This window comes from Geodermatophilus sp. SYSU D01180, assembly GCF_054050415.1.
This window is the reverse complement of record NZ_JBJGZH010000003.1, coordinates 111,152-225,466: the sequence shown is the minus strand read 5'-3', so window position 1 is coordinate 225,466 and position 114,315 is coordinate 111,152. Positions and strand designations below refer to the sequence as shown.

Below are 114,315 nucleotides of genomic sequence, written 5' to 3'. Positions count from 1 at the left end.
ACGCGGGTGCGCGTCCGGGCCCGGCGGGGTCAGACGTTGACGCCGAAGTCCTGGGCGATGCCGCGCAGGCCGGAGGCGTAGCCCTGGCCGACGGCACGGAACTTCCAGTCGGGGCCGTTGCGGTAGAGCTCGCCGAACACCATGGCGGTCTCGACCGAGGCGTCCTCGGTGAGGTCGTAGCGGGCGATCTCCTGGCCGTTGGCCTGGTTGACGATGCGGATGAACGCGTTGCGCACTGCGCCGAAGTTCTGCTTCCGGTTGTCGGCGTCGTAGATCGACACCGGGAAGACGATCTTGTCGCAGGTCGGCGGCACGCCCGCCAGGTTGACCTGGATGACCTCGTCGTCGCCCTCGCCCTGGCCGGTGAGGTTGTCACCGACGTGCACGACGGAGCCGTCGGGGCTGCGCAGGTTGTTGAAGAAGATGAAGCCCGAGTCGTCGGGGGTGACCTTGCCGTTGGCGTCGAGCATGATCGCCGACGCGTCGAGGTCGAAGTCGCCCCCGGAGAACGTGTTGACGTCCCAGCCGAGGCCGACGTTCACCGCGGTCAGGCCCGGCGCCTCCTTGGTCAGCGAGACGTTCCCGCCCTTGGAGAGGCTGACACCCATCAGTTGGACTCCCATGTCACCGTCGGGGAGCGCAGCGGCGGTCGCCGCTGCACCGGACACCGGATGGACCGGCGCCGCCGGGGGACGCGGGCGGAGTGCCCGGCGCCTTCCCCGGCACCGCTGCGCGGGGTGCCGGTCGGGCACCCAGCGGAGCGGACGTGTCCTGGATCGTGCCGCACGATCACCGGGAGCAACAGGCACACCGGCGTCGTCGGCCTGCCGTCCTCCCGGTGGTCACCCGCGCGTCACCCGGGGCGGCCGTCGGTGCGCCGCGCCGGCGCCGCGGCGGGGCGCTCCCCCGTCTCGTGCTGCACCGTCGGCACGCCGGTCTCCCCCGCGACCGCCGCGGCCCCCCGCCCGGGCTCGGCGTGCGGCACGGCCTCGCGGGCGTCGCGGCGGCTGCGGGCCAGGCTCGCGACCGTGGTGACCAGCAGGGTGACGACGATGACCGACAGCGACAGCCAGGTCGGGATCTCCGGGATGGCCGTGACGTGCTCGCCGCCGTTGATGAACGGCAGCTCGTTCTCGTGCAGCGCGTGGATCAGCAGCTTGACGCCGATGAAGCCGAGGATGACCGCGAGGCCGTAGTGCAGGTAGACCAGCCGGTCGAGCAGGCCGTCGATGAGGAAGAACAGCTGCCGCAGGCCCAGCAGCGAGAAGGCGTTGGCGGTGAAGACGAGGAAGGTCTCCTCGGTCAGCCCGAAGATCGCCGGGATCGAGTCGACGGCGAAGAGGATGTCGGCGCTGCCGATGGCGACCAGGGCGATGGCCAGCGGGGTGATGTAGCGCTTGCCGTCCAGCCGCGTGGTCATCCGGTCGCCGTGGTAGTCCGACGTCGTGGGGATGACCCGGCGGACCAGCCGCAGGAAGCCGTTCTCCTTGAACTCCTCGTCCTCGTCCCCGCCGGCCCGCGCCTGGGCGATCGCGGTGTAGATGAGGAACGCGCCGAACAGGTAGAAGACCCAGCTGAAGTTCTCGATCGCCGCGGCGCCGAGGAAGATGAAGATCGTCCGCAGGACCAGGGCGAACGCGATGCCGAACAGCAGCACCTTCTGCTGCAGCTCCCGGGGCACCGCGAAGCTGGCCATGATCAGGACGAAGACGAAGAGGTTGTCGACCGACAGGCTCTTCTCGGTGATGTAGCCGGCGAAGTACTCCCCGCCGTACGTCCCGCCGGCGAAGACCCACACGCCGATGCCGAACAGCACCGCGATCGCGACGTACACCGCCGACCAGGTCGCCGCCTCCTTCAACGACGGGGCGTGCGGCGTCCGCACGTGGCCGACGAAGTCGAAGACGATCATGGCCACGATGGCGGCGATCGTGATCGCCCAGACGAAGAAGGGGACGTCCAACGCAGGTACCTCCGGTCCACTGGCAGCAGTCAGCACCGGAGGTCTCTCCCACCGGCCCCGACGGCGGCCGGCCGGTGACGCCGGGGTACGCGTACCCGTGCTGACGACGTCACCGCGGGCGGGATACTCCCCTCCACGGCTCCGCGGGCACGGCGCAGCGCACCCGGCGGAGTCACAGGGCACAACGGACGAGGGGCGCCCGGGGTTCCCGGGCGCCCCTCTCCTCCGCGGACGGGGGTCAGCTCACCCCTGCGGCGCGGCCAGGTAGGCGGCGCGGGCGGCGGCCAGCAGCCCCGCCCGCTCGGACGCGTCGAGGTACCCGTCGCGGACCTGGGCGTCCACCGCGGCGGCGTACTGCGCCAGGTAGCCGTCGACCGAGCCGTACCGCTGCGCCAGCTCGGCCGCGGTGTACGGCTGCCAGCCGCCCCAGTTGCCGCACACGTCGGTGATCGACGTCGTCCCGACCGGGGCCAGCGCGACCGGGACCGGCCGGCCCAGCGGCACGACGGCGTCGGGGAAGCGCACCCCGCCGACCGGCTGGGCATTCCCCGGGTCGGTGCGCGGGACCTGCAGCTCGACGCCGGGCAGGTCGTTGAAGGACTGCCGGTCCCCGGCCGGCGCCGGCTGCAGCGCGAAGACCGCCGACGGCGGCAGCAGCCGCCGGTCGCCCTGGCCCGGGTGCCGCACGACCGCGGTCACGTCGGCGAGCAGCGTGCGCAGGTGCGGGTTGTAGGAGATCGGGTTCCGCGGGACCGGCGTGCCGCCGTTGCAGCGCAGCTGGCCGAAGACGACGGCGTCGGGGTAGGCGGCGACGCCGGCGTGCGGGGCGGGCCAGTCGTAGCGGACGACGTCGCGCGGGCGGTCGGCGGTCGCGGTGACGCTCGCGCGGAGCCGGTGGTAGTCGGTGTAGGCGGCGACGTCGACGAACAGCGGGTCGCTCTTCGGCCGGGTGAGCATCTGGCCGTAGGTGAGCGGGACGCCGTCCTCCAGCACGTAGGGCCGCTGCGCGGCGTCGCCGGCGAGCTGGTTGACGGCCAGCCAGTTGCCGGCGCCGGAGACGGCGACCGCGGCGTCGTACACCCCGCGGCCGGTGCGGTCGTCGGCGTTGAAGCCCTCGGCGACGAAGGTGTCGACGAACCACGCGCTCTGGCTGATGCCGGCGAGCACCGAGGCGCGGTAGACCGGCAGGGCGGTCCCCGTCGGGCGCGGCGCGGTGCCCTCGAGCAGCCGGCCGAGGTCGCGCACGATCACCTCGCCGACGCCCTGGGCGGCCGCGGGCACGCCGGGCGAGATGCCGGTCTCCCACTGCACCCGCGCGTAGGACAGGTCCTGGCCGGCCAGCCAGCCGTTGCCCAGGCCGTCGGGGTAGACCGAGCCGACCGGGCTGGCGTCCCCGGCCAACGGGAAGCCCAGCGCGGACAGCAGCACGGCGGGCCGGCCGCGGTTCTCCGCCTCGACCAGGACGACGTCGCTGCCGCGCGGGTCGGCGGGGGCGATCAGCTCGAACTCGCTGGTCCAGGGCACCAGGCCGCGGGCGTCCCGCGGCAGCCCGGCCAGCCCGGCGACCTGCTCCCGCGGGTCGACGACGCCGGAGACGGTGCCGGTGGTGCGGGTCCACGCCTCCCCGCCGACGCTGATCGGGGTGCTCGTGGTGTCGACGGCGGTGATCGCCGACGCCAGCGGCGCGGGGCGCCAGCCGCCGGGCGCGGCCGTCGCCGGGGCGGCCGCGCCCACGGACAGGGCCGCGAGCGCGGCGGCGGCGAGCCCGCGCCGCAGGGCACGGCGCGGGGAACGGGAGACGGTCACGCGGAGGACTCCTTCGTCCGGGACGGGGGCGGTCCCGAACGTAACGTTCCTGCGACGTGTGTCACACGCGGGGTCGAGGCCCCCGGCCCCTGGCAGGGGCCCGCCGCGAGCCTGCGAGCGGGTGGGGGGCCTGGGGGTCCTTCGTCAGGCGTGGGCGGCGTCGAACTGGCGCAGCTCCTTCTTCAGCTCGGCGAGCTCGTCGCGCAGCCGGGCGGCCACCTCGAACTGCAGCTCCCGGGCGGCGGCCAGCATCTGCTCGTTCATCTGCGTGATGAGGTCGGCCAGCTCCGCGCGCGGCAGGCCCTGGACGTCGATCGCGCCGGCCTTGGACCGGCCCTTCGACGACAGCCCCGGCACCGGCGCCTTCCCCCGCGACTGCTGCCGGCCCGACCCGCCGATCAGCTCGGTGGCGGCCTCGGCGTCCTCGGACTCGCGGTAGATGCCGTCGAGGATGTCGACGATCTTCTTGCGCAGCGGCTGCGGGTCGATGCCGTTGGCGGTGTTGTAGGCGATCTGCTTCTCGCGGCGCCGGTTGGTCTCGTCGATCGCCTGCGCCATCGACGGGGTGACCTTGTCGGCGTACATGTGCACCTCGCCGGACACGTTGCGCGCCGCGCGGCCGATGGTCTGGATCAGCGAGGTGGTCGACCGGAGGAAGCCCTCCTTGTCGGCGTCGAGGATCGCCACCAGCGACACCTCGGGCAGGTCCAGGCCCTCCCGCAGCAGGTTGATCCCGACCAGCACGTCGTACTCGCCCTGCCGCAGCTCGCGCAGCAGCTCCACCCGGCGCAGGGTGTCGACCTCCGAGTGCAGGTAGCGGACCTTGATGCCGAGCTCGAGCAGGTAGTCGGTGAGGTCCTCGGCCATCTTCTTGGTCAGCGTGGTGACCAGGACGCGCTCGTCCTTCTCGGTGCGCTCGCGGATCTCGCCCACCAGGTCGTCGATCTGGCCCTTGGTCGGCTTGACCACGACCTCCGGGTCGACCAGGCCGGTGGGGCGGATGACCTGCTCGACGAACTCGCCGCCGGTGCGGCCGAGCTCGTAGGGGCCCGGGGTGGCCGACAGGTAGACCGCCTGGCCGATCCGGTCGGTGAACTCCTCCCACTTCAGCGGGCGGTTGTCCATCGCCGAGGGCAGCCGGAAGCCGTGCTCGACCAGCGTGCGCTTGCGGCTCATGTCGCCCTCGTACATGCCGCCGATCTGCGGCACGGTCACGTGCGACTCGTCGATGACCAGCAGGAAGTCGTCGGGGAAGTAGTCGATGAGACAGGCGCCCGCGCTGCCCGGCGCCCGCCCGTCGATGTGCCGGCTGTAGTTCTCGATGCCGGAGCAGAAGCCGACCTGGCGGATCATCTCGATGTCGTAGGTGGTGCGCATGCGCAGCCGCTGCGCCTCCAGCAGCTTGCCCTGCTTCTCCAGCTCGGCCAGCCGCTCCTCGAGCTCGGCCTCGATGGTGCGGATCGCCCGCTCCATCCGCTCCGGGCCGGCGACGTAGTGGCTGGCCGGGAAGACGAACAGCTCCTGGACCTCGCGCACCACCTCGCCGGTGAGCGGGTGCAGGTAGTACAGCCGCTCCACCTCGTCGCCGAACATCTCGATCCGGACGGCGAGCTCCTCGTACACCGGGAAGACCTCGATCGTGTCGCCGCGCACGCGGAAGGTGCCGCGGGTGAACGCGAGGTCGTTGCGGGTGTACTGCTCGGTGACCAGGGTCCGCAGCAGGTCGTCGCGGTCGCGCTCCTCCCCCACCGAGATCTTGAGCGCCCGGTCGACGTACTCCTGCGGCGTGCCCAGGCCGTAGATGCAGGAGACGGTGGAGACCACGACGACGTCCCGCCGGGTGAGCAGGCTGTTGGTGGCCGAGTGCCGCAGCCGCTCGACCTCCTCGTTGACCGAGGAGTCCTTCTCGATGTAGGTGTCGGTCTGCGGGACGTACGCCTCGGGCTGGTAGTAGTCGTAGTACGACACGAAGTACTCGACGGCGTTGTCCGGCAGCAGCTCGCGGAACTCGTTGGCCAGCTGCGCGGCCAGCGTCTTGTTCGGCGCCATCACCAGGGTGGGCCGCTGGACCTGCTCGATCAGCCACGCCGTGGTGGCCGACTTCCCGGTGCCGGTGGCGCCGAGGAGCACGGTGTCCGTCTCGCCGGAGTCCACCCGCTCCGCGAGGGCCTTGATCGCCGCCGGCTGGTCGCCCGAGGGCTGGAACTCGCTGACGACGCGGAAACGCCCCTGGGTGGGCCGGATGTCGGAGGTCGCGCGCACGGGGACGACGGTACGACCGCCCGGTGACAGGACGCCGCGAGTGACGGGTGGTGATCACGGGACCGACGGGGCGTGTCGCTTGCGGACGCGTCGCCCTCGTGCTCGTGCTCGGCCCCGGGACCCGCTAGCGTGCCCTCCTGCAGGCGCGGTGCCGCGCCGGGGACCAGTGCCACCCGGGATGCCCGGACGAGGTCGGACCCCGGCGCCCCGCGCCTCGGTACCTGGTGTGCCCGGCCCCGCGCCGGCGTGCACCGGACCCGCACACGACGCCCTCCCGGCCCCGGCCGCGGAGGGCGTCGTCGTCTCCGGGCCTCCCGGGCGACCGGCCGTGATGTCCGCCGCGTCAGGTGTGGACCCGCCCGGATGGGGCAAGGGGACCAGCGGGCACCGAGTGCCCCGACCCCCCTCCGACGGCCGCGGCGGGGGGCCACCGCGCCCTGGACCACCCGTGGGCGCCCGCGCAGGAGGAAAGACTCGATGACCCAGGTGTGGCCTGGAACCGCCTACCCGCTGGGTGCCACGTACGACGGCACCGGGACCAACTTCGCCCTGTTCAGCGAGGTCGCCGAGAAGGTCGAGCTGTGCCTGTTCGACGAGCAGGGCAACGAGGAGCGGATCCGGCTCCCGGAGATGGACGGCTACGTCTGGCACGCGTTCCTGCCCGGCATCCAGCCCGGGCAGCGCTACGGCTACCGCGTGCACGGCCCGTACGACCCGGAGAACGGGCAGCGCTGCAACCCCAACAAGCTGCTGCTCGACCCCTACGCCAAGGCGATCGACGGCGCCATCGACTGGGACGAGGCCTGCTTCGGCTACCGGTTCGGCAGCGGCGAGCGCAACGACGACGACTCGGCGCCGCACATGCCGAAGTCCGTCGTCATCAACCCCTACTTCGACTGGGGCGTGGACCGCCCGCCGCGGACCCCCTACAACAAGACGGTCATCTACGAGGCCCACGTCAAGGGCCTGACCATGACCCACCCGCGGATCCCCGAGGAGCTGCGCGGCACCTACGCCGGCATCGCGCACCCGGCGGTCGTCGAGCACCTGCAGTCCCTCGGCGTCACCGCGATCGAGCTCATGCCGGTGCACCAGTTCGTGCAGGACGACACGCTGCTGCAGAAGGGCCTGCGCAACTACTGGGGCTACAACACGATCGGCTTCTTCGCCCCGCACAACGAGTACGCCCAGGCCACCGACGGCCAGCAGGTGCAGGAGTTCAAGGGCATGGTCCGGACCCTGCACGAGGCGGGCATCGAGGTGATCCTCGACGTCGTCTACAACCACACGGCCGAGGGCAACCACAACGGCCCGACCCTGTCGTTCAAGGGCATCGACAACCGGGCCTACTACCGGCTGGTCGAGGGCGACGAGCAGTACTACATGGACACCACGGGCACCGGGAACTCGCTCAACGTCCGGCACCCGCAGTCGCTGCAGCTGATCATGGACTCGCTGCGCTACTGGGTCACCGAGATGCACGTCGACGGGTTCCGTTTCGACCTCGCCTCCACGCTGGCCCGCCAGTTCCACGAGGTGGACCGGCTGTCGGCGTTCTTCGACCTGGTGCACCAGGACCCGGTCGTCAGCCAGGTCAAGCTCATCGCCGAGCCCTGGGACGTCGGCGACGGCGGCTACCAGGTGGGCAACTTCCCGGCGCTGTGGACCGAGTGGAACGGCAAGTACCGCGACACCGTCCGCGACTTCTGGCGCGGCGAGGACGCCACCATCGGCGAGTTCGCCAGCCGCATCTCCGGCTCGGCCGACCTCTACAAGCACTCCGGGCGCCGGCCGGTGGCGAGCATCAACTTCGTCACCGCGCACGACGGGTTCACCCTCAACGACCTCGTCTCCTACAACGACAAGCACAACGAGGCCAACGGCGAGGACAACAACGACGGCGAGAGCCACAACCGCAGCTGGAACTGCGGCGTCGAGGGCGAGACCGACGACGCCGAGGTGCTCGAGCTGCGCGCCCGGCAGCGGCGCAACTTCCTGGTGTCGCTGATGCTCAGCCAGGGCGTGCCGATGCTGCTGCACGGCGACGAGCTCGGCCGCACGCAGCGGGGCAACAACAACGGCTACTGCCAGGACTCCGAGCTGACCTGGATCGACTGGGAGTCGGTCGACGAGGGGCTGCTGGAGTTCACCAAGCTGGTCACCCGGCTGCGCACCGAGCACCCGACGTTCCGCCGCCGCCGGTTCTTCCACGGCCGGCCGGTGCGCCGGGAGGAGGGCGACCCGGTGCAGGACGTCGCCTGGTTCACCCCGTCCGGCGAGCTGATGAGCGACGAGGACTGGGACGCCGGCTTCGCCAAGTCGCTGGCCATGTACCTCAACGGCCACGGCATCCGGGAGACCGACGAGCGCGGCGAGGACGTCGTCGACGACTGCTTCTACCTGGCGTTCAACGCCCACCACGAGCCGATCGACTTCACCGTGCCGCCGTCGGAGTACGCCGAGGGCTGGACGGTCGTCGTCGACACCGCCGAGATGGGCGAGGTGGAGCCGGTGCAGGTCAAGGCGGGCGACGTCCTCCGCGTCGAGGCCCGCGCCACCGTCGTGCTGCAGGCCGCCCCGTGAGCGAGGAGCTCGACCGCCGCCGGGGCGTCCCGACGGCGACCTACCGGCTGCAGGTGACCGCCGGGTTCACCCTCGACGACGCCGCCGCCGTGGCCGGCTACCTCGCCGACCTCGGTGTCACGCACGCCTACTCCTCCCCCCTGCTGCGCTCGGCCGCCGGCAGCACGCACGGCTACGACACCGTCGACCACGCGCACGTCGACGAGCCGCGGGGCGGGCAGGAGGGCTTCGACCGGTTCGTCGCCGCGCTGCACGAGCACGGGCTGGGCCTGGTGCTCGACCTGGTGCCCAACCACATGGGCGTGGCCGACCCGGCCGAGGCGCCGTGGTGGTGGGACGTGCTGCAGCACGGCCGCGACAGCGCGCACGCGTCCGCGTTCGACGTCGACTGGGACTTCGGCAACGGCCGGATCCGCATCCCGGTGCTGGGCTCGGCCGACGACGTGGAGAAGCTGGAGGTCGTCCCCACCCCCGACGGCACGGCCGAGCTGCGGTACTACGACAACCGCTTCCCGATCGCCCCCGGCACCGGCGAGGGCACCCCGCAGGAGGTGCACGACCGGCAGCACTACGAGCTGGTCGACTGGCGGCGCGCGGACGCCGACCTCAACTACCGGCGGTTCTTCGCCATCAACACCCTCGCCGGGCTGAGGGTGGAGGACCCGGAGGTCTTCCGCGCCACCCACGAGCTGGTGCTGCGGCTGGTCGAGCAGGGCGCCGTCGACGGGCTGCGGATCGACCACCCCGACGGCCTGGCCGACCCCAAGGGCTACCTGGACCGGCTGGCCGAGGCGTCGGGCGGCCGGTGGACGGTGGTCGAGAAGATCCTCGAGCCCGGCGAGGACCTGCCGGAGAGCTGGCGGGCGGCCGGCACCACCGGCTACGACGCGCTGGCCGAGGTCGACGACGTCCTGGTCGACCCGGCCGGCGAGGCGGCGCTGACCGCGCTGGACACCGAGCTGTCCGGCCGGGCGGTCGACTACGGGCAGCTGGTGCACGACTGCAAGCGCGAGGTCACCGACGGGATCCTCGGCTCCGAGGTCGCCCGGCTGGTGCGGGTGATCGGCGAGCTGCCGGGCGTCGACGTCGAGACGGAGGAGGAGGCGCTGGCCGAGCTGCTGGCCAGCTTCTCGGTCTACCGCACCTACCTGCCCGACGGCCGCGAGCACCTCGACGCCGCCGTGGGCGACGTCCGCGACCGCCGTCCCGACCTGGTCGCCGCGGTGGACGCGCTGCACCCGGTGCTGGCGCAGGCCGGCACCGAGGCGGCCACCCGGTTCGAGCAGACCAGCGGCCCGGTGATGGCCAAGGGCGTCGAGGACAGCGCGTACTACCGGTGGGCCCGGTTCGTGGTGCTCAACGAGGTGGGCGGCGACCCGGCGCGCTTCGGCAGCACCCCGGGGGAGTTCCACGAGGCGCAGGCGCGGCGGCTGGAGCGCAAGCCCGAGTCGATGACGACGCTGACCACGCACGACACCAAGCGCAGCGAGGACACCCGGGCCCGCCTGGCCGTCCTCGCCGAGGTGCCGACCGAGTGGGCGGACCTGGTCCGCGGCTGGCTGTCCCGCCACCCGCTGCCCGACCGGCCGCTGGCGCACCTGGTGTGGCAGAACCTGGTCGGCGCCTGGCCGCTGTCCCGCGAGCGGGCGCACGCCTACGCCGAGAAGGCCGCCCGCGAGGCCGGGCAGTCGACGACGTGGACCGACGTCGACGAGGCGTTCGAGGCGCAGCTGCACGCGATGGTCGACGCCGCCTTCGACGACGAGGCCACGAACCGCGAGGTCGAGGCGTTCGTCGCGCGGATCACCCCGGCCGGCCGGTCCAACGGGCTGGCGCAGAAACTGCTGCAGCTGACGATGCCCGGCGTCCCGGACGTCTACCAGGGCACCGAGCTGTGGGACCACTCCCTGGTCGACCCCGACAACCGCCGCCCGGTCGACTACGACGAGCGGCGCGCGCTGCTGGCCCGGCTCGACGGCGGGGAGGTGCCCGACGTCGACGAGACCGGCGCGGCCAAGCTGCTCGTCGTCTCGCGGGCGCTGCGGCTGCGGCGGGACGACCCCGGGCTGTTCACCGGCTACACCCCGGTGGCGGCCACCGGGTCCGCCGCGCAGCACGTCGTCGCCTTCGACCGTGGGTCCGGAGAGCGGGACGGCGCGGTGACGGTGGCGACACGGCTGCCGGTCGCGCTGGCCACCACCGGCTGGGGCGACACCGCGCTGGCGCTCCCGACCGGCGGGTGGCGCGACGTGCTCACCGGCACGCGGGTCGTCTCCCACGCCGGCGGCGCGCCCGTGGGGGAACTGCTCGCCCGGCTGCCGGTGGCCCTGCTCGTCCGGGAGTGAGACGGAGGTCACGGCGGCGCCGGCCGGCGCCGCCGTGACCTGCGACTCCCCCCGGCCGCCGGGCGCGGGCCGCCGCGGGGACGCCGGGCGACACGCCGTGACGGGTGGGGCGGGTGTGCCGTCTCGTGATGCGGCCGTTACCTTTGCCCCGCACGCGGGTCCATGACAGCCGCGTGCCGGAGCCGGTCCGCCGAACCCCGTCCGCCGGGCTCCGTTCCTCCTGCACAGCCAGGACGGGGGTGGGGGACCCACTTCGGCGCCTGCACCGCGGTCACGGGGGGACCGGACGCAGCGCCTCGGGGTGAAGCCGCACGTCGTGCGGCCGGGGCACCGATCGCTCCGAACCCGACAGCTCACCTCGCAGGCGGCGGATCGGAGATCCCCCATGCGCACGTCCACGTCCCTGCTCCGCCGTGCCCTCGTGACGACCGGCGTGGCCGCGGCCGCGATCGGCGTCGCCGCCGGCCCGGCCTCGGCCGCCGCCCCCAACGACTGGGACGCCGTCGCCCAGTGCGAGTCCAGCGGCAACTGGAGCATCAACACCGGCAACGGCTACTACGGCGGCCTGCAGTTCAGCCAGTCCACCTGGGCGGCCTTCGGCGGCACCGAGTACGCCGCGCGCGCCGACCTGGCCACCAAGGCGCAGCAGATCGCCGTCGCCGAGCGCACGCTCGACGTCCAGGGCCCGGGTGCCTGGCCCACCTGCGGCAAGGGCCTGAACCCGGACGCCCCGGAGGCCGGCTCGCCGGCCGCCGAGCCCGCCGCCGCTCCCGCCGCGGCCGAGCCCGCCCCGGCCGCCCGGGCCGGGGAGTCCGCCGCCGGGGCCTCCGGCGGCTCGTACACCGTCCGGTCCGGCGACACGCTGGGCAAGATCGCCCGAGCCCAGGGCGTCGAGGGCGGCTGGAAGGCCCTCTGGTCGGCCAACAGCGGCACGGTCAGCAACCCGGACGAGATCTACGTCGGGCAGCTGCTGCAGCTGCCGTGACCCGGGGCGGCGGCCGGGGGACCCGCTCCCCCGGCCGCCGCTCGCGGTTGACCCGGCCCGCAGCGGGCAAGAGGGACCGGTCAGCCGCACTACCGCTGGGAGGCCCCCGCATGTCCGCACCCGTCGAGTTCGCCGTCTGGGCGCCCGTGCCCGAGCGCGTGCGCCTGCAGGTCGACGGCACGGTGCACGACATGCGCCGCGACGACGCCGGCTGGTGGCGGGCCGAGGCCGAGGCCGGCCCGGAGTCCGACTACGGCTACCTGCTCGGCGACGACGACACCCCCCGCCCCGACCCGCGCTCGCGCCGGCAGCCCGACGGCGTGCACGGGCTGTCCCGCCGGTTCGACCCGTCGGCCTACACGTGGGGCGACACCGCCTGGACCGGGCGCCCGCTGGCCGGCGGCGTCGTCTACGAGCTGCACGTCGGCACGTTCACGCCCGAGGGCACCCTCGACTCGGCCATCGACCGGCTCGGGCACCTCGCCGACCTCGGCGTCGACTTCGTCGAGCTGCTGCCGGTCAACGGCTTCGACGGCACGCACAACTGGGGCTACGACGGCGTGCTCTGGTACACGGTGCAGGAGAGCTACGGCGGCCCCGCGGCCTACCAGCGGTTCGTCGACGCCTGCCACCAGCGCGGGATCGGCGTCATCCAGGACGTCGTCTACAACCACCTCGGCCCGTCGGGCAACTACCTGCCGCTGTTCATGCCGGTCTTCTCGGAGGGCGGCGCGAACACCTGGGGCGAGTCGGTCAACCTGTCCGGGCCGGACTCCGACGAGGTCCGCCGCTACGTCCTGGACAACGCCCTGATGTGGCTGCGCGACATGCACGTCGACGGGCTGCGGCTCGACGCCGTCCACGCCCTGGTCGACGAGCGCGCCACCCACGTGCTCGAGGAGATGGCGCAGGAGGTCGACCGGCTCTCGGTCGCCGTCGGCCGGCCGCTCACGCTGATCGCCGAGAGCGACCTCAACGACCCCCGGATGGTCACCCCGCGGGTGGCCGGCGGCACCGGCATCCACGCGCAGTGGAGCGACGACTTCCACCACGCGCTGCACGCGACGCTCACCGGCGAGGGCCAGGGCTACTACGGCGACTTCGCCGAGGCCGGTCTCGCCGGGCTGGCCAAGACCCTCACCGGCGCCTTCTTCCACGACGGCACGTGGTCGAGTTTCCGCCGCCGCTCGCACGGCCGGCCGGTGGACACCGCGCGGCTGCCGGGGTGGAAGTTCCTCGGCTACCTGCAGGACCACGACCAGGTCGGCAACCGCGCCATCGGGGACCGCGTCTCGGCGACGCTGTCCCCCGGCCTGCTCGCCGTCGGCGCGACCCTGGTGCTCACCAGCCCCTTCACCCCGATGCTGTTCATGGGCGAGGAGTGGGGCGCCGCTACGCCGTGGCAGTTCTTCACCAGCCACACCGACCCGGACATCGGCCGGGCGACGGCCGAGGGCCGCAAGAACGAGTTCGCCGAGCACGGCTGGGACGCCGACGAGGTGCCCGACCCGCAGGACCCCGAGACCTTCCGCCGCTCGAAGCTGGACTGGTCCGAGCCCGGCCGGGAGCCGCACGCGCGGCTGCTGGAGGTGCACCGGACGCTGCTGGCGCTGCGCCGGCAGCACCCGGACCTGGTCGACCCGGACCTGTCGGCGGTCGAGGTCGGCTGGGACGACGACGACCGCGTGCTCGTGGTGCACCGCGGCACGCTGCGGGTGGTGGCCAACCTGTCCGGGCAGCCGCAGCAGGTGGAGCTGGACCGCCCGGCCACCGGGGTGCTGTTCGCGACCGCCGACGAGCCGTCCCTGGACGGCGCGGCGGTGACCGTCCCGGCCGAGAGCGCGGCCGTCGTCACCACCTGATGCGCCGGCTGCTCCCCTCCCCCGACGGGGCGGACCTGACCGACGACGACCTGGCTGGGGCCTACACGCTGCCGCCCGGGCGCTCGTTCCGCGTGGACTTCGTCGCCTCGCTCGACGGCGCGGTCACCGTGGACGGCGTCAGCGCGGGCCTCGGCTCGCCCGGCGACCGCCGGGTGTTCTCGACGCTGCGCGCGCTGGCCGACGTCGTCCTGGTCGGGCACGGGACGGCGGCCGGCGAGGGCTACGGCCCGGTCACGGCGGGCTCCCCGGTCGGGCGGCGGCGCGCTGCGCTCGGCCGGGCGCCGGAGCTGCCGGTCGCGGTGGTCTCCCGCCGCGCCTCGCTCGCGCCCGGGGGCCGGCTGGCGCGGCCGCCCACGCTACTGGTGACGTGCGCCGCGTCGGACCCTGCTCGCCGGGCCGCGCTGGCCGACGCCGGGGTGGACGTGCTGGTGTGCGGGGACGCCGACGTGGACCTGCCGCTCGCCCTGGACCGGCTCGCCGACCGCGGGTTCGAGCAGGCGCTGTGCGAGGGTGGGCCGGCGCTGCTGTCGGCAGCGCTGGACGCCGGCGTCGTCGACGAGCTGGACCTCACCGTCTCCCCCGCGCTGGTCGGCGGGCAGGCGCGGCTGCTGGACCGGGCGCTGCGCGACGTCGTCCGCCCGCGGCTGGTGCAGGTGCTCGAGGAGGACGGCGTCCTGTTCACCCGCTACGCGGTGGACTGAGTCCCGCCACGCCACCCGTCCGGTCGACGGTGGCCTGCCGGGGCGGGGGTCCACTGGTTGACTGACCTGCATGGACCTGCCCGTGCTGCCGCCGGTCAAGCCGATGCTGGCCAAGGCAACGACGAAGCTGCCCACCGGGGACGGGCTGTTCTACGAGCCCAAGTGGGACGGCTTCCGCTGCATCGTCTTCCGCGACGGCGACGAGGTGGAGCTCGGCAGCCGCAACGAGCGTCCGCTGACGCGCTACTTCCCCGAGGTCGTGGCCGCGGTCAAGGAGGCCCTGCCCGAGCGCTGCGTCGTCGACGGCGAGATCGTCGTGCCGCAGGGCGACCGGCTGCACTTCGAGTCGCTGCTCCAGCGCATCCACCCCGCCAAGTCGCGGGTCGACCTGCTGGCCGAGCAGACGCCGGCGCACTTCGTAGCCTTCGACCTGCTGGCCCTCGGGGACGAGTCGCTGATGGAGACGCCGTTCGCGCAGCGCCGGCAGCGGCTGCGCGAGGTGCTGGACCGCCGGCACGAGCGGGTGCACGTCACCGCGGTCACCCGCGACGCGGCGATCGCGCAGCGCTGGTTCGACGAGTTCGAGGGCGCGGGCCTCGACGGCGTCGTCGCCAAGGACGCCGAGCTGCCCTACGGCCCCGACCAGCGGTTGATGACCAAGGTCAAGCACGTGCGCACCGCCGACTGCGTGGTGGCCGGGTTCCGCTGGCACAAGAGCGGGCCGGTCGTGGGCTCGCTGCTGCTCGGCCTCTACGACGACGGCGGCCTGCAGCACGTCGGCGTCGCGGCGTCGTTCCCCATGGCGCGGCGGGCCGAGCTGGTCGAGGAGCTGGCGCCCTACCGGGCCCAGGCGCTCGACGGGCACCCGTGGCAGGACTGGGCGAACGCCGAGGTGCAGGAGAACGGCGAGCACCGGATGCCCGGCGCGCAGAGCCGGTGGAACGCGAAGAAGGACCTGTCCTGGGTGCCGCTGCGCCCGGAGCTCGTCGTCGAGATCAGGTACGACCAGCTGGAGGGGCGGCGGCTGCGGCACACCGGGCAGTTCCTCCGCTGGCGGCCCGACCGCGAGCCGCGCAGCTGCACCTACGACCAGCTCGAGGTCCCGGTCCGCTACGACCTGGCCGAGGTGCTCAACGGGTGACCGGCACCTGCGGAGTGGCCGGCGCGGCGCGCCTCCTACCGTCGTGAGCATGCGTCTGCGCCGCGGCCTGCTCGCCGCCTCGACAGGGCTGCTCCTGGCGGTCACCGGCTGTAGCTCCTTCTCGGACTCGGGCTCGGACTCGGCGGACTCCTCGGCGGCCGCCTCGTCGACGCCGACCGAGCCGGAGGCCGCGCCGATCACCTGGACCGACTGCGACGCGGAGATCACCGAGCTCGTGGCCGGCACGCCCGGCAGCGAGCGCGACCTCGCCTTCGAGTGCGGCCGCACCGAGGTGCCCATCGACCACGACGACCCCGGGAGCGCGACGCTGCCGCTGTTCCTCGTCCGCGCGACGCTGGCCGGGCAGACCGACCGGATCGGCTCGCTGCTGGTGAACCCGGGCGGTCCCGGCAGCTCGGGCGCCGACGCCGCGCTGAGCCTGGCACTGTCGCTGCCCGAGGACGTGCTGCGCCGCTTCGACCTGGTCGGCTTCGACCCGCGCGGCGTCGGCCTGTCCACGCCGGTCGAGTGCGTCCCCACCGAGCTCAAGGACCGCATCGTCGCCGCCGAGCCGCGGCCGACCACCCAGCAGCAGGTGGACGAGGTCCTCGCGCTCACCGACGAGGCCGCCGACGCCTGCGCCGAGGAGTACGGCGACGCGCTCGGCACCTTCAACACCGTCGCCACCGCGCGCGACATGGACCTGCTGCGCGAGTCGCTGGGCGACGAGCAGCTGACCTACCTCGGCTACTCCTACGGCACCACGCTCGGCTCCACCTACGCCGAGCTGTTCCCGGAGAACGTGCGCGCGATGGTGCTCGACGCCGCGGTCGACCCCGACGCCGACCCGCAGGCCGACGCGGAGGCGCACGCCGCGGGGCTGGAGGCCGGGTTCGACGCGTTCGCCGCCAACTGCGTGGGCCTGGTGTCCGGGTGCCCGATCGGGGGCGACCCCCGGACGTTCGTGCAGGACCTGCTGACCGCGGCGGCCACGACGCCCATCCCGAGCAGCCGGCCCGGGGAGACCCGCACCGCGACTCCGGGCGTCGTCCTCACCGCCGTCACCGCGGCCCTCTACGACACCGGGTCGTGGCCGCAGCTCTCGCAGGCGCTGGCCGCCGCGCGCAACGGCGACGCGGCGGGCCTCTTCTCGATCACCGACTCCTCCGCCGGCCGGCTCCAGGACGGCACGTACACCAACCGGCTCGACGCCGACTTCGCGATCAGCTGCGCCGACACCCCCGAGGACGAGACGTTCTCCGAGGAGGAGGTGCTGCAACTGGCTCAGGAGTGGTCGCAGCGGTACCCGCTGTTCGGCGCCAAGGCCGCCTCCGGCCTCTACACCTGCGGCGTGTGGGACGCCGCGCGCACGCCGCTGCCCGAGCGGGACGCCGAGGGCAGCGCGCCGATCCTCGTCGTCGGCACCTCCGGGGACCCGGTGACGCCACTGCCCGGCGCCGAGGACATGGCCGAGGACCTCACCGCCGGCACGCTGCTGGTCTGGCAGGGCCAGGAGCACACCGCCTACCCGAAGACCGACTGCGTCACCGCGGCGGTCAACGCCTACCTGATCGACCTCACGGCGCCCCAGGACGGGCTGACGTGCCCGGCCTGAGCCGCCCCGGACCGGGGAGCTGAGCAGATGGCGAGCAGCAAGGACGCGGTCACGCTGACCGTCGACGGGCACGAGGTGCGGGTCTCCAACCCGGAGAAGCCGTACTTCGCCGAGCGCGGCATCCGGAAGATCGACGTCGTCGAGTACTTCGTCAGCGTCGGCGAGGGCATCCTGTTCGCCCTGCGGGACCGGCCGACGACCCTGGAACGCTGGCCCGGCGGCGTGTTCGAGGGCGCCCGGCTGTCGACCCGGATGGACAACACCGGCGACGCCTTCTACCAGAAGCGGGTGCCCAAGAACGCGCCCGACTGGGTGCCGACGGCGCACATCACCTTCCCCAGCGGGCGGGCCGCCGACGAGATCGCGCCGGACTCGGTCGCCGTCGTCGCGTGGTGCGCCAACCTCGGCACGCTCACCTTCCACCCGTGGCCGGTGGACCGGACCGACGTCGAGTCGCCCAACCAGATCCGCATCGACCTGGACCCGCAGCCGGGCACCGACTTCGCCGACGCCGTGTGGGTGGCGCCGCACGTGCGGGAGCTGCTGCACGAGCTGGGCATGGAGGGCTGGCCGAAGACCTCCGGCGGCCGCGGGGTGCACGTGTACGTGCCGATCCAGCCGCGCTGGACGTTCACCGACGTGCGCCGCGCGGTGATCGCGTTCGGCCGTGAGCTGGAGCGCCGGCTGCCCGACCGCGTGACGATGTCGTGGTGGAAGGAGGAGCGCGGCGAGAAGATCTTCATCGACTACAACCAGATGGCCCGGGACCGCACGATCGCGAGCGCCTACTCCATCCGGCCCAAGCCGCACGCGCCGGTGAGCGCCCCGCTGGACTGGGACGAGCTGCCCGACGTCTCGCCGTTCGACTTCACCGTGCTGACCATGCCGGAGCGCTTCCGGGCGGTCGGTGACAAGCACGCCGGGCTGGCCGGGCACGCCTACTCCATCGAGCCGCTGCTCGAGCTCGCCGAGCGACAGGCGGCCGACCAGGGGCTGGGCGACCTGCCCTACCCGCCTGACTACCCGAAGATGCCGGGCGAGCCGATGCGGGTCCAGCCCAGCCGCGCCAGGCGGCCTACCAGCGAGAACGCGTCATCGTGAGACCGACGAGGACCTAGCACAGCGCTCACTCCACGGACAACCCGCGTCCTGCGGAGGATCCGGCGTACTTCTCCGGCGACCCTCCCGGGCGCCCGTGGCCGTTGTCGGAGCACCATGGCCCATCGAGCTCAGCGGCTGGAGCGTCCGCTGCTCCTTCCGCTGGCTGACCGTCCTGCCGGCGCAGGATTCGGCAGTGTGCGCCACCTGTCAGGACGCCTTGGTCGCCCACCGTGCGATGGCGTCGTCGCCGAGTGCGCCATCGGCGACCAGGGCCCGGAACCCACGGGTGACCACCGCCCCGGCGGGCAGCACGAGCGGCTCGCGCGCGGCCATCTGCCAGCCGATGCCGGGGTACTCCCGCACCCGGACGAACCACGGGTCCGCCCGGGTCGCCGGATCGGCGCCCACCAGCACGAGCGTGAACCCGGCGACCGGGTCGCTCCACGCCAGCCAGGCGCCCACCGAGCCGTGCACGGCCTCCTCCCCCTCGGCGGATTCCGTGCGCACGACCGGCTCGCCGGCCGGCGGCAGGCGCCAGAACAGTCCGCCGTACCCGGCTCCCGCACGGCCGTTGGTCGCCGGGCTGCCGAGTGCGACCGGCCGGCCGCACTCGTTGGTCAGCGTCGTCGAGAGCGAGAGCTCCCACCCGTGCTCGGCCGGCCGCGCCTCCAGCCGGCGCTGCTCGGCGAGCACCGCCTCCCCGCCCGCGACGAGCCAGCGCAGCCGCTCCTCGATCCGGCCGGGGTGGAGCGCGGCGAACCCGGCGTGCTCGATCCGGCCGTGGTCCTCCCGCCAGGTGTAACCGCGGTCGCGCAGGTACGTCGGCCCGCCCCACAGGTTCGAGCCGTCGACGTCCGGCACGGCGACGGACACCCCGAGGTGCCAGCGGTGGTCGGCGGGCTGTGCGTCGGTGACCGGCCGGCCGCCGAGGGTCCGGACCGGGTGCAGGTACGGCCGGGGAACGAGGACCGGGTCCAGCGCGCTCCCGTCCACGTACTCCGCGACGCAGCGGCCGCCGACGCTCAGGCTGGCGAGCACTCCCTCAGCTCCGGACGGTCGCGACCGCCCGTGTCCAGGGCAGGTCGAGCTCGGACAGCAGCGCCAGCTCGTCGGCGGAGCGCACCACCGCGGCCGCGCTCCCGGGGACCACGTGCCGGGGGGACGCACCCGTCGCGTCCACCCGGCTGTGGCCGGGCGGGATCTCGACCGGGTCCGGCGCGAGCCGCACCGCCTCGACCACCTGCATGAACGCGCGGGTGCTCGTCAGCGGCACGACCAGCGGGACGACGGGATCGAGCACATGCGCGGCGAGGTTCTCCAGCAGGTCCGTGGCCCCGTACTCGCGGACCTCGGTCCGGCCGCCGCGCTCCAGGCGCACCCGCCCGAACCGGTAGTGCAGCACGATGCGGCCACGGGTGCCGTGCACGACGACGTACGGCTCCACCTCCTCGTCGGCTGCCAGGGTGACGGCCACGGTGACGGTGGTCCCGCGGACGGTGATCAACCGCAGCGACGACGTGTCGTCAGCCTCGATCGGGTTCGCCCGGAGCAGCTCCGCCTGCACGTCCACCACCCCCTGCTCCCCCGCGGCGCCGTCCAGGGCGAGAGCCGTGGCGGTGGCGTGGGCGAACGGGTTGGTCAGCGCACCGTCGACGACGGGGACGCCGTCGAGGCTGCGGCGTCCCGCCCACGGCGCACGGGCGTAGTAGGACGCGTCGCGCTGCCACGCGCCGGCGGCGCCCATACCCAGCACCTCGCCGATCGCGCCGTCGGCCACCAGGGCCCGGACGGCCGGCAGCGCGTGCGAGCCCAGGCTCTGGAACCCGACCTGACAGGCGCGCCCGGTGTCGCCGATGACGCCGAGGAGGTGCTCGAACCCGGCGAGCGTGGGTGTTGGCGGCTTCTCGAGCAGGACGTGGGACCCGGCGGTCGCCGCGGCGATCGTCAGGTCGGAGTGGGTGTGAATAGGGGTGCTGACGATCGTGACCTGCGGCCGGACGGCGTCGAGCAGCTCGTCCAGCCGCGCCGACACCCGGACGTCGCCGGCGAGGGCGCGCTGCTGCGGGGTGAGCGGCCGCGGGTCGCAGATCCCGGCCAGCCGGACCGGGACGTCGGCCCGGACGAGCCGGTCGACGTTCCGGAGGTGCCACTCGCCGTGCCCGTGCACGCCGACCAGCACGACGGGGACCGGACCGGACGTGACCATGCTGGCGTCCTCCCTGGGCGGCCTGCTCTGCGCGTGCGCCGACCGTAGCGTGACGGGGCCCACTTTGGAAACCGCTTGCCGACGTCCTCACCGACCACCGGATGGCGTGGGTCTCCATGCCCAGCGGCGCGTGGGCGAGGTGCGCATGGGCGGCGTGCCGCCACTGTGACGCGGACGACAATCGGCTATTGACAGGTGGGTCACACCGTGCTGCTCTGGTAAGCGCTTACCGAGTGGCAGCGCCTCGGCGAGCAGTACGCACCGTCGATCGTCACCGAGGACTCGCAGGAGGCGTCATGCAGGAGGATGTGCGCGGGGCCCGGCCTCCGGGCCAGGGAGCGGAAGCCCGCGCGATGTCGAGGAAGGCCGCGGTGAGCGGCTGGATCGGCAGCACGCTCGAGTACTACGACTTCGTCATCTACGCCCAGGCCTCGGCGCTGGTCTTCCCCGCCGTGTTCTTCCCGTCCGAGGACCCGACGGTGGCGCTCATCGCCTCGCTGGCCACCTATGCCGTGGGCTACGTCGCCCGGCCGCTGGGCGCCTTCGTCCTCGGGAACTGGGGCGACCGGCACGGCCGCAAGAACGTCCTCGTCCTCGCCATGATGCTGATGGGCGTGTCCACGCTGGCCGTCGGCCTCCTGCCGACCTACGGCCAGATCGGCGTCCTCGCGCCTGCGCTGCTGGTGCTGCTGCGGCTGGTCCAGGGTTTCGCCGTGGCCGGGGAGCTCGGCGGCGCGAGCGCGATGATCGTCGAGCACGCCCCCGCCGACCGTCGCGGCTTCTACGCGAGCTTCAGCCTGCAGGGCACGCAGGCCGGCGCCATCCTCGCCGCCGCGAGCTTCATCCCCCTGTCCGCGTTCCTGTCGGAGTCGGCCTTCCAGACCTGGGGCTGGCGCATTCCGTTCCTGCTCAGCTTCTTCGTCATCGTGGCCGGCTACCTCATCCGGCGCCGGGTCGCGGAGACGCCTGCCTTCCTGGAGGAGGCCGCGAAGAACGAGGTGCCCAAGGCCCCGGTGCTGCAGGTGGTCCGCCAGAGCGGCGGCACGATCGTCCGCTGCGTGCTCATGGCCCTGGCCAACGTCGTCGGGACCACCGCCGTCGTCTTCGGCGCGGCCTACGCCACCCAGCCGGCGTACGGCATCGGGATGAGCCCGGCGACGTACCTGTGGCTGCCGCTCGCGGCCAACGTCGTCGCCGTGGCGCTGATCCCCTTCTTCGGGAAGCTGTCCGACCGGATCGGCCGCCGCCCGCTGATGATCGCCGGCCCGCTCGGCGCCGGCGCGCTGTCCTTCGGCTACCTGTACGCCGTCAGCCAGAGCAACGTCGTGCTGACGATCGTGCTGGCCATCCTGATGTTCGGCGTGCTCTACCAGGTGTGGAACGCCACCTTCGCCAGCTACTTCCAGGAGCTGTTCCCCACCCGGCACCGGGTCACCGGCTTCGCGGTCTCGCAGAACGTCGGCCTGCTGCTCGTGGCCCTCCTGCCGTCGCTGTTCACGCTGGTCGCGCCGCCCGGGACGAACGTGCCGCTGGTCATCGGCGGGGCGACCCTCCTGCTGTGCATCGTCTCGGCCGTCGCCGCCTGGACCACGCCGGAGACCTCCCGCCTGGACCTGCGCGACCTCGAGCAGCCCGAGCGGAGCCGGATCGAGCCACAGGAGCTCGACCGCGTGCGGGCCGGCGCGGCCTGACCCCGACGTCCGACCCCGATCCGCGGCTGCCCGTCCCCACCGGGGGCGGGCAGCCGCGCTGTCCCCCAGGAGGCGCGCGTGCGCATCGTGATCGCTCCCGACAAGTTCCGCGGCACGGCCACCGCCGTCGAGGCGGCCGAGGCGCTGGCCGCGGGCGTGGCGGAGGCCGGGCACCGGGCCGTCGTCGTCCCGCTCGCGGACGGTGGCGAGGGCGTCCTGGAGGCCCTGGGCGGCGCCACGCGCACGAGCACGGTCACCGGACCGCTCGGCACCCCGGTAGAGGCGGCGTGGCGCCTGGACGGCGGAGACGCGGTGGTGGAGACCGCGCGCGCCTCCGGGCTGCTCCTGGCGGGTGGCCGGGAGGGCAACGACCCCTGGGCCGCCACCAGCCGCGGCACCGGTGAGCTGGTCGCCGAGGCGGTGCGCGCCGGGGCGCGGCGGGTCGTCGTCGGCGTGGGCGGATCGGCCTGCACCGACGGCGGGCTCGGCGCCGTGGAGGCACTCCAGGGGCTGGCGCCGCTGGACGGCAGCCGCGGCTGGACCGTGCAGGTCGCCTGTGACGTCGCGACGACGTTCCTCGACGCTCCGCGGCTGTTCGGCCCGCAGAAGGGCGCGACACCGGAGCTGGTGCGGCGGCTGACCGGCCGGCTGCGCGTCCTCGCGCAGGAGTACCGGCACCGGTACGGGGTCGACGTGTCGGGCCTCCCGGGCTCCGGTGCCGCGGGCGGCCTCGCGGGCGGACTGGCGGCCCTGGGCGCGCCCCTGGTCCCCGGGTTCGACGTGGTCGGCGACGCGGTCGGGCTCCGCGCCTCCGTGGCGGCGGCCGACCTGGTCGTCACCGGCGAGGGGATGCTCGACGAGCAGTCCTTCGAGGGGAAGGTCGTCGGCGGCGTCGCCGCGCTGGCGCGGGAGGCGGGCGTCCCCTGGGCGGCCGTGGTGGGCCGGGCGCTCGTCGCGCCGCCCGGCGGCCGGGTGATCGACCTCGTCGCCACCTTCGGGGAGGACCGGGCCATGGGCGAGACGCTGTCCTGCCTGCGCACCGCGGCCCGCGACCGCCTGGCCCTCCGGGCGGACGCGCTCGTCCCGGAGCGCCCCTAGCCCGACCGCGCCGGGCCGGTGCTGGCCCGGAGGATCAGCTCGGCGCCCACGTGCACGCGGCGGGCGGTGTCCCCGGGACCGGTCAGCACCAGCTCCATGGCCCGGACGCCCATCTGCTCCAGCGGCAGCCGCACGGTGGTCAGGGCCGGTTGCAGGTCCGCGGCCAGCCACAGGTCGTCGAACCCCACCACCGACACGTCCTGGGGGACGCGCCGGCCGAGATCGTTCTGCAGGGCGCTGAGCGCACCCACCGCCATCAGGTCGTTCAAGGCGAAGACGGCGGTCAGGTGCGGGTTCTGCTCGAACAGGGCGAGCGCGGCCGAGTGCCCGCCGCCGCGGGAGAAGTCACCTTCGGCGAGCGCGACCGCGCCCCGGTCGCGCCCGAGGCCGGCCCACGCGTCGAGGAAGCCGGTGAGCCGGTCGGAGACGGTCCGGAGGTCTGCCGGTCCGGTGAGCACGCCGACGTCCCGGTGCCCGAGGTCGTGCAGCAGCCGCGCGACCTGCGCCGCACCGCGGCTGTTGGCCGGCAGCACGGTGTCGAAGGGCAGACCGCGCTCGCTCACCAGCGCGACGCGCCCGCCGCCCTCGCGGAACTCCTCGAGCGCCCGCTCCAGCTCCGACCCGCCGTCGAGACGGCCGCTGCCGGCCAGCAGGACGGCGCGCACCCGCTGGGCCTGGAACCGCTGGACGTACTCGACCTCGCGCCCGGGGTCGCGGAAGGTGCTCGCCAGCATGGTGAGCAGCCCGTGCTCGGTGGCGACGCGCATCGCGCCCGCCGCGATCGAGGCGAAGTAGGGGTCGTCCACCTCGTGCACCACGAGGCCGACGACGTTGGTGCGGGCGCGCGCCAGCGCCTGGGCGGGGCCGTTGGAGACGTAGCGCAGCTCGGCGGCGGCCTGCCCGACGCGGGCGGCCAGTTCCGGGTTCACCACCCGGTCGCTCCCGTTGAGGACGCGGGAAGCGGTTGCCAGGGACACGCCGGCGCGCTCGGCGACGTCCCGCAGGGTCACCGCGCCCGGGGCCCGGCGGGCGCGGGGGTCGGCCGGAGGCTGCACGAGCGGAGCCTATCCGCCCACACGGACCCGCTACGTCCCCCGGACTGAGGGAACGGAACGCGCGGTAGCGACGCCAAGGGGTTGCCCGCGTCACACCCCGCACCTACGCTCTTGGTAAGCGCTTTCCAACCGCGAGGAGACGGCGATGGGTACTCCCCCGCTCGGCATCATCATGAACGGCGTCACGGGGCGCATGGGCTACCGGCAGCACCTGCTCCGGTCGATCCTGGCGATCCGTGACCAGGGCGGCGTCCTGCTGTCCACCGGCGAGCGGGTGCAGGTCGAGCCGCTGCTCGTGGGCCGGCGAGCCGCCGCGCTCCAGGAGCTGGCCGAGCGGCACGGCATCGCGGACTGGACCACCGACCTCGACGCCGCGCTGGCCGACGACCGGTGGCGGGTCTACGCCGACTTCCAGATCACCTCTGCCCGGGTCGCGGCCATCAAGCGCGCCATCGCCGCCGGCAAGGACGTCTACACCGAGAAGCCCACCGCCGAGACCCACCGCGACGCGCTGGAGCTGGCCGAGCTGGCCGCGGCGGCCGGGGTCAAGAACGGCGTCGTCCACGACAAGCTCTTCCTCCCCGGGCTGCTCAAGCTCAAGCGGCTGATCGACTCCGGGTTCTTCGGGCAGGTCCTGTCCGTGCGCGGCGAGTTCGGTTACTGGGTGTTCGAGGGCGGCTGGCAGGAGGCGCAGCGGCCGAGCTGGAACTACCGGGCCGAGGACGGCGGCGGCATCGTCGTCGACATGTTCCCGCACTGGAACTACGTGTTGGAGGACTTGTTCGGCCGCGTGGAGTCGGTCTACGCGAAGGCGGTCACGCACATCACCAGCCGGGTCGACGAGCGCGGCGAGCCCTACGCGGCCACCGCCGACGACGCCGCGTACGGGGTCTTCGAGCTCGAGGGCGGCGTGGTCGCGCAGATCAACTCCAGCTGGGCAGTGCGGGTCGACCGCGACGAGCTGGTCGAGTTCCAGGTCGACGGGACGCACGGCAGCGCGGTCGCCGGCCTGTTCGGCTGCCGCATCCAGCCGCGCAACGCCACGCCGCGGCCGGTGTGGAACCCCGACGTCCCCGACGGCCGGGACTACCGGGCCGGCTGGCTGGAGGTGCCCGACAACGACCCGGTCGAGAACGGCTTCAAGATGCAGTGGGAGCAGTTCGTCCGGCACGTGGTGGAGGACGGGCCGCACCCCTACGACTTCGCCTCCGGGGCCCGCGGGGTGCGGCTGGCCGAGGCGGGGCTGGAGAGCTCCGCGACTGGCCGCCGCGTGGCGATCGAGACGGGGGTGCCGGCCCGATGAGCACCGCCGTCCTGCTCGGCGCCGACGGGCGCACCCGGCTGCTGCCGCTCGGGGAACCGGCCGCGGTGCGCCGCCCGTCCGGTCCCCTGCGGTCGCGGACCGCCTATGCCGCGGCGCACGTCGTCCCGCGGGTCCCCGGGGAGAACGTGCCCGGCGCGCCGGCCGACGTCGACTGGGATGCCACCCTTGCCTTCCGCCACCACCTGTGGTCCTGGGGCCTCGGCGTCGCCGACGCCATGGACACCGCGCAGCGCAACATGGGCCTGGACCCCGCCGCCACGCGCGAGCTCGTCCGGCGCAGTGCGGCCGAGGCGCGGTCGGTGGGCGGCGCGCTGGTGGTCGGTGTCAACACCGACCACCTCGCCGACGAGGTCGTCCCGCTGTCCCGGGTGGTCGACGCCTACGTCGAGCAGCTGCACAACGCCGAGGACGCCGGCGCAGGGGTCGTGCTCATGGCCAGCCGCCACCTCGCCCGGGCGGCCGAGGGCCCAGCCGACTACGAGCGGGTCTACTCCGAGGTGATCGCCCGGGCCGGCCGCCCGGTGCTGCTGCACTGGCTCGGCGAGGCCTTCGATCCGCAGCTGCGCGGCTACTTCGGCTCCACCGAGACGGGCGCGGCCGCCGACGTCGTGGTGCGAGTCGTCGAGCGGGACGCCGACCGCGTCCGCGGGATCAAGATGAGCCTGCTCGACGCCGGTGCCGAGGTCGCGCTCCGGCGCCGGCTGCCGGCGGGGGTGGAGATGTACACCGGCGACGACTTCCACTACGTCGACCTGATCGCCGGCGACGGCGAGCGCTCCTCGCACGCCCTGCTCGGCGCGTTCGCGGCGATCGGCCCGGTAGCGGCGTCGGCGATCGCGGCCCTCGACGAGGGCGACCCCGCCGGCTACCGGCGACTGCTGGAGCCCACCGAGGCGCTGTCGCGGCAGGTGTTCGCGGCCCCGACGGCGTACTACAAGACCGGCATCGCGTTCCTGTCCTGGCTCAACGGCCACCAGCCGGCCTTCAGCATGGTCGGCGGACTGCACAGCGCGCGCAGCCTGCCGCACCTGTCGGAGGTGGTGCGGCTCGCCGACGCGGCCGGCGCCCTGGAGGACCCGGACCTCGCGTCCCGCCGGTGGAACGGCCTGCTGGCGGTGTCCGGCGTCGAGGTCCCGACCCTGGAGGCCGTGGCGTGAGCGCGCACCCGCGGCTGTCCCTGAACCAGGCGACGGTCAAGTACGCGCCGCTCGTCGACGCCCTCGCCGTCACCCGGGACGCCGGGATCGGCGCGATCGGGCTCTGGCGTGAGCCGGTCGCCGAGGTGGGCCTGGAGAAGGCGTGCGCGCTGGTCACCGAGTCGGGGCTGCGGGTCTCGACGCTGTGCCGCGGCGGGTTCTTCACCCAGGCCCCCGGTGCCGACCGTGCAGCGGCCCTCGACGAGAACCGCCGGGCGATCGAGGAGACGGCCGCGCTGGCCGCGGCCGGCGCGCCGGGCTCGGCGCCGGTGCTGGTCCTCGTTCCCGGCGGTCTTCCCGACGGCGACCGGGACCTGCCCGGCGCTCGGGAGCGGGCCCGCGACGCGATCGGCGAGCTCGTCGACGACGCCCGGGCGGCCGGGGTGGTGCTGGCGGTCGAGCCGATGCACCCGGTGTTCGCCGCCGACCGGGGGGTCGTCTCCACCCTCGGCCAGGCCCTCGACGTCGCCGAGCAGTTCCCGGCCGAGGCCGTCGGCGTCGTCGTCGACACCTACCACGTGTGGTGGGACCCGGACCTGCCCGCGCAGGTCGCCCGGGCCGGCCACGGCGGCCGGATCGCGAGCTACCAGGTCGCCGACTGGGTCACCCCGCTCGGGCCCGACGTGCTGCTCTCCCGCGGCCTGCCCGGGGACGGGCACGTCGACCTGCCGACCGTCAGCGCCCTGGTGGAGGAGGCCGGCTACCGGGGGGACGTCGAGGTCGAGGTGTTCGACCGGACCCTGTGGGAGACCGACCCGCTCGACGTGGCGGTCCGGACGGCCGCCGCCTTCGCCGCCGCGGCGGGTGTCCGGACCTGAGCCGATCGGACGAAGCGGCCCACTCGGCGTCCCGGCAGTCGTGGTGACGGGTTGACGGAGACTGCCGCAGACATCGATGGCATGGCGAGGAAGGACGGAGCCGACCAGCGCGCGCCGTCGAGAGCGCGAGCGTCAACGCCGCGACTGCGATGGGAAGGCGAGCTCGAGGGGTGGACGAACGCGTGACTGGTCGTCCGCGAGTCGCCTCCACCACCTGTGGTGAGCACCCGAGGCGGCGCGGCTACCGAGCACTCGTCGTCCTCGGGATGCTCAGCCCTCAGCGCCGCTCATGGTCTCCAGTCGTCCTGCAGTGGCGATGTCACCGGCAGGAACAGGGCGCGGAGGCCAACTGCAGGAGGACAGGAGCGCCGGGATCCCCTCGCGTCAGCCGGATGCGGACAGGACCCGCCTCGCCGCAGGAGAACTGGAGATGCGCCCGCTTCGAGCGCCATTTCGACCCCGACGGCGGGCTGTCACCGAAGAGCGGGCACGGTGAGCGGGTCATGTCCGCAAGGCCTACTTCGCCCGCCTCGCACTCCGTTCGGCGCAGGCACGACGGAAGGCGTCGGACGGCACATCCGAGGTGGGACGATCGAGCCGGCCGCACGAGGACCAGCCCGGTAGACGGACCCGCCCTCATCACTCCTCCCCCGCGGTGGCCGACGGCGGCCAGCTGAGGCGCTGGTCGACAGTCGGCGCCACTACCGTGACGGGTGCTTGCGGTGGCGCGGACGGTGGTATCACTGCGCGATCTCGGGCGCGAGATCTCGCCTGATGACCCACCCACTCTTGCTCACGAGCGACCTGGGCTTTTGCCGCTCTGAACAGCGCTTTCGGGTTTCGCTCCCCGAAGATGCCGGGAGAGCCGATGCGGGTTCAGCCCAGCCGCGCCAGGCGGCCTGCCAGTGCAAACGAGTGATCCGGGGCTCGACGCAAAGCGAAGCGCAGCGCTCACTCGACAGGCAACCCCCGTCCTCCGGTGCTGCTCGCGTACTCCCCCGTCGCTCCGTCGCACACCTCTCCCTCCGGAGGTCGCCATGGATGTCAGAGACCGTCTGCTCCGGTCCGCGATCGCGGCTGCCGCGGCTGTCGCGGCCGGCCTGCTGACCCGGTCGATGGTGAAGGCCGTCAGCGCTCCCGAGGACGGGACCATCGGCTCCCCTCCTCGCGAGTGATCCTGACCGAACGACCGGCATGGTCCGCGTGTCAGAGGGCACGACCTCACGGTGGAGGACGACTGGAGAAGCCTGCTGGCGGGCCTACCGCTCGAGCAGCGCCTGAAGGCGCTCGCCGTGTACGAACTGGCAAGAGATCGAGCGATGGGCCAGCCACCCGAGACGGCGGCAGCGACCCTGCGCGCCGCAGCTACCGCCGAGGGACTCGATGCCGGTCACGACTGGATCCCGGCGGCCGCGGCCCGCATCAGCGCTGACACGGGCCCGTGACCACGCACGGCCGGCTGACCGCCACCCGGCGGCGCGGTGGGGAGGGAGGGATCAGGCAGCCTTCCGACTGCTCTTGGCGAGCACCTTGTCGGCCTTGTCCAGCTTGACCAGGCGGCGCTTCTTGACCGTGTAGCCCGGCGGGAGCGTCCCCTCGGCGAGGGCGCGGAGGGGACACCGCTTGCAGCGCGGCCTGTCCTGGCAACACTTCTTCTTGGGCATGCCCGCCGACTTGGCCACCGGGTGAGGCTAGCCTTCCCTTTGCGGGTGATCCACGGGCACCGGAGGGTCACCGGTTAACGTCCGGTGACCGCCACCGCACACGTCCGGGAGTCCCGATGGCCGCCCCCGCCTTCGTCGAGCTGCTGAACACGCAGATCGGCAACGAGTTCGCCGCGCACCAGCAGTACGTCTCCTGCGCGGTGTACTTCGACCAGCTGACCATGCCCCGGACGGCGCAGCTCTTCTTCGACCAGGCGCTCGAGGAGCGGCAGCACGCCATGATGATGGTCCGCTACCTGCTCGACTCCGACGCGCCGGTGCGCATCCCCGCCGTCGCGGCCCCGGTCAACGAGTTCCCCGACGTCGTCGCGCCGGTCGCCCTGGCGCTGGAGCAGGAGAAGCGGGTCACCGAGCAGATCGGCGCGCTGATCGGGATCGCGCGGCGGGAGAACGACTTCGCCTCCGACCAGTTCATGCAGTGGTTCATCAAGGAGCAGATCGAGGAGGTCAGCAAGATGAGCGACCTGCTCACGATCGTGAAACGCTCCACCCACGACCTGGAGACCATCGAGGACTACGTGCTCCGGGAAGTCACGACCGAGGCGGCCGACCCCACCGCACCACCGGTGGCAGGGGCCTGAGCCGAGGACATCCCGCTGACCGACCGGTTGGCCCCGGTACGCATCCTCGTCGCACTCGTGCCGGCGTTCGTCCTCGTGCAGACGTCCTCGTCGTACGAGGACACCACGACGCCGCCGACGACGAGGCCGGCGCCGTGGCGACGGAAGCCGTAGGGGCGGCGCTCCTCCGCGTCGCCGACCGGTCCCGACCTCGGCGGCCTGCTGAGCTGCCATGCCCGCGCCGTCGCACGGCCGGGGTGGGCTTCGCTCGAGGCGACTCGCCACACGTCGTCGATCTCCAGTGACGCCGATGCGCGGGTCGCGGTCGCGCAGCAGGCCGGCATCAGCGAGACCCTGGTGGCCCAGGTCGTAGCCGCCGAGCGCGGCCGCGTCACAGCGCGGTCGGACCGTCTCGCCGAGGCCGCGCCATCGGTGCCGGCCATCGCGACGGCGCTCCTGATTTGCTGCGTCGCCATCCCCGTCGTGTCCACGGCCGCGCTCGCCGGCCGCGACATCCGCCCGAGCCTGCGGTGGACTCTTCTCGGCGTCCCCGCGCTCATCTCCACGGCGTCGCTGTTCGTGATCCTCGACCTCGACGGACCCTTGGCGGCACGGCCAGGATCGACCCGCCGGCCATGCGCGCCGTAGAGGAGCAGATCGGCACCTCGCCCTTCGGCGCCTACCCTCCGTGTGACCTGTCAGGTGCCCGCCGTTGGGTGGACTGGGGCGCGTCTCGGCTGCCGGATGGCGGCCTCAACCGATCCCGGCCACGACGCAGAACGCGTCGCCCTCCGTCGGCGGTGACCCTTTACGGCACTTCGCCTCGCCCACGAGGGCGCGTGAAGCCACACCGCATCCCCTGGCGACCCCGGCCGCGCTCCTTGACCAGAGCTGGCCAGCTGACCACAATTGAGGTCATGACGACGCAGTCGCTGGCGACGGTCAAGGCGCACTTCAGCCAGGTGATCGACGAGGTTGCCGGCACGCACGAGCGCGTCACGGTCACCCGGAACGGCAGCCCGGTCGCGGTCATCCTCGCCGTCGAGGACTACGAGTCGCTGATGGAGACGCTGGAGGTCCTCTCCGATCCCCGAGCACGCTCGGAGATCAGGCAGGCCGAGGAGGCGATGGCCGCCGGAGAGGTCTACGGCGAGGCCGAGGTGCGGGCCGCACTCGCGGCCCGCCGGCGGTGAGCGGCCCTCGTCGCCACACCGTCGTCCTCTCGGCGGCGGCCAAGCGGGCCATCGAGCGCGACCTCCCCGAGCGGATGGCTGTCGCGGTCGTCGACTTCCTCTACGGGCCGCTGGCTGCGGACCCGTACCGCGTCGGGAAGCCGCTGCGGTTCGATCTCGAGGGCTACTGGTCCGCGCGACGGGGCCAGTACCGCGTCGTCTACTCGATCCACGAGGACGAGGTCCTGGTCAGGGTCGTACGCATCTCGCACCGCGCCGACGTCTACGGCTGACCGATACTCCGTGCCGGTCCGGACGCGACAATTCGCCCGGTAACCCACCCATTGACGCTCGACGCCGACCTGCGGTGTTGCCGGTCTGAACAGCGCTTTCGGGTTTCGCTCCCCGAAGATGCCGGGCGAGCCGACGCGGGTGCAGCCGTCGCGGGCACGGAAGCCGGCCGACGAGAACGCCCGATCCCGGCACGACCGAGGCCTGGAGAGGCTGCCGCGCCCGATGACCTCCGCCGATGGCGATCCGCCTCGACGCGGCCAGTGCGGTGCCCGTGGCCGAAGCGGCGGGCTCGGGCGCATCGGCCCCCGGTGTCCACGGATGTCGAGGCCCAGGAACGCCGCGCGCCACGAGCCATGCGGGCTGCTCCAGGACACAACGGAGATCAGTCCCGCGCGGCGATGGACGCAAGCAGCCAGTGCTCCCCCACTGACCACCCCAGCAGGCGCCGCCCTGCTCCTCCGTCGGCGACGCCGGCAGCGTGGAAGCGACCGCCGGCGACCACGTGCGCCAGTCCGTCGACGACCGGCCGCAACTCCACGGCGGTACCCGTCGACGTGGCCTCGAGGAGGCGCCGCACCGTGACCCGTCGGAACTCGTCATCGCAGAAGCTGAGCAGGTAGATCGCCTGTCGCCAGGCGTAGGAGATGCGCCTGATCGCTGCCGAGGCGGCGTGCTGCCGGCCAGGCAGGTGAGCATGGGTGTGGAACACCCACGTCAGCACCCGCTCGGCCAGCTCCGGCGCTCGCTCCCGAAGGACCGTCTGCAGGTCGAGCCCGACGGTCAGTACGGCCAGGTTGTGGGTGGTGAGGATCTGACTCTGCTCGAGTACGGCGCCATTCGCAGCGACGCTCCAGGAGCGCCCGTCCCGGCCCGCCTCGGCCGCTCGGGTGCTGCACAGCACGGTGAAGTCGACCGCCTCCCTGCTCCACCGCCTCTGCACGTGCGTCCAGCCGTTCGACCCGGATCCGGAGGCCCAGAACTCCGGGCCAGGGAGGTCGTAGTAGCGGGCGTACAGCGAGTCCTGCAGGCACTCGCTGGCCACCTGCGCAGCGGTCCGCCACTTCGTCGTGAAGGTACCCGTGAAGATGTCCGCAGCCACCTCTTCGACCAGGTCCAGCCGCACGTCCCCCGCGGTGGCGAGGGCGCCGAACTCACGTACCAGCGGATTGGGGAGGATCCGCTCCGGGAAGGCGTCGAGAGCCAGCAGGACCGCTCGTTGCAACGCCTGTCGGGCCACGTGGGCTGAGCGACCTCGAGCGCGGAAGCCGGAGAGGCTCGTGACCCACGGCAGTTCCTCGAACCGCACCTGGTGCTCGAGGCCGAGCAGCAGCAGGCTGCGCCGACACCGGAACGCCGCGTACGTGCGGGCGTACAGGCCCGCGATCACCGCGTCGTCGATGCTCGCCGACACGTACTGCGCTGTCACCTGCGGCAGCACCCGGGCGAGGACCTCGCCCGAACTGATCACGCCCCGGTCGATCAACTCCTCCACGGGTGCCTCGAGAGCACGGCTCACCGCCCGGACCACGGGCGCGGGCACCGCCACGCCGTTCCCGATCGCGGGCGCCTCCTCTCCCGTGGTGTCCCCGACGACCGTGTCGAGGGCCGGGAGGCCACCGTCCGCGGGAAAGCGGTCGAGCCGGCCGGCGACGACGTGCGCCAACACAGCATGCGTCGGCCGGCCGGCGGCCTCAGCCTGCGCGGTGCGCACCGCGGCCCTGGTCTCACTGCCGGGAGTGCCGTGCCGCGTGATGGTGTTGGCCAGCGCTCGCCGTACCCAGCCCACGTCACGGCCGGACAGGCCGGCGCCGTCGTCCCCGGCGATCTCCAGCGCACGGCGGAGCCGGGTGAAGTTGCTCCTGGGGTGCTGGTGCCGGGTCGACGCGGTCGCCTGCTCCACCAGGGCCTCGTAGCGGGTGAGCCACTCGGCGCGCCTCGCAGCCCAGACGTCCGGGAAGCGGCGGGCGGGCCAGCCGCCCTCGATCTCGACGACGCCGCCGCGGCTGACCAGGTGTGGTAGTCGCCCGTCGACGGTGTCCGCCCACAGCGCGACGAGGTCGTCGTAGAGCGGGTGCCACGATGCGAGCGCCTCCCGCATGGCGACGACCTGCGGAGGGGCGTGACCGCACGAAGGGTCGCAGCGACCCTGCCGACAGGCTCCAGGTGGACCGCGGTCCCGGTCGGCACCGGCCGACCGGTCAGTTGTGGGGTGAACCGCAGCCGGTGCAGAAACGGGCGGAGAGCTGCGAGCAGGTCGAGCGCTGCTCCACCATGACCACGGTCGACCAGGAGGGCCACGACGGCCAGCGCCGCGTGCTCGGGCAGATCGATGCGGTAGTGCTCGCTCGTCAGCGCCGCCAACAGCTCGGCCTGCCCGGCGTCGCTGAGGTACCAGAGATTGAGCCGCTCACGGGCTGTCGATCCGGGTCCAGGAGGCAGCTGAGCGAGCCGGGCGCGCTCGTCGTCGTCCAGTGGCTGCTCCGCCGGGTACCGGCCGGTCGTGAAACCGCCGGTGACCACCTCGAGGGTCACCCAGGCCGGGGTCTCCGTCACCGGCGTACGTGAGCCGATGCTCAGCTCACCGCTCGCGATGCCACCGAGCACCGCCTGCCAGCGGTCGACCTTCGCCGCGGCGCGCGACCGCGTGGCCTCGTCCCCGGACGTGGCGGCGGTGTACAGCGCGTCCCACAACCGCCCCACGGCGTAGTGCGACGAGGTCTCGGCCTCGGGCTCCTCGTGCATGGGTACCTCGACCTCCCGGACCGGACCTGGGAGCGAGGACCGGACTCGCGCCCTCCCGCTCGAGCGGCGGGTGGTCCACCACCGGTCTGCTCCAGGACGGGCAGCGGACATGGAGGCAGGACTCGAACCTGCGCCCTCCCGGTCCGAAGCCGGGTGATCTACCGCTGATCTACTCCATGCAGTGCGACGCGCACGGTAGGGCCTCCGACCGTCTGCGTCGAGCGGGTCCCGTCCGATGACCTCGGATCCACGGTCGCGGTCGGGAGTCGAGGGGATCGGTCCGTTGCGAGAACGGAGAGGACGTCACCCTCGCGTCAGTGTGATGTCCCAGGCCGCTCGAGTGGGAGCGCACTGGAGTGCACCCGTTGTCGTCTCCGTGTAGCCGCCCACGAGGCGGCCGTCCTCGACGGTGACGGTCAGCAACCACGAAGCCAGGACGAGGGAGCCGTCGCACGTCGGCGAGACCTCCGTCGGCACCGGTCCGCGGGCGCTGTAGCCGCCCGCCGAGGGGCTCAGGACCGAGGACATGTAGCCCTCCAGCGGGACCACGAAGCACGGCCCGGACGAGCCACACGTGATCTCCAAGCGGAACGGCAGACCGGGAGGACAGTCGTTGCTGAACCCCTCACAAGCGGTGAGCGTGCCCTCGCCCACCCACTGACCGATGATCTCCTCGGTCGGCGGTGCCTCCGCAGGAGGCGGGGCGGGGCTCGTGGGAGGCGGAGGCGGCGGAGTCGTGAGCGGCGGACTCGCCGTCGGGCCGGTCGACGGGGCCGGAGACGGAGGGTCCGTGTCCGTGGACCCGGAAGCGCTCTCACCCGCCGCAGGTGTGGCGCTCCCCCGGACGAGCTCCCCCTCCGAGGGACCCACGAGGACGTAGAGCACGAGCGCGATCACGACGAGCGCCGCGACGACCAACGGGAGGCCCACCGTGACCCAGCGCTTCGCCTGGCCGGTCGGGGGGGCCGGGGGTGGGGGTGACTGGCGCGTCGGCACGGGCCGCTCGTCAGGACCGGCGGGATCGGCCATCCGTCACCCCTCCTCACCGCGCGCACTCGGCAGGAAGCGCCCGCGCGCGTGTTCGCGCGTTCCAATCCACGACTGCCACGGACGAACCGTCGTGTGCGGAGGTGGGACGGTATCTGCACGACCCACGGGCGGACAGTCCCAGCGGTGCAGGACGATCGGCCGGACCCATGGCCCCGAGCGGGGACTCCACCCGCACGGGCCGCTGGTGACGTCTCCGGACGGGCGACCGGACGCCGGTGTCCGCACCGGTCGCGTCACCGCCGGCACCGGGATCACTCCCTCCGTGCACGTCGGTCGCCTCCCCGTGTCCGTGCAGGGACAGCAGGCACCACCGTCTGCTGCACGACACCTCGTGGGCCGGCCACTGGCCGGGCCCGCAGGTCGCGCTCCCGGTCAGGGGCGGCGGACCTGCGGGCCCGGAGCGGTCAGTAGCCGTCGACGAAGCCGTCGACCCACGGGTCGGGAGTGAAGTCCCCCGGCTCGTAGAACGTCGGCTGTCCCAGGTAGGGGTCGTAGACCACCGAGGTCCCCGCCGGGGCCAGCCCCGCCCAGTTGGCCGCGGCCGCGTCGAGGTGCCCCAGCCCGGTGGCGACGGACACCCCGTCCACCGGGACCACCGCGCCGGCGTCGGCCGGGCCGCACTCCAGGTCCGCCAGGATGTCGTAGCCCAGGGGCCCGGCCAGCACGTCCACCGCCTCCGGGGTGGTCGGGTCCGGCAGCGCGCTGTTGGTCCAGGGCGAGCCGATCGTCATCGAACCGTCGGGATTGATCACCAGGTTGCCGTAGTCACTCATGCCCACTCAGATCCCCGGCCCGCACCCGATGTTCCCGGCCACCCGGACCCGGCCCCACCCGCAGCACCGACGACCGCCGCACCGGCGCTGCAGTGCTCGACCCCGCGCCTGGACCGCGTGGGCCCCTCCGCTCGGACCGGGTGCCATCACGCAGCAGCGTCATGCGGCCACTCCTCCACGCGGAGCCCCTCGGCCGGCAGGCGGCGCTCGGTGGATCGGTACGGACGAGCGAGTGGTCGTCACGCAGGGACCAGGCTGGTCAGGTCCCTGCCCGGAGCCGGGGTCCACCGGTCTTCCGGCGCACCACCGACCTCTCCGCGATCGAGCCGTGGCCCGGCAGCGTGCTCATGCGGTGGGCCTGCCGCGGCCGCCCGGTCACAGGACGTCGTCAGATCCCCCGTCGTCCACGGCAGCAGCAGTGCCGGTGTCGATGGCATCGGTGTCGTACCAGTCGTCCGCCGGCCACTCCCCGGTGGTGGACTCGGCCGACGGGACGCCAGGCACGTCGTCCCCCACGGGGGACGCGGGCGCATCGGGCTCCGGGTCTCCCTCAGCGGTGCCGGCCGGCCCGCCCGGACCCGTCAGCAGGTCGTCGACGTCGTCCCTCCCCCCGTCCTCGTCGACGGTGGAGGTGAGAGCCGCGAGCCAGGTGTCCTCCGACAGCGGTGGCGGGGCCTCGAACACCGAGCGGTCGGCGCCCGTGGCCTCCTCCGGCGCGTCGGCGGAGAAGCCCTCCATCACCAGGAACCCCTCCTGGTCGAACTCGATGTGCATGTCGGTCGTCCCTTCTCACCGTCCTCGCACGCGGTCTACGCTGCCGCCACGATCCGGGCACCGGGGAGCGGCATGGACACACGCGCCGACGAGGAGTCCTCGCTGGCCAGCTCCGCAGCCGCCGGAGACGCCGAGGCCTTCGCCGCTCTCATCCAACCGCACCGTGAACGGGTGTGGGCCGTCTGCTACCGCATCACCGGGCAGCGGCAGGATGCCGAGGACGCGCTCCAGGACGCGCTGACCGCCGCCTGGCGCAACCTCGCCAAGTTCCGCGGTGAGGCACAGTTCGGCACGTGGCTCCACCGCATAGCGGCCAACGCGGCGCTGAGGGTGGTACAGCGGCGGCGGGAGGAACCGGTCGCGGAGGTCGGGGACTGGGCAGGTCGAGAGACGCCCTTCTCCACGACGCTCGCGGAGCGGGACGCGCTCCAGCAGGTCCTGGACCTGCTGCCGCCCGACTTCCGGACGGCTCTCGTCCTCCGCGAGTACGCGGACATGACCTACGCGGAGATCGCCGCCTACCAGGGCGTCGGCGTGCAGACGGTGAAGAGCAGACTCAACCGCGCCAGGAACGCCGTGCACGCTCTCCTCCTCGAGTACGGCTACCAGCCGTAGCTCCCGCGTCCGACTCTCCTGGTTCAGATCACCGGGAAGCCGAGGATGTTCCCGACGTCGCGGTACTGACCCCTGCGGGTCCGGGCGACGCCGGTCGGCCGGGCCGTGGTGCATCGGGACCCCGTTCGAGCAGCGGTGGGACCCCGAGACCACCGGACGAGCCACCCCGGGGCGCCGGGAACATCCGGGGGCTGTCCCCTGATCCAAGGGGACGTGAGCGAGTCGGACCTCCACGACGGGACGGCCCGGGGACCTCCGAGTGGTCGGCTCGGCGACGACGGCCCGGGACGGACACCCAGCGGCGTCGACCAGGACGCCGGCTGCTGTGGGCCGCGAGCCCGGCGCCTTCATGCCGTGGTCGCCCGTCCCGTGACTGCACGACGAGGGCGGCGTCTCCCGGTGACCAGCCGACCAGCCAACGACACAGGGGGCGCACCGCCCGCTGTTCCTCTCGCGGGACATGTCCCAATGGTTTGGGAGGGTGCCTGTAAAGCACCTGCCACCGGCCGACTGGGTTCGATTCCCAGGTCCCGCACCTCGACCTCGTCCGCGGGGTCGGTCCCCACCGGCATCCCGACCCCGCACAGGGACGGAACGAGCCGCGCTGAGGCTCCTGACGGGGACTCGTCAGGCCGCCGGGGGACCGACACGACCTGCCCCCGACTCCCCCGGATCCGCGCGGACCCCTCGAACGGGCACTCCGGGCATCGACGTGCCGCCCCTAGGTGCAGGTCGCTCCCCGGCCGGCGGGAGTGAGCGAACCGCCCGGGGACGCTCCCGCCCTTCCTCGGTCGTCGCGCCGGGACCCCGACGCCTGACGTGGCGTCGTCCACCAGGGGCACCCGCCGAGGTCGCCTCCGGAGGCTCCACGAACCCCGCCCGGTGCGGTGGAGCGGTCTCCCGGGGACCGGGGTCCCCTCCTGGACGTCGAGGACGCCTGACCCGGTCCACGGTCGATGAGGTGTGACACCCGAGGCCCGCAGGTCGCGTTCCCGGTCAGGGGCGGCGGACCTGCGGGCCCGGAGCGGTCAGTAGCCGTCGACGAAGCCGTCGACCCACGGGTCGGGAGTGAAGTCCCCCGGCTCGTAGAACGTCGGCTGTCCCAGGTAGGGGTCGTAGACCACCGAGGTCCCCGCCGGGGCCAGCCCCGCCCAGTTGGCCGCGGCCGCGTCGAGGTGCCCCAGCCCGGTGGCGACGGACACCCCGTCCACCGGGACCACCGCGCCGGCGTCGGCCGGGCCGCACTCCAGGTCCGCCAGGATGTCGTAGCCCAGGGGCCCGGCCAGCACGTCCACCGCCTCCGGGGTGGTCGGGTCCGGCAGCGCGCTGTTGGTCCAGGGCGAGCCGATCGTCATCGAACCGTCGGGATTGATCACCAGGTTGCCGTAGTCACTCATGCCCACTCAGATCCCCGGCCCGCACCCGATGTTCCCGGCCACCCGGACCCGGCCCCACCCGCAGCACCGACGACCGCCGCACCGGCGCTGCAGGTCAGTCGCAGAGGATCGGGGACTGGAGGAAAGCGGCGTTGAGGTCCCCGACGGACCGGTCCGACGTCCAGACGACGAAGAGGTCGAACAACTCCAGCCCTGGGTCGACGAAGGTGAAGAGCTCGAAGGGCGCCCCGTCCGCCAAGGTCCACTCGGTGAACTGGCCTTCCGTCGAACCGCCGGTGCAGAACCACGTGTCGGTGAACTGGCCGGACCCCGGAGTGATGAAGGACTGGAGGTCGTCGGCCACCTGCTGTGCGCTCGTGAACCGGTCGACGAACGCGACGATGCCGTTGTCGAACGTGCAGCGAACGCGTTCGACGGCCGCGTTCGATCCGTCGGGTGCTTCGAACGCGCATCGGTGCGGGGCAACGGGGTCCTGCAGGCCGGCCTCCGGCGTCACCGGGAACAGCAGGGGGAACGCCGAGGCGAAGGTCTGCATGGTGCCCCAGGGGGCCACGTCCACGGCCACGTCCGTGGACGACCGGCCCCCGCCGTCGTCGTCCACGGCGGTCACGGTGTACGAGGGCCTGCCGACCTCCGACTGCTCGTCGGTGTAGGTGGTGCCGGTGACGTTGTCGGCGATCGAGGAACCACCCCGGCTGATCTCGTAGTGCTCGGCACCGGCCACCGGCGCCCAGGTCAGGGTGACCGTCAGGCCGTCCGCGGTCGGGGGGTCCACGGCCGGGGACGGGAGCACCGCTCGTACCGACTCGGTGGCGGAGACCTCCGACCGCTCCCCCGAGTCCTCCACGGTGCGGACGGAGTAGTCGTACTCGGTACCGCCCTCCACCTCCGTGTCGACGTACTCGGTCTGGGTCGTCTCGGCCAGCAGTTCGTCATCGCGGAGCACCTGGTAGCCAGCAGCGTCGGTGACCGCGTCCCAGCGCACGGTGATCCTCTCCTCCTCCGCGGCCACCTGGAGACCCCCCGGAGGGACCGGGCCTCGGTCGACGAGCAGGAGCACGGCGACCACGCCACCGGCGACGAGCAGCACCGCGCCGATCACGCCGGCGAGCAGCAGGCCCCGACGCCTGCGGGGCGGGACCGGGCGCTGCGTGGACCGACCCGGTCCCGGCGGTGGTGGGAGAGGCGCCCCCAGGGCCGCGGCCACGGTGACCACGGCCCACTCGGCGTCGGGTCTGGCGAGGCCACGCCGGCCTGCCAGCTCAGCGGTCATGCGCTCCATCTCGACACCCAGCCGGTCAGGGGGCGTGTCGAGGATGCGGCGGGCGATGCCGTCCTCGAGTGCAGCGCTGAGGAAGGCGGTCTGCTCGGACGAGTCCGGTGCGGCGTCGTGGAGGACTGCCCGGACCCGGCGGGGGTCGTCCAGGAAGGACGGTCCGCACCGCTGCACCCACTCGCTCAGGACGTCGCGTACATCAGTGGGTGTCGCCATCGAAGACCCCCGTGGGTGGGACGAGTCCGTCACAAGGTAGGGGTCGACCTGTGGAACGACAATGCCCTGAGCTGCGGTGACCCGTCGTCGCCCGGTCCTCGGCCGTCGGGCCGGGGCGGGTCAGCAGAGGGCGCCCGTGACGACGACCAGTTTGGGATCCGAGCCGGTGAGGGGCTCGACGCCGAGCGCGTCCCACAGCCGGCGGTGCACCAGGGGGATCCGCGAGGAACCCCCGGTCATGTAGACGGCCTGCAACTGGTCGGGCCGTCGTCCGGACTCCCGGATGGTGGCCACCATCACGTCGACGGTCCGGTCGACGAGCGGCGCGATCAGGCGTTCCAGGTCCTCCACGGTGAGGGTGACCGTCTCCTCGACCCCCGGCACGAACACCGTCCAGGACGGGTGCGTGGACAGGGCCTCCTTGGCCGCCCGGACCTCCCGCTGCAGTTCGCGCCGGCGGCGGCGCCACACCATGTCCGGTGGATCCGATAGCGCTGCCCACGCCGCCGGGTCACGACCGGCGACGACACCACCGACGTGCCCGAGCAGCAGGCGGTCGAAGTCCACACCGCCGAGCGGGTCGATGCCGGCGGGTGGGCCGGCGACGGCCCACCCGGTCTCGGTGCGCTCCACGACGGCAGCGTCGAACGTCCCGCCTCCCAGGTCGTAGACCGCGGCCACCGATCCCCGGGTGACGTCGTCGTCGGTGGTGTAGGCCGCCGCGGCCGCCACCGGTTCGGGGACGAGCGTGACGTCCCCGAGCCCGGCCCGGGCGGCGGCTCGGCGCAGGACCGCCAACCGTGGTCGGCGCCAGTCCGCGGGATGGGTCAGCAGGACCTCCCGGCCCTTCCCCTGCTGGCGGTCCAGCTCCGCGGCGGCGTGCCTCAGGACGGCGGCGACGAGGTCGACCACGGCTGTCTCCTCGCCGCCCAGGACGACGGTGTCATACCCCATGAGCCGCTTGGGCGTGGCTTCGAACGCCTGCGGGTACAGGGCCGCCTGCGCCTCGGCGAGTGATCCGACGAGCAACGACCCGTCGGTCAGGCGCAGCACCCCGGACGGGGACCTCGTCAGGCCGCTGTCGAAGGCGATCGTGTGCACCCTCCCCTCGCCGTCCCGCACGGCCGCCGAGGTGTAGGTGGTCCCGAAGTCGATCGCCGCCGACCGTCCCGACCGGGGCGGCCCCGAAGCCGTCCTCGCCGCCTCCTGCTGCGGTAGGGCGGTCACCCCCGCCGTCGCGGCGTCCAGCGCCATGCTGCAGACCCCGCGCAGGACCCCGGGCAACTGCTCGGGTCGCGGGACGGAGACGGGCGGGGCGGCCGAGGACCCGACGAACCGCCGGAGGACGTCCAGATCGGCGTCCGGACCGAGACCGACGGCGAAGCGCTGCGCCTGCACGCCCCGCGGAGTGTCCGCGAGCGCGCGGATCCCCTCGTCGACGTCGTCGGTCGGCTCGCCGTCGGAGACGAGGACGAGCACCGGGGGCGGTGCTCCCGGCTCCGCGGGCGACGCTCTCAACACCGCCGCCACCTCCCGGAGTGCGGCACCCAGGTCGGTGTAGCCGCCGGCCTCCTGCAGCTCCGGCCACACCAGGTGCTCGACCGGGACAGGGTCACGGACGTGCCAGCGACTGCCCGACGAGAACAGCAGCGCACGCACGAACAGGCGGATGCGACGGTCCCTGGCGACGACCCTGCTGTGCCGGAGGGCGTCACGGATGGCACGGTCGACCGCGCCCAGTCTCCCGTCCACCCGCATGGAACCCGAGCAGTCGACCAGCCAGACGAGGTCCAGGGGTGTGATCTCGGAGCCCGGGTCCGAACGTTCGTCCATCCGCACCTCACCGTCCGTCGGACACGGCGCGCGAGCCTAGCTCCCGTGCCACCGGGTCACCGGCCCCGCGAGCGCGCCTTCGCGCCGGCCACGGCCGCCTCCTGTGGGCCGCGACGCCCGGCGGCGGCCGTGGACCCCGGCTCCGGGTGGCCATGTACGCGACCACCGCCTCTCGGGTGCTCCTGGCACCCAGCGCGTTCCGCGCCGACGCGAGCCGCCGGTGAGCCGTCCGCACGGAGAGGAACGACCGCGCGGCCGCCTCGGGGACGGACGCTCCGCGGGCCAGCTCGTCGAGAACGGCTGTTTCCTCAGCGGTCAGCGGCCGGAGGGTCGCCCCTCCGGCCGGGGCCTCACACGTCCCCACCGGCCCCAGCCGTACCAGCTCGCCGATCAATCCCTCGGCGACGACCGGGTCCTCGACGTCGACCACGACGACCAGCCCGACGCCTCGTGCAGCGAGCTCGACGACGTCCGGGACGGTGGCCTCGTCGACGGTCACCCTCACCACGAGGGCCCGGCCGCCGAGGTCCCAGGGCTCACGGGGGACGTCCTCCCGACCGGTCAGCGTCCATCCGGCGGCACGCAGGGCCGTGGCGGCGGCGTCAGCCGTGGACTCGTCGGGGGCGACCAGCAGCGGGGACGGCCCGTCCGGTACGTCCGTCCTCACGGGAGCTCTCCGGTGACGAGGAGCACGGCGGCCTCGGTGCGGTTACGACCGCCCAGCTTGGCCACTGCTGACCGGACGTGGGTCTCCACGGTCCCGGTGGAGATCTGCAGGCGCCGGGCGATCGCCGCCGTGGTCCTGCCCTCGGCGACCAGCGACATGACCTCCACCTCCCGCTCGGTGAGCTTGGCCGTGACCGCCCGACGGCGCGCGGCCGCCGCCGCACCGGCGTCACCTGCGGCATCGGCAGCGTCGGCCGCCGCGTGCCAGAGTCGACGCCGCCGCTCACCTCGCGCGAGCTCGGCGGCGCGCGCCAGCAGCCGGGCCCGCCCCGCGGGGGCCTGCCCGGGAGCAGCCCGGACGGCGGCCTCGACCGCCCCCTCGGTGTCGCCGGATGCCGCGAGGTGACGCACCCGGTCCCAAGGATCCGGACTGGTGCCGGCGAGGTGACGGTGGAGGCGGGACAGCGCCTCGGGGGAGGCCAGGGTGGCGGCGACGGCGTGGGTGGCGGCCGAGGGGAAGGCCAACAGCGGATCGTCCCCGGGCCGTTCCTCCACCGCCAGGCCGTGCTCGACCAGCTCCGGGGCACCGGAACCGAGGCGGCGCGCTCGGGTGGGACGACCCGCGAGCCCGAGGGCGACCAGTGCCGTCCGACCTGCGACGGTCAGGTCACGAGCGCGGACGGCGAGGGCCCGCCGCGCCGAGGCGCTGTCCCCGGTGACCATCGCCAGTGCTGCTCCCGGGTTGCCGTGAGCAGCGGTCACCACGCGCGCCACCTCGGCGGTGGGGGCGAACGGGTCCACCCGGCGGACCAGGGCCGCCACGTCCTCGTCGGAGAGCGGACCGAGCCGGACCACGGCTCGTGCCGCCGACCGGGCGACCCCGACCAGGTCCGTACCGTCACCCCGGGGCGCCTCACCGTCCGGTCCGTGGTCGGTCACGCAGAGCAGGGCACGGATGGACGTCGCGGCGGCCACGGCGACCCGCACGGAGTGCGCGTCGGCCCAGTGGACGTCGTCCAGGAAGAGGATGCCGTCCCGGACGAGCGCGACGGTGAGCGTGACCGCGTCCTCGGGCTCCGGAGGGAGGGGGACCCGGATCGCGCGAGCGAGAGCGATCCCGGGGCGGGCCGCCAGGGAGGGAAGCCCCCCGCCCATCCGCACGTCCCGTCCGGTCCTCCGGGCGGCTGCCACTGCCACGGTGGTCTTGCCGACCCCCGTCGGGCCGGTGACCAGCTGCAGCCCCGGGTCGCCGAGCGCTTCCCCGAGCGCCGTGACGACCTCGGACCGTCCGATGGCCTGTGGCGACGAGTGCAGCAGGTCCACGGACTCGTCCAGCCGTTCCGGTCTACGCGCCGCGGAGGACCCGGTGGAGCGTCCTCTGGCGGCGGCCGGCCGTCGTGCCGGACCGCCCGGCGCGCCCCTCGGTGGCGTCGGGCACGTCGGTCACCGCGGGCGGGGCGCCCCCCGTGTCCAGCGACGTCTCGACCCGGTGGACGCTCAGCGAACGGCGCACGGTGGGATCACTCATCGGGTCTCCCGTCAGGGACCAGCAGGGAGGGGAACGCTAGGCCCCGGAAGCGCCGAGTGGGTCCCGTTCCGTGCCGGCGCTCAGGTCCCGAGCTGCTCGAGCAGGCGGAGGAGTATGCGGGCGGCCTGTTGGTCCAGGGCGTCGGAGCCGCGTTCGGCGACGACCCGGAGCATCTCCACGGCGTCGCCGGCCGCCGCTGCCGGGCCGAGGGCCGCCCGGTCCCACAGCAGCCGGGCCGCCTGGTCGACGTCGGCGTACCCGAGGACGTCGTCATCAGCGACGACCGGGTCCTGCTCGTCCGGGAGGACCGACGGGTCGACCCAGTCCACGGCGAACCACTGCTCCAGGTCGTCGTCCACCTCCCCGTTCCCGTTCTCCGCGGGTCCCGCGTCGTCCGGCTCGCGCGGACCGACCTCCGGACCCTCGACGTCGTCGGCCCCGGCGGGGTGACCGTGCTCGGCGGGGGCCGGCCCGAGGTCCGGTCCCTCCTCGGGCCCCAGCTCCGGGTACGACGCCGCGGCGGCCCCGGGGACGAGCTCCTGCGGGGGATCGCCGGAGGTGTCCTCGGGTGCGGGCAGGTCGGGGGACACGTTCACCCCCCAGGCTTCGTCCGCCACCCGGGCTCGACGGCGAGCGGGGTGGCCAACAGGCCGTCGACCCGCTCGACGGCCTTCGCGAGGGCCCGACGCTGGCCGTCGAGGGCCTGCCTCCGGGTGGCCGACTCGGCCGCGGACCGCTGCCGGGCAGCCTTGGACGCGTCGAGGAACTCCTGAGCCTCGCTCCTGGCCTGCTGGAGCGCGGTCCGGAACGCCTCGGCGAGGTGGAATCGGGCCTGGATGCTGTTCCGCTCGACCTCTGACCGGATGGCGACCTCGGCCTGGGTGATCCACGTGAGCACCGCCGAGCGGACGTCGGCCTGTCTGCCGCTGTCCCGGTTGACGAACGACCGGAGGGCGATCCCGGCGATGCCTCCGACGGCTCCCAGGGCCCAGCCGATCGGTCCCAGGCTGAGGCCGGTCACCCACCCGAGGGCGGAGCCGGCGCCCGTGGCCAGCCCAGTGCCCATGAGCCAGCCGAAGTACAGGTCGAGCACGTCCTTGATCCCGTGGGACCGGTCCGGTGGCAGGGACTTGGGAGGAGGCAGCAAGAGGGGCGCGCCTGGGCCGTCGAGCGCCGTCACGACCGACTCCGGCGCGGAGAGTTCCTCGAACAGGTGGTCCGCGATGACCCGGAACCGGCGGCAGGTGGACTCGAGGGCTTCACGGGCGACGACGTCCAGGTCCTGCTGCAGCTGGTCGCAGAGCTGGGCGAAGGTGGCGTCGTCCGGAGCCCTCCGCAGCGTCCGCAACCGCTCGGTCCACCGGTCGCGCTCCTCGTCCACCCGAGTGGCCAGCTGGCGGCTGAGGTCGATGCGCAGCTCGGCGAGCTCCCGTTCGAGACGCGGCGCCCACGTGCGCTGCTCGTCGTCGAGCTCGACCAGTCGGCGCTGGTACTCGGCCACGGCTTCCTCCAGAGCGGGGTCGGCCTGCAGCTGCGCCAGGCGCAGCACGAGCTCACGGTCGGCCCGCTCCGCGATCGACCGAGCGGCGCGGAGCGCGTTGGCCGCGGCGAGTGCCTCGGTGGCCGGCGCCAGCTCGGTGCGCAGCACGCCGAGGAGCTCGCCGACGCCGGACTCCTCCCAGTCCTCGAGCGCATCCGTCACGCCCTGGTCGTCCATCGCACCGGCCACCTCGGTCGGGTGTGCGCCGAGATCGTCGAGAGCGCGGGCGGCGAGCAGCGAGTCCACCGGGACCCAGCGCGCGGAGGTGAACCGTGGTGCGACGGCCGCCAGGTTCGCCCTGTTCTCGGCCAGGACCTCGGACCAGCCGGGTCGAGGACCGATCTTGGTCAGGGCGAAGACGACGGTCTCCACGTGTGCTGCGGCCTGGCGGAGGAAGTCCAGTTCCACCCGGGAGAGGGGAGCGAACGCGTCGGTGACGAACAGCAGGGCCGACGCCCGCCCGGCCGCCTCGAGGGCCGCCGTCGCGTGCGTGGCGGCGAGCCCACCGGCACCCGGGGTGTCGACCAGGACGAGGTCGTCGAGCCAGGGCGCCTCCACCACCACCTCCGCGTAGCGGACCGGAGCCGCTGCGTCGGGTGTCACCCACGCTCCGAGATCGGCCACGTCCACCTGGACCGGCGGCGCGCCGTCGGCGAGGTGCAGGGTCGCCCCGGGACGCTCGCCGGCCTGGAACACCAGGTAGGTCGCGGTCGTGACGGTGACGTCGGTCGGTGAGGTCCCCGGCCGGCCGACGAGTGCGTTCACCAGGGACGACTTCCCCTGCTTGACCTCCCCGACGACCACGACGACCGCTCGCTCCACGGCGCGCGCGGCCGCCTCGGCCTCGTCGACGGCCCGGGACAGCCGTTCGTCCACGGCCGCGACCGCGGCCCGCACGGTCCCGATCGCCCGGGTGAAGGCCAGCCGTGCCGACGCGACGGCCGGGTCGCTCATCGCTGCTCCTCCCACACCACCACCGCTGCTCGCCGGTGGAGCACCTCGTCCTGCCGGAGGCCGACCCGCTCGACCACGGCGATGGTGCCCGGGGCGGTACCGGTGACCGCCGCCTCGGTGCTCACGGCGGTGTGCACCGAGGGGTCGAACGGATCTCCGGGCGCCGGGGCGATCACCTCGAAGCCCGCGCTGCGGATGCCGTCGTCCAGCCGCGCGCGCAGTGCCGGGTTCTCCAGCAGGTCGCGGACCTCGAGCACCCTCTCGACGAGGCCGTCGGGGTGCCGCGGGGCCGACCCGGGGCGGGGCGCCGCAGACGGGACGGATCCGCACGCAGGGGCGTCGGCCGGTTCCTCGGACGCCCGGGCGAGCGGACCGCGGACGGTCGCAGCGAGGAGCGCGCCGCCGACGGCTGCGGCCAGCACGGACGCCCCTCGGGCGACGAGGTCCGCAGCATCCAGGTCGCGCGCGGACCACACCGTGACGGTGAGTGCGCCGGTCACGAGGGCGGTGCCGAGGACGGCCGCGACGAGCAGCACACGGAGCCGCGGCCGCAGGCTGCCGGGGGCCTTCACGGGGGGTGCGCTGGTCATCGAGCGCTCCCATCCGTCCTCCGGAGGTGGATGCTCCGGGCCGCGACCCGGGCCACGTGGGCGTCGGCGGGCGCCGCGTCGAAGGCGAAGCGGGCGAAGCGCTCACCGAGCGCGCGCAGGTCCGGCCGTGTCTCGCCGTCCCGGCCGGGGCCGACGTCCACCAGTCGGCGGAAGGCGACGTCGAGATCAGCCGGCAGCCACGCCCGGCCGGCGGCCAGTTCACCGAGCGCGTGCAACTCGTCGATCGCGTGCATCGCCGGGTGGAGACGGAGCAGCTCGACGTGGTCACCCAACCAGCCCCGCGCGGAGTCGCTGAGCGACCTGTCGTACGCGAGCCTGTGGAGCTGTTGGAGACCGGACGCCGCCTTGAGCACGTCCGCACGGGACGCGAACACGCTCTCCACCACGGACCGCACCTCGCGGATCCGGGAACGACCGGCCAGGACGGTGGTCAGCGCGGCGGCGCTCCGTGCCCCGTCGCGAACGGCGGCGACAGCGCTGTCGATCCCGTACAGGGACAGTCGTGCGAGCAGGGACGCCCGCACCGCCCCGGCCACGGGGGCCTCGCGACTCACGAAGGCGTCCGCCGTCCGCAGCAGGCGGCGCAGGCTCCGGTCGTCGAGGCCGGCCAGCTGGGCCAGGGCATCGGCATCGGTCTCGGTGAAGGCCCCGGCGGCCACGGTCTCGGCGAGCAGGCCGCTGACCGGCACCACGTCGGCCACGTCATGGGCGAGACGGCTCCTGAAGTCGGCGGCCAGCCGCTCGGCGGCCGGCCACGGGTCCTCGCCTGGACCGGTCAGCAGATCGGCCTTGGTGAGGACACCCAGGGTGTTCACGGGAGAGTGGGAGTCGACAGCCGCCGAGACCCTCCGGAAGGACCCGATGGCGTCCCGCTCGTCCGCCCGTAGCGAGGCGGCCAACACGAACAGGACGGCGTCCGCCCGGCCGGTGGCGGCCGTGGACCGCGCGTCCACGAGGGCCGCCTGCGCGTCGGCCGGTCCGGCTCCCAGCACGGCCCCCGCCCGGGCGCTGTTGGTACCGGTGGCAGAGGCCAGACCGGGGGTGTCGATGAGCGTCAGCCGCTCGAGCGCGGCGACCGGGAGCCGCACCACGAGTCGGTCCACCTCGCCGCTCGGCACCCCCAGGTCCTCCGGGAGTCGCCCGTCCGGGGAGAGCCGGACGGTGCGTGAACCGCCGTCACGGAGGACCACGTCCACCTTCTCGGCCTGCCCGTGGCGGTACCAGGTGACCACCTTCGTGCACTCGGTCTCCCGGGTCGGGGCGATCCGCCTCCCCAGGAGCGCGTTGACCAGGGTCGACTTCCCCGAGCTGACCCGTCCCGCGACGGCCAGACGGAGCGGCTCGCGCATGGTCCGGCCGATCCGCGCGGCACGGTCGGTGAGTGCGGGGTCGCCGACCTGGGCGGCCCGGTCGCACAGGTCGGCGACCCTGGGGGACAGCGCCTCCCTGGTCATCGTGGGATCCGGTCGGGGACGATCCGGGCGCCGGGAGCGGCCTCCCCCGATGGGCCACCCCAGCCGACGCCGTCGTGGACCCGGCCGACGAGGCTGGCGGGCACGTCCCGGCCCTACGGGCTGACCAGGTCCGCGATGCGGGCGACGAAGGTGAACGGGAGCAGCACCAGCCCCGTGGCGTCCTCCGGCAGGAGCGGACGCGGCGGCTGGGCGGGCGGCTCGCCGGGCTCGACGGCCGCGGCGCCCAGGGGCGTCTCCTCCCCCATGAACGGAGGGTCCCTGTCGGGCAGCAGGCCGTCCAGGTCGACGGTGACGGCGGCCTGGTCCTCGGTGAAGTCGGTGACGATCATGTCGTTTCCGGAGTCCGCCCATGCGTCCTCGAACTGGGCGAGCGGCAGGACCGCGCCCTGCCCGTCGGGGGCACCGGGGTCGTTGAGGTAGACCAGTCCGTTGGTCAGGTCGATGCCGGTCACCACCACGGCGTGGTTGTCGTCGACGCCCTGGTCAGTGGTGTCGTCGTCGACGCTGCTCCAGATCTCGTGGGCGTCCAGCCCCACCATGACCGCCCGGCCCGCGTCCAGGGCCTCGACGAGGTGCCCGGTGTCCCCGAACGACGCACTCACGTCGAGCCCGAAGGACTCGCAGAGCCGCATCATGTCGGCCGTGTCCATCCCGGACCAGTCGTCGGCCGAGTCGATCCCGGGCTCGCCGTCCATGGCCGGGTCGTACTCGATCAGGCCGAGCTGGAGGGCCCGGTCGAGGACCACGTCGTTGGTCACCATGGGACTGTCCAGCACGTCCGCGATCACCATGGCGACCGCCGTCGGGGCACAGGTCCCCTGGCCGTCCCCCTGGTACAGCCAGAACTCGGCGTCCTCGGCAGGATCACCTGCGACGACGGCGGTCGGGTCGACGATGACGGTGGCGGGGTCGATGAACCCGAGGTCCGCACCGTCGACGTCCGCGAACCCGGGCGGCACCGTTCCCGTGTCCAGCTCCGTGTCCGGCACGGGGGCGTCGGCCGGCTCGGTCACCCTGTCGAGGCCGGCACCCAGACCGTCACCGGCCTCGACGACGTCGCTCCCCGGGGACAGGTCGACGGGATCGGCGGGCAGCACACCGCTGTCGTCCGGAGCAGGTGCCTCGACGGGCTCCAGGCCCAGGGGGTCGTGGATGCTCATGGGGACCGTCCCCTTCCCTCGTCGGTGGCCTCCCTCACGGAGGTCCGCGCACCGCAAGGGTGGGCTCGCGACGCCCTCGCGCCATCCCCGAACCGTGCCATCGACGGGGCACGGCCCGATGCACGGAGGCGGGGCCGGAGCAGGGTGGCGGCCACGCGCCCGGGCCCGCAGTCCCCCAACGGCCCATCGAGTCGTGCTCGAGCGCCACCTGCGGACCAGCCGCTCCGGACAGCGCTCCCGAGTTCCGCTTCCCCGAGATGCCAGGCAAGCCGATGCGCGTGCAGCCGTCCCGGGCCCGGAAGCCGGCCGGCGAGAACGCCTGATCCCGCGAGCCCTCCTGCGGCCGGCTCAGCGGAAGACGACCGTGCTGTTGCCGTTGAGCAGCACCCGGCGCTCGCTGTGCCAGCGCACCGCCCGGGACAGCGCCAGGGCCTCGGCGTCCTGACCGACCGTGGCGAGGGCGCGCGGGTCGAAGGTGTGGTCGATGCGGATGACCTCCTGCTCGATGATCGGCCCCTCGTCCAGGTCGGGCGTGACGTAGTGGGCCGTCGCGCCGACGAGCTTCACGCCGCGGTCGAAGGCCTGGTGGTAGGGCTTGGCGCCCTTGAAGCCCGGCAGGAACGAGTGGTGGATGTTGATCATCCGGCCGTGCAGGGCGGCGCACGTCTCGTCGGAGAGCACCTGCATGTACCGGGCGAGCACGACCAGGTCGGCCCGGTGCTCGTCGACCAGCTCGAGCAGCCGCGCCTCGGCCTCGCGCCTGGTCGCCGGCGTCACCGGCACGTGGGAGAACGGCAGTCCCGCCGCCTCGGCCATCGGGCGCAGGTCCTCGTGGTTGGAGACCACGGCGACCAGGTCGGCGCCGAGGCTGCCGGCCCGCCACCGGAAGACCAGGTCGTTGAGGCAGTGGCCGAGCCGGGACACCATGACGAGCACGCGCTGCGGCTTGCCCCCGGTGACCTGGTAGGTCATGCCGAACTCGTCGGCCACCGCGCGGAACCCCTCCGACAGGCGGTCGGCGTCGGTGTCCTGCGCGCAGACGAACGCCGTCCGCAGGAACAGCTGGCCGCGGACCGCGTCGTCGAACTGCTGGTGCTCGACGATGTCGCAGCCGTGCCGGAACAGGAACGAGCTGACCGCGTGCACGATGCCCGGGCGCTCCTGGCAGCTGAGCGTGAGGGTGAACGGGTGGGACACGGGTGCCTCCTCAGCACTCCACGAGGTTGAGGGCCAGCCCGCCGCGGGCGGTCTCCTTGTACTCGTCCTTCATGTCGGCGCCGGTCTGACGCATCGTCCTGATGGCCGTGTCGAGCGGGACGTGGTGCCGGCCGTCGCCGCGCACGGCCATGCGGGCCGCGGTGACGGCCTTGACCGAGCCGACGGCGTTGCGCTCGATGCACGGGATCTGCACCAGCCCGCCGACGGGGTCGCAGGTGAGGCCGAGGTTGTGCTCGATGCCGATCTCGGCGGCGTTCTCCACCTGCTCCGGCGTCCCGCCGAGGACCTCGGCCAGGCCGGCGGCGGCCATGGAACAGGCCGAGCCGACCTCGCCCTGGCAGCCCACCTCCGCACCGGAGATCGACGCGTTCTCCTTGAACAGCAGCCCGATCGCCGCGGCGGTGAGCAGGAACCGCACCACCCCGTCCTCGGAGCAGGAGGCGACGAAGTCGCGGTAGTAGTGCAGGACGGCCGGGACGATGCCGGCGGCGCCGTTGGTCGGCGCGGTGACCACCCGCCCGCCGGCCGCGTTCTCCTCGTTGACCGCCAGGGCGTAGAGGGTGACCCACTCCATCGCGCGCAGCGGGTCGGTCTCGTCCGCGGACGCCTCCAGCTGGGCGCGCAGCGCGGCGGCGCGCCGGCGGACCCCCAGCCCCCCGGGCAGGACGCCGGTGGTCCGGGTGCCGCGCTCGACGCACTCCTGCATCACCGCCCAGACGTGCAGCAGCCCGGCGCGGACCTCCGCCTCGCCGCGCCACGAGAGCTCGTTGGCCAGCATCACGTCGCTGATCCGCAGCCCCGTCTCCCGGGTGCGGGCCAGCAGCTCCTCGCCGGTCCGGAAGGGGTACCGCACCGGCGTGCCGTCCTCGACGGCCACCGCGGCGCCGGCCTCGTCCCCGTCGAGGACGAACCCGCCGCCGACCGAGTAGTACTCGCGCCGGCTGACCTCCCCGCCGGCCGCGTCCAGCGCCCGGAAGCGCATGCCGTTGCTGTGGAACCCCAGCCGCTCCCGCCGGTGCAGCACGACGTCGTCGTCCACGGAGAACGCGATGGGCTGCTCGCCGGCCAGCCGCAGTTCCCCCTCCCGCCGGATGGTCTCGACCCGCGGCTCGACCGCGACCGGGTCGACCAGGTCGGGTCGCTCGCCCTCCAGGCCGAGGACGACGGCCTTCACGCTGCCGTGGCCGTGCCCGGTGGCGCCGAGCGAGCCGAACAGCTCGCACCGGACGCCGGCCACCTCCCCGAGCAGCCCGTCCCCGGCCAGGCGCGCGGCGAAGGTGCGGGCGGCCCGCATGGGACCGACGGTGTGCGAGCTGGACGGCCCGATGCCCACCCTGAAGAGGTCGAAGGCGCTGATGGTCATGCCGGCCTCCCGCTCCCCCGCCGCGATGGGACCCTGCGGCGCCAGGTACACCGTTGGTATATCAGTAGTAGTCTGACGGTATGTCGATCCCTCTCACGAGGCAAGACCCGATGGCCGTCCGGCTCTACGATCTGCGTGTGACCGCCGCACCGCTGGAGTCGGACCCGTCGGCCGCCACCTCCCTGGCGGACAGGGCCTACGTGGCGATCCGGGACCGGCTGATCATGCTCGACATCCGCCCGGGCGACCCGATCGACGACGACGAGCTGGCCGGGGCGCTGGGCGTGGGCCGGACCCCGGTCCGCGAGGCGCTCAAGCGGCTGGAGGGCGACCGGCTCGTGGTGTCCTACCCGCGGCGGGGCACGTTCGCGACCGGCATGGACATCTCCGACCTCGCGCACATCTCCGAGATCCGGGCGCAGCTCGAGCCGCTGGCCGCCCGTCGGGCCGCCGAGCGCGCCCCCCGGACCGGGGCGGCCGGCCTCGAGGAGCTGGCCGCCCACATCGAGCGGCTGGACGTCACCGGGGTCGACCGGGCCGAGCTCATGCGGTGGGACCTGGCCGTGCACCGGACCATCTACCGGGCCGCGGGCAACCCGCACCTCGAGGACGTCCTGATCCGGTACGACAACCTGGCGACGCGGATCTTCTGCCTGTTCCTCGACCGGCTCCCCACCGTGGACGTGCACGTCCGGGAGCACGTGGAGCTGCTCCGGGCGATCGCCGCCGGGGACGCCGACCGGGCCGACGAGCTCGCCCGCGAGCACGTCCTCGGCTTCGAGCGGACGATCCGCGCCGTCATCTGAGCCGACGCCCCGCCCCCGCCGCTCGCGAGGGCGGAGACGGGTCTCCCTTCAGCCGCGGATGCGGGTCATCCCCGGGTCGACGAGCGGCTCGGCGGTGACGGTCGCCGGGATGCGGCGGCCGAAGTACCCGATCTCGACCCTCGTGCCGACGGTCGCCGAGGCCGGCAGCCAGGCGTAGGCGATCGGCCGGCCGACCGTGTGCCCGAAGGCCGCGCTGGTCACGTAGCCGGCCGGGCGGCCGTCCACGAGGACCGGCTCGTGGCCGAGGACGACGCTGCGGCCGTCGTCGACCGTCAGGCAGGACAGCCGGCGGCGCACGGTGTCCTCGCCCTTCCCGGCGAGGGCCGCCCGCCCGGCGAAGTCGGCCTCCTTCTGCCGGCGGACGGCGAACCCGAGACCGGCCTCGTACGGGTCGTGCTCCGTGGTCATGTCGTGGCCCCAGGCGCGGTAGCCCTTCTCCAGCCGGAGGCTGTTGAAGGCCGCGCGGCCCGCGGCGACCACGCCGAGGTCCTGGCCGGCGTGCCACAGCACGTCCCACAGCCGCCGGCCGGTGTCGGCGCCCGTGTAGAGCTCCCAGCCGAGCTCACCGACGTAGGACAGCCGCATCGCCGTCACCGGCACTCCCCCGATGCGGGCCCGCTTGGCGCGGAAGTACCTCAGCCCGTCGTTGGAGAAGTCGTCGGAGCTGACCCGCTGGACCAGGTCGCGGGCCCGCGGGCCCCACAGGCCGACGCAGCACGTGCCGCCGGTGACATCGCGGACCTGCACGCTGCCGTCGTCCGGCGCCTCGCGCAGGAGGTGGTCGAGGTCGAGGGGCCCGTTGGCGCCGACCTGGAACAGCTGCTCCCCGAGCCGGGCGACGGTGAGGTCGCTGCGGATGCCGCCGGCCTCGTCGAGGGAGAGCGTGTAGGTCACCGACCCGACGGACTTGTCCATCTCGCCCGTGGTGAGCCGCTGCAGCAGGGCGAGAGCGCCGGGGCCGCTGACCTCGAGCCGCTTCAGCGGCGTCATGTCGTACATGGCCACGGCGGTGCGGGTCTTCCACGCCTCCGCCGCCGCGATCGGGGACCAGAACCGCCCCGCCCACGCGTCGCGCTCCGGCGGCACCCACTCCGCGGGCAGCTCGTCCACCAGGCCGGCGTTGGCCTCGTACCAGTGGGGCCGCTCCCAGCCGGCGGCCTCGAGGAAGACCGCCCCGAGCTCCTGCTGCCGGGCGTGGAAGGGGCTGACCCGCAGGTCGCGCGGGGACAGCCGCGGCTGCAGCGGGTGGACCACGTCGTAGACCTCGACGAAGTTCTGCTGCGAGGTCTCCCTGACGTAGTCCGGCGCCAGCTGCACGTCCTCGAAGCGGTGCACGTCGCAGCCGTGCAGGTCGACCTCGCTGCGGCCGTCGACGAGCAGCTGGGCCACCGAGCGGGCCACCCCGGCCGAGTGCGTCACCCAGACCGCCTCGGCGATCCAGAAGCCCGCCACGTTGCGCGACTCCCCGATCAGCGGGGCGCCGTCGGGGGTGAACGAGAAGACGCCGTTGAAGCCGCTGTCGACCTTCGCCGAGCGCAGCGAGGGCAGCAGCAGCCGGCTCTGCTCCCAGGCGGGGGCGAAGTCCTCCTCGGTGAAGGGCAGCATCGAGGGCATCGCGGACTCGCGGACGCCGTCGTCCTGGGGCAGCTCGCGCAGGTCGACCGGCATCGGCCGGTGGGCGTAGGACCCGATCCCGAGCCGGTCGGCGCGCTCCCGGAAGTAGAGGTCCTGGTCCTGGTGGCGCAGGATCGGCAGGCTCGCCTCGGTGAGCTCGTCGTTGCGGCCGACGAGGTCGGGCACCTGGCCGGTCCACACGAACTGGTGGGCCAGCGGCAGCAGCGGGACGGCCATCCCGACCATCGCGCCGAGCTCCTGCCCCCAGAAGCCGGCGCAGGAGACGACGACGTCGGCGGGGAGGACGCCGTCCGGGGTCCGGACGCCGGTCACCCGGCCGCCGGCCTGCTCGATGCCGGTGACCCGGGTCGAGCCCCGGAAGCGGGCGCCGCGGGCCTCGGCGCGGCGGGCCAGGGCGACGACCGCCCGGGACGCCTTGGCCAGGCCGTCGGTGGGGACGTGCAGGCCGCCGAGGATGCGGCCGGGGTCGACCAGCGGGTGCAGCCGCACGCACTCGTCGACGTCGACCACCCGCGCCTCGACGCCCCAGGAGGTGGCCCAGCCCTGCTTGCGGTGCAGGTCGGCGAGGCGTTCCGGGGTGGTGGCCACCTCGAGGCCGCCGACCTGGTTGAAGCACCAGGCGCCGTCGACGTCGAGGCCCAGGAGCTTCTCGACCGTGTAGCTCGCGAAGGCGGTCATCGTCCTGGAGGCGTTGGTCTGGAAGACCAGCCCCGGCGCGTGCGAGGTGGACCCCCCGGTCAGCGGGAGGGGGCCCTGGTCGACCACGGTGACGCGGTCCCAGCCGCGGGCGGTCAGCTCGTCGGCGAGGTTGGCCCCGACGATCCCCGCTCCGATGATCACGACACGAGGGGTGGTGGACATCGCTTTCGCTCCTGGTCGCCAGAGGATCACGGTCGGCCCGTCTGCAGGGTCCCGCCGCGAGCCTGCGAGGGGCGGGGGGCAGAGGGGTCCTTCATCAGCTGTCGGAGGTGAACTCGAGGGCCGCGTCGAGCAGCCAGTCGGCGAGGTAGCCGGCGAAGGAGGACCGGACGAGGACGACGACGTCGTCGCCGCCGTCGGACAGGCCCAGCAGGACGACGCCCGCCCGGCCGAGCGTGGTCTGCGCGCTGCTGCCCCGGCCGAACACCCGCGGGTGCAGGTCGATCGCGCAGCCCTTGGCCAGGACGTCGCGCACCCGCGCGCCCGTGAGCCGGAGGCCGATCCGCTGGGCGGAGACGTCCGTCGCGGAGCCGCCCAGCGGGAGGACGGCGGCGCGGACCCGGGCCTCGAGCTCCGCGGGCGCCTCGGTGGTGCTGGTGAGCAGCCACTCGTCGGGGCCGAGCCAGACGGCCCGACCCGTGCCGGCCGGCACCCACGTGTTCGGCGTCGTCGGCAGCGCGACGCCGAGCGCGGCCGTCGCCGCGGCGTCGACGGTGCGCAGCCGGACGTCGGCGGTCACGACGAACGGCTCGACGGCGATGCCGACGGTGCCGGGCAGGCGCTCGAAAGCGGCGGTCCACGCCTCGAGGGGGTGGGTGCGGGTCAGCTCAGCCATCGCGGCGGGCTCCTTCCGGGTCGACCAGCACCGGGCCGGTGACCTCGACCGGGACGAGGGCGCCGCCGACGGGGACGTGGACGGTGTCGCCGATGCGGTCCCGGCCGCCCTTCAGCAGGGCGAGGGCGAAGGGGCGGGCGAGCTCGGCGCTGCGGTAGCTGGAGGTGACGTGGCCCAGCATCGGGACCGGCGGGGGCGGCAGCTCGCCGTCGGCGCGGAACTCGACGATCTGCGAGCCCTCCGGCAGCACGGTCGCCCGGTCCACCGGCAGCAACCCGACCAGCTGCTTGCGCAGCGGGTCCTGGTTGGCCTGCCGGGCGAACGAGCGCTTGCCGACGAAGTCCGGCTTCTTCTTGGACACCGCCCACGCCATGCCGAGGTCGTGCGGGGTGACGGTGCCGTCGGTGTCCTGGCCGATGATCGGGTAGCCCTTCTCCGCGCGGAGGACGTGCATGGTCTCCGTGCCGTAGGGGGTGATGCCGTACGGGCGGCCGGCCTCGAGCAGCCGCTCCCACACCGCGACCGCGTACCAGGGGTTGACGTAGACCTCGTAGGCGAGCTCGCCGGAGAAGCTGATCCGGGCCAGCCGGACCGGCACGCCCTCGAGGGTGGTGTCCCGCCAGGTCATGAACGGGAACGCCTCGGCGGAGACGTCGACCTCGGGGAAGAGCGCGCCGACGACGTCCCGGGAGCGCGGGCCGACGACCGGGAGGGTGGCCCACTGCTCGGTGACCGAGGTGCAGTGCACGCGCAGGTCCGGCCACTCGGTCTGCAGCCACTCCTCCATCCAGTCGAGGACCTTCGCCGCGCCGCCGGTGGTGGTCAGGACGAGGAAGCGGTCCTCGGCCAGCCGGAGCACCGTGCCGTCGTCGACGACCATGCCGTCGACCCCGCACATGACGCCGTAGCGGACCGAGCCGACCTTGAGGCTGCTCATCAGGTTCGTGTAGAGCCGGTCCAGCAGGACGGCGGCGTCGGGGCCCTGGACGTCGATCTTGCCGAGGGTGGAGCCGTCGAGGATGCCGACGCCGGTGCGGGCGGCGGCGCACTCGCGCAGGACCGCGGCCGCCATGTCCTCCCCGGGCCGCGGGTAGTAGCGGGGACGCTTCCACTGCCCGACGTCCTCGAAGACCGCCCCGGCCGCCACGTGCCACGCGTGCAGGGCGGTGACCCGCTCGGGGTCGAACAGCCGGCCGCGGTCGCGGCCGGCCAGCGCGGCGAAGGCGACCGGGGTGTACGGCGGCCGGAACGTCGTCGTCCCGGTGTCCTGCACCGGGACCCCGAGCAGCTCGGCGACGATCCCGGAGGTGAGGACGCCGGAGGTCTTGCCCTGGTCGTGCGCGGTGCCGATGGTCGTGTAGCGCTTGACGTGCTCGATGGACCGCAGGCCGGCGCCGACCGCGCGGGTGACGTCGGCGACCGTCGCGTCGCGCTGCAGGTCGACGAACGAGGTGGAGCCCTCGGCGGCGGAGGTGTCCGGCACCCGCCACAGCACCAGGGGCGCGGCCGGGGGGACGGACTCCGGGGCGGTGGGCAGCCGGTCCTCCCCCGCCGGCACGGTCCCCAGCGAGGTCAGGGCCGCGCGGGCCACCCGCTGCCCGTCGGCGAGGCACCCGGCCAGGTCGAACACGCCGGCGGCCGAGCCCGCGACCGACAGGCCGTCGAGCTCCTCCCCGGGGACGAACGCGCCGAGGCCCTCGTCGTAGCGGAGCCGCCCGCGGGCCTGGCTGAACAGGTGCACCGCCGGGTTCCAGCCCCCGCTGACCAGCAGCAGGTCGCAGGGGACCGCGCTGCTCGCGCCGACCTCACCATCGGCGTACGGGGCCACGAGGGCGTGCGTCACCCGCTCGACGCCCCCCGTGCCGGTCACGACGGCGCCGGGCAGGACCCGGACCCCCACCCGCTCGCACTCCGCGGACCGGCGCGGCGAGCCCTCCGGCCGGGCGTCGACCACCGCCCGCACCCGCACGCCGGCGCGGGACAGGTCGAGGGCGGCGTCGTAGGCGCTGTCGTTCGTGGTGAAGACGACGGCCTCGCGGCCCGGCAGCACGCCGTAGCGGTGCAGGAACGTGCGGGCGGCGCCGGCGAGCATGGTCCCGGGGCGGTCGTTGTCGGCGAAGACCACCGGGCGCTCGTGCGCCCCCGTCGCGACGACGACCGAGCGCGCCCGGATGCGCCACACCCGCTGGCGGGAGACGTGCCTGGGCGCGGCGGCGCCGAGGTGGTCGGTGCGCCGCTCGAGCGCCAGGACGAAGCCGTCGTCGTAGCTGCCGAACGCGGTGGTGCGCTGCAGGTGCAGCACCTCCGGGTGCGCGGCCAGCTCCGCGACCGCGTCCGCCACCCAGTCCGGCGCCGGGGCGTCGTCGAGCCGGTCGGTGCCCGACAGCAGCGAGCCGCCGGCCTCGGACTGCTCGTCCACCAGCGCGACGCGGACCCCGGCCCGCGCGGCGGTGAGCGCGGCGGCCAGCCCCGCGGGGCCGGCGCCGACGACCAGCACGTCGACGTGGTGGTGGACCGCGTCGTAGCGGGCGGAGTCGGGGACGTCGGCCAGGCGGCCCTGCCCGGGCAGGCCGGAGGCGGCCAGCCCGTCGACGAGCTCGACGGTGGTGGCCAGCAGCATCGGCTCGGGGAAGGGCTCGTCGACCTGCACCAGGCCGCCGGGGTCCTCGGCCCAGGCCGCGGCGATGCCCCGGGGCCGGCCGAGCTTGACGCTGGTGGCGACCCGGTGCCGTCCGGCGGCGAGCAGCGCCGAGGCCAGCGTGTCGCCGGGGTGGCCGCTGAGGGTCTGCCCGTCGAAGGTGAACTCGACGGTGGTGCCGCGGTCGGTGCGGCCGCCCTCGGCGGTGCGGTACGGGCTGGTCACGGGGTCACCGGCCGGGGGTCGTCGGGGCGGGAGACGCGCTCGAAGCGGTAGGTGGCGGTGTCGCGGACGGCGGTGAACCAGCGGCGGCAGCCGGCGCTGTGGGACCAGCGCTCGGCGAAGCGGCCCCTGGTGTTGTCGCGGAAGAAGACGTAGTGCCCCCACTGCTCGTCCGAGAGCGCGGCGGGGTCGTCCGGGTACGGGACGTGCGCCTGGCCGCCGTAGGAGAACTCGACCTCCTCGCGGGGGCCGCACCACGGGCACGCGATGAGTTGCACGGAGGACTCCTCGGTCAGTGGGCTCAGTGGGCGACGGCGGCCGCGCCGTGCTCGTCGACGAGCGCGCCGGTGACGAAGCGGTCGAGGCCGAACGGCGCGACGAAGGGGTGGGGCTCGTCGTGGGCGACGGTGTGCGCCAGGGCCCAGCCGATGCCGGGCGTCGCCTTGAACCCGCCGGTGCCCCAGCCGCAGTTGAGGTAGAGGTTCTCGTAGCCGGCGCGGCCGACGACGGGTGAGGCGTCGGGGCTGACGTCGACGATGCCGGCCCAGGTGCGCAGCAGGTGCGCCCGCGCGAACACCGGGAACAGCTCGACGGCGGCGGCCATCTGCCGCTCGATGACGTGGAAGGCGCCGCGCTGGCCGTAGCCGTTGTAGGAGTCGATGCCGGCGCCCATGACCAGCTCGCCCTTGTGCGCCTGGGACACGTACACGTGCACCGCGTTGGACATGACGACCGTCGGGTGCACCGGCTCGAGCAGCTCGGAGACCAGCGCCTGCAGCGGGTGGCTCTGCAGCGGCACCCGGATGCCGAGCAGGTCGGTGAGCACGGAGGTGTGGCCGGCCGCGCAGAGGACCACCTTGCCGGCGGCGACGGTGCCGCGGGTGGTGTGCACCCCGGTGACCCGGTCGCCGTCGGTGGCGAAGCCGGTGACCTCGCAGTCCTGGACCAGGTCGACGCCGGCCTGGTCGGCCCGCCGGGCGAAGCCCCAGGCGACGTGGTCGTGCTTGGCGATGCCGGCGCGCGGCTGGTACGTCGCGCCCAGGACCGGGTAGCGGATGTCGGCCGACGTGTTGACGACCGGGCAGAGCTTGCGGACCTCGTCCGGCTCGACCCACTCCGCGTCGATCCCGTTGAGCCTGTTGGCCTCGACCCGGCGCACGCTGTCGCGGACGTCCTGCAGGGTGTGGGCGAGGTTGAGCACGCCGCGCTGGCTGAACAGGATCGGGTAGCCGAGGTCCTCCTCGAGGCCCTCCCACAGCTTCAGCGCGTGCTCGTAGATCGCCGAGCTCTCGTCCCACAGGTAGTTCGACCGGATGATCGTGGTGTTGCGGGCCATGTTGCCGCCGGCCAGCCAGCCCTTCTCCAGCACCGCGACGTCGGTGATGCCGTGGTCCTTCGCCAGGTAGTGGGCGGTGGCCAGGCCGTGCCCGCCGCCGCCCACGATGACCACGTCGTAGGAGCGCTTCGGCTCCGCGTCGCGCCAGAGGGAGTCCGGGTGCTCGGGCAGGTCGGCGCCGGGGGTGCGGGGGCTCACGGGACCTCCGTCAGGTCGGGGCGGAGCGGGTGTCGGCCGGCCGGCCGGGTCACCCGCGCGCGGAGGCCGGCGAGCACCTCCCCGTCCGCCGAGGGCCGCAGCGCGGTGGCGACCACGTCGGCCACCTCCGCGAAGTCGTCGACGCCGAAGCCGCGGGCGGCCAGCGCCGGGGTGCCGATGCGCACGCCCGAGCCGACCATCGGCGGGCGGGGGGCGAAGGGCACGGCGTTGCGGTTGACGGTGATCGCGGCAGCGACCTCCGGGTCGGTGTCCGCCAGCGGCCGGTCGAGCACGCCGCACGCCACGGCCGGCGGAGCGGCGTCGGTCTGGACGGCCATGCCGGCTCCTCCCTGTCGGGGGATCGTGCGAAGACTGGTATATCAGTCGTGCAACAACCTAGGACGACGGTCGGCCAGGGTCAAGCGGGCGGCCACCTAGGGCCCGGACCGGTCGGGCGCGCCGTCAGGCGGCCGACGCTCGACGGGGCCCCGCGCCGGCGGGACGACGGTGGGGCCGGGACGGCGTCGCCGTCCCGACCCGCGGCGGGACGCGCGGGATCAGGCCGACAGCCTCTGCGTCAGCCACTCGTGGAAGATCCCGATGTGGTGCTCGGAGGGCACCAGCACCCCGCCGTCGGTGTAGGCGCGGGACGACATGGCCGGCTGGGTCCGCTCGCAGGCGGCGAAGTCCTGTTCGTTCACCCGGTGGAACAGCTCCACCGACCGGCTCACGTCCCGGCCCGACTCGACCACCTCGCGCGAGTACAGCCAGTCGCACTCGACGATCGTGCGGTCGACCGCCACCGGGAACATCCGGTGGAAGACGACGTGGTCGGGCACCAGGTTGACGAAGACGGTCGGCTTGACCGTGATGGCGTAGTAGCGCCGGTCCTGGTCCTCCTCGACGCCCGGGAGCCGGTCGAAGCCCTCGCCGCCGTCGACGGTGAAGCCCTGGACGTCGTCCCCGAACTCGGCGCCGTGACCGACGAAGAACTGCGCGGCGTACCCGTCGGCGAACTCGGGGAGCACCTCGGTGAGCTCCGGGTGGATCGTCGCGCAGTGGTAGCACTCCATGAAGTTCTCGATGACGAGCTTCCAGTTGGCCCGGACGTCGTAGGTGATGCGGCGCCCGACCGACAGCGAGTCGAGCTCGTAGCGCTCGATCGCCCGCGCGTCCCCGAGCCGCTCGGCGACGGCACCCACCACCTCGTCCTCGAAGGACGGGGGCTCCGCCGCCAGACACACCCACGCGTAGCCCAGCCACTCGCGCAGGGCCACCGGCACGAGGCCGTACGCGGCGCGGTCGACGTCGGGCATCTTCGTCAGGTTGGGGGCCGCGACCAGCTTGCCCTCGAGGTCGTAGGTCCAGGCGTGGTAGGGGCACTGGAAGGCCCGCCTCACCGTCCCCGACTCCTCCGTGCAGATCTGTGCGCCGCGGTGCCGGCAGACGTTGAGGAATGCCCGCAGGCGCCCGTCCCGGCTGCGGGTCACGAGCACGCTCTCCCGCCCGACCTGGACCTTCCTGAAGGACCCGGGCGTCGGGAGGTCGCTCGAGCGCACGGCCCCGAACCACATGTCCTCGAAGACGCGGGACTGCTCCAGCGCGAAGACGGCGGGGTCGGTGTAGTACTGGCCGGGCAGCGTGGGGATGAGGCTCGCGGGCCGGTCGGTGGTGGTCATACGGCACCTCGGGGTTCCGTCGGGCGGTGCGGTGTGGAGGACGCGCTCGACGTCGCACGACACATCGCCTGCGACGGACCACGGTCGCCGTCCGCGGCGGGTCCAGGACGACCGGTGTGTTGCACATTAGTCAGTGCATCGCGTCAGACGCAACAACCTCGGCGCCCGCGGATCCGGGGAGGAGGCGCCGCTCCCCCGGCACCTCCGCCGGGTCAGCGGGGCTGGCGGAAGAAGCCCAGCCTCCGGCTCAGCTCGTCGGCGCCGGAGACCACCCGCCGGGCGATCGCCGGGTAGTCCCCCGGGCCCATCCGGAACGACGGCCCGGAGACGCTGAGGGCGGCGACCACGTCCCCGTCCGCACCCCGGACCGGCGCGGCGACGGCGTTGAGCCCGACCTCGTACTCCTCGGCCGTGGAACCCCAGCCCTGCTCGACGACCCGGTCCAGCTCCTGCCGCAGCACCTCGGGGTCGGTGACCGTGCCGGCGGTGAAGCGCTGCAGCTCGCGGGAGAGCACGCCCTTGCGGACGGTGTCGGGCGCGTGGGCCAGGAGCACCTTGCCGCTCGACGTCGCGTGCAGCGGGGTGCCCTGCCCCACCCAGTTGTGCGTGCTGAGCGCCGCCGGCCCGCGGGCCTGGCTGACGTTCACGGCGCGGTCGCCGTCCAGGATGGCGATGTTGACGGTCTCCTCGAGGTCGGCGGCCAGCGCCTGGCAGATCGGCCGCCCCTCCCGGGCGATGTCCAGCTGCGCAGCGGCCGCACCGGCCAGGCGCACGACGCCGAAGCCCAGCCGGTACTTGCCGCGGTCGGCCAGCTGCTCGACGAAGCCCCGGTTCTCGAGCGCGGCCACGAGCCGGAAGGCGGTGGACTTGTGCACCCCGAGCTCGGCGGCGATCTCGGTGACACCGGCCTCCCCGTGGGCCGCGAGGATCTCCAGGACGCTCAGGGCCCGGTCCACGGACTGGACGACGGCGACCGAGCCCCGCTCCCCGTTCTCCTCCTGCGGCCCGCTCATGACCTCAGCGTAGGTGGCGGGTGGCAGGGGTCGGCCCGTCTCTTGACGAGGCGACGTCGCACCACCATCCTGTTGCGCTATCAGCGCGTCGTTGCAACATTCGCAACAGTGAGCCTGGAGCGCCCATGATCCCGGTCTGCCCCACGACCGCGTTGCCGCCCGGCGAGGCGATCCGCGTCGAGGCTGACGAGCCCATCGCGGTCTTCAACGTCGACGGCGAGTTCTACGCGATCGACGACACGTGCACCCACCAGGACGCCTCGCTGGCCGACGGGTGGCTGGAGGGCTGCGCCGTGGAGTGCCCCCTGCACGCCTCCTGCTTCGACCTGCGCACCGGGGAGGTGTCCGGCCCGCCGGCCAGGACGCCGGTCCGGACGCACCGGGTGGTGGTCGAGGACGGCCTCCTGTACGTCGAGCCCGCGGACGTCGGGGAGGAGGGGGCGGCGTGACCTCCACGGTCGCCGTCGTCGGGGCCTCCCTGGCCGGCCTCTCCGCGGCCCGCGCCCTGCGGGACCAGGGCTACGAGGGCCGGGTCGTGGTCGTCGGCGACGAGCCGCACGCCCCCTACGACCGCCCGCCGCTGTCCAAGGAGTTCCTGGCCGGCGCGGCGTCCCTGGACGACGTCGCCCTGGGCACGCCCGACGACGAGGACCTCGGCCTCGACTGGCGGCTGGGCACCCGGGCGGTCGGCCTGGACCGGGCCGGCCGCTCGGTGCTGCTGGACGACGGCGGCGAGGTCCGCGCCGACGGCGTCGTCCTCGCCACCGGTGCCCGCGCCCGGCGCCTGCCCGGCAGCGAGCGGCTCGCCGGCGTGCACGTGCTGCGCTCCCTGGACGACGCGATCGCCCTGCGCGAGGACCTGGCCGCCGGCGGCCGCCTCGTGGTGATCGGCGCCGGCTTCATCGGGGCGGAGGTCGCCTCCACGGCCCGCACGCTGGGGCTGGAGGTCACCGTCGTCGAGGCCCTGCCCGTCCCGCTCGCCGGCCCGCTGGGCGCCGACATGGGCGCGGTCTGCGCCGGGTTGCACGCCGACCACGGGACCCGCCTGCTGGCCGGCACCGGCGTCGCCGGGCTCCTCGGCAGCGGCCGGGTCGAGGCCGTCGAGCTCACCGACGGCACGCGGCTGCCCGCCGACGTGGTGGTCGTGGGGATCGGAGCCGTCCCGAACATCGAGTGGCTCGCCGGGTCGGGCGTGGCTCTCGGCGACGGCGTCCTCACCGACCCCCGCGGTGCGACGAACACCCCGGGCGTGGTCGCGGTCGGCGACTGCGCCGCGGCGTGGTCGCCCGCCGCGGGGCGGCACGTCCGGACCGAGCACTGGACCAGCGCCCTCGAGCAGCCGGCCACCGCGGTCGCCACCCTGCTCGGCACCGGGACGCCCGCGCCGGCGCCGGTGCCCTACTTCTGGTCCGACCAGTACGGCGCCCGCATCCAGTTCGCGGGCTCGCGCCGCGAGGGCGACGTCGCCCGCGTGCTGGAGGGCAGCTGCGCCGACCGCTGCTTCCTGGTGGTCTACGAGCGCGAGGGACAGCCCGTGGCCGTCCTCGGGATGGACCAGCCACGCCTGTTCACCCGGTGGCGCCGGCAGTTGCGCGCTGCCGTGCCGACCGCCTCCTGAGTCCCCGGCCCGCCCCTCCGGTCGAGACCACACGCCGGCCCGGGATCGGCCACCCGGCCGCCCCCGGCGGCGCGGCCGGGAACGGTCGGGCGGCGGGGCCCCGTCAGTCGCGCGGACCGAGCGGACGGCCGATCGACCCCGCCTCGGACTGGCCCGGCTCCCGGGCGGGGACGGCCGTGCCTCCCGGCGGCACCACGAAGTTGCCCGTCGCGGTGACCGGCCGCCGGCTCCCCGGCTCGGCGTCGGCCGGGGACGACGGCGCCGGCACCCCGGCGGCACCCGGAGCACCCGGGGAGGGTTCCACGACGAGGACGAAGTCGTCGCCGTGGCGCTTGATGCCGTCGACCACGGCCTGCTCGATCGCCAGCGTGGCGTAGCTGCCCCGCAGCACGATGGGGTCGCGCCGGAGGTCCTTGACCAAGCTCACCGCCATCGCGGCCATCACCAGCGCGAACGGCAGCGCCGCGATGATCGTCAGGTTCTGCAGCCCCGTCAGGGCGGCGCCGTCCTCCCCCAGGAGCAGCATGATCGCGGCGACGGAGCCCATCACCACGCCCCAGAAGACGACGACCCAGCGGCTCGGCTCCAGCGTGCCCCGCTGCGAGAGCGACCCCATGACGATGGAGGCGGCGTCCGCACCGGACACGAAGAAGATCGCCACCAGGACCATCACGAGCACGGTCGCGGCGGTGGCCAGCGGGTACTGGTCCAGGACGGCGAACAGCTGGCCCTCCGTGGTGCCCTGGCCGGCCACGTCGACGCCGCCGCGCTGGGCGGCGATCCCGGCGCCGCCGAACACCGCGAACCACAGCAGGCTGACCAGGCTGGGCACGAGGAGCACGCCGGTGACGAACTGCCGGATGGTCCGGCCGCGGCTGATGCGCGCGATGAACAGCCCGACGAACGGCGTCCAGCTGATCCACCAGGCCCAGTAGAAGACCGTCCAGCCGCGCAGCCAGGTGGCCATCGGGTCGCCGCCGGTGGCCTCGGTGCGCGCCGCCATCTCGCCGAGGTCGGAGAAGTAGCTGCCGACCGCGTCGGGCAGCAGGTTCAGGATGAAGATCGTCGGGCCGACGACGAACACGAACACCGCGAGCAGCAGGGCCAGGACCATGTTGGTGTTGGACAGCCACTGGATCCCGCGCTCGATGCCGGAGACGGCCGAGGCGACGAAGGCGGCGGTCAGGATCGCGATGATCGCGACCAGGACGCCGTTGCCGACGTCCCCGGCCCAGCCGAGGATCTCGACCCCGCTGCCGATCTGCAGGGCGCCGAGGCCGAGGGAGGCCGCCGACCCGAACAGCGTCGCGAAGATCGCCAGGACGTCGATGACCCGGCCGGCCGGACCGGTCGCCCGCCGCTCCCCGAACAGGGGGATGAAGGCCGAGCTGATCAGCTGACGGCGGCCGCGCCGGAAGGTGCCGTAGGCGATCGCCAGCCCGACGACGGCGTACATCGCCCACGGGTGCAGCGTCCAGTGGAACAGCGTGGTCGCCATCGCCGTCTGGATCGCCTCGGACGTCCCGGCCTCGGTCGTGAGCGGCGGTGGGGCGACGAAGTGCGACACCGGCTCGGCCACCCCGAAGAACATCAGCCCGATGCCCATGCCGGCGCTGAACATCATGGCGATCCACGAGACGGTGCGGAACTGCGGCCGCTCGTCGTCGCGCCCGAGCGGGATGCGCCCGTACCTGCTGGCCGCCAGCCAGATCACGTACACGACGAAGGCCGAGGCGAGCAGGACGAACAGCCAGCCGAGGTTGCCGGTGATCCAGCCGAGGACCGAGCTGCTGGCGGTGCCGAGACCCGTGGGGGTCGCGAAGCCCCAGGCGACGAAGCCCAGCGCCATCACCGCGGCGACGGCGAACAGGACCCTGTCGACGGCCCAGTGCCGGTCGGCGACGCAGGGAGGCGGCTCGGCGATCGCCGGGTGGGTCCCGGTCACGGTGACGTCCGTGGCGTGGACGACGGGGTGGTCCTCCCGGGCTGGAGCGCCGCCGGTCTGCCCCGGACCGGCCTCCCCCGCCCCGGACCGGTCGGGCCGGCGCGAGGGCGGGACGGGCTCGCGTGGTTCCACCATGACGTCCCCCAATCACTGTTGCGTCATTCGAGACCCACTTCGGAAGAGGGAACCAGAGCCCCGCCCGAGGGACAAGGGTCGAACGTGACGCACACCACAGCCTCGCACCCCGGCCGCGCCCCGCCACCCGGCGGTTCCGGGCCTGCCGGGGGCCGCTCCCACCCCCGTCCGGGCGCCGGGGACCGCCGGCCGGAGGACCCGGCGCCGGGGTCAGGGGGTGTTGCTGCTGGGGAAGCTCGGGGGGCGCTTGCCGAGGAAGGCCGCCACGCCCTCCCGCCCGTCGGGACCTGCCGCCCGGGCGCGGATCGACAGGGTCTCCCGGCGCAGCGCCGCCTCCGCGCCCGGCGTGGCGACCTCGCGGAGCAGGTGCTTGGCCGCCACCTGCGCCGTCCGCGAGCCCGACCGCAGCGCCGCGACCACGTCCTCGACGGCCGCGGCGAGCTCCGCGTCCGGGTGCACCTGGGTCACCACCCCCGTGCTCCGCATCTCCTCCGCGGACAGGACCGGGTTGAGCAGCGCCAGGTGCAGCGTCCGGTGCAGCCCGATCGAGGCGGTCAGCAGCGTGCTGCCGCCGTCCGGGGAGAAGCCGATCCGCGTGTAGGCCAGGGTGAACCGCGCCGAGGCGGCCGCGAGCACGAGGTCGGCCGCCGCGGCCAGCGGCACCCCGGCGCCGGCCGCGGTGCCCTGCACGACCGAGACCACCACCGCGTCCATCCGGTGCAGGTCGCTGACGACCCGGTGCAGCGCCTCGGCCAGGTCGTCGACCATCTGCTCGACGTCGTCCGCGGCGGCGAAGGCGGACACGTCCCCGCCCACGCTGAAGGTCCGGCCGGCAGCGGAGAGCACCACGACGTGCACGTCGTCGGCGCGGGCCCGGCGCACGGCGCGGCCCAGCTCCCCGACCGTCGCCGGCGTGAGGGGGTTGCCGCGCTCCGCGTCGGCCAGCCGGATCCGCGCGACGCCGTCCCGCTGCTCGTACTCGACCGTGCTCATGCCGGGCTCCTCCGCGGATCCGGGGGACGGCCTGGTCCCGGTCCCCCACCGCGGCACCCTAGGGCCGCCGGACGGCGCCCGGCCCGTGTCCCCCTCCGTGCATCGCGCCCGGGGCAGCCGTGTCCCTAGCGTCGACCGGGCCGGTCCCACCCGTTCCCCAGGAGGTCCCGTGTCCGACCACGAGCTGCCCGCGCCCAGCACGCGGGCCCGCGAGCTGCACGACCGCATGGTCACCTTCATGCGGGAGGACGTCCTGCCGGCCGAGCCCGTCTACGCGGCCTCCCGCCGGGAGGCCGGCCCGGACGGCCACGCCGTCCCGCCGGTCGTCGAGGAACTCAAGCGGCGGGCGCGGACGCAGGGGCTGTGGAACCTGTTCCTCCCGGCCGAGTCGGGACTGACCCAGCTGGAGTACGCGCCCATCGCCGAGCTGTCGGGCTGGAGCCTGGATCTCGCCCCGGAGGCGATCAACGGCGCGGCTCCCGACACCGGCAACATGGAGCTGCTGCACCTGCTCGGCACCGAGCAGCAGAAGCGCGACTGGCTCGAGCCCCTGCTCGCCGGGGAGATCCGCTCGGCGTTCGCCATGACCGAGCCCGACGTCGCCAGCAGCGACGCCACCAACATCGCCACCCGGATCGAGCGCGACGGCGACGAGTTCGTGATCACCGGGCGCAAGTGGTGGACCAGCGGCGCGATGGACCCGCGGTGCGCCTTCTTCGTGCTCATGGGCAGGACCGACCCGTCGGCGCCGGCCCACCGGCAGCAGACCATGGTGCTCGTCCCCCGGGACACCCCCGGCGTGACCGTCGTCCGCGACCACCCGGTGCTGGGCCACCACGACCGGCACGGGCACGCCGAGGTGTCCTTCGAGGCGGTGCGGGTCCCCGTCACCAACGTCGTCGGGGAGGAGGGCGGCGGCTTCGCCGCCGCGCAGGCGCGGCTCGGCCCGGGCCGCATCCACCACTGCATGCGGGCCCTCGGCGCGGCCGAGCGCGCGCTGGCCCTGCTCACCGCGCGGGCCCGGGAGCGCATCGCCTTCGGGGGCCCGCTGGCCGACCAGGGGGTCGTGCAGCAGCAGATCGCGGAGTCCCGCCTGGAGATCGAGCAGGCGCGGCTGCTGTGCCACCGCGCGAGCCACGTCATCGACGTCCACGGGAACAAGGTGGCCCGGGACCTGGTGGCGATGGCCAAGGTCGCCGTGCCCCGGGCCGCGACCCGGGTCATCGACCGCGCGATCCAGGTGCACGGCGGCGCCGGGATGTCCGACGTCACCCCGCTGGCGGCCATGTACGCCTGGCACCGCGCGATGCGGCTGTTCGACGGCCCGGACGAGGTGCACCTGCGGTCGATCGCGCGCGCCGAGCTCGGCCGCACGCCGGTCCTCCCGCCGCGGGGCTGAGCGCCCCGGTCAGGCCTCCAGCCGCTCCTTGAGCTCGGCGAGCGCGCCGCGGTAGATGGCCGAGATCGCGTCCGCGAGCCGGGCCTCCTCCTCGGGGGAGCCCGCCGCGAAGTCCGCCGTCCACACGACCTCGGTCCCCTGCACGTGCTCCCGGACCCAGAGCCGCGAGCGGTACTCCTCCAGCGCCAGGGGGCCGGACAGGTACTCGTAGGCGTAGGACCGGCCGGCGTCGTCGTGCTCCACGATCCGCTCGGTGGCGTCGCCGCCACCACCGGCGAAGGTCGCGTGCCGGACGTCGCCCTCCAGCCGGGAGCTCTCGATGGCGGGCACCCAGGTGGCGATGGCCCCCGCGTCCCCGGCCACCCGCCAGACGGCGTCGGGTGCCTCGGTGATGACGACGGTCTCGGTGACGTTCACGGCAGCTCCTGGTCGGGGTGGGGATCAGCGGGGTGTTCCACGAGGACCCCGGTGAGGTCCTCGAGCACCGAGGGGGCGAGCCCGCGGGCCCGCAGGAACGGGCGGACCCCGCCGTGCCGCTCGTCCACGGCGGCGAGGAACCGGCGCATCGCCTCCGCCTCGACCACCCAGGTCGCGGGCGGGTAGACGTCCACGGCGTCGCCGTAGGACGCCATGCCCCGCAGGCGTTCCATGGCGGGCGCGACGTCGTCCGCGCCGGCGGCGTACTCGGCGACGACGTCGTCGCGCCGCACGCCGACCGCGGTCAGCAGCAGCCCGACGACGACGCCGGTGCGGTCCTTGCCGACGGTGCAGTGCACCAGCGCGGGCAGGCCGCCCGGCCGGGCCAGCTCCCGGAACGCGCCGACGACCGCGCCGGCGCCCTCGTCGAGGTACCGGAGGTAGGTGCCGACGACCGGGTCGTCCCCGGGCATGGGCGCGACCGCGGAGCCGGGCGCCACGACCCCGCCGACGCGCACGGGGTGCAGGCACTGCCGGACCCCGAGCGCGTCGAGCGGGCCGCGGCCCTCCTGCTCGACCTCGTGCGGCAGCCGGAGGTCGATCGTCGAGCGGATGCCGGTGTCGGCCACCAGGCGGCGGGCGGCCGCCGGGTCGAGGAACTGCGGGGTCCCGCTGCGGTAGAGCAGGCCGCGGCGGACCCGCCCGCCGTCCTCGGTCCGCAGGCCGGCGACCTCCCGGAACCCGAGCAGCCCGTTGTAGGTCGCGGTCACTGGGTGGACAGGATCGTCACCACGCAGGCGTTGCCGTCCATCCCGGCCGCGCCGCCGCCCATCGTCTCGACGAGGCCGACGCGGTGCCGGGCGACCTGGCGCGCCCCGGCCCGCCCGCGCAGCTGCCAGGCGATCTCGGCCAGCTGCGCGGTCCCGGTGCCGCCGAGCGGGTGCCCCCGGGACAGCAGGCCGCCGCTGGGGTTCACCGGCTGGGCGCCGTCGCGGGCGGTGTGCCCGGACGGCGCGAGCTCGGCGCCCTTGCCCCGCGGCGCGAGCCCGAGGGCCTCCAGCGTGAGGACCTCGCCGATGGTGAAGGCGTCGTGCACCTCCAGGACGTCGATCTCCCCGGGGGTGCGGCCGGCCTGGGCGAACGCCTGCTCCGCGGCCCGGGCGACCGAGGCGTAGCCCCACACGTCGTCGCTGCGGTGGTCCCACAGCGCCCCGGAGACCATGGCCGAGGCCTCGATGCGCAGGTCGTCCCGGTTCCCGCGGTCCGGCCCGACGACGGCCGCACCGGCGCCGTCGCTGGTCGGGCAGCACTGCAGGAAGGTCAGCGGCTCGGCGATCATCCGCGAGGCCAGGACCTCCTCGACGGTCGGCGCGGCGTTCCGCAGCTGCGCGCGGGGGTTGTCCAGCCCGTTGCGCTTGTTCTTGACCGCCACGGCGGCCAGCTGCTCCGGCGTCACGCCGAACTCGTCGACGTAGCGCGCCGCCTGCAGGGCGTACAGGCCGGGCAACGGCAGGGACGATGCGCCCTCGGGGTCGGTGGCCTCGGGGACGATCGCGCCGGAGAACAGGGTGGACATCTGGTCGACGCCGAGGACGAGTACGCACCCGAAGCGGCCGAGCCGGACCGCCTCCACGGCCTCGTGGTAGGCGCTCGTGCCGCTGGCGCAGGCGTTCTCGATCGTCCACGTCGGGACGCCGGGGATGCCCATCCCGCGCTGCACCCGGGTGGCGACCCCGGGCGGCCCGAACACCGACCCGACGACGACCGCGTCGATCTCCGCCGGGCTGATGCCGGCGTCGCGGATCGCCTCCGACACGGCGTCCCAGGCCAGGGACTCCACCCGGCGCTCCGGGAACAGCCCGTAGGCCGAGGTCCCGACGCCCCACAGCATCGGCTGGGTCACGGCTGCTCCTCCCGTGCGGCGACCAGGTCACCGCGGTCGGTGCCGGTGATCCGCGCGCGCGTGCCGCCGCGCAGCACCTGCGGTTCGGTGAGGTGGACGAGGACCCGCGGGCCGTCGTCGAGGTCGAGGTAGGCCAGCCCGAACGGGGGCCGCCGCTCCCCCACCGGGATGGCGACGACGGTCGAGGACCAGACCCTCCCGGCCGGGGTGAAGCGGTCCGGCTCGACGGGCGAGTAGCAGACCGGGCACCAGGGGATCCCCCGCTGCGCGGCCGGGTAGCGGCACGCGGTGCAGCGCACGCCGAGGACGGCACCGTCCTCGAGCACCGGCCGCGGGTCGGCCACCGGCAGCCCGCCGACCGCCGCGCCGGGACGCCGCTTCGTCGGCCGCCCGACGCCGAGGCCGCTGCCGCCGACCCCGGCCTCGCTGGTGCTGGGAGCCGACATCAGTGGTCCCCCTCCAGGGTCAGGGAGAAGCCGGGCCCGTCGACGTGCAGGTAGGCCCCGATCGAGGTCTCGACCAGCTCGCGGACGAAGCGCATCTCCCGCGTGGTGGGCGCGAAGTCGCGCTCGCGCCGCGGGGTGGCGCGCATGACGTCGATGTCGGCCTCGGGCACCAGCAGCCGCAGGATCAGCTCGTCGTCGGAGATCGACTCGCCGAACCGCCGGCGCAGCTCCTGCAGGCTCGGCTGCGGCGGCTGCCAGTCGGTGTAGCTCCTGGCCTTGGGCGTGCTCATGATCGTGTCGAGGACGTCCTGGTCGAGCGGGGCGACCGGGCGGCCGTAGAAGCCGTGCGCGTAGATGAGCACCTCGTCGGGGACGACGGAGTACCGCTGCCCGGTGACGACGTTGAGCACCGCCTGGGTCCCCACGAGCTGGGAGAACGGCGTGGCCATCACGGGGTAGCCGAGCTCCTCGCGGACCCGCGACATCTCGTCGAGGACCTCCTCGAAGCGGTCCTCCATGCCCCGCGCCCGCAGCTGGTCCTTGAACGTGCCGGCCATGCCGCCGGGGAGCTGGTGGCGGTACTGGAACAACGAGTACTCGGCCGGCTGCCCCACCGGCAGCGCCTCGTACTCGGCCACCCGCAGCAGGTGCTCGGCGACCGGCGCGAAGCGGGACTCGTCGAGGTCGACGTCGAAGCCGGCGTAGCGCAGGTTGGCCACGGTGTTCTCGGTCGAGGGCAGCGAGACGCCGGCGGCCAGCGGGCGGCTGGCGGTGTGCACCCGGTCGGCCCCGGCGAGCACGCCCTCGAGGTAGTTCAGCGGCGCGAGCGCGTTGTTGCTGTGGAAGTGGATCTCCACCGGCAGGTCGCCGGCCGCGCCCTTGATCGCGGAGACCAGGCTGCGGGTCCGCTCGGGGGTGAGCAGCCCCGCGGCGTCCTCGAGCTCGATCCCGTCGGCGCCGAGGGCGACCAGCTCCCGCGTGCGCTCCGCGTAGTACTCGTCGGTGTGGTACGGGCTGTCGGCGAGCAGGACGCACGGCAGGGCCGCCGCCCCCTCGGCCTGCACGGTCTTCACCAGCCGGCCGATCTTGTCGGTGTTGAACAGCCCGTCGTAGATCCAGAAGCTGCCGATGCCGTGGGCGCACAGCCGCTGCACCCACAGGTCCATCACGCTGTCGGCCGTCAGGCCGAAGGTGACGATGCCGTTGCTGCGGGTCCCCGCCCGCACGGTGGTGCGCGGCATGGCCCTCGACAGCGAGATCAGCTGGTCCCAGGGGTCCTCCTTGCAGTGCCGCACGAGGACCTCGAAGATCGAGCTGCCGACCAGGTCGATGGTGTGGAACCCGGTCCGGTCCAGCTCGCCGGCGATCGGCAGGCCCATGTCCTTGCGCAGCTTCATGCCCCACCAGCTCTGTGGGCCGTCGCGCAGCGTCTGGTCGACGATCTCGATCGTCCGGCGGCGCCCGTCCGCGGTCCTCGGGGCGCGGTCGAGGTAGCTCATGAGGATCCCTCCAGGTGGTGGGGCAGGCCGTGGGTGGCGATCCACTCGGTGGTGACGCGGCCGGCCCGGAAGTCGGGGTGGTCCAGGGCGGACCGCGCGAAGTCGCGGGTGGTCGGGACGCCGGCCACCTGCAGGCGGCCGAGTGCGGCGACGAGGCGGTCGGCGGCGGTGTCGCGGTCCGGGCCGTGCGCGACGACCTTGGCGAGCAGGGAGTCGTAGTACGGGGTGACGACGTAGCCGGGCTCGCAGTGGCTGTCGACCCGGATCCCCTCCCCCGCGGGCGGCACCCAGGTGGTGACCGTCCCGGGGTGCGGGGTGAAGCCGCGGGCGGGGTCCTCCGTGGTGATCCGGACCTCGATCGCGTGCCCGCGGACCACGACGTCGTCCTGGGTCAGCCGGAGCGGCTCGCCCGCCGCGGAGCGGATCTGCTCGGCCACCAGGTCGACGCCGGTGACCATCTCGGTGACCGGGTGCTCGACCTGGATGCGGGCGTTGAACTCGAGGAAGGCGTACCGGCAGGTGTCGGCGTCGTAGATGAACTCGACCGTGCCGGCGCTGTCCAGGCCGAGGGCCTCGCCGAACGCGACACCGCTGCGGCGGATGTCCTGGCGGACCTGCTCCGGGATGTTCGGCGCCGGGGACTCCTCGACCACCTTCTGGTGGCGGCGCTGCAGGGTGCAGTCCCGCTCGCCGAGGTGCACGACCGAGCCGTGCTTGTCCCCGAGGACCTGCACCTCGATGTGCCGGGCGTGGCGGATGTAGCGCTCGACGTACAGGCGCCCGTCGCCGAACGCCGCCTCCGCCTCCCCGGCCGCCGCGGGCCAGCGCGCCCGCAGCTCCGCCTCGTCCTCCACCACGGACATCCCCCGGCCGCCGCCGCCGGCCGCGGCCTTGACGAGGACGGGGTAGCCGAGGTCGGCCGCGGCCGCCACCGCCTCCTCGGTCGAGGAGAGGACCGGCGACCCGGAGAGGACCGGGATGCCGGCGCTGCGCGCCAGTTCCCGGGCGCGGGCCTTGTCGCCCGCCCCGGCGACGGCCTCCGGCCGCGGGCCGATGAAGGTCAGCCCCTCCGCGACGCACGCCGCGGCGAAGTCGGGGTTCTCCGAGAGGAACCCGTACCCCGGGTGGACGGCGTCGCAGCCGGTGCCGAGGGCCGCACTGAGCACCGACGGGATGGCCAGGTAGCTCTGCGACGCCGGGGGCGGGCCGATGCAGACGGCACGGTCGGCGAGCCGGGCGGCGAGGCCGCCGCGGTCGGCGGTGGAGACCACGACGACGGTCTCGATGCCGAGCGCACGGCAGGCGCGGACCACCCGGACGGCGATCTCCCCGCGGTTGGCCACGAGGACCCGGCGGATCGGCGTGCGGACGGGCGCAGCCTCGGCGACGGTCGCGGCGCTAGTCATCGCTCGGACGGATCCAGAACAGGACCTGCTCGTACTCGACGAGCTCGGCGTTCCGGGCGCAGACCTCGACGACCTCGCCCGCTGCCGGGGCGACGACCGGGTTCATGAGCTTCATGACCTCGACGATGGCTAGCTGCTGGTCGGCGGTCACCGTGTCACCGACCTGCACGAACGGCGGCTGACCGGGGCTGGGCGCGGTCCAGAAGGCGCCGACGGCCGGCGAGCGGACCGCGACGCAGCCGGTCGTGTCGACCGCCGCGGCGCCGGAGACGGGCCCGGCGCCGGCGACGACGGGGGTCGGCGGGGGCGGCGCGGGAACCGGCGGTGGAACGGCGACCGGGGGCGGGGCGGCGGCAGCGGCCGGGGGTGCGGCCGCCGGTGCCGAGGCTGCCGCCGCGGTCAGGGCGCCGGGCGGGCCGTCCTTCCCGATGGTGATCCGCAGGCCCCGGACCTCCAGCGTCATGCCCGTCCAGTCCGACCGCTGGAAGGTGCGGATCACCTCCTGCAGCTCGCGGAGGGTCACGCTCAGTGGGACCTCGGCCCGGGTGGCGAGGGCGTCGACCGCGGTCATCGGGTCCCTCCCTGGTGGGCGACGGCCGTCAGCAGGACCGGCAGCCGGTGCGGCGCGACGACGACCTCGACCCCGGCGTCCAGCGCCGCGCGCACCCCGTCCGGGGTGGTGAACAGGGCGCCGCGGACGGTCCGGGTGCCCGGCGGGATCGGCGGCAGCTGCTCGCCGAGCTCCTCGGCCGGGACGTCGTCGGAGTCGAGGACCGGCCCGGGCACGTCCGCGTCCGCGTCGGTGACCCGGACCGGCACGAGCTGCTCGGCCCAGGCGGTGAGCCGGCGGAGGTCCTCGTCCGAGCTCTCGTCGACGGCGGAGGACTCGACCTCGCCGAGGTAGACCCGGCCGCTCGTCGCGTCGACGGTGACCGTGCGGCCGAGCAGCGCCTCGATCGTCCCCGGGCCGCACCCGGTGACGCACGGGGTGTCCAGCGCGCGGCTGACGACCGCGGCGTGGCAGGTGGCGCCGCCCTGCTCGGTGACGACCGCGCCCGCGGCGATCATGCCGTGCACGTCGTCGGGACTGGTCGACCTGCGGACGAGGATCGACCCGGGTCGCTGCTGGGCCTCCTCGGGCGTCCCGACGGCCACGCCGGTGGCGACGCCGGGGCTGGCGGGTGCGCCGGAGGTCAGCAGCTGCGCCGACGTGGCGGCCCCGGGCGTGATCTCCGGCCGCAGGAGGGTCCGGACCTGCTCGGCGGTGACCCGCCGGACCGCCTCGGCCGGCTCCAGCACCCCCTCGTCGACCAGCTCGACGGCGATGCGGACGGCGGCCCGGGCCGTGCGCTTGGCCGGCCGGGACTGCAGGAGGAACAGCTGCCCCTGCTGCACGGTGAACTCGATGTCCTGCGCGTCCCGGCCCTCCCGGTCCAGGCGCTCCGCGGCGGTCACCAGCTCGGCGTGCACGGCCGGCAGCGACTCGGCGAGGGAGCTCAGCGGCCGGGGGGTGACCCGCCCGGAGACGACGTCCTCCCCCTGCCCGCGCGGCAGGTACTCGCCGTAGGGCTCCCGGACCCCGTCGACCGGGTTGCGGGTGAACAGCACCCCCGTGCCGGAGCGGTCGTCGAGGTTCCCGAACACCATCGCCTGCACGGTGACGGCGGTCCCGAGGTCGTCGGGGATGCCGTAGTGCTTGCGGTAGGCGACGGCGCGCCGGGAGCGGCTGGAGGCGAAGACCGCCTCGACGGCCGACCGCAGCTGCTCCCAGGGGTCGGCCGGGACGGCACCGGCCCCGTCGTCGGCGAGCGCGGTCCGCACCGCCGCGGTGTCCGCGAGGTCGTCGAGCTCCTCGGTGCAGCCCAGGACGAGCCGGCCGTAGAAGGCGGTGAACCGGCGGTGCACCTCGGCGGCGAACGCCGGGTCGCCGGTCTCGGCGGCCAGGGCGGCCTCGACGGCGTCGTTGCAGCCCAGGTCGAGGATCGTGTCCATCATCCCGGGCATGCTCACGGCGGCGCCGGAGCGCACCGAGACCAGCAGCGGGCGCTCGGTGCCGCCGAAGGTCCGGTCGAGCTGCCGCTCGAGCAGGCGGATGCCGGCCTCGAGCTCCTCGGCGAGCCCCTCGGGCAGCCGGCCGTCGGCGGACCAGGCCGCGCAGGCCTCGGTGGTCACCACGAAGGCCGGCGGCACGCGCAGCCCGAGCGACCGCATGCGCCACAGGCTCCAGGCCTTGCCGCCCACGAGGTCGCGGCTGGGCTCGCGGCTGGGGTCGTCGGGGACGACGAGCCAGCGGTACCCCGCCCCGTTGCGGCGGGCGACGGTCGGGGCGGTCACTCGGGACGCTCCCGGCCGGTCAGGCGCAGGAGGTGCTCGTGCATCTGGAACCAGACGGTGTGCACCGAGTCGACCCGCACCCCGCTGACGTAGTCGGTCTCGCCGCCCTCCACGCGGGTGAGGGCGGCGCCGATGCGGTCGAGGAAGCGGTCGACCAGCGGGTCGAGGTCGGCGATCGGGCGGAGCACCTTCGCCGTCCTGTCCACGACCCGTCCGAGCTTGTCGACGATCGCCGCGTCGTGGTCGGGGTCGCCGTGGTCGTTGGGGATGCGGTCCCCGTCGACCTCCTTGGTCTGCCAGTCGGTGGTCAGGGTGAGGACCTGCTTGTTCACGCCGCTCTCGAACGCGTCCATCGCGTCCGCGACCGCCGGGGAGGAGCGGAACTCCGCGAAGGCCTCCGGGTAGACGCCGTCGAGCAGGGCCCGGCCGGCCGGGGTGATCATGGAGTTGCCGCGGGCGGCCATCACCACGCCCTCCCCCGCGCCCCTCTCCAGCGCCGCCTCCACCTCGGCGACGGGCTGTCCGTTGATCTCGGCGAGCTGCTCGGCGGAGGCGAGCTGCCGGAGCGTCAGGGTGTGCACGGTGAGCTGGTACGGGTCGAGCATCAGACGTCGTCCTCTCGGGTGGCGGAGCGGGCGGCGAGCATGCGGTCGCGCACCTCGCGCCGCAGTGACTTGCCGACCGGGCTGGTGGGGAGGTCCGACCACACCTCGACGGCGCGTGGTCGCTTGAAGCCGGCCAGCCGGCCGGCGCAGAACCGTTCGATCTCGGCCGGGTCGGCCTCGGTGCGGGTGACGACGGCGGCCGCGACCCGCTCGCCCCACGTCTCGTCGGGGAGCCCGACCACCGCGGCCTGCACGACGGCGGGGTGGCTGAGCAGCGCGTCCTCGACCTCGCGGGGGTACACGTTGAAACCGCCGCTGATGATCACGTCGTGCCGGCGGTCGAGCAGGTACAGGTAGCCCTCGTCGTCCCACCGTCCGATGTCGCCGGTGTGCAGCCAGCCGTCCGGCTCGATCGTCTCGGCGGTGGCCTCGGGCCGGCGCCAGTACCGGCTCATGGTGTGCGGCCCGCGGGTGAGCACCTCCCCCACCTGGCCGGGGCCGAGCACCCGGCCCTCGGGGTCGCGGACCTGCACCTCGACGAAGGTGTAGGGCTTGCCGGCGGAGGACAGCCGCTCGGGCGTGTGCTCCCACGGCTGCAGGCAGGTGATCGCCAGCGGCGCCTCGGCCTGGCCGTAGAGCTGGGCGAAGACGGGGCCGAGGACCTCGATCCCGCGCTGCAGGACCGTCGTGGCGATCGGCGCCCCGCCGTAGCAGAGCCGCTCGAGCGCGAGGTCCGCGCCGGCGGTGGCGGGGTGCTCCAGGAGCATCGCGATCATCGTCGGGACCATGAACGTGGTCGTCGCCCGGTGCTTCTGCGCGGCCTCCAGGAAGGCCTCCGGCGAGAACTTCGGCACGATCACGTTCGCCGCGCCCTTGACCAGGTGCGGCAGGAAGAAGGCGCCGCTGCCGTGGGTGATCGGCGCGGCGTGCAGCATCACCGAGTCCGGGCGCAGGTCCGGCAGCAGGTCGACCAGGAAGTTGGCGACCTCGGCCAGCTCGCTGCGGGTGGTCAGGACGACCGCCTTGGGCCTGCCGGTGGTGCCGCCGGTGTAGGCCAGCCGGAAGGGCGCCTCGGGGTCGCGCCGGACGTCGCACGGGCCCGCGGGGGCGTCGGCGATCATCCGCGGCAGCTCCTCGGCGCGGACGACGAGTTCCGTGGCGGCGGGCGGCTCGCCGGCCACCACGAGCGCCCGGGCCTGCGAGTCCTCGATCTTGAACGCCAGCTCGTGCGGGGTCTCGCGGGCGTTGAGCGGCACCCGGACGAGCCCGGCCTTGGCCAGCGCGTAGTACGTGACGACGCCGTCGACGCCGTTGGGCACCAGCACCGCGACGCGGTCGCCGGGGGCGAGGCCGCGGGCCAGCAGCGCGGTGCCCAGCCGGTCGGTCAGCTCGTCGAACTCCGCGAAGCTCACGACGCGGGCGCCGTCGACGAGGGCGGGGGCGGCACCGAACTGGCGTCCGGCCCGGCGGATCAGGTCACCGATCTGCACGGTGGGGTCCTCCTGGAGAGCGGGGGCTCACCGGCCGGCCGCGGGGACGGGCCCGCGGCCGGCCGGGAGGCCAGGGGGTGGGTCAGCCGGCGGAGCCGGGCAGGTCGGCGCGGCGCAGGCCCGCGCCGCGGCCCTCGAGGTTCCGCGACCCCCGCTGGGTCAGGCGGTAGAGCTCGTCGGCCCGCTCGGTCCGCCAGTACCGCTTGACCCACTCCTCATCGAGGTAGCGGTACTCCTCCGCCTGCACGGCCGGCCGGAAGTCCCGGGCCCGGCGGTTGTACTCGTCGACGTCCAGGCGGCCGGCGGACGTCGTCCAGAGGCCGGTCTTGGCGTCGAGGCTGCTGGAGCCGGACAGCCGGTCCCCCGCCGTCGGGGCGAAGTCGTCGTCGACGAGCACCGAGTACGGGATGCCGGTCAGCATGTTCTGGTTGGCGCCCGAGTACCGGGCCATCGAGTACTCGTTGGTCTTCTGGTGCGGGAAGCCGATCAGCCCCACCATCTCGGCGAGGTCGTCGCGGCCGTACTCGTCGTTCATCAGCGGCTTGAACCGCTGCACGCGGTCGTCGAGGGAGAGCCAGTCGTCCTGCCGGTAGGTGCCGGCGAGGTGCGCGAAGTCCTTGGCGACCGAGGAGTAGACCAGCGCGCCGGCGTCGATCATCTGCTCGCGCGTCCAGGTGGCGATGCGCTTCCAGAGGTCGGCGGTCGCCTCGTTGAGGATCTCCCGGTACTGCTCCATCGTCTCGGCCAGCTGCTCGGCGTTCTCCATGCCGACCGGCACGTAGCCGTCGGTGAGCGCGTCGGATGTGTACATGCCGACCGCGACGATGTTCGCCGCGTCGTAGGCCGGCTCGGCCTCGAACGAGGCCCAGTCGTCCATCAGGTGGAAGTTGGTGTCCTTGAAGACGATGGGGATCGTCAGGTTGGCGACCGGCAGCCGGGTGGCGATGCCGTCGAGCCACGGGTAGTCGCCCTCGGTCAGCTCGAAGAAGTCCCGCACGACGAGCTGCCGGTTGTCGCCGAAGGCGTAGGGGCCGCTGTTGTGCAGGCCGATCCGGCACTCGCAGTGCGCCAGGAACGCGTACTGCGACAGCTGCGCGATCAGCTTGGTCGCCGCGGTGTGCAGCCGGTCCCCCGGGGTGACCCCGTGCAGGTCGGACTCGAACACCTGCAGGGTGCGCTCGGGCAGGTACTGGCTGCGGTCGCCGAACTCCTTGTTGGTCAGGTGCCCGTCGTTGCGGTGGTAGGCGAGGTTGAAACGGCGGGAGAAGTCCAGCACGTCGACGACGTCGTCGACCGCGTCCTCCGGACCGAGCAGCCCCCAGTTCATGAGCATCTCGCGGCCGATCAGGTAGAACGACGGCAGTCCCCAGGCGGCGTTGACCGTGTTGACCTTGAGGCTGACCTCGCGGGCGCGGTCGCCCAGCTCCTCGGCCGGGGTCACGGCGTCGATCTCGCGCAGCAGGGTCGGCCACCGGTAGAAGCTGTTGAGGTAGCTCAGCAGCATGTACGGGTTCATCGGGAAGAGCTTCGACTCCTGGACCGTGCGGGTGATGCACAGCCAGTACGTGGTGTCGCTGAGCTGACGGATGTAGTTGTTCGTCGACAGCAGCGTCGGGTAGGTCAACTTCGGGTTGCGGGATGCGGCGGTCATGGTGCTCAGGCCTCGCTCTCGACGATCCAGATCCGGGCGTGACCGGTGTCGCCGGTCTCGTAGGCGTCGGCCGCCGGCGGGGCCGCGGTCACCTCGATCTCGACGACGTCGCCGTCCCTCAAGGTGTCGATCCGGCAGTTCATGAGCGTGGGCACGTCGTACTCGCGGGCGAGGATGCCGAGGTGCGAGCGGACGGTGCCGCCGAGGCAGATGACGCCGGCGAAGTGCTCGATGATCGGCGCGGTCAGGGTGCCGCCCGAGTCGTCGATGACGGCGATCGTGCCGTCCGGGACGCCGTCGGCGAGGTACTCCATGACCTGCTCGATGGTGGAGACCAGGGCGACCGGGCCGGTCACGTTCGCGGCCTTGCGGATGACGTTGTCGCCCACGCCGACCTGCCGGCGCCCGTCCGTCGCCGCGCTCTCGTGGAAGCCGGCGGCGGCCCGCTCGGGGCGCTTGTACTTCTCCGGCTCCGACTCCAGGGAGACCGTCGCCGAGAAGTCGAAGCGGTAGCCCGAGTCCAGCGCCTCCTGCTCGATCGCCTGGGCGTCGGTCAGGGAGAACAGGTCGTACTGCCGGTCGAAGACCACGTCCTTCCACGCCGCGCCGGTGGCCGCGAAGCGCGCCGCGGCCAGCTCGCGGACGGCGGAGTTGAAGCGTGCGGGCAGGGGCAGCATCTCGGTCGTCCCCCACTTGGGGGGCGACACCGCGGGTTCGGACATCGTCACCTCTCCGTGCTCGTCGATGAGCGGGCCGGCGCCGGACGGGGAGCCCGCCGGGTCGCCGGAGGTGGGGCGGCGGGCCACACCGGGCGGTGGGCTGGCGCTGCTGTTCACCTGGACGAAAGCTAGGTAGCGTCGGGAATGTGACCCAGTCCACGTTGGGGGACATTGCCGCGCCGCCACGACGCCGGACCCCGGCGCGGGCCGTGCTCCGCCAGGTCGACTACGAGCGCGCCTTCGACGTGCTGGAGAGCTGCGCCGTCGCCCCGTCGCTCCCGGACCTCCGCGAGGAGCTGGTGGAGTCGCTGGGCAGCACCTTCGGGCTGCGCCACGTGTCGTTCTTCGCCGGCGCGACGTTCCACAGCACCTTCGGCGACCTGGCCCCGCTGACCGAGGGCCTGACCGTGCGGATGCTGCCGGAGTACCACGACCGGTGGTCGCGCTACGACCTGTTCGGCACGCCCGCGGCCATGCGGCAGCTGGTCACCACCGGCGTCTCCTCGCTGGCGGAGCTGCGGGCGATGGGCAGCCTGCCGGCGTCGGCCGACGCCTACGTGCGCCACTTCCTGCACACCACGTGGCGCATGGAGACCGCCGCGGCGATGCGGCTCGAGCTGCCCGGCGGGCACACGGCGCTGGTGGGCATGTTCGACTCGGCGCCCGACCGGCTCGGTCCGCACGAGCTGGCGACGCTGCGCCTGCTCTCCGGGCAGCTGTCCGCGGTCACCCGGCGCCTGCCGGTGTCCCGGCGGCACGCCGCGCTCGCCGGCCTGTCCGAGCGGCAGCAGCAGGTCGTGCAGCTGGTCGCCGACGGGCTGTCGAACGCCGAGATCGCCGAGACCCTGTCGCTGGCCGAGGACAGCGTGAAGAAGTACGTCAGCCGGATCCTGGCCGCCACCGGCTGCCAGTCCCGCATGGAGCTGGCGCTCCTGGCCCGGGCGTGACTGCCCGGGCGTGACTGCCCGGGCGTGACTGTCCGCGCGTGATCGGACCCCCTCCCGGTGCGGGAGGGGGTCCGTTCGCCGCGGGCCGGCCTACAGGAAGGACGACTCGCGGGTCAGGCCGTAGCGCGGGTGCTCGCCGATGACCATGGACTCGAAGATCCCGTAGCCCTCCGCGTCGCCCTCGCGGACCCGGATGACGCAGTCGCGCAGCTGGTGGACCGTGCGCGCGGTCTCGGGGTCGGACACGTCGGCGAAGCGCTCCCCGTCGACGTGCGCGGGCCCCAGCCACTGGCCGTGCCGGTGGCCCTTGAACCCGAAGTACAGCCCGGTGCCGAGGTGGAACCCGGTGTGGCTGGCCGCCTCCACCTCGATGGTGCGGGTCTGCCCCCAGCCGGCGTCGAACACCATCTTGCCGCCGAGCAGGCGTCGGTTCACCGGGTCGAACTTGAGCTCGTCCTGCAGTGCATGCAGCGGCCGCTGCGTGCCGTCGGGCAGGTTCTCGAACCCGGAGAAGTACGTCGTCCGCCCGTTGACCCACTGGTGGTAGTGGTGGATCTCGTAGCTGCTGCCGTCGGGCCGCTGCAGCCACATCGGGCTCCAGGTGAGGATGAAGTCCCCGGCGAGCCGGTCGGGCCGGTACACGTCCACCGGCGGTTCGCCGACGTCCATCCGCACGCCCCACGAGTGGTCGCGGAAGCCGAACCACTCCTCGTCGTGGACGTCGATCTGCTCCCCGTCGACCCAGATCCGGCCGCTGACCGTCGAGGGCTGGTGGTAGCGGAGCAGGTCGGAGCAGATCCGGAAGCCCGACGGCTCGCGCTGCGAGTCCTTGGACTCCAGGAACGGCGGCAGCACCCCGGTGACGGTGAGGTCGAACCGGATCGGCAGCACGTGGTTCTCGCGCAGCACCCACCGGACCTTCCGGAGCGGCTCGAGCACCTCGTAGTCCAGCGGGCCGACGCCGACCCGCTCCGGGTCGCTGTCCAGCTGCCGGCTGGCCCGGACGGTGAGCTGCTCCTTGCCGCGGGAGATGCCCGCGAACATGTCGATGACGTTCCGGTTGTGGTACTTGCCCAGGCCGACGTCGACCTGGATCGACCCGTCCCGGGCGAACAGCGACGCCCAGAGCTTCTCGGTCCAGGAGACGTCGGCCTGGCTGATGGTCGCGAACGTCTCGGGTGTCTGGTGGCAGAGCAGCTCGTCCGCGGGGACGAGCCGCTGCATCGACTGGCGCATCGATGTCCTCCTGGTCAGGACGGGCGGGTCGGCGAGAAGGCGCCCGGCATGTCGTTGGCCACCAGCGCGGTCCCGAAGATGGCGGCGGCCTTGTCGTCGTCGTCGAAGGGGTCGGGGTACAGCGCCAGCGTGTCCGGTGAGAAGGACCAGTCGACGCGGTCGGTCACCCCGGCGACGTCGGCGAACGGCCGCAGCCCGGCGGTGTACATCTGCGTCGCGGAGAAGATCCGCTGCTCCCGGTCCATGTCGGCGAACTGCTGGTAGACGGCCAGGTGCGACCGGCTCAGCTCGGTGGTGAGCCGCGCCCACTCCGCCGGGTCGAGGACCCGCTGCTGCCCGTCGGCCGTGTGCCCGACGACGGCGGCGTCGGTCACGGCGCCGAGCAGCTGGTCGGGCTCGGTGAACGTGGTCCCCCAGTCGTTGATCTCGAAGCTGGCGAACGCCGCCGGGTCGTAGGTGAGCACCAGCGTCAGGCCGGTGGAGGGCGGCCGCAGCTCCCGGGCCCAGGGGTAGTCGAACGTGCTCGGCCCCAGGGACAGGTAGTCGCGGACGATGGTGTGCCGGCCGTCGGGCTGCACGTACGGACCGGAGTCGTAGATGCCGACCCGGGAGTCGGTGAAATACAGGAACGAGTAGCCGGCGACGGTCGCGTTGAGCCGCTTGAGCGCCTTGGCGGCGTCGGCGTCCAGCCGCTGCGTCGCGGCGCTCAGCGAGGTCACGACCTCCGCCGGGAGGTAGCGGTTGGTGAAGCCGGCGTCCTTGTTGTCCAGGGTGCCGTCGCCGCGGTGGGCCAGGGTGAGCCGGCGCCAGAAGTCGACGACCGTGCGGATCTCCTCGGTCCGCTCGTCCGGGCGCAGCTCGCCCATGCGGATCAGGCACTCCCGGCCGCACAGGTAGTGGTAGCCGGCCATCCAGATCCACAGCGGGCTCACCTGCCCGGGCGCCGTCCGCAGCCGCCGGCCGATCTCCTCCGCCGGCATGGCCGCGTCGATGACGGCTACCCGTTGCGCGTAGGTGTGGAAGTCGTCGATCACCGACAGCGACATGTACGGCAGCATCGGGAACAGCTCGGAGGTGAACGACGAGCGCCGCGTCATCTCCGGCTTGAACGCCCGGCCCATGTGCTGGACCAGGTCGTCGAGCCGCTCGTCGGTCAGCGGCTCGGCGATCAGGGCGTCGAGGTCGGCCGGGGACACGTCGACGTCGAAGTCCTTGACGCCGATGTCGTCGCCGACCCGGCGGACGTAGGCCCACCACCGCTCGGACACGTCCCCGCGCGCCGACGGCGCGGCGGCCGCCTCCGGGGCCTCCACCTCCGGGGCCGCGGACAGCGACACCAGACCGAGGTCGCCGTCCTGGACCTGGAGGGTGAGCTCCGCGCCGTCGTCGGGGACCTCGACCAGCTCGGTGCCCACGAGGCAGGGGACCTCGAACTCCCGGGACACGATCGCGAGGTGGGAGCGCAGCGTGCCGTCGCGGGCGACGATGCCGCCGAGCCGCCCGAGGATGGGTGAGAGGAACGTCGTGCCGCCGGACTCCACGAGCGCGATCGTCGACTCGAGGTCGGAGTCGATCGCCTCGATGACGTCCGACGGCGAGCGGAACCAGCGGGCCCGGCCGGTGACCGGGGCGAACCGGTAGGAGGGGGTCCCCTTGCCGATCTGGGACATGGTCATCGCTCCTGTCCGAGAGGGCGGAAGCAGCCGTCGCGGTCCTGCGGGACGAAGACGCCGCCGATGAGCTGCAGGGCCAGGTCGGGGTCGCTGAAGCGGGCGTAGGACTCCGCGATGCGCGGGGTGACGGTCCAGTCGATCTCGTCGAAGCAGCCGGCCAGGCGGGCCCAGGGCTTGAGCTTCCACGCGTACATCTGCGTCGCGTAGAGGTTGCGCTCCTCCGGGTCGGTCTCCGCCAGGCGCTGGTAGAGGGCCCGGTGGGCGCTCCGGATGGCCTTGGTCGCCGTCTCGATCTCGTCGGCGCCGAGGGGGCGCAGGGTGCCGTCGTCGGTGCAGAAGACCTGCGTCTCGAGGATGTCCCCCTGGTAGTCGCTGGGGCTGAACCAGGCGGTGCCCCACACGTTGTTGTCCATCCGGACCGACCCGGGCAGCCGGTGGGCGATGACGAAGTGGTGGAACGGGAGGGTCTCCCGGATCCCGTCGACCCACGGGAAGTCGCCGTCCCGGTCGGTGCACGTCTCGCGGAGGGCGAGGAAGGACCCGTCCTCGAGCACGTACGGACCGGTGTCGCAGACGGCCGTGCGCGCGTCGCAGTTCTCCAGGAACGCGTAGGCGGTCAGCCGGGCGCCGAACTTGCGGATCGTCCCCCTGAGGCCCTCGTCGGCGGGGAGCAGCTGCCCCCGGATCCCGTCGAGCAGCGCCTCCGGGACGACGTGCGAGCTGTTCGGCGGGTCGGCGTCCATGTTGAACAGCACGCCGTCGGTCCGGGCGGCGATGGTCGCCTCCCGCCAGAAGCGCAGGACCGTCAGCTGGTCCTCCAGCCCGTCCGCGAGGCCGTTCTCCCCCAGGTCGACGAACAGCTCGCGGCCGGTCAGGTAGTGCAGCGGCATCGCGGCCAGGTTGATGAAGCTGCGCTTGGTGCCGATCGGCAGGTCACGGGCGACCAGCTCGGAGGGCGTGGCGTGCCGCAGGATCGTCCGGAGCCGGTCCGGCACCTGGAGGTGGTCCTCCATCATCGACATGAGGATGTAGGTGTTCATGCCGAACAGCTCGGACTCGAAGACGGTGCGGGCGGCGAGCTCGGACTTGTAGGCGGCCCCGGCCTTGTGCACCAGCCAGTTCCACTCGTCCAGCGTCGGCTCGTACGCGGCGTCGGTGTAGAGCGCGGTCAGGTCGGCGGGTGTCTCCAGCGAGAGGGTCATGCCGTCACCGCCGCGCCCGTCACCGAGATCCGGGCCGTCTCGCCGTCGGTCAGGTCCAGGACCACCGTGTCCCCGTCGGCGACGTCCCCGGTCAGCTGCGCGGCGAGCACGCACGGCACGTCGGACTCCCGCGACAGGATCGCCAGGTGCGACTCGCGGCTGCCGGCCGTGCACACGATCCCCCTGAGGTCGGGCAGGATCGGCGACAGGAAGGTCATGCCGCCCTTGTTGACGAAGGCGACGGTGTCCTCGAGGTCGTCGTCGTCGATGGACAGGACGTCGGACGTGTCGTTGAACCACCGCGCGGTGCCCGTCACCGTGCCGGCGACGAAGAGGTTGGTGCCGGTCGCCACCTCACGTGGATTGCCGCTCATGAGTGCTCCGTCCCGCCCCGACGCCGGGGCTGTCGATGGGCCGCCGCGTCCTTCCACGGCCAGCCCGGACGGTATGAGCGGCGTCACACCCGACCCAGTCCACTTAGGGGGACAGTGCCCGTCCCGTCAGCACTCCCGGGGCGCCGGTCAGCCGACGGCCACCGGGTCGTCCGGTGCGCGGGGACGGGGGAGCGTCCCGGCTGCGGCGAGGACGCGGGCGACGTGGTCCGGCGCGAAGAAGTCCGCCGGTGACTCGACCCCGGCGTTGACCCGCGCGAACCGGTCCATCGCCTCCCGGTTGCCGGAGGCGGCGGCGAGCAACTGCCGCAGCTCGGGTGGCGCCGGCTCCAGGGACGCGAACTGCAGGGTGAACTCGTACATCGGCAGGACGCGTGCGTCCCGGCGGGAGTGGTACTCGCCCAGGGCGGCGTCGAAGGGGCGCGCTCCGGTGAGGGCCTCGTGCAGCGCGCCGGCGCACAGCTCGGCGTCCAGGAAGGCGTCCTGGATGCCCTGCGCCGTGACGAAGTCCTTGTTGTAGCCGGCGTCCCCCACCAGGACCCAGCCGGGCCCGTGGGGCTTGCGGAGGTAGTTGGGCACGACGGCACCGACGATCCGGGTCTCCCGGGTGGCCGCGCGGAGCCGGTCGGCGAACGGCGGAGCCAGGTCGAGGGTCTGCCGGTACGCGCCCTCGAGGTCCTGCTTCCTGGCCTGGAACTCCCGGTACGGCCACCCCGCGATGACCAGCGTCAGGGCGTCGTTCGTGGCCCACGCGGCGAAGGCCCGCTCCGGACGGTCGTAGGCCTCCCACCGGCCGTGCATCGGCAGGCCGCTCCAGTAGGCGTAGTAGCCGCACAGCAGCGGCGGGTGCTCCCGGTACTGCTCCGGGCGGACGACCCGGGCCACGAGCGAGTGCAGGCCGTCCGCGCCGACGACCACCCGCGCGCGCTCGTCGACCGGGCGGCGCCCGTCCCGCCCGTGGCCGCGGACCCCGACGACCACGCCGTCCTCGACGAGGAGCTCGTCGACCGGGAAGCCCTGCCGGACCTCGGCACCCGCCGCGGCCGCCGCCTCGACCAGCAGCTCGTCCAGCACCGTCCGCCGCGGGGCGTAGGCGACCGGGCTCTCCGGGGTGCCCGGCGCGCCGGCGAGGGCGAAGGACTCGAAGTCGAACGCGTAGGTGTCGATCGCCGGGCACCCCGAGGCGACGACCCGGTCGAGGAGACCCCAGCGCCGCAGCGCCGCCACCCCCGGGGGGTGGACCAGGTGGGTGGAGACCGTGTCGCTGGGGAAGGTCGCCCGGTCGACGACCAGGACCCGGTGGCCCTGGCGGGCCAGCAGCATCGCGGTGGCGGAGCCTGCGCAGCGGGCTCCGACGACGACGGCGTCGTACTGGTGCTCGGTCATGTCGCACCGCCCGGACGGGAGAGCCGGCACCCGCGACCGTAGACCCGCTCCCGGGGGCGGGACAGGGCACCAGGACCCGGGGCCGGCGGCTCAGCCGGGTGAGTGCAGGAGCGGCCCGCGCAGGTCGAGGTAGGTGGGCGGCTCCTTGGCCAGCCGCGTCAGCTCCTCCATGACCTCCCGCCACTCCGCCGGCGGCTCCCTGCGCTCGCCCTCGCGGGCCTCGTCCTCCGACGTGAAGTAGACGACCTGGACCCAGCGCCCGTCCTCGGCGCCGATCAGCACGGAGGCCAGGATCTCCGGCCGGTACTCCGCCAGCCGCTCGCGCGGCGCCTGCCGGACGAGCTCCTCGGCACGCTGGAGGTCGGTGGCCGTGCCCTGCACGACCTGGACGAAGCCGGCCCGGTCCGGGTCGCCGAACAGGTCGGCGGTGACGTCCTCGCTGTCGAGGAACGCGGGCTCGCCCTCGAACAGGTGCCGGATCCCCTCCCACCACCGGCCCTGCTCGGGGCGGTCGGAGTTGCGGCGGGCGGCGTCGGCCGACTCGAAGCGGACGACCGTCACGAACCAGCCGTCGTCGGTGACACCGGTGGTGCTGCCGAGCCACCCCTCCGCGCCGGGCGACAGGGTCGCCACCCAGTCCTCCACGGCCGAGAACACGGCCTCGGTGTCCGTCGTCCTGCCCTGGATGACCTGAGCGAACATGGCGAGCCTCCCGCCGACGGCGTCTGTCCGGCCCCCGTGGGACACCGAACGCTACGACCGGGCGGCACCGGGGTCGATGGGTCCGCGCCCGGTGGACCACGGGCCCTTCTCCCGGTCCGCCGGCGGGTCTAGCGTCCGGGCGTCGCACGGGGGACGCACCGAGCGGAGTCCCGATGACCGCCGACACGCACACCCCGCCGCGCACCCTCGACCCGGCCCGGGTGGAGGCCTTCGCCGGCCGGCTGATGGCCGCCTACACCGACAGCCTGGTCACCCTGCTCGTCGACGTCGCGTACCGCACCGGCCTGCTGGAGGCCCTCGCCGCGGGCGACGGCACCAGCGCCGAGGTCGCCGCGCGGGCCGGGCTGGCCGAGCGCTACGTCCGCGAGTGCCTGGGCGGACTGGTGACCGCGGGCGTCGTCGAGTACTCCCCCGCCACCGGCAGCTACGTGCTGCCCGCCGAGCACGCCGTGTGCATGACCGGCGGCGGCCCGCTGGACCTCGCGCCGATGAGCCGGATCACCGCGCTGCTCGGCCGGCACGTGGACGAGGTCGCCGACGCCTTCCGCACCGGCGGCGGCGTTCCCTACAGCGCGTTCCGGCCGGAGTTCACCGACGTCATGGACGAGGCCAACCGCGGCCTGTTCGACGGCCACCTCCTGGACGACGTCGTACCCCTCGCCGCCGGGCTCCCGCAGCGGCTGGCCGAGGGCACCCGCGTGGCCGACGTCGGCTGCGGCACCGGGCACGCGGTGGTCCTGCTGGCGCGGGCGTACCCCCGCTCGACGTTCGTGGGCTACGACCTCTCCGCCGACGCGATCGCCCGCGCCCGCGCCGAGGCGGCCGACCAGGGGCTGACCAACGCCGCGTTCGAGGTGTGCGACGCGACCGAGCTGCCGGTCGACCCCCCGTTCGGCGCGGTCCTCGCGTTCGACGCGATCCACGACCAGGCCGACCCGGCCGGCGTGCTGGCCCGGATCCGCGACGCCCTCGAGCCCGGCGGGGTCTTCCTCATGATGGACATCCGGGCCGCCAGCGCGCTGGAGGACAACCTCGGCAACCCGTTCGCCCCGTGGCTGTACGGCGTCAGCACGCTGCACTGCCTGACGGTCTCGCTGGCCCAGGGCGGCGCCGGGCTCGGCACCGTGTGGGGCGAGCAGCGCGCCCTGCAGATGCTCGCCGACGCGGGCCTCGTCGACGTCGAGGTGCACGAGGTCCCCGACGACCCGCTCGACTCCGTCTACGTCGCCCGCACGCCGCGGGCAGGTCACGGCTCGCCCCTCTGACCCCACGCGCCCCGGGGCCGCTGCGGTTCCTGTACCGGCACGTCCGCCCGTCGGACGATGACGGGCCGGTGCACCGGAGCACACCCACGGAGAGAGCACACATGGCGTCGTCGTCCGACCCTGCCGTCCAGGCCGTCCTGCGGCACCACACCGGACGGTCGCCGGGGACGCCGTTGCGCGCGGTGGTGTCCAAGGCCGCGGCGCTCGGCTACGACGTCGCGCCCGAGCCGTGGGGCGCCGAGCCCACGCTGCGCCTGGTGCGCCGGGCGCCGTCCGGGCGCAGCGTCACGCTCCTGGTGGACGGCCGGCAGCTCACCTCGCCCTCCCCCGCGGAGCGCGCCTTCGCCGCCGCGCTGCCGGGCGCCGACGCGACCCGGGTGGACGTCCGGTTCCCCTTCGCCGGCAGCGACCCGTTCGAGGTCCTGGTGGCCTTCTCCACCGAGGCGGACCGCGCGCCGGCGCCGTTCCTCCCACCGGCGCCGTCCATCCCGCCGTCGTTCCTCCCGCCCGTGCCGGCTCCCGGGCCGGTCCCCGCGGGGCAGCGGCGGCCGCGGGCGGTCCTCGGCGCCGTCGCCGCGGTCGCCGTGCTGCTCGTCGTCGCCGGGGTCGCCGCCTCGGGGCTGCCCGGTGGGCTGCTCGCCCTGGGCCTGGTGGCGCTGCTCGTCGGCCTCGGCGCGGTCGTCACCGGCCGGGCGCGGTGGGCGTTCATCGCCTCCCGCCGGGTCGGCGGCGCCGTCGTCGCCGCAGGTCTGGCGGCCGTCGTCGTCGGCGGGGTGACGGCGCCGCGCGCCGAGCCGACCGCCGCCTCGTCCCCCGCGAGCACCCCGGCGGCCGCGCCCACCACCTCCGCGGCCGAGGAGAGCGCCGCCGCGGAGGCCGCGACCGAGGCCGCCGAGGAGGCGCTGGAGCAGGCGGAGACCGCCGAGACCGCCGTCCCCGCGGTCGACCCCGCCACCGGGCTGCTCTCCGACGACGCCACCGACGACGCCGTCGGGTCCGCCGCCCCCACCACCGCGCTGGCCGCCCTCGCCGCCGTCCCGGTGCAGGGCCGGGCGCCGCGCACCGGCTACGACCGCGACCTGTTCGGCAACGGCTGGGTGGACACCGACCGCAACGGCTGCGACACCCGCAACGACGTCCTCGCCCGCGACCTCACCGGCGAGACGTTCAAGCCGGGCACCCGGGACTGCGTCGTCCTGACCGGGACCCTCGACGACCCCTACTCCGGCCGGACCATCGCCTTCCAGCGCGGGCAGACCACCAGCGACGACGTCCAGATCGACCACGTCGTCGCGCTGTCGGACGCGTGGCAGAAGGGCGCCCAGCAGTGGGACGCCGCCCGCCGCACGCAGTTCGCCAACGACCCGCTCAACCTGCTCGCCGTCGACGGCCCGCTGAACATGCAGAAGGGCGACGGCGACGCCGCGACGTGGCTGCCGCCGGACCGCTCCTACCGCTGCGCCTACGTGGCCCGGCAGGTGGCGGTGAAGGTCAGCTACGCACTCTGGACGACCCAGGCCGAGCGCAACGCGATCGCCACCGTGCTGAGCGCCTGCCCGGCCGAGCCGCTGCCCGGCGGCGTGGTCGCCGCCGTGCCGCGGACGGCGGCGCCGACGACCGCGGCACCCACGACCGCCCGGCCGACCACCCCGGCGCCGGCCCCGGCACCCGCTCCTGCACCGGCCCCTGCGCCCGCACCCGTGCCGGTGCCCGCTCCCGCGCCGGTGCCCGACACGTCGGTCAGCTACGCCAACTGCGACGCCGTCCGCGCCGCCGGCGCGGCGCCCATCCACCCGGGTGATCCCGGATGGGAGGAGAAGTTCGACCGCGACGACGACGGGGTCGGCTGCGAGTAGCGAGCACCGGCCCGACCCCCTCCCCCGTGGCGGGGGTCAGGCCGGGGGGATCGAGGGGTGCTCAGTCGGCGAGCAGCGCGGCGTGCGCGCCCAGGCGGTGCGCCAGGGCCGCGGCCGCGCCGGTGGAGCGCAGGACGTCGGCGAGCAGCTCTGCGAACTCGACGGGGCGCTCCTCCAGCTCCCCGGCCAGCAGGGCGTCGAGGTCGGCCGTGTCGAGGTCGGCGAGCTCCACGAGAACCAGCGGCTCGGCGGGACGCGCAGCGGTCTCCATGACGGGCTCCTCGGGTCGGCGGGCCGGGGTCCGTCCCGGCACCGCCGACCCTGACCGGCCTCCCGCAGCCCTCCCTCCGCGGAACCGCACGATTGCCGCAAGACCGGTCCGAGCAGGTCCGGGAGCCGACGCGCGCGGCCCCGGGGGCGACCGGAGGGGGTCGGGACGGCTATGGTCTGCCCGTCGGGAAGGCCCTGCGCACTGGCAGGACCCCGATGCACCATCGCAGCTAGGAGCGAGCGCAATGCCCGAAGGAACTGTCAAGTGGTTCAACGCGGAGAAGGGGTTCGGCTTCGCCACCCCTGACGGTGGCGGACCGGACGTCTTCGTCCACTACTCGGCCATCCAGACCAGCGGTTACCGCACGCTCGACGAGGGGCAGCGCATCTCGTTCGACGTCGAGCAGGGTCAGAAGGGCCCGCAGGCGGCGAACGTCACCCCGCTCTGATCGCCTGAGCCTCCGTCAGCGCCCCCGTCCGGTCCGCCGGGCGGGGGCGCTGTCGCGTCCGGGGCCGGGTCAGCGGGCCCGGGGCACGTAGCCGCCGACGAGCGCCTGCATGAACAGCGCCCCCGCGTCCGGCCCGACCGCCCGCGCGGCGTCGGCGAAGGCCCGCCAGCGCTGCCGCTCCACATCGGTCGGCGCCTTCTCCGCCCGGGTGGCCGCCTGCTCGAGCAGGCGCTCCCACTCCCCCTGCGGGGTCGGCCACAGCCCCGCGAGCCGGCGCGCCTCGGCGGAGATGCCGGTGATGCGGACGATGTCGCCGGCGTGGTTGGTCAGCGGCTCGATGTAGCCGGCGGCGGCGAGCGCCTTGGCCGCGGCGATGACGTCGGCCTTCGGCAGCCCGCTGCCGGGGACGACCGAGCCGAGCAGGTACGGCGCGCCGCCGTGCTTCGGCTCGTCGACCAGCCGGGCGATGGCCCGCAGCACGGGCAGGTCGCGGGTGAACCAGGTGTCGGGCAGGGACTGGTCGAGCGTCGTCACGCCGTCCAGTCTCCCCGGGCGCGCAGCGGCGCCCCGCCACCCGGGGTCACGGGGTGGCGGGGCGCCGGCGGTGGTGCTGCGTCGGGGAGCGAGCTCAGTGGTCGCGCGCGCCGGTCAGCTCCGGGCGGCGGGCCAGGATGACGCCGAGGGCGACGTAGCCGACCAGCAGGTGACCACCGGCGGTGTAGGCGATGAGCTCCGGCGCGATCTGCGCGACCGGGATGTTCACCGGCGCCCAGCTCTCGGCCACCATCGGCCACCAGCGGGCGGCGCCGGTCCAGCGGCCCGCGATCGCGATCCGGATGCCGATGAGGAACATGCCGACCATCGACAGCGGCCAGAAGACGTCGAGGGCGAGGTACCAGCCCTCCTCGGCGTACTGCGGCAGGAACGCCGAGCTGAGCGTCGACAGCATCGCCAGGCCGAGGAGGGCGTGCTCGAGGTGGAGGAAGAACCGGGCGAGCCGGCCCGTGCCGACCGCCCCGGTGCGCAGCTGCACGGAGACCAGGGCGAGGAGGCCGAGCTGGAACAGCAGCGCGGTCACCTCGTAGGTCAGGTCCTGCCAGCGGCTCGCGGGGTCGATGCCGAAGGCGAGGGTGGCGGCGGCCCAGGCCGCCGAGCCGGTGGCGACCGCGATGCCGGCACGGCGGACGGTGCGGGTGGCGACGGGCGGGGAGGCCGGCGCGGCGGCCCGGGCGGCCGCCGTGTCGGTGCGGGCCGGCGCGGGGGTGGTGCTGAGGGACATCTCGTCTCCCGGGTGGTTGTCGCGGCGCCCTGTGCGCCGCCTGGGAGAACCGTCTCGGGGCGGCGTCCCGGGCGGCCAGGGCGCGCTGCCCTCGATCCGGTCCCGCTCGCCGTCCCGGGGGACACGGGACACCTGCCTCCTGACGGCCGGGACGCCCGTCGGTCAGGATCGCCCGCGTGCAGACCCAGGCCCCGGTGACGGGGCGAGCGACGGCGGCCGAGGCCGACTCCTCCGGACCCGGCGCGCCGGGCGCCGGTCCCGGTCTGCGGGCGGCCGGGTGGCTGCTCGTCGGGGCCACCGTCACGGCGGCGGCCGGCGCCGTCGTCCTCGACGTGCTCACCCCGGCGTCGGCGCGGGAGGCGGCGGGCGCCACGCCCGGCTGGACCGTGGGGCTCCCCGGCGTGGGCCTGGCGGTCCCCGCCGCGCTGCTGCTGCGCCGGGCACCGCACAACGCCGTGTCCTGGGTGCTGGGCGGGACGGGTCTGCTGTGGGCCCTGGACGGCCTCGCCCAGTCGTGGCTGACGCTCGCGGTCCGGTACCACCCGCCGCTGGCCGGGGCGACGGCGTCCTTCTGGTTCGTCAACCGCTTCGGCGCCTGGCTGCTGCTGGGCCTGCCGCTGCTCCTCCTGCTCTACCCCGACGGCCGGCTGCCCGCCGGCCGCTGGCGACCGGTGGCTCTGCTGAGCCTGGCGTCGACGGCGCTGCTGCCGACGCTGCTGCTGGTCGTGCCCTCGGAGATCGCCGATGCCCGGACCGGCAGCCGCGTGCCGGAGGTCTACCGCGCGCTCGACCTCGACCCGACGAGCCTGCCGCTGCCCGAGGCCGTCGCCCTGCCACTGCTGCGCCTGGCGTTCCCGGTGGCCGTGCTGGGCGTCGTGGTCCCGGTCGCGGCCGTCGTCGCACGGTACCGGCGGGCCGGCGGCGGGCACCGGCGGCGGATGCGCTGGCTGCTGTGGGCGGCCGTGGTGGACCTGCTGGTGATGGTGGGGACCCTGTTCCTGCCGGGTGACGAGGCGTCGTTCGCGCTCTCCCTGGCCGTGGCGCTCACCGGCGCCGCGGTTGCGGTCGGCATCCTGCGGCCGCGGGCGGTCGACGTCGACCGGCTCCTCGGCGGCACGCTGGTCTACGGCGGCCTCGCGGTCGGGGTGGTGCTGCTCGACCTCGCCGTCCTGGCCGCCGCCGGGGCGCTGCTCGGCGACGCGGTCGGCGAGCGCGACGCCACCCTGCTGACGCTGCTGCTGGTCGCGGTCGTCTACGTCCCGCTGCGCGACCCGCTGTGGCGGCTGGTGCGCCGCTGGGTGCTCGGCGAGCGGGAGGACCCCTACCGCGTCGTCTCCGGCCTGGCCGAGCGGCTGGAGCGCTCCGACGGCGCCGAGGAGCAGCTGACCGCAGTCGCCGCGGGCGTCGCCGACGCGTTCCGCGTCCCCTGGGTCGGCGTCGAGGTCGATTCCGCCGACGGCGGCCGGCTGGTCGCCGAGCACGGGGAGCGCCCGCCGGGCGTGCAGTCGCTGCCCATCGCCTATCGCGACGAGCAGGTCGGGCGCCTGCTGCTGCCCCGCGACGGCGTCCGCGCGCACCTGCTCACCCGCGACGAGCGGTTGCTGGCCGACGTCGTCCGGCAGGCCGCCGCGGCCGCCCGCGCGAGCTCGCTGGCCGCGCAGCTGCAGGCCGGCCGCGAGTCGCTGGTGGCCGCCCGGGAGGAGGAGCGCCGCCGGCTGCGCCGGGACCTGCACGACGGCCTCGGCCCGTCGCTCGGCGCCGTCGTCCTCCGCATCGACACCGCACGCAACCTCGCCGCCACCCGCCCCGAGGACGCCGACCGGCTGCTGCGCCAGGCCCGCGACGACGTCTCCGCCGCGCTGGCCGACGTCCGCCGGCTCGTGCACGACCTGCGCCCGCCGGCCCTGGACGACCTCGGTCTGGCCGGTGCCGTCCGTCAGCAGGCCGAACGGCTGCTCGCCCCGCCGGTGACGGTGACCGTCGACGCCGACGGCCCGGCCGACCTGCCCGCGGCCGTGGAGGTGGCGGCCTACCGGATCGCGTCGGAGGCGCTGGCCAACGTCGCCCGCCACGCCGCCGCCTCCCGGGTGCGGGTGGGCCTGATCCGCACCGGCGCCGACCTGGTGGTGACCGTCGCCGACGACGGCGTCGGCATCCCGCCGGAGCGCGCGGCCGGCGTCGGGCTGGTGTCGCTGCGCGAGCGGGCGGCCGAGCTCGGCGGACACTGCACCGTCAGCTGCCCGCCGGAGGGCGGGACCGAGGTGCGGGCGGTGCTGCCCGTGCAAGGAGGAGCCACCGGTGACCGAGCCTGACAAGCCGCTGCGCGTCGTCGTCGCCGACGACCACCCGGTCTACCGGGACGGGCTGGCCCTGCTGCTCGGCTCGGTGCCGGGCCTGGAGGTGGTCGGCACCGCGGCCGACGGCGCGGCGGCGGTGGAGGTGGTCCGCGAGCAGCTGCCCGACGTCGTCGTCATGGACGTGCAGATGCCCGTGCTCGACGGGATCGAGGCCACCCGCCGGATCGCCGCCGAGGCGCCCTCGGTGGGCGTGGTGGTGCTGACCATGAGCGAGGACGACGGCACGGTGTTCGCCGCGGTCCGGGCCGGGGCGCGCGGGTACCTGCTCAAGGGGGCCGACCAGGAAGAGGTGGTCCGCGCGATCACCACCGTCGCCTCCGGCGGGGCGGTGTTCGGCGCGGCGCTGGCCCGGCGGATCGCGGAGTTCTTCGCCGCCGGTCCCGCCGGGCCGGAGACGGCGTTTCCCCAGCTGACCGCCCGCGAGCGCGAGGTGCTGGAGCTGGTGGCCGCCGGGCGGTCGAACGCGCAGATCGCCGCAGCGCTGTACCTGTCGCCGAAGACGGTGCGCAACGTCGTCTCCAACGTGCTGACCAAGCTGCAGGTCACCGACCGCGCACAGGCGATCGTGCGGGCCCGCGAGGCCGGCCTGGGGCGCTGACCGCGGGGAATCCGCCCGCCGCCCGGGTCGTTCCAGCTGGCATGACGACGTCCACCCCTCAGCCGAAGGTCACCAAGAGCGACGCGGAGTGGCGCGCCCAGCTGTCCCCGCAGGAGTACGCGGTGCTCCGCCAGGCCGGCACCGAGCGGCCGTGGACCGGCGAGTACGTCGACACGAAGACCGTCGGCGTCTACACCTGTCGCGCCTGCGGCGCCGAGCTGTTCCGCTCGCAGACCAAGTTCGACTCGCACTGCGGCTGGCCGTCGTTCTACGAGCCGTCGTCGGCGGACAACGTGGTGCTCCGCGAGGACCGCACCTACGGGATGGTCCGCACCGAGGTCCTCTGCGGCACCTGCCACAGTCACCTCGGCCACGTCTTCGACGACGCCCCGCAGACGCCGACCGGCGACCGCTACTGCATCAACTCCGTGTCCATCCGGCTGGTCCCCGCCGAGGGCTGACCGGCTCCGGACGCACCGAGGGCGGCCACCCCTGCCGGGGTGGCCGCTCACGGCGCGGCGACGCGGTGGGCTCAGCGCGGGCCGGGGACGGCTCCTGGCCGCGGTGCGGTCCGGTGGGACCGCAGTGTCACGCCAGGTCGCGGACCAGCTCGGCGACCGGCTTGCGCATGCCGGTGTAGAACGGCACCTCCTCGCGCACGTGCCGGCGGGCGCGGCTGGCGCGCAGGTCGCGCATCAGGTCGACGATGCGGTGCAGCTCGTCGGCCTCGAAGGCGAGCATCCACTCGTAGTCGCCGAGGCCGAACGACGCGACGGTGTTGGCCCGCACGTCCGGGTAGGGCCGGGCCTGCATACCGTGCTCCTTGAGCATGTCCCGCCGCTCCTCGTCGGGCAGCAGGTACCACTCGTAGGACCGCACGAACGGGTAGACGCAGACGTAGCGCTGCGGCTCCTCGTCGGCGAGGAACGCCGGGATGTGGCTGCGGTTGAACTCCGCCGGGCGGTGCAGCGCCATCTGCGACCACACCGGCTCCAGTGCGCGGCCGAGCTCGGTGCGGCGCAGCCGGGTGTAGGCCTCCTGCAGCGCCTCCGGGGTCTCGGCGTGCCACCAGACCATGAGGTCGGCGTCGGCGCGCAGGCCCGCGAGGTCGTAGGTGCCGCGGACGACGACGCCCTTGCCGGCCAGCTCCTCGAACAGCCCGGTGACCTCGTCGGCGGCGGCGGTGCGCCGGTCGTCGGCCAGCGGCCGGGCGAGCCGGAACACCGACCACATCGTGTAGCGGATGAGGGCGTTGAGCTCGTTGGCCCGCTTGCCGACGCTCTTGGTCTCCATCTGCTCGCTCATGGCCCCATTGTCGCGCGGCCGGTCAGCGGCCGGCGCCGCTCCCCCGGCTCGCCAGGGAGGCGATCGTCACCACGACGGCGTCCTCGGCGAGCGCCGCCGCCAGGTCCGGCACCCGCCGTCCGGCGAGCCGCCGCCACCGCGCACCGCCGAGGGTCCCCGCCGCGGCCCCGGCCGCTCCGGCCAGCGCCGGCAGCAGCCGGCCACCCTGCCGGCGGGCCAGCAGCGCACCACCGGCGGCGCCCGCCGCGAGCCGGACGGCGACGCTCGGCGGGACCGTCCGGGACGGCGTGGCCGGCAGCTTGTCGGCGACCAGCTCCCCCGCGACGGCGGCGAGCGCGGCCAGCCGCACCGGCCGGCGCCGGGAGCCGACGAGCGCGGGGACCGCGACGCCCAGGGTGCTGCGGCCGCCGGCGGCGATCCCGAGCAGGACGGCCCGCAGGACGAGGGAGGTGGTCACCGGCACAGCCTGTCAGCCCGGGTCAGGCCAGCGCCTCCACGGCTCGCCGCGCGCCGCGGATGCAGGCCGGGACGCCGACGCCGTCGTAGGCCGCGCCCGCGACCGCCAGCCCCGGCACCGCGGCGACGGCGTCGCGCACCGCCACCACCCGCTGCGGGTGGCCGACCAGGTACTGCGGCAGCCCGCCGCCCCAGCGCACCAGGCGCGCCTCCACCGGCTCGCGGCGCTCGAGGCCGAGCAGGTCGGCGACGTCGGCGACCACCGCGGCGGTCAGGTCGTCGTCGTCGCGCTGCAGCTGCACCTCGTCGCCGTGGCGGCCCACCGACGCCCGCACCCGCAGCAGGCCGTCGCCGGACAGGTGGGGCCACTTCGACGACGACACCGTCACGCCCTTGACCAGCCGCCCGGTCACCGGCGGGACGAGCAACCCCGACCCGGCGTCGACCGGCTGGGCGGGGAACGCCATCGCGACCACGGCCATCGAGGCGTACGGGATGCCGCGCAGCGGCTCGACGGCGTCCGGCGCCACCCCGGCCAGCAGCCGCGCCGACTTCCCGGCCGGCGCGGTGACGACGACGGCATCGGCCTCGAGCACCTCGGGCGCGGCCGTCGGCCCGACCGCCACCTCCAGCCGGCCGCCCGCACGGCGGATCGCGTGCGCCGGCGTCCGGAGCCGCACCTGCGCGCCCGACGCCGCCACCAGCGCGTCGGGCAGCGCGCCGATCCCGTCGGCGACGGTGACGAACACCGGGCCGTCGGCGTCGCCGCGGCTGCGGGCGCCGGCGTCCCGGGCGGCGACGGCCGCCGCGAGCACCGAGTCGGCGCGGGCGAGCTGCGCGGCCAGCGCCGGCATGGTCGCGGCCAGCGAGAGGTCGTCGGGGCGGCCGGCGTAGACGCCGCCGAGCAGCGGCTCGACCAGCCGGTCGACCACCTCGTCGCCCAGCCGCGCGCGCAGCAGCCCGCCGACGGAGACGTCGCCCTTCAACCGCAGCGGCGGCAGGTCGGCCTCCGCGCGCACCCGCGCGACGCCATCGGGGGTGAGCACGCCGGCCAGCCCGTCGGCCGACGTCGGCACGCCCTGCACGGTGCCCGGCGGCAGCGGGTGGCGGCCGTCGGGGAGCACGATCGACGCCTGCGTGGTGCGCGGCGCGACCAGCCGGTCGGCCAGCCCCAGGTCCTCGACCAGCTCGACCGCCTCCGGCACGCGGGCCAGCACCGCCTCCGGGCCGGTGTCGTACCAGACGCCGGCGAGCTCGACCCGGTCGAGCTTGCCGCCGATCCGCCCGCCGGCCTCCACGACGACGACCTCGTCGGCGGGCCGCCGGCGGCGCCACTCGAACGCCGCGGTGAGCCCCGCGATGCCGGCCCCGACGACGACGACCCGCGTCATCGGGCGGAGAGCTCGTGCACCAGCTCGACGACGTGGGTGAGCACGCCGGGGTCGGTCTCGGGCAGCACGCCGTGGCCGAGGTTGAACACGTGCCCGCGGGCGGCGCGGCCCTGCTCGACGACGCGGCGGACCTCGCGGTCGACGGTCTCCCGGTCGGCCAGCAGCACGGCAGGGTCGAGGTTGCCCTGCAGCGACCGCTGCGGCCCCACCCGGCGGGCGGCCTCGTCCAGCGGCACCCGCCAGTCGACGCCGACGACGTCGGCCCCCGCGTCGCCGATCAGCGCGAGCAGCTCGCCGGTGCCGACGCCGAAGTGGATCCGCGGCACGTCCCGGTCGCCGAGCCCGTCGAACACCGCCCGCGAGTGCGGCAGCACCCGGGTGCCGTAGTCGGCGGCGGACAGCACCCCGGCCCAGGAGTCGAACAGCTGCACCGCCGCGGCGCCGTTGTCGATCTGCGTGCGCAGGAAGGTCGCGGCGGAGACGGCGAGGCGGTCGAGCAGCCGGGCCCACGCCTCCGGCTCGGCGTACATGAAGGCCTTGGTGCGGGCGTGCTCCTTGGACGGGCCGCCCTCGATCAGGTAGGTCGCCAGCGTGAACGGCGCCCCGGCGAAGCCGATGAGCGGCGTCGGGCCGAGCTCGGCGACCAGCCGGCGCACCGCTGTCGCGAGGAACTCCAGCCGGTCGGGCTCGAGGTCGGGCAGCGCGTCGACGTCGGCGACGGTGCGCACCGGGCTGGCCACGACGGGGCCGACGCCGGGCTTGATCTCGATGTCGACCCCCGCCACCACCAGCGGCAGCACGATGTCGGAGAAGAGGATCGCGGCGTCCACGCCGTGCCGGCGGACCGGCTGCAGGGTGATCTCGGTGACCAGGTCGGGGTCCTGACAGGCCTCGAGCATGGCCGTCCCCGCGCGCAGCGCCCGGTACTCCGGCAGCGACCGGCCGGCCTGCCGCATGAACCACACCGGCGTCCGGCCGACGGGGAGGCCCCGGGCGGCCCGCACGAGGTCCGAGTCGGCGGGGGACGGCGGGACGGCGGGTGCGGTGCTCACGACGCCCGATCCTCCCAGACCCCCCAGCGGCGGCGCGTCCGAGACAGACCGGGCCCGCGGCCCCTACCCTGCGAGCGTGGAGCCACACAGCCTGGCCGGGTCCCGGGACGGGTCCGGTGCGCGTGCGGGCTCCGACGACCGTCCGGCCGCCTTCGTCGCGGGCCTGGAGTCCCTGGCCGCGGTGCGGGTGCGCCCCGAGGTCGTCCTCGAGACGATCCCGCCGCCGCAGCGCCTCGCGCCGTACGCGCACGCGCTGGCCGCGCGGGTCGTCGAGGGCGAGGGCGACGACGAGGTGGAGGTCGCCGTCGCCCGGTTCATCGTGCTGCACGACCCCGCCGGTCACGAGGCCTGGGACGGCACGACGCGCTGCGTCGGGTATCTCTCGGCGAGCACCGACGAGCACATGGTCGACGACGCGATGTTCTCCGAGGTCGCCTGGAGCTGGCTGACCGACGCCCTGCAGGAGAGCGGCGCGGCCTCGCACGCGCTCGGCGGCACGGTCACCCGCACCGCCTCGACCCGCTTCGGCGACCTCGCCGGCCCCGAGCACACGGTCGACGTCGAGCTCCGCGCGTCCTGGACCGCCGAGGACACCGCGCTCGGCCGCCACCTCGACGCCTGGCTGCAGGTGCTGGCCAACGCGGCCGGGCTGCCGCCGCCGGGCGTCGCCCTGCTCGGCCCGTCCGGCCCGGTCCCCGGCACGCCCTGACGCCCGCCCCCTGACCGGCCGGTCCGCCGCGGTCACTACCATCGGTGGGGACGGGACGCGCTCCCCCGGGTCCGCACCGCTCGGCCTGCACACCCTGGGAGCCGGCGGGACCGGTGGCGCGTACGGACGGGACGGCGGGTAGGTGGACGGCAACTGAGCACCGAGCCCCTCCCCCTCGACGGCCTGGAGACCGCCCCGGAGACCGCTCCGGAGGCGCCGCCGGCAGTGCCCCTGCTGGCCCCGCGCGACGGGCTGCCGCCGGTCATCGACACCCCCGACGCGCTCGCGCGCTACGCCGACGCCCTGCGGGCGGGCACCGGCCCGGTCGCCGTCGACGCCGAGCGCGCCTCCGGCTACCGCTACGGCCAGCGCGCCTACCTGGTGCAGCTGCGCCGTGCCGGCGCGGGCACCGGGCTGGTCGACCCCGTCCCGCTCGGGGACCTGTCGGTCGTGCAGGACGCGATCGCCGACGCCGAGTGGGTGCTGCACGCCGCCAACCAGGACCTGCCGTGCCTGGCCGAGATCGGCATGGTCCCGAGCCGGGTCTTCGACACCGAGCTGGCCGCCCGCCTCGCCGGGCTGCCGCGGGTGGGGCTGGCCGCCGTCGTCGAGTCGCTGCTCGGGTACTCGCTGGTCAAGGGCCACTCGGCCGCCGACTGGAGCACCCGCCCGCTGCCCGAGGAGTGGCTGGTCTACGCCGCCCTCGACGTCGAGGTGCTCGTGGACCTGCGCGACGCGCTCGCCGCGCTGCTCGAGGAGCAGGGCAAGACCGAGTGGGCGCGGCAGGAGTTCGCCGCCGTCCTCGCCGCCGGCCCGCCGGCGCCACGGCAGGACCCGTGGCGGCGGACCTCCGGCGTGCACGGGCTGCGCAACCGCCGCCAGCTCGGCATGCTCCGCTCGCTGTGGCAGGCGCGCGACGACCTGGCCCGCCGGCGCGACGTCGCCCCCGGCCGGGTGCTGCCCGACGCCGCGATGGTCGCCGCCGTCCAGGCCGACCCGCGGACCGAGGCCGCCCTGCTGGAGCTGCCGGTCTTCCGCGGCCGGGCCAACCGGCGGCTGGTGGGGACCTGGTTCGGTGCGCTGGCCCGCGGCCGGGCGCTGCCGGAGGCGGAGCTCCCGCCGCACAGCCGCCCCGGGGACGGGCCGCCGCCGGTCAACCGCTGGGCCGACCGCGACCCCGCCGCGGCCACCCGGCTGCAGACCGCACGCAAGGCCCTCGCGGCCCTGTCCGAGGAGCTCAACGTTCCGGTGGAGAACGTCCTCTCCCCCGACCTGGTGCGCCGGCTGATGTGGACCCCGCCCGAGCCGCGCGACGCCGAGACGGTGGCCGCGGCCCTGCGCGCCGGCGGCGCCCGCGAGTGGCAGGTCGGGCTCACCCGCGACCTGCTCACCGACGCGCTCTCCCGCGCCTGACCCGCGACGACGAAGGGCCCGCCGTCCGGTGCCGGACGGCGGGCCCTTCGTGAGGTGCTGGAACGGCCTCCTCGCAGGGCCCCGCCGCGAGCGTGCGAGCGGCGGGGGGCGAGGGGGTCCTCCTAGTGCCCCGTGGCCGCGGCCCGCCGGCGGGCCAGCGCGTCGACGCTGGCGGCCAGCAGGAGGACTCCACCGGTGATGATGAAGTTCAGGTAGGCCTCGGTGCCCAGCAGGCCCAGGCCGTTGGCGATGATCGCCACGACCAGGCCACCGAGGACGGCGTCACGCACCCGGCCCCGGCCACCGAAGAGGCTGGTGCCACCGATGACCGCGGCGCCGACGGCGTACAGCAGCGTGTTGCCGCCGCCGGAGCCCGGCGCCACGGAGCCCAGGCGGGCCGCCGCCACGATGCCGCTGATCGCGGCCAGCGTGGAGCCGATCACGAAGACGCTCACGCGGATCTTCGTGACGTTGATGCCGGCGCGCCGGGACGCCTCCGCGTTGCCGCCGACCGCGTAGACGTGCCGGCCGAAGCCCGTCCGGCCGAGCACGAAGGTCAGGAACAGCAGCAGGATGACCACGAGCGGGATCGCGTACGGGATGCCGGCCAGCACCACCCCGGGAGCCGGGGCACGGTCGACGCTCAGCACCGCCGTCACCAGGACGACGACCGCGGCGATCACGCCGATCCGGACGAGCACCACCGCGAGCGGGGCGTGCGCCAGATTCCGGGACTTCTGGACCCGGAACCGGTTGAGCTGCAGCGCCGCGTACACGGCGATGGTCAGCAGGGCGAGGACCCAGCCGAGGGCGACCGGCACGTTCTTGTCGCTGATCGCCGAGATCACCGGGTCGCGCACCGGCACCGTGCCGCCCTCGCCGATGAGCCGCAGGGTGAAGCCCTGCCAGCCCAGGAACAGCGCGAGTGTGACGACGAACGACGGGATGCCGACCATCCCGACGAGGCTGCCGGTGAACAGGCCGATGACCACGCCGGTGGCGATGGCCGCCAGGACCGCGACCCACCACGGTGAGCCGACGTCGGCGAGCAGCTTGGCCATGACCGCGGCGCAGACGCCGCTGACCACGCCGGCGGACAGGTCGATCTCGCCCAGCAGCAGGACGAAGACCAGCCCCATCGCCAGGATGATGATCGGCGCGGCCTGGTCGGCCAGGTTGGCCATGTTGCGCGGGGTCAGGAAGGTCTCGGGCCGCAGCACGAAGAACAGCAGCCCGAGGACGACGATGCCGAGGACGGCCGGCAGCGCACCGAGGTCACCGCCGCGCACCCGGTCGACGTACGCCCGGACGGACGCGCCGAGGGAGTCCGCGCCGCGGTCGGCCTCGAAACCCGACGGGGCCCCACCCGGTCCCTGCGAGCTGGTCGGCTTGGAGATGGTGCTGGACACGGTCAGACCTCCACGGCCGCGGCTTCGGCGGGTGCGATGCCCAGGTCGCCCGACCGGCCCGCCGTGATGAGTTCGATCACCTGGGGGCGGTCCACCTGCGAGATCGGCACGTCGGCCGCCATCCGGCCCAGGTACAGGGCCGCGATCCGATCGGAGACCTCGAAGACGTCGACCATGTTGTGGCTGATGAAGACCACCGCGTGGCCGGTGTCGGCCAGCCGCCGGACCAGGTCGAGGACCTGCCGGGTCTGCGCGACGCCCAGGGCCGCGGTCGGCTCGTCGAGGACGACCAGCTTGGACTCCCAGAGCACGGCCTTCGCGATGGCGACCGTCTGGCGCTGACCACCGGAGAGGCTGGAGACGAGCTGGCGCACGGACTTCAGGGTCCGGACGGAGAGCTTGCTGAGGGTCTCCCGGGCGGCCACCTCCATCGACGTCTCGTCGAGGAGGATGCCGTTCTTGCGCTCGCGGCCCAGGAACATGTTCTGGACGACGTCGAGGTTGTCGGCCAGGGCGAGGTCCTGGTAGACGATCTCGATGCCGAGGGCGGCGGCCTCGCGCGGCCCGCCGACCGTGACCTGTCGGCCCTCGAAGAGGAACTCGCCGGAGTCGATGGCGTGGATGCCGGCGATGGACTTGATGAGCGTGGACTTGCCCGCCCCGTTGTCGCCGACGAGCGCGGTGACCTGTCCGGGGTAGACCTTCATGTGCACGTCGTGCAGGACCTGGATGGCACCGAAGCTCTTGTTGACGCCGCGGAGTTCCAGGGTGGGGGTGCCGTCCTGGGGACGGTCGGTGGGAGCGGACACACCGGGCCTCTCGGTCGCGCTGGTGGGGCTGAGACAGCAGCCGCCGGGGCGTCCATGATGGGCGCCCCGGCGGCCGGTGACCACTAGGAGATGCCGAGCTCCTGGCACGCGGCGGCGAAGTCGCCGGTGCACAGCTCCTCGGCGGTCACGAACTCGTCGTCCACGACGTCCTTGACGTTGTCGCGGAAGATCGCCTGCGGGGTGAGCAGGACCGACGGGACCTCGCGGCCGCCCTCGGTGTCCTCGACGGTGCCGGTGGTCTCGCCCTCCTCGCCGTTGATCAGCGAGACGGCCAGCTCGGCCAGCGCGTTGGCCTCGTCGCGGACCGACTTGTAGACCGTCATGCACTGGTCACCGTTGAGGATGTTCTGCAGGCCCTCGACGGTGGCGTCCTGACCGGTCACGTTCGCCGCACCGGCGGCGTTGTTGCGGCCGAGGATCTGGATGACCGAGTTGGCGAGGCCGTCGTTGGCGGCCAGCACACCCTGGATGTTGCCGCCGGCCTGGGTGTACATCTGCTCGAAGATCGTCGCGGCCTGCTGGTTGTCCCACTCGGGCACGGCCTGCTCGGCGACCTGGGTGTACTGGGTCAGCGGGTCGAGGATCTCGTGGGCGCCCGAGGAGAACAGCGTCGCGTTGTTGTCGTCCGGCGAGCCGTTGAGGAACGCGATGTTGCCCTGGGTGACGCCGTTGGCCTCGAGGCACTGCTGCAGGCCCTGGCCCTGCAGGCGGCCGACCTCGGTGTTGTCGAAGGAGACGTAGTACTCGGCCGACCCACCGAGGGTGAGCCGGTCGTAGTCGATCGTCTGGACGCCCTCGGCGGCCGCCTGCTCCTGGATCTGCGCACCGGAGGCCGAGTCGAGGTTCACGATCGCGAGGACGGTGGCGCCCTCGGTGATCATCTGCTCGGCGATGGTCGCCTGCCGCTGGGCGTCGCCCTCGGCGTTCTGGATGTCGTACTCGACACCGGCCTCCTCGAAGGCCGCCTCGAGGTAGGGGCGGTCGAAGTTCTCCCACCGCACCGAGGACTCGGTGTCGGGGAGGATCACGCCGACCTTGCCGGCGGCCTCGCCGCCACCGCCGCCGCCGCTGTCGCCGCCGCCGTCGCCGCCGCCGCTGTCGCTGCCGCACGCAGCGAGGCTGAAGACCAGGGCGGCCGCCAGGGCCGTCATCGTGGTGCGCCGTCGCGCCATGGATGGGTCCACCGTTTCGTCGGGAATCTGCAGAAGTGCGGCGGCCAATATGCGCCCCGGGTCACACGGGTCGCAACCCCGGGTCGGTGGCGTTGCCGGACCGTGACCTCCGTCCGGGTGAGGTGCCGCAGGCCCCGGTGCCCCGCGCGGGTCGGGTCGCGCTTGGAGCGGCGGTTACCGACGGGTAACTTCTCCTGCGCCGTCCCCGTGCCCGGGCCGGCTCCCCCTGCTGCGGAGGTCCCATGTCCCGCTCGCTGCGTGAGGTCGTCTTCGTCGACGGCGTACGCACCCCCTTCGGCAAGGCCGGCCCGAAGGGCATCTACGCGGAGACGCGCGCCGACGACCTGGTCGTGCGCGTGATCCGCGAACTGCTGCGCCGCAACCCGGCGCTGCCGGCCGACCGGGTCGACGAGGTGGCCATCGCCGCCACCACCCAGATCGGCGACCAGGGGCTGACCATCGGCCGCACCGCCGCGCTGCTCGCCGGGCTGCCGAAGTCGGTCCCCGGCTACGCGATCGACCGCATGTGCGCCGGCGCGATGACCGCCGTCACCACCACCGCCAGCGGCATCGCCTTCGGCGCCTACGACGTCGCCATCGCCGGCGGGGTCGAGCACATGGGCCGCCACCCGATGGGCGAGGGGGCCGACCCCAACCCGCGGTTCTTCAGCGAGAAGCTCGTCGACGGCTCGGCGCTGGTCATGGGCTCCACCGCGGAGAACCTGCACGACCGCTTCCCCCACCTGACCAGGGAGCGCGCCGACGCGTTCGCCCTGGCCAGCCAGCAGAAGTACGCCAAGGCCGTCGCCAACGGGCAGATCGGCCCGGAGCTGGTGCCCGTCGCCACCCGCTCGGCCGAGCACGGCTGGGGCCTGGCCACCGCCGACGAGCCGCCGCGGCCGAACACCACCCTCGAGGGCCTGGGCACGCTCAAGACGCCGTTCCGCCCGCACGGGCACGTCACCGCCGGCAACGCCGCGGGCCTCAACGACGGCGCCACCGGCTGCATCCTCGCCGCCGAGGAGGTCGCGCAGGAGCTGGGCCTGACCGCCGGCATGCGGCTGGTCGGCTACGGCTTCGTGGGCGTCGAGCCCGAGGTCATGGGCGTCGGCCCGGTCCCCTCGACCGAGCGCGCGCTGGCCCGCACCGGCCTGACCATCGACGACATCGGCCTGTTCGAGCTGAACGAGGCCTTCGCCGTCCAGGTGCTGGCCTTCCTCGACCACTTCGGCATCGCCGACGACGACGAGCGGGTCAACCCCTGGGGCGGCGCCATCGCCGTCGGCCACCCGCTGGCCTCCTCCGGGGTCCGCCTGATGACCCAGCTGTCGCGGCAGTTCGCCGAGCGCCCCGACGTCCGCTACGGCCTGACCGCCATGTGCGTGGGCCTGGGCATGGGCGCCACCGTCATCTGGGAGAACACCAACTGGGAGGGTGCGGCCGAGTGAGCACCGCCGTCTTCGAGAACGAGGTCGTCACCACCGCCAGGGTGCGGTACGTGCGGGTGCCCGGGCTGGCCGGCGAGATCGCGCTGGTCACGCTGGACAACGGGCACGACCACACCCGGCCGTCCACCTTCGGCCCCGGCGGGCTCGCCTCGCTGGACGCCGCGCTCGACGAGATCGCGGCGCACACCCCGGCGCCGGCGGCCATCGCCGTCACGGGCAAGCCGTTCGTCTTCGCCGTCGGCGCGGACCTGTCCGGCGTCCCGGCGGTGACCTCCGCCGAGGCGGCCCGCGAGATCGCCGAGACCGGCCACCGGGTGTTCCGGCGGCTCAAGGACGCCGGCGTCCCGACGTTCGCGTTCGTCAACGGCGCGGCGCTCGGCGGCGGCCTGGAGCTGGCGCTGCACTGCACCTACCGGACGATCGCCAGCACCGCCGTCGTCGCCTTCCCCGAGGTCTTCCTCGGGCTGGTGCCCGGCTGGGGCGGCACGCAGCTGCTGCCGGACCTGATCGGGATCGACCCGGCGGTCACCGTGATCGTCGAGAACGCCCTGGCGCAGAACAAGGTCACCTCCGGCCCGCGGGCCGCGGAGCTGGGGATCGCCGACGCGCTGTTCGAGCCCGCCGACTTCCTCGAGCGGTCGCTGGAGTGGGCCGCCGGCGTCCTCACCGGGGACGTCACGGTTCCCCGCTCCGAGGCCGACCGGTCGGGCTGGGACGCCGCGATCGAGCGGGCCCGGGCGATCGTCCGGGCGCGGACCCGCGACGCCTCCCCCGGCGCACTGCGCGCCGTCGAGCTGCTCGAGCTGGCCCGCGACGGCGTCGACGGCGAGGCGTTCACGGCCGGCACCGCCGCCGAGGACCGGGCGCTCACCGACCTGCTGATGAGCGACGAGCTGCGGGCCTCGCTGTACTCGTTCGACCTGGTGAACAAGCGGGCCAAGCGGCCGGCCGGCGCGCCGGACAGGTCGCTGGCGCGGAAGGTCACCAAGGTCGGCGTCGTCGGCGCCGGGCTCATGGCCTCGCAGCTGGCGCTGCTGTTCGTGCGCCGGCTGGAGGTGCCCGTCGTCCTCACCGACGTCGACCAGGCGCGCGTGGACAAGGGCGTCGGCTACGTGCACGGGGAGCTGGACAAGCTCGCCGGCCGCGGCCGGCTCTCCCCCGACGAGCTGAACCGGCTCAAGGGCCTGGTCACCGGCGCGCTGGACAAGGCCGTCTTCGCCGACGCCGACCTCGTCATCGAGGCCGTGTTCGAGGAGATGTCGGTCAAGCAGCAGGTGTTCGCCGAGGTGGAGGCCGTCGTCTCCCCCGAGTGCGTGCTGGCCACCAACACCTCGGCGCTGTCGGTGACCGAGATGGCCTCCGAGCTCGAGCACCCCGAGCGGGTCGTCGGGCTGCACTTCTTCAACCCGGTGGCGGTCCTGCCGCTGCTGGAGGTCGTGCGCGCCGAGCAGACCGACGACGCCGCGCTGGCCACCGCCTTCGCCGTCGGCAAGGCGCTGAGGAAGTCCTGCGTGCTGGTCGCCGACGCCCCGGCGTTCGTGGTCAACCGGCTGCTCACCCGCTTCCTCGGCGAGGTCACCTCGGCCGTCGAGCAGGGCACGCCGGTGGCCGTCGCCGACCGGGCGCTGGACCCGCTGGGCCTGCCGATGTCGCCGTTCGAGCTGCTCACGCTGGTCGGCCCGCCGGTCGCGCTGCACGTGGCCGAGCGGATGCACGAGGCCTTCCCCGACCGGTTCGCCGTCGGCGAGGGGCTGCGGAAGATGGTCGAGCTGGGCAAGACCAGCGTGTACTCCGAGCCCGGCGTCGTCGACCCCGACCTCGCCGGCATCGACGAGGGCGACTCGCCGCTGACCGAGGACGAGGTCCGCGACCGCGCGGTGCGGGCGCTGGCCCAGGAGATCCGGCTGATGCTCGACGAGGGCGTGGTCCAGGCCGTGCAGGACATCGACCTGTGCATGGTGCTGGGCGCCGGCTGGCCGTTCTGGCTGGGCGGCATCTCCGCCCACCTCGACCGCACCGGCGTCTCCGAGGCGGTCACCGGCTCGCGGTTCCTGCCGAGGGGCGTGGCCAGCCTCCCCGCCTGAGGGCGCTGACGACGACGGCCCGGGTCCCCCTGCGGGGGCCCGGGCCGTTCGCCGTCTCAGCGGAACTTGCGGGTGAGGCTCTCGATCGTGCGGTCCACCGAGGCCACCTTCACGTGCGAGACGCCGCTGGTGGCACCTGCGGCGAGCATCGCCTCGTGCGCCGCCCGCAGGGTGGCCCACACGGTGTCGGCGTCACCCTCGAGCGTCGTCCCGAGGGCGCCGACCTCGTGCCGCAGCCCGGATGCCTGGATCACCCGGACGGCGGCCTCGACGAAGGCGTGCGGGTCCTCGGGCGTCCCCGCCGGCGTGGGCGCGACCTGGATCTCCGCGATGACCTGCACGAGCACTCCGTTCGACGGCATGCCGGCCCTCCTGCAGGGGCCCGCGCCGAGCGTGGGCGACAGGAGGGCCCTCCTACTGCTGGGCGCCGTCCACGGGCTCGGCGGCCGGCTGCTGCTCGGCCCGCTCGGCGAGCACCGCGGTCCACTCGGCGATCCGGCGGGCGACGTCCTGCTCGGTGAGGCCGCAGTCGGCCAGCACCTGGCCCCGGCTGCCGTGCTCGAGGAACGCCTGCGGCAGGCCCAGCGCGCGCACCGGGACGTCGTGCTGGCGGTCCTGCAGCGCCTGCGACAGCGTCGTCCCGACGCCGCCGGCCCGGCCGCCGTCCTCGACGGTGACGACCAGCCGGTGCGCGGCGGCCGTCTCGACGAGCTCGTCGGAGACGGGCAGCACCCAGCGCGGGTCGACGACGGTCACCTCGATGCCGTGGTCGGCGGCCCGCTCGGCGGCGGCCAGGCACATCGGCACCATGGAGCCGACGGCGACCAGCAGCACCTCCTCGCGCTCCCCGCGCCGCAGCACGTCGACCGGGCCGCGCCGCTCCAGCGCCGGGATGTCCAGCGGCGGCGGGCCCTTGGGGAAGCGGACGACGCTCGGCGCGTCGGTGATCGCGACCGCCTCGCGCAGGGCCTCGCGCAGGGTCGGCTCGTCGCGCGGCGCGGCCAGGTGCAGCCCCGGCACGACCGAGCAGATCGACATGTCCCACATGCCGTTGTGCGAGGCGCCGTCGGTGCCGGTGACCCCGGCGCGGTCGAGGACGAGGGTGACCGGCTGGCGGTGCAGCGCGACGTCCATGAGCAGCTGGTCGAAGGCCCGGTTGAGGAAGGTCGAGTAGACCGCGACGACCGGGTGCAGCCCGGCCATCGCCATGCCGGCCGCGCTGGTGAGCGCGTGCTGCTCGGCGATGCCGACGTCGTAGGTCCGCTCGGGGAAGCGCTCGGCGAAGGCGGCCAGGCCGGTCGGGTGCAGCATCGCCGCGGTGACGGCGACGACGTCGGCCCGCTCGGCGCCGATGCGCACCAGCTCGTCGGAGAACGCCGTCGTCCAGTCGCGGGCGACCGCGGGGCTGGTGCCGCTGTCGGGGTCGAAGACGCCGGTGGCGTGCCAGGCGTCGATCTGGTCGGTCTCGGCCGGCGGGTAGCCGAAGCCCTTGGTGGTGACCGCGTGCACGATCACCGGGCGGCCGAACGACCGCGCCCGGCGCAGCGCGGACTCCAGCACCTCGACGTCGTGGCCGTCGACCGGGCCGACGTACTTGAGGCCGAGGTCCTCGAACATGCCCTGCGGCGCCAGGACGTCCTTGACGCCCTTCTTCAGGCCGTGCAGCGCGTCGTAGAGGGCCGACCCGACGACCGGGGCCTTGTGCAGCGCCTGACGGATGGCCAGCAGCGCCTGCTCGTAGCCCGGACGCAGCCGCAGGGTCGCCAGCGCGTCGGCGACGCCGCCGATGGTCGGCGAGTAGGAGCGGCCGTTGTCGTTGACGACGATCACCACCGGCCGGTCCTGGGCGGCGGCGATGTTGTTCAGCGCCTCCCAGGCCATGCCGCCGGTCAGCGCACCGTCTCCGACGACGGCGACGACCGGGCGCTTGTCCCCGCGGACGGCGAAGGCCTTGGCCAGCCCGTCGGCGTAGGACAGCGCGGTCGAGGCGTGGCTGTTCTCGACCCAGTCGTGCTCGCTCTCGGTGCGGCTCGGGTAGCCCGACAGCCCGCCGCGCTGGCGCAGCCGGTCGAAGCCCTCGACCCGGCCGGTGAGCATCTTGTGCACGTAGGCCTGGTGGCCGGTGTCGAAGACGATCGGCTCGTGCGGGGACTCGAAGACCCGGTGCAGCGCGATGGTGAGCTCGACGGTGCCGAGGTTCGGCCCGAGGTGGCCGCCGGTGCGGGCGACGCTGGTGACCAGTGCGTCACGGATCTCCGCGGCCAGCGCGGGCAGCTGCTCGGGGGGCAGCGCCCGGAGGTCTGCGGGGTCGCGGAGCGAGCGCAGGAGCGACACGGGGAGGAGGTGTCCTCTCTGTCGGCGGCGGGGCACGGCCCTCCGACGGCCGCCGACCCACTGTAGTCGTGCAGGGGCGCAGACCTCCTGCTGAGCCGGGGCCGAGACGGGACGGTTCCGTCACTCCCGACGCGCCGTGTCCCGCTCACCTGGCGGATGCCCCTCCCTTCCGTCGGTGATTGACAGAACACGGGCGTGCTCGGACGATGCCCGCCATGGACCCCCACCCGTGGCTGCCCGACCTCTCGGGCCCCTCGCGGCGGTTGGTCGAGGCGCTGCGGATGAGCGGGCCCTCGACGCGGGCCCAGCTGGTGGAGCGGACCGGGCTGTCCCGCGCCACGGTCTCCGGCTACGTGGCCGACCTCGTCGACCGCGGGCTGGTGGCGCCCGGCGACGACGCGGGCGCGGTCGAGACCGGCGGCCGGCCGGCGCGGCTGGTGCACCTGACCCGCCGGGCCGGCGTCGTCGTCGGGGTCGACATCGGGCGCACCCACGTCCGGGTCGCGGTGGCCGACCTCTCGCACGAGATCGTCGGCGAGGAGACGACCACGCTGCCGGTCGCCGACCTGGACTCCGACGCGGTCCTCGACACCGTGGCCGGGCAGGTGCGGGCCGAGCTGCGGCGGGCCGGCGCCTGCACCGAGGACGTCGTCGGCGCGGTGGTCGGCCTGCCGACGCCGGTGGTCGGCCGGGCGGCGAGCGCGCGCGGCACGGTGGCGCGGT

Annotated in this window: 99 protein-coding genes, 2 tRNA genes and 1 riboswitch (1 of these 102 running past the window's edge); of the genes, 36 read left to right on the top strand and 65 right to left on the bottom strand. The window is 74.3% G+C overall.

The features are described 5' to 3' along the window. Positions 1-29 precede the first annotated feature (29 nt). The 4 genes from ACI8AA_RS05040 to uvrB all read right to left on the bottom strand — a co-directional run bounded on the left by ACI8AA_RS05040 (position 30) and on the right by uvrB (position 6,031). On the bottom strand, positions 30-623 hold the full coding sequence (locus ACI8AA_RS05040; protein WP_457043418.1) for a TerD family protein: 594 nt from the start codon (positions 621-623) through the stop codon (positions 30-32). Positions 624-853: 230 nt separating this feature from the next. Then, positions 854-1,963, bottom strand: coding sequence for a TerC family protein (locus ACI8AA_RS05035; protein ID WP_457043417.1), 1,110 nt, complete (start codon positions 1,961-1,963; stop codon positions 854-856). A gap of 243 nt (positions 1,964-2,206) precedes the next feature. Further along, positions 2,207-3,769 carry an alpha/beta hydrolase domain-containing protein gene (locus tag ACI8AA_RS05030; RefSeq protein WP_457043416.1) on the bottom strand — a complete coding sequence of 521 codons (1,563 nt, stop codon included), beginning with the start codon at positions 3,767-3,769 and terminating at the stop codon, positions 2,207-2,209. A 144-nt stretch (positions 3,770-3,913) separates the two neighbouring features. Next, complete coding sequence (gene uvrB, locus ACI8AA_RS05025; RefSeq protein WP_457043415.1) at positions 3,914-6,031, bottom strand: excinuclease ABC subunit UvrB; 2,118 nt, start codon at positions 6,029-6,031, stop codon at positions 3,914-3,916. 477 nt (positions 6,032-6,508) lie between these two features. Here uvrB and glgX point away from each other — a divergent pair, with 477 nt between their 5' ends. The 8 genes from glgX (at position 6,509) to ACI8AA_RS04985 (ending at position 18,385) form a co-directional block, all read left to right on the top strand. Further along, on the top strand, positions 6,509-8,614 hold the full coding sequence (gene glgX / locus ACI8AA_RS05020) for a glycogen debranching protein GlgX (protein ID WP_457043414.1): 2,106 nt from the start codon (positions 6,509-6,511) through the stop codon (positions 8,612-8,614). Beyond that, complete coding sequence (gene treY, locus ACI8AA_RS05015; protein ID WP_457043413.1) at positions 8,611-10,959, top strand: malto-oligosyltrehalose synthase; 2,349 nt, start codon at positions 8,611-8,613, stop codon at positions 10,957-10,959. The genes glgX and treY overlap by 4 nt, the downstream gene beginning before the upstream one ends. Before the next feature lie 247 nt (positions 10,960-11,206). Further along, positions 11,207-11,341: riboswitch (cyclic di-AMP (ydaO/yuaA leader) on the top strand. Positions 11,342-11,344: 3 nt separating this feature from the next. After that, entirely contained in the window at positions 11,345-11,944 is a 600-nt protein-coding gene (locus tag ACI8AA_RS05010; protein ID WP_457043412.1) for a transglycosylase family protein, read from the top strand. A gap of 110 nt (positions 11,945-12,054) precedes the next feature. After that, positions 12,055-13,806, top strand: coding sequence for a malto-oligosyltrehalose trehalohydrolase (gene treZ, locus ACI8AA_RS05005; protein ID WP_457043411.1), 1,752 nt, complete (start codon positions 12,055-12,057; stop codon positions 13,804-13,806). Continuing rightward, complete coding sequence (locus ACI8AA_RS05000; protein WP_457043410.1) at positions 13,806-14,528, top strand: dihydrofolate reductase family protein; 723 nt, start codon at positions 13,806-13,808, stop codon at positions 14,526-14,528. Before treZ ends, ACI8AA_RS05000 begins: the two co-directional genes overlap by 1 nt. 70 nt (positions 14,529-14,598) lie before the next feature. After that, positions 14,599-15,669: an ATP-dependent DNA ligase gene (locus ACI8AA_RS04995; RefSeq protein ID WP_457043409.1), complete on the top strand. Its 1,071-nt coding sequence runs from the start codon at positions 14,599-14,601 to the stop codon at positions 15,667-15,669. Positions 15,670-15,718: 49 nt separating this feature from the next. Further along, positions 15,719-17,284, top strand: a complete 1,566-nt coding sequence (locus tag ACI8AA_RS04990; RefSeq protein WP_457043408.1) for an alpha/beta hydrolase — start codon at positions 15,719-15,721, stop codon at positions 17,282-17,284. Between the two features lie 27 nt (positions 17,285-17,311). Beyond that, positions 17,312-18,385: a DNA polymerase domain-containing protein gene (locus ACI8AA_RS04985; RefSeq protein WP_457043407.1), complete on the top strand. Its 1,074-nt coding sequence runs from the start codon at positions 17,312-17,314 to the stop codon at positions 18,383-18,385. Between the two features lie 207 nt (positions 18,386-18,592). Here the strand turns inward: ACI8AA_RS04985 and ACI8AA_RS04980 are convergent, their stop codons facing one another. Then, complete coding sequence (locus ACI8AA_RS04980; RefSeq protein WP_457043406.1) at positions 18,593-19,423, bottom strand: DUF6807 domain-containing protein; 831 nt, start codon at positions 19,421-19,423, stop codon at positions 18,593-18,595. Positions 19,424-19,427: 4 nt separating this feature from the next. After that, a complete protein-coding gene (locus ACI8AA_RS04975; protein WP_457043405.1) occupies positions 19,428-20,591 on the bottom strand; it encodes a Gfo/Idh/MocA family protein in 1,164 nt (387 codons plus the stop codon). 371 nt (positions 20,592-20,962) lie between these two features. On the opposite strand from ACI8AA_RS04975, the gene ACI8AA_RS04970 reads away from it, so the two are divergent. Continuing rightward, on the top strand, positions 20,963-22,282 hold the full coding sequence (locus tag ACI8AA_RS04970) for an MFS transporter (protein ID WP_457043404.1): 1,320 nt from the start codon (positions 20,963-20,965) through the stop codon (positions 22,280-22,282). A 78-nt stretch (positions 22,283-22,360) separates the two neighbouring features. Continuing rightward, entirely contained in the window at positions 22,361-23,380 is a 1,020-nt protein-coding gene (locus ACI8AA_RS04965; RefSeq protein WP_457043403.1) for a glycerate kinase, read from the top strand. On the opposite strand, the gene ACI8AA_RS04960 is transcribed toward ACI8AA_RS04965, so the two are convergent. Beyond that, complete coding sequence (locus ACI8AA_RS04960) at positions 23,377-24,435, bottom strand: LacI family DNA-binding transcriptional regulator (RefSeq protein WP_457043402.1); 1,059 nt, start codon at positions 24,433-24,435, stop codon at positions 23,377-23,379. The genes ACI8AA_RS04965 and ACI8AA_RS04960 overlap by 4 nt on opposite strands. 145 nt (positions 24,436-24,580) lie before the next feature. Here ACI8AA_RS04960 and ACI8AA_RS04955 point away from each other — a divergent pair, with 145 nt between their 5' ends. The 4 genes from ACI8AA_RS04955 to ACI8AA_RS04940 all read left to right on the top strand — a co-directional run bounded on the left by ACI8AA_RS04955 (position 24,581) and on the right by ACI8AA_RS04940 (position 29,218). Beyond that, positions 24,581-25,738 (top strand): Gfo/Idh/MocA family protein, encoded by a 1,158-nt coding sequence (locus ACI8AA_RS04955; protein WP_457043401.1) that lies wholly within the window; start codon positions 24,581-24,583, stop codon positions 25,736-25,738. Further along, the gene (locus ACI8AA_RS04950; protein ID WP_457043400.1) at positions 25,735-26,916 is read left to right on the top strand and encodes a dihydrodipicolinate synthase family protein; all 1,182 of its coding nucleotides are present in this window, start codon (positions 25,735-25,737) and stop codon (positions 26,914-26,916) included. Before ACI8AA_RS04955 ends, ACI8AA_RS04950 begins: the two co-directional genes overlap by 4 nt. Continuing rightward, a complete protein-coding gene (locus ACI8AA_RS04945) occupies positions 26,913-27,773 on the top strand; it encodes a sugar phosphate isomerase/epimerase family protein (RefSeq protein ID WP_457043399.1) in 861 nt (286 codons plus the stop codon). The genes ACI8AA_RS04950 and ACI8AA_RS04945 overlap by 4 nt, the downstream gene beginning before the upstream one ends. A 1,226-nt stretch (positions 27,774-28,999) precedes the next feature. Beyond that, positions 29,000-29,218, top strand: coding sequence for a hypothetical protein (locus ACI8AA_RS04940; protein ID WP_075014997.1), 219 nt, complete (start codon positions 29,000-29,002; stop codon positions 29,216-29,218). Positions 29,219-29,269: 51 nt separating this feature from the next. On the opposite strand, the gene ACI8AA_RS04935 is transcribed toward ACI8AA_RS04940, so the two are convergent. Continuing rightward, positions 29,270-29,455 (bottom strand): hypothetical protein, encoded by a 186-nt coding sequence (locus tag ACI8AA_RS04935; RefSeq protein ID WP_110910195.1) that lies wholly within the window; start codon positions 29,453-29,455, stop codon positions 29,270-29,272. A gap of 98 nt (positions 29,456-29,553) precedes the next feature. Here ACI8AA_RS04935 and ACI8AA_RS04930 point away from each other — a divergent pair, with 98 nt between their 5' ends. The 4 genes from ACI8AA_RS04930 to ACI8AA_RS04915 all read left to right on the top strand — a co-directional run bounded on the left by ACI8AA_RS04930 (position 29,554) and on the right by ACI8AA_RS04915 (position 31,522). Then, entirely contained in the window at positions 29,554-30,078 is a 525-nt protein-coding gene (locus tag ACI8AA_RS04930) for a ferritin (RefSeq protein WP_387993581.1), read from the top strand. A 336-nt stretch (positions 30,079-30,414) separates the two neighbouring features. Further along, complete coding sequence (locus ACI8AA_RS04925) at positions 30,415-30,705, top strand: hypothetical protein (RefSeq protein WP_457043430.1); 291 nt, start codon at positions 30,415-30,417, stop codon at positions 30,703-30,705. 269 nt (positions 30,706-30,974) lie between these two features. Further along, entirely contained in the window at positions 30,975-31,250 is a 276-nt protein-coding gene (locus ACI8AA_RS04920; protein ID WP_457043398.1) for a type II toxin-antitoxin system Phd/YefM family antitoxin, read from the top strand. Then, positions 31,247-31,522, top strand: coding sequence for a type II toxin-antitoxin system RelE family toxin (locus ACI8AA_RS04915; RefSeq protein ID WP_457043397.1), 276 nt, complete (start codon positions 31,247-31,249; stop codon positions 31,520-31,522). The genes ACI8AA_RS04920 and ACI8AA_RS04915 overlap by 4 nt, the downstream gene beginning before the upstream one ends. A 383-nt stretch (positions 31,523-31,905) precedes the next feature. On the opposite strand, the gene ACI8AA_RS04910 is transcribed toward ACI8AA_RS04915, so the two are convergent. The 4 genes from ACI8AA_RS04910 to ACI8AA_RS04895 form a co-directional block, all read right to left on the bottom strand. Next, the gene (locus ACI8AA_RS04910) at positions 31,906-33,423 is read right to left on the bottom strand and encodes a hypothetical protein (protein WP_457043396.1); all 1,518 of its coding nucleotides are present in this window, start codon (positions 33,421-33,423) and stop codon (positions 31,906-31,908) included. Positions 33,424-34,372: 949 nt separating this feature from the next. After that, positions 34,373-34,444: transfer RNA gene (locus tag ACI8AA_RS04905), tRNA-Arg, on the bottom strand. A gap of 1,275 nt (positions 34,445-35,719) precedes the next feature. Further along, positions 35,720-36,088 carry a hypothetical protein gene (locus ACI8AA_RS04900; RefSeq protein ID WP_457043393.1) on the bottom strand — a complete coding sequence of 123 codons (369 nt, stop codon included), beginning with the start codon at positions 36,086-36,088 and terminating at the stop codon, positions 35,720-35,722. A gap of 375 nt (positions 36,089-36,463) precedes the next feature. After that, positions 36,464-36,862 (bottom strand): hypothetical protein, encoded by a 399-nt coding sequence (locus tag ACI8AA_RS04895; protein WP_457043395.1) that lies wholly within the window; start codon positions 36,860-36,862, stop codon positions 36,464-36,466. Between the two features lie 72 nt (positions 36,863-36,934). Between ACI8AA_RS04895 and ACI8AA_RS04890 the strand changes: the two genes are divergently transcribed. Next, the gene (locus ACI8AA_RS04890; protein WP_457043394.1) at positions 36,935-37,477 is read left to right on the top strand and encodes an RNA polymerase sigma factor; all 543 of its coding nucleotides are present in this window, start codon (positions 36,935-36,937) and stop codon (positions 37,475-37,477) included. 453 nt (positions 37,478-37,930) lie between these two features. Further along, positions 37,931-38,012: transfer RNA gene (locus tag ACI8AA_RS04885), tRNA-Tyr, on the top strand. A 493-nt stretch (positions 38,013-38,505) separates the two neighbouring features. On the opposite strand, the gene ACI8AA_RS04880 is transcribed toward ACI8AA_RS04885, so the two are convergent. From ACI8AA_RS04880 to ACI8AA_RS04820, 13 genes are all read right to left on the bottom strand, one after another. After that, on the bottom strand, positions 38,506-38,874 hold the full coding sequence (locus ACI8AA_RS04880) for a hypothetical protein (RefSeq protein WP_457043393.1): 369 nt from the start codon (positions 38,872-38,874) through the stop codon (positions 38,506-38,508). Between the two features lie 94 nt (positions 38,875-38,968). Next, positions 38,969-40,366: a fibronectin type III domain-containing protein gene (locus tag ACI8AA_RS04875; protein WP_457043392.1), complete on the bottom strand. Its 1,398-nt coding sequence runs from the start codon at positions 40,364-40,366 to the stop codon at positions 38,969-38,971. A gap of 120 nt (positions 40,367-40,486) precedes the next feature. Then, entirely contained in the window at positions 40,487-42,199 is a 1,713-nt protein-coding gene (locus ACI8AA_RS04870; protein WP_457043391.1) for an Hsp70 family protein, read from the bottom strand. A 7-nt stretch (positions 42,200-42,206) separates the two neighbouring features. Further along, on the bottom strand, positions 42,207-42,698 hold the full coding sequence (locus ACI8AA_RS04865) for a hypothetical protein (protein ID WP_457043390.1): 492 nt from the start codon (positions 42,696-42,698) through the stop codon (positions 42,207-42,209). Positions 42,699-42,862: 164 nt separating this feature from the next. Then, on the bottom strand, positions 42,863-44,188 hold the full coding sequence (locus ACI8AA_RS04860) for a LuxR C-terminal-related transcriptional regulator (protein WP_457043389.1): 1,326 nt from the start codon (positions 44,186-44,188) through the stop codon (positions 42,863-42,865). Positions 44,189-44,210: 22 nt separating this feature from the next. Then, a complete protein-coding gene (locus ACI8AA_RS04855; RefSeq protein WP_457043388.1) occupies positions 44,211-44,393 on the bottom strand; it encodes a hypothetical protein in 183 nt (60 codons plus the stop codon). An 80-nt stretch (positions 44,394-44,473) separates the two neighbouring features. Continuing rightward, the gene (locus tag ACI8AA_RS04850; RefSeq protein WP_457043387.1) at positions 44,474-44,989 is read right to left on the bottom strand and encodes a hypothetical protein; all 516 of its coding nucleotides are present in this window, start codon (positions 44,987-44,989) and stop codon (positions 44,474-44,476) included. After that, a complete protein-coding gene (locus ACI8AA_RS04845; RefSeq protein WP_457043386.1) occupies positions 44,986-46,887 on the bottom strand; it encodes a dynamin family protein in 1,902 nt (633 codons plus the stop codon). Before ACI8AA_RS04845 ends, ACI8AA_RS04850 begins: the two co-directional genes overlap by 4 nt. After that, positions 46,884-47,477 carry a nucleotide exchange factor GrpE gene (gene grpE / locus ACI8AA_RS04840; protein WP_457043385.1) on the bottom strand — a complete coding sequence of 198 codons (594 nt, stop codon included), beginning with the start codon at positions 47,475-47,477 and terminating at the stop codon, positions 46,884-46,886. Before grpE ends, ACI8AA_RS04845 begins: the two co-directional genes overlap by 4 nt. Beyond that, on the bottom strand, positions 47,474-48,952 hold the full coding sequence (locus tag ACI8AA_RS04835) for a dynamin family protein (RefSeq protein ID WP_457043384.1): 1,479 nt from the start codon (positions 48,950-48,952) through the stop codon (positions 47,474-47,476). Before ACI8AA_RS04835 ends, grpE begins: the two co-directional genes overlap by 4 nt. 113 nt (positions 48,953-49,065) lie before the next feature. Next, positions 49,066-50,133: a C39 family peptidase gene (locus tag ACI8AA_RS04830; RefSeq protein WP_457043383.1), complete on the bottom strand. Its 1,068-nt coding sequence runs from the start codon at positions 50,131-50,133 to the stop codon at positions 49,066-49,068. 348 nt (positions 50,134-50,481) lie between these two features. After that, on the bottom strand, positions 50,482-51,330 hold the full coding sequence (purU, locus tag ACI8AA_RS04825) for a formyltetrahydrofolate deformylase (RefSeq protein WP_457043382.1): 849 nt from the start codon (positions 51,328-51,330) through the stop codon (positions 50,482-50,484). 10 nt (positions 51,331-51,340) lie between these two features. Next, positions 51,341-52,714, bottom strand: a complete 1,374-nt coding sequence (locus ACI8AA_RS04820; RefSeq protein WP_457043381.1) for an L-serine ammonia-lyase — start codon at positions 52,712-52,714, stop codon at positions 51,341-51,343. Between the two features lie 137 nt (positions 52,715-52,851). On the opposite strand from ACI8AA_RS04820, the gene ACI8AA_RS04815 reads away from it, so the two are divergent. After that, the gene (locus ACI8AA_RS04815) at positions 52,852-53,520 is read left to right on the top strand and encodes a GntR family transcriptional regulator (RefSeq protein WP_457043380.1); all 669 of its coding nucleotides are present in this window, start codon (positions 52,852-52,854) and stop codon (positions 53,518-53,520) included. 48 nt (positions 53,521-53,568) lie between these two features. Here the strand turns inward: ACI8AA_RS04815 and ACI8AA_RS04810 are convergent, their stop codons facing one another. The 8 genes from ACI8AA_RS04810 to ACI8AA_RS04775 all read right to left on the bottom strand — a co-directional run bounded on the left by ACI8AA_RS04810 (position 53,569) and on the right by ACI8AA_RS04775 (position 63,796). Next, complete coding sequence (locus tag ACI8AA_RS04810; RefSeq protein WP_457043379.1) at positions 53,569-56,037, bottom strand: GcvT family protein; 2,469 nt, start codon at positions 56,035-56,037, stop codon at positions 53,569-53,571. 94 nt (positions 56,038-56,131) lie between these two features. Further along, positions 56,132-56,710: a sarcosine oxidase subunit gamma gene (locus tag ACI8AA_RS04805; RefSeq protein WP_457043378.1), complete on the bottom strand. Its 579-nt coding sequence runs from the start codon at positions 56,708-56,710 to the stop codon at positions 56,132-56,134. Further along, positions 56,703-59,573: a 2Fe-2S iron-sulfur cluster-binding protein gene (locus ACI8AA_RS04800; RefSeq protein WP_457043377.1), complete on the bottom strand. Its 2,871-nt coding sequence runs from the start codon at positions 59,571-59,573 to the stop codon at positions 56,703-56,705. The genes ACI8AA_RS04805 and ACI8AA_RS04800 overlap by 8 nt, the downstream gene beginning before the upstream one ends. Next, positions 59,570-59,848, bottom strand: a complete 279-nt coding sequence (locus ACI8AA_RS04795) for a sarcosine oxidase subunit delta (RefSeq protein WP_457043376.1) — start codon at positions 59,846-59,848, stop codon at positions 59,570-59,572. The genes ACI8AA_RS04800 and ACI8AA_RS04795 overlap by 4 nt, the downstream gene beginning before the upstream one ends. 23 nt (positions 59,849-59,871) lie before the next feature. Next, positions 59,872-61,104 (bottom strand): sarcosine oxidase subunit beta family protein, encoded by a 1,233-nt coding sequence (locus ACI8AA_RS04790; RefSeq protein WP_457043375.1) that lies wholly within the window; start codon positions 61,102-61,104, stop codon positions 59,872-59,874. Further along, the gene (locus ACI8AA_RS04785; protein WP_457043374.1) at positions 61,101-61,442 is read right to left on the bottom strand and encodes a hypothetical protein; all 342 of its coding nucleotides are present in this window, start codon (positions 61,440-61,442) and stop codon (positions 61,101-61,103) included. Before ACI8AA_RS04785 ends, ACI8AA_RS04790 begins: the two co-directional genes overlap by 4 nt. A 219-nt stretch (positions 61,443-61,661) precedes the next feature. Next, positions 61,662-62,783, bottom strand: a complete 1,122-nt coding sequence (locus ACI8AA_RS04780) for an aromatic ring-hydroxylating oxygenase subunit alpha (RefSeq protein ID WP_457043373.1) — start codon at positions 62,781-62,783, stop codon at positions 61,662-61,664. Positions 62,784-62,995: 212 nt separating this feature from the next. Beyond that, positions 62,996-63,796: an IclR family transcriptional regulator gene (locus ACI8AA_RS04775; protein ID WP_457043372.1), complete on the bottom strand. Its 801-nt coding sequence runs from the start codon at positions 63,794-63,796 to the stop codon at positions 62,996-62,998. Positions 63,797-63,921: 125 nt separating this feature from the next. Here ACI8AA_RS04775 and ACI8AA_RS04770 point away from each other — a divergent pair, with 125 nt between their 5' ends. Together ACI8AA_RS04770 and ACI8AA_RS04765 are read left to right on the top strand one after the other, a co-directional pair. Beyond that, complete coding sequence (locus ACI8AA_RS04770) at positions 63,922-64,245, top strand: bifunctional 3-phenylpropionate/cinnamic acid dioxygenase ferredoxin subunit (protein ID WP_456928606.1); 324 nt, start codon at positions 63,922-63,924, stop codon at positions 64,243-64,245. Beyond that, entirely contained in the window at positions 64,242-65,414 is a 1,173-nt protein-coding gene (locus tag ACI8AA_RS04765; RefSeq protein ID WP_457043371.1) for an NAD(P)/FAD-dependent oxidoreductase, read from the top strand. Before ACI8AA_RS04770 ends, ACI8AA_RS04765 begins: the two co-directional genes overlap by 4 nt. Before the next feature lie 103 nt (positions 65,415-65,517). On the opposite strand, the gene ACI8AA_RS04760 is transcribed toward ACI8AA_RS04765, so the two are convergent. Continuing rightward, on the bottom strand, positions 65,518-67,359 hold the full coding sequence (locus ACI8AA_RS04760; protein WP_457043370.1) for a BCCT family transporter: 1,842 nt from the start codon (positions 67,357-67,359) through the stop codon (positions 65,518-65,520). A 345-nt stretch (positions 67,360-67,704) separates the two neighbouring features. Continuing rightward, a complete protein-coding gene (locus ACI8AA_RS04755; protein WP_457043369.1) occupies positions 67,705-68,487 on the bottom strand; it encodes an enoyl-CoA hydratase/isomerase family protein in 783 nt (260 codons plus the stop codon). A gap of 169 nt (positions 68,488-68,656) precedes the next feature. Here ACI8AA_RS04755 and ACI8AA_RS04750 point away from each other — a divergent pair, with 169 nt between their 5' ends. Further along, on the top strand, positions 68,657-69,886 hold the full coding sequence (locus tag ACI8AA_RS04750; RefSeq protein ID WP_457043368.1) for an acyl-CoA dehydrogenase family protein: 1,230 nt from the start codon (positions 68,657-68,659) through the stop codon (positions 69,884-69,886). Between the two features lie 9 nt (positions 69,887-69,895). Here the strand turns inward: ACI8AA_RS04750 and ACI8AA_RS04745 are convergent, their stop codons facing one another. From ACI8AA_RS04745 to ACI8AA_RS04690, 12 genes are all read right to left on the bottom strand, one after another. Beyond that, positions 69,896-70,303 (bottom strand): SRPBCC family protein, encoded by a 408-nt coding sequence (locus tag ACI8AA_RS04745; protein WP_457043367.1) that lies wholly within the window; start codon positions 70,301-70,303, stop codon positions 69,896-69,898. After that, entirely contained in the window at positions 70,300-71,073 is a 774-nt protein-coding gene (locus ACI8AA_RS04740; protein ID WP_457043366.1) for a tyrosine-protein phosphatase, read from the bottom strand. The genes ACI8AA_RS04745 and ACI8AA_RS04740 overlap by 4 nt, the downstream gene beginning before the upstream one ends. Further along, the gene (locus ACI8AA_RS04735; RefSeq protein ID WP_457043365.1) at positions 71,070-72,206 is read right to left on the bottom strand and encodes a thiolase family protein; all 1,137 of its coding nucleotides are present in this window, start codon (positions 72,204-72,206) and stop codon (positions 71,070-71,072) included. The genes ACI8AA_RS04740 and ACI8AA_RS04735 overlap by 4 nt, the downstream gene beginning before the upstream one ends. After that, positions 72,203-72,652, bottom strand: coding sequence for a Zn-ribbon domain-containing OB-fold protein (locus ACI8AA_RS04730; RefSeq protein WP_457043364.1), 450 nt, complete (start codon positions 72,650-72,652; stop codon positions 72,203-72,205). The genes ACI8AA_RS04735 and ACI8AA_RS04730 overlap by 4 nt, the downstream gene beginning before the upstream one ends. Continuing rightward, positions 72,652-74,151: a hypothetical protein gene (locus ACI8AA_RS04725; protein ID WP_457043363.1), complete on the bottom strand. Its 1,500-nt coding sequence runs from the start codon at positions 74,149-74,151 to the stop codon at positions 72,652-72,654. The genes ACI8AA_RS04730 and ACI8AA_RS04725 overlap by 1 nt, the downstream gene beginning before the upstream one ends. Next, entirely contained in the window at positions 74,148-75,557 is a 1,410-nt protein-coding gene (locus ACI8AA_RS04720) for an acetyl-CoA carboxylase biotin carboxylase subunit (RefSeq protein ID WP_457043362.1), read from the bottom strand. The genes ACI8AA_RS04725 and ACI8AA_RS04720 overlap by 4 nt, the downstream gene beginning before the upstream one ends. Further along, entirely contained in the window at positions 75,550-76,128 is a 579-nt protein-coding gene (locus ACI8AA_RS04715; protein WP_457043361.1) for an acetyl-CoA carboxylase biotin carboxyl carrier protein, read from the bottom strand. The genes ACI8AA_RS04720 and ACI8AA_RS04715 overlap by 8 nt, the downstream gene beginning before the upstream one ends. Beyond that, positions 76,125-77,891, bottom strand: a complete 1,767-nt coding sequence (locus ACI8AA_RS04710; RefSeq protein WP_457043360.1) for a pyruvate, phosphate dikinase — start codon at positions 77,889-77,891, stop codon at positions 76,125-76,127. Before ACI8AA_RS04710 ends, ACI8AA_RS04715 begins: the two co-directional genes overlap by 4 nt. After that, positions 77,888-78,496 carry a hypothetical protein gene (locus tag ACI8AA_RS04705; RefSeq protein WP_457043359.1) on the bottom strand — a complete coding sequence of 203 codons (609 nt, stop codon included), beginning with the start codon at positions 78,494-78,496 and terminating at the stop codon, positions 77,888-77,890. Before ACI8AA_RS04705 ends, ACI8AA_RS04710 begins: the two co-directional genes overlap by 4 nt. Further along, complete coding sequence (locus ACI8AA_RS04700) at positions 78,496-79,986, bottom strand: class I adenylate-forming enzyme family protein (RefSeq protein ID WP_457043358.1); 1,491 nt, start codon at positions 79,984-79,986, stop codon at positions 78,496-78,498. The genes ACI8AA_RS04705 and ACI8AA_RS04700 overlap by 1 nt, the downstream gene beginning before the upstream one ends. 82 nt (positions 79,987-80,068) lie before the next feature. Then, positions 80,069-81,637, bottom strand: coding sequence for a hypothetical protein (locus tag ACI8AA_RS04695; protein WP_457043357.1), 1,569 nt, complete (start codon positions 81,635-81,637; stop codon positions 80,069-80,071). A gap of 5 nt (positions 81,638-81,642) precedes the next feature. After that, positions 81,643-82,473, bottom strand: coding sequence for a PEP-utilizing enzyme (locus tag ACI8AA_RS04690; protein WP_457043356.1), 831 nt, complete (start codon positions 82,471-82,473; stop codon positions 81,643-81,645). Between the two features lie 29 nt (positions 82,474-82,502). Between ACI8AA_RS04690 and ACI8AA_RS04685 the strand changes: the two genes are divergently transcribed. Beyond that, entirely contained in the window at positions 82,503-83,303 is an 801-nt protein-coding gene (locus tag ACI8AA_RS04685) for a response regulator transcription factor (protein ID WP_457043355.1), read from the top strand. Positions 83,304-83,393: 90 nt separating this feature from the next. Here the strand turns inward: ACI8AA_RS04685 and ACI8AA_RS04680 are convergent, their stop codons facing one another. From ACI8AA_RS04680 to ACI8AA_RS04655, 6 genes are all read right to left on the bottom strand, one after another. After that, the gene (locus ACI8AA_RS04680; protein WP_457043354.1) at positions 83,394-84,539 is read right to left on the bottom strand and encodes a hypothetical protein; all 1,146 of its coding nucleotides are present in this window, start codon (positions 84,537-84,539) and stop codon (positions 83,394-83,396) included. Positions 84,540-84,553: 14 nt separating this feature from the next. Further along, entirely contained in the window at positions 84,554-86,215 is a 1,662-nt protein-coding gene (locus tag ACI8AA_RS04675; RefSeq protein ID WP_457043353.1) for a PEP-utilizing enzyme, read from the bottom strand. Next, entirely contained in the window at positions 86,212-87,414 is a 1,203-nt protein-coding gene (locus ACI8AA_RS04670; protein ID WP_457043352.1) for a hypothetical protein, read from the bottom strand. The genes ACI8AA_RS04675 and ACI8AA_RS04670 overlap by 4 nt, the downstream gene beginning before the upstream one ends. Beyond that, a complete protein-coding gene (locus tag ACI8AA_RS04665) occupies positions 87,411-87,788 on the bottom strand; it encodes a PEP-utilizing enzyme (protein WP_457043351.1) in 378 nt (125 codons plus the stop codon). The genes ACI8AA_RS04670 and ACI8AA_RS04665 overlap by 4 nt, the downstream gene beginning before the upstream one ends. 147 nt (positions 87,789-87,935) lie before the next feature. Then, positions 87,936-89,192, bottom strand: coding sequence for an NAD(P)/FAD-dependent oxidoreductase (locus ACI8AA_RS04660; protein WP_457043350.1), 1,257 nt, complete (start codon positions 89,190-89,192; stop codon positions 87,936-87,938). A gap of 90 nt (positions 89,193-89,282) precedes the next feature. Further along, on the bottom strand, positions 89,283-89,894 hold the full coding sequence (locus ACI8AA_RS04655; protein WP_457043349.1) for a hypothetical protein: 612 nt from the start codon (positions 89,892-89,894) through the stop codon (positions 89,283-89,285). A gap of 173 nt (positions 89,895-90,067) precedes the next feature. Here ACI8AA_RS04655 and ACI8AA_RS04650 point away from each other — a divergent pair, with 173 nt between their 5' ends. Further along, on the top strand, positions 90,068-91,180 hold the full coding sequence (locus ACI8AA_RS04650; RefSeq protein WP_457043348.1) for a methyltransferase domain-containing protein: 1,113 nt from the start codon (positions 90,068-90,070) through the stop codon (positions 91,178-91,180). 101 nt (positions 91,181-91,281) lie between these two features. Then, the gene (locus ACI8AA_RS04645; RefSeq protein WP_457043347.1) at positions 91,282-93,036 is read left to right on the top strand and encodes a GmrSD restriction endonuclease domain-containing protein; all 1,755 of its coding nucleotides are present in this window, start codon (positions 91,282-91,284) and stop codon (positions 93,034-93,036) included. Between the two features lie 61 nt (positions 93,037-93,097). Here the strand turns inward: ACI8AA_RS04645 and ACI8AA_RS04640 are convergent, their stop codons facing one another. Further along, positions 93,098-93,307: a hypothetical protein gene (locus ACI8AA_RS04640; protein ID WP_457043346.1), complete on the bottom strand. Its 210-nt coding sequence runs from the start codon at positions 93,305-93,307 to the stop codon at positions 93,098-93,100. A 244-nt stretch (positions 93,308-93,551) separates the two neighbouring features. Between ACI8AA_RS04640 and ACI8AA_RS04635 the strand changes: the two genes are divergently transcribed. After that, a complete protein-coding gene (locus ACI8AA_RS04635; protein WP_387990932.1) occupies positions 93,552-93,755 on the top strand; it encodes a cold-shock protein in 204 nt (67 codons plus the stop codon). 69 nt (positions 93,756-93,824) lie between these two features. On the opposite strand, the gene ACI8AA_RS04630 is transcribed toward ACI8AA_RS04635, so the two are convergent. Then, a complete protein-coding gene (locus tag ACI8AA_RS04630) occupies positions 93,825-94,289 on the bottom strand; it encodes a hypothetical protein (protein WP_457043345.1) in 465 nt (154 codons plus the stop codon). Positions 94,290-94,383: 94 nt separating this feature from the next. Beyond that, entirely contained in the window at positions 94,384-95,034 is a 651-nt protein-coding gene (locus ACI8AA_RS04625) for a hypothetical protein (protein WP_457043344.1), read from the bottom strand. A 176-nt stretch (positions 95,035-95,210) separates the two neighbouring features. Between ACI8AA_RS04625 and ACI8AA_RS04620 the strand changes: the two genes are divergently transcribed. Genes ACI8AA_RS04620 through msrB form a run of 3 tightly spaced genes read left to right on the top strand, consistent with a single transcriptional unit; the run spans position 95,211 to position 98,450 of the window. Next, positions 95,211-97,346, top strand: coding sequence for a histidine kinase (locus ACI8AA_RS04620; RefSeq protein ID WP_457043343.1), 2,136 nt, complete (start codon positions 95,211-95,213; stop codon positions 97,344-97,346). Continuing rightward, complete coding sequence (locus ACI8AA_RS04615) at positions 97,333-97,989, top strand: response regulator (protein WP_457043342.1); 657 nt, start codon at positions 97,333-97,335, stop codon at positions 97,987-97,989. Before ACI8AA_RS04620 ends, ACI8AA_RS04615 begins: the two co-directional genes overlap by 14 nt. 41 nt (positions 97,990-98,030) lie before the next feature. After that, complete coding sequence (gene msrB, locus ACI8AA_RS04610) at positions 98,031-98,450, top strand: peptide-methionine (R)-S-oxide reductase MsrB (RefSeq protein ID WP_457043341.1); 420 nt, start codon at positions 98,031-98,033, stop codon at positions 98,448-98,450. A 127-nt stretch (positions 98,451-98,577) separates the two neighbouring features. Here msrB and hemQ read toward each other — a convergent pair whose 3' ends face one another. Genes hemQ through hemE form a run of 4 tightly spaced genes read right to left on the bottom strand, consistent with a single transcriptional unit; the run spans position 98,578 to position 102,193 of the window. After that, positions 98,578-99,294, bottom strand: a complete 717-nt coding sequence (hemQ, locus tag ACI8AA_RS04605) for a hydrogen peroxide-dependent heme synthase (protein ID WP_457043340.1) — start codon at positions 99,292-99,294, stop codon at positions 98,578-98,580. A 22-nt stretch (positions 99,295-99,316) separates the two neighbouring features. Further along, positions 99,317-99,751, bottom strand: a complete 435-nt coding sequence (locus tag ACI8AA_RS04600; RefSeq protein ID WP_457043339.1) for a hypothetical protein — start codon at positions 99,749-99,751, stop codon at positions 99,317-99,319. A gap of 22 nt (positions 99,752-99,773) precedes the next feature. Further along, positions 99,774-101,141, bottom strand: a complete 1,368-nt coding sequence (gene hemG, locus ACI8AA_RS04595; RefSeq protein ID WP_457043338.1) for a protoporphyrinogen oxidase — start codon at positions 101,139-101,141, stop codon at positions 99,774-99,776. Next, on the bottom strand, positions 101,138-102,193 hold the full coding sequence (hemE, locus tag ACI8AA_RS04590; RefSeq protein WP_457043337.1) for a uroporphyrinogen decarboxylase: 1,056 nt from the start codon (positions 102,191-102,193) through the stop codon (positions 101,138-101,140). The genes hemG and hemE overlap by 4 nt, the downstream gene beginning before the upstream one ends. Positions 102,194-102,269: 76 nt before the next feature. Between hemE and ACI8AA_RS04585 the strand changes: the two genes are divergently transcribed. Together ACI8AA_RS04585 and ACI8AA_RS04580 are read left to right on the top strand one after the other, a co-directional pair. Beyond that, complete coding sequence (locus ACI8AA_RS04585) at positions 102,270-102,902, top strand: DUF3000 domain-containing protein (protein WP_457043336.1); 633 nt, start codon at positions 102,270-102,272, stop codon at positions 102,900-102,902. A 225-nt stretch (positions 102,903-103,127) separates the two neighbouring features. After that, positions 103,128-104,315 (top strand): ribonuclease D, encoded by a 1,188-nt coding sequence (locus ACI8AA_RS04580; protein WP_457043335.1) that lies wholly within the window; start codon positions 103,128-103,130, stop codon positions 104,313-104,315. A gap of 122 nt (positions 104,316-104,437) precedes the next feature. On the opposite strand, the gene ACI8AA_RS04575 is transcribed toward ACI8AA_RS04580, so the two are convergent. The 3 genes from ACI8AA_RS04575 to ACI8AA_RS04565 form a co-directional block, all read right to left on the bottom strand. Continuing rightward, a complete protein-coding gene (locus ACI8AA_RS04575; RefSeq protein WP_457043334.1) occupies positions 104,438-105,724 on the bottom strand; it encodes a sugar ABC transporter permease in 1,287 nt (428 codons plus the stop codon). Between the two features lie 2 nt (positions 105,725-105,726). Further along, positions 105,727-106,533: an ATP-binding cassette domain-containing protein gene (locus ACI8AA_RS04570; RefSeq protein WP_457043333.1), complete on the bottom strand. Its 807-nt coding sequence runs from the start codon at positions 106,531-106,533 to the stop codon at positions 105,727-105,729. Positions 106,534-106,616: 83 nt separating this feature from the next. Further along, complete coding sequence (locus ACI8AA_RS04565; RefSeq protein WP_457043332.1) at positions 106,617-107,726, bottom strand: sugar ABC transporter substrate-binding protein; 1,110 nt, start codon at positions 107,724-107,726, stop codon at positions 106,617-106,619. 242 nt (positions 107,727-107,968) lie between these two features. On the opposite strand from ACI8AA_RS04565, the gene ACI8AA_RS04560 reads away from it, so the two are divergent. Both ACI8AA_RS04560 and ACI8AA_RS04555 read left to right on the top strand, forming a co-directional pair. Beyond that, complete coding sequence (locus ACI8AA_RS04560) at positions 107,969-109,174, top strand: thiolase family protein (RefSeq protein WP_457043331.1); 1,206 nt, start codon at positions 107,969-107,971, stop codon at positions 109,172-109,174. Further along, positions 109,171-111,258, top strand: a complete 2,088-nt coding sequence (locus tag ACI8AA_RS04555) for a 3-hydroxyacyl-CoA dehydrogenase NAD-binding domain-containing protein (protein WP_457043330.1) — start codon at positions 109,171-109,173, stop codon at positions 111,256-111,258. Before ACI8AA_RS04560 ends, ACI8AA_RS04555 begins: the two co-directional genes overlap by 4 nt. A 56-nt stretch (positions 111,259-111,314) precedes the next feature. Here ACI8AA_RS04555 and ACI8AA_RS04550 read toward each other — a convergent pair whose 3' ends face one another. Together ACI8AA_RS04550 and dxs are read right to left on the bottom strand one after the other, a co-directional pair. Further along, positions 111,315-111,620 (bottom strand): thiamine-binding protein, encoded by a 306-nt coding sequence (locus ACI8AA_RS04550; protein ID WP_457043329.1) that lies wholly within the window; start codon positions 111,618-111,620, stop codon positions 111,315-111,317. Between the two features lie 52 nt (positions 111,621-111,672). Continuing rightward, the gene (dxs, locus tag ACI8AA_RS04545) at positions 111,673-113,592 is read right to left on the bottom strand and encodes a 1-deoxy-D-xylulose-5-phosphate synthase (protein WP_457043328.1); all 1,920 of its coding nucleotides are present in this window, start codon (positions 113,590-113,592) and stop codon (positions 111,673-111,675) included. A 215-nt stretch (positions 113,593-113,807) separates the two neighbouring features. On the opposite strand from dxs, the gene ACI8AA_RS04540 reads away from it, so the two are divergent. Continuing rightward, a protein-coding gene (locus ACI8AA_RS04540; protein ID WP_457043327.1) for an ROK family protein crosses the window boundary here: on the top strand, positions 113,808-114,315 show its 5' end (the start). It continues 677 nt past the right edge of the window; 508 of the gene's 1,185 nt are visible here — the first part of the coding sequence; it begins with the start codon at positions 113,808-113,810; its stop codon lies beyond the right edge, outside the window.

What these genes read in the sequence shown, in the direction of transcription:
- ACI8AA_RS04830 (WP_457043383.1), bottom strand. Translation starts at nt 50,133, where the DNA reads ATGAGCATCCACGACCCCCTGGGCCTGGAGCCCGTCGAGGCACCTGCT.
- ACI8AA_RS05040 (WP_457043418.1), bottom strand. Translation starts at nt 623, where the DNA reads ATGGGAGTCCAACTGATGGGTGTCAGCCTCTCCAAGGGCGGGAACGTC.
- ACI8AA_RS04725 (WP_457043363.1), bottom strand. Translation starts at nt 74,151, where the DNA reads ATGAGCTACCTCGACCGCGCCCCGAGGACCGCGGACGGGCGCCGCCGG.
- msrB (WP_457043341.1), top strand. Translation starts at nt 98,031, where the DNA reads ATGACGACGTCCACCCCTCAGCCGAAGGTCACCAAGAGCGACGCGGAG.
- ACI8AA_RS04730 (WP_457043364.1), bottom strand. Translation starts at nt 72,652, where the DNA reads ATGTCGGCTCCCAGCACCAGCGAGGCCGGGGTCGGCGGCAGCGGCCTC.
- ACI8AA_RS04985 (WP_457043407.1), top strand. Translation starts at nt 17,312, where the DNA reads ATGGCGAGCAGCAAGGACGCGGTCACGCTGACCGTCGACGGGCACGAG.
- ACI8AA_RS04930 (WP_387993581.1), top strand. Translation starts at nt 29,554, where the DNA reads ATGGCCGCCCCCGCCTTCGTCGAGCTGCTGAACACGCAGATCGGCAAC.
- ACI8AA_RS04560 (WP_457043331.1), top strand. Translation starts at nt 107,969, where the DNA reads ATGTCCCGCTCGCTGCGTGAGGTCGTCTTCGTCGACGGCGTACGCACC.
- ACI8AA_RS04655 (WP_457043349.1), bottom strand. Translation starts at nt 89,894, where the DNA reads ATGTTCGCTCAGGTCATCCAGGGCAGGACGACGGACACCGAGGCCGTG.
- ACI8AA_RS04775 (WP_457043372.1), bottom strand. Translation starts at nt 63,796, where the DNA reads ATGAGCGGGCCGCAGGAGGAGAACGGGGAGCGGGGCTCGGTCGCCGTC.
- ACI8AA_RS04820 (WP_457043381.1), bottom strand. Translation starts at nt 52,714, where the DNA reads ATGACCATCAGCGCCTTCGACCTCTTCAGGGTGGGCATCGGGCCGTCC.
- ACI8AA_RS04715 (WP_457043361.1), bottom strand. Translation starts at nt 76,128, where the DNA reads ATGACCGCGGTCGACGCCCTCGCCACCCGGGCCGAGGTCCCACTGAGC.
- ACI8AA_RS05000 (WP_457043410.1), top strand. Translation starts at nt 13,806, where the DNA reads ATGCGCCGGCTGCTCCCCTCCCCCGACGGGGCGGACCTGACCGACGAC.
- ACI8AA_RS04875 (WP_457043392.1), bottom strand. Translation starts at nt 40,366, where the DNA reads ATGGCGACACCCACTGATGTACGCGACGTCCTGAGCGAGTGGGTGCAG.
- ACI8AA_RS04805 (WP_457043378.1), bottom strand. Translation starts at nt 56,710, where the DNA reads ATGGCTGAGCTGACCCGCACCCACCCCCTCGAGGCGTGGACCGCCGCT.
- glgX (WP_457043414.1), top strand. Translation starts at nt 6,509, where the DNA reads ATGACCCAGGTGTGGCCTGGAACCGCCTACCCGCTGGGTGCCACGTAC.
- ACI8AA_RS04635 (WP_387990932.1), top strand. Translation starts at nt 93,552, where the DNA reads ATGCCCGAAGGAACTGTCAAGTGGTTCAACGCGGAGAAGGGGTTCGGC.
- grpE (WP_457043385.1), bottom strand. Translation starts at nt 47,477, where the DNA reads ATGACCAGCGCACCCCCCGTGAAGGCCCCCGGCAGCCTGCGGCCGCGG.
- treZ (WP_457043411.1), top strand. Translation starts at nt 12,055, where the DNA reads ATGTCCGCACCCGTCGAGTTCGCCGTCTGGGCGCCCGTGCCCGAGCGC.
- ACI8AA_RS04565 (WP_457043332.1), bottom strand. Translation starts at nt 107,726, where the DNA reads ATGGCGCGACGGCGCACCACGATGACGGCCCTGGCGGCCGCCCTGGTC.
- ACI8AA_RS04665 (WP_457043351.1), bottom strand. Translation starts at nt 87,788, where the DNA reads ATGAGCGGCAATCCACGTGAGGTGGCGACCGGCACCAACCTCTTCGTC.
- ACI8AA_RS04835 (WP_457043384.1), bottom strand. Translation starts at nt 48,952, where the DNA reads ATGACCAGGGAGGCGCTGTCCCCCAGGGTCGCCGACCTGTGCGACCGG.
- ACI8AA_RS04975 (WP_457043405.1), bottom strand. Translation starts at nt 20,591, where the DNA reads ATGGTCACGTCCGGTCCGGTCCCCGTCGTGCTGGTCGGCGTGCACGGG.
- ACI8AA_RS04720 (WP_457043362.1), bottom strand. Translation starts at nt 75,557, where the DNA reads ATGACTAGCGCCGCGACCGTCGCCGAGGCTGCGCCCGTCCGCACGCCG.
- ACI8AA_RS04755 (WP_457043369.1), bottom strand. Translation starts at nt 68,487, where the DNA reads ATGAGCACGGTCGAGTACGAGCAGCGGGACGGCGTCGCGCGGATCCGG.
- ACI8AA_RS04705 (WP_457043359.1), bottom strand. Translation starts at nt 78,496, where the DNA reads ATGCTCGACCCGTACCAGCTCACCGTGCACACCCTGACGCTCCGGCAG.
- ACI8AA_RS04855 (WP_457043388.1), bottom strand. Translation starts at nt 44,393, where the DNA reads ATGAGTGATCCCACCGTGCGCCGTTCGCTGAGCGTCCACCGGGTCGAG.
- ACI8AA_RS04895 (WP_457043395.1), bottom strand. Translation starts at nt 36,862, where the DNA reads ATGCACATCGAGTTCGACCAGGAGGGGTTCCTGGTGATGGAGGGCTTC.
- ACI8AA_RS04770 (WP_456928606.1), top strand. Translation starts at nt 63,922, where the DNA reads ATGATCCCGGTCTGCCCCACGACCGCGTTGCCGCCCGGCGAGGCGATC.
- ACI8AA_RS04670 (WP_457043352.1), bottom strand. Translation starts at nt 87,414, where the DNA reads ATGACCCTCTCGCTGGAGACACCCGCCGACCTGACCGCGCTCTACACC.
- hemQ (WP_457043340.1), bottom strand. Translation starts at nt 99,294, where the DNA reads ATGAGCGAGCAGATGGAGACCAAGAGCGTCGGCAAGCGGGCCAACGAG.
- ACI8AA_RS04645 (WP_457043347.1), top strand. Translation starts at nt 91,282, where the DNA reads ATGGCGTCGTCGTCCGACCCTGCCGTCCAGGCCGTCCTGCGGCACCAC.
- ACI8AA_RS04550 (WP_457043329.1), bottom strand. Translation starts at nt 111,620, where the DNA reads ATGCCGTCGAACGGAGTGCTCGTGCAGGTCATCGCGGAGATCCAGGTC.
- ACI8AA_RS04870 (WP_457043391.1), bottom strand. Translation starts at nt 42,199, where the DNA reads ATGGACGAACGTTCGGACCCGGGCTCCGAGATCACACCCCTGGACCTC.
- ACI8AA_RS04680 (WP_457043354.1), bottom strand. Translation starts at nt 84,539, where the DNA reads ATGCGCCAGTCGATGCAGCGGCTCGTCCCCGCGGACGAGCTGCTCTGC.
- ACI8AA_RS04625 (WP_457043344.1), bottom strand. Translation starts at nt 95,034, where the DNA reads ATGTCCCTCAGCACCACCCCCGCGCCGGCCCGCACCGACACGGCGGCC.
- ACI8AA_RS04650 (WP_457043348.1), top strand. Translation starts at nt 90,068, where the DNA reads ATGACCGCCGACACGCACACCCCGCCGCGCACCCTCGACCCGGCCCGG.
- ACI8AA_RS04785 (WP_457043374.1), bottom strand. Translation starts at nt 61,442, where the DNA reads ATGGCCGTCCAGACCGACGCCGCTCCGCCGGCCGTGGCGTGCGGCGTG.
- ACI8AA_RS04990 (WP_457043408.1), top strand. Translation starts at nt 15,719, where the DNA reads ATGCGTCTGCGCCGCGGCCTGCTCGCCGCCTCGACAGGGCTGCTCCTG.
- ACI8AA_RS04890 (WP_457043394.1), top strand. Translation starts at nt 36,935, where the DNA reads ATGGACACACGCGCCGACGAGGAGTCCTCGCTGGCCAGCTCCGCAGCC.
- ACI8AA_RS04675 (WP_457043353.1), bottom strand. Translation starts at nt 86,215, where the DNA reads ATGACCATGTCCCAGATCGGCAAGGGGACCCCCTCCTACCGGTTCGCC.
- ACI8AA_RS04955 (WP_457043401.1), top strand. Translation starts at nt 24,581, where the DNA reads ATGGGTACTCCCCCGCTCGGCATCATCATGAACGGCGTCACGGGGCGC.
- ACI8AA_RS04880 (WP_457043393.1), bottom strand. Translation starts at nt 38,874, where the DNA reads ATGAGTGACTACGGCAACCTGGTGATCAATCCCGACGGTTCGATGACG.
- ACI8AA_RS04660 (WP_457043350.1), bottom strand. Translation starts at nt 89,192, where the DNA reads ATGACCGAGCACCAGTACGACGCCGTCGTCGTCGGAGCCCGCTGCGCA.
- hemG (WP_457043338.1), bottom strand. Translation starts at nt 101,141, where the DNA reads ATGACGCGGGTCGTCGTCGTCGGGGCCGGCATCGCGGGGCTCACCGCG.
- ACI8AA_RS04780 (WP_457043373.1), bottom strand. Translation starts at nt 62,783, where the DNA reads ATGACCACCACCGACCGGCCCGCGAGCCTCATCCCCACGCTGCCCGGC.
- ACI8AA_RS05010 (WP_457043412.1), top strand. Translation starts at nt 11,345, where the DNA reads ATGCGCACGTCCACGTCCCTGCTCCGCCGTGCCCTCGTGACGACCGGC.
- ACI8AA_RS04810 (WP_457043379.1), bottom strand. Translation starts at nt 56,037, where the DNA reads ATGTCCACCACCCCTCGTGTCGTGATCATCGGAGCGGGGATCGTCGGG.
- ACI8AA_RS04920 (WP_457043398.1), top strand. Translation starts at nt 30,975, where the DNA reads ATGACGACGCAGTCGCTGGCGACGGTCAAGGCGCACTTCAGCCAGGTG.
- ACI8AA_RS04640 (WP_457043346.1), bottom strand. Translation starts at nt 93,307, where the DNA reads ATGGAGACCGCTGCGCGTCCCGCCGAGCCGCTGGTTCTCGTGGAGCTC.
- ACI8AA_RS04995 (WP_457043409.1), top strand. Translation starts at nt 14,599, where the DNA reads ATGGACCTGCCCGTGCTGCCGCCGGTCAAGCCGATGCTGGCCAAGGCA.
- ACI8AA_RS04845 (WP_457043386.1), bottom strand. Translation starts at nt 46,887, where the DNA reads ATGAGCGACCCGGCCGTCGCGTCGGCACGGCTGGCCTTCACCCGGGCG.
- ACI8AA_RS04900 (WP_457043393.1), bottom strand. Translation starts at nt 36,088, where the DNA reads ATGAGTGACTACGGCAACCTGGTGATCAATCCCGACGGTTCGATGACG.
- ACI8AA_RS04695 (WP_457043357.1), bottom strand. Translation starts at nt 81,637, where the DNA reads ATGACCGCCGCATCCCGCAACCCGAAGTTGACCTACCCGACGCTGCTG.
- ACI8AA_RS04950 (WP_457043400.1), top strand. Translation starts at nt 25,735, where the DNA reads ATGAGCACCGCCGTCCTGCTCGGCGCCGACGGGCGCACCCGGCTGCTG.